The organism is Pseudoscardovia suis (assembly GCF_002797875.1).
GTDB classification, from domain to species: Bacteria; Actinomycetota; Actinomycetes; order Actinomycetales; family Bifidobacteriaceae; genus Pseudoscardovia; species Pseudoscardovia suis.
This window is the reverse complement of record NZ_PGFC01000001.1, coordinates 403700-519042: the sequence shown is the minus strand read 5'-3', so window position 1 is coordinate 519042 and position 115343 is coordinate 403700. Positions and strand designations below refer to the sequence as shown.

The window sequence follows — 115343 nt, the reverse complement described above, 5'->3', positions numbered from 1 at the left end:
CCATCGACGCGACTTGGTATCCGCCTCCCGATGCGTTCGAGATATCGTAGCATTCGATGCGCAACGGGGCGCTGGGAAGATCCAAGGCGTCGGCGACATCGTTCATCGCCTCGGTGCGCGTGCCCATGTCCTTGATGCGGCTCATTTTGCTGCGTTGGAGGGCTTGGATGGCGTTGGCGTTCGCCTTCTCCATCAGATCGCGCTTCTCCCCTCGCTGCGGCACTCGGATTGTGACTGTGGAGCCACGCAGGCCGGTGAGCCACTCCTCCAATTCGTCACGCCGCTCCGGTTCGAGAGGCAAGAGAATCTCACGTGGGATGGGTGACATGGGGGACGTCAGATCATCCCTTCCCGTCATGGACTCGCGTTCATGTCGTTGCCGCGTGGTGCGTGCCCGCGCCACAGCGTCGGTCGTCGTGGCGTGCTGGGTGGGGGCGACCGCGTTGCGGGTCGTCTCCACGGCTATGGAATCCGAGGAGAATCCGACGGTCTGCGCTTCATGGTTTTCGTCGACCAACGCGGAATACACCTGGGTGATGAGATCTGCCATGAGCTCGGCGTCGCTGATGTCCTCCACGCGCTCGACGCTCCAGTTGCGTTCGCCTCGTATGGTGCCTGCGCGCACGAAGAACACGTGCACGCTGGCCTCCAACTCATCCGAGCTGATACCGAAGACATCGGCATCGACGTCCGAATCGAAAACAACAGCATTGCTCTGCACCGAGTTCTTGAGCATCGCGATCTGGTCGCGCAGACGAGCGGCCTTTTCGAAATCAAGGTCGTCGCTTGCATGCTTCATCTGCTGGGTGAGGTCGGCGATGTAGGAGGGGCCCAGACGCCCCGTCATGATTCCCACGACCCGTTCCACCATCTTGCGATGATCGCGCTCGCTGATTCGTCCCACGCAAGGTGCCGAGCATTTGCCGATGGACGCCAGAAGACATGGACGGTTCGACAACTGCGCCTTGTGGAAGACGCCGGGCGTGCACGTGCGCACGGGATATTCGGTGAGCAGCTGATCAAGGGCGTTGCGCACATCCCAGACCTTGACATAAGGACCGTAATACCTGGTGCCACGGCGATTCCTGCTGCGCGTGAACCATACGCGGGGATACTCCTCCCCCAGTGACACTGCCAGATAGGGGTACGTCTTGTCGTCGCGGAACACGACATTGAACCGCGGGTCGAATTCCTTGATCCACGTGTATTCCAGTGTGAGTGATTCCAGTTCGTTGCTCACCACAGTCCATTCCAGGCTGCGGGCGGTGAGCACCATCGTCTGCGTGCGCGGATGCAAGCGACTGAGCGGCTGGAAATAGTTGGACAGACGGTTGTGCAGGTTCTTGGCCTTGCCCACGTAGATGACTCTGCCATCGCCATCGCGCCACTTGTATACGCCCGGGAGCTGTGGGATATCGCTTGGCTTGGGGCGGAAAAGGTCGCGGGTGTCGCCGAGCAGCGGGGCGCCGTTTTTATTGACGCCAGCCTTGCTGGCGCCGACATTATTGGCGCTTGCACTACTGGCGCTCACGTTGCCAAGGCCTGTATTCCGAGCAACCGCCTCGTCCTGCACCGCGGAGCCGGTGCCGGTGCGATCCATGGTGCCACTCCCCTGTCGTGTGCCGGACGCATCTGGCGCGCCTGATGCGAGGGACTCGGACTGCGCCTGCAGGGATGCCGGGGCATTTTTGAGAGCGGCTGCTGTTTTGAGCCACACCTGCTCGGAATGCTTCTCGATGACAGACACGGGTCACCTCTTATTTGTGCGCTGCGGCGGGGCGCTTCGCCAACATGGGTTTGAGGAACTTGCCTGTCCAGCTGCCGGTGCATTCCGCCACCTGTTCGGGCGTGCCTTGCGTCACCACAGTGCCGCCGCCTTCGCCGCCTTCGGGCCCCAGATCGATGATCCAGTCGGCGGACTTGATGACATCGAGATTGTGCTCGATCACCACGACGGAGTTGCCTTTGTCCACGAGCCCCTGGAGCACGGCGAGCAGTCGGCGTATGTCTTCGAAATGCAGGCCGGTGGTCGGTTCGTCGAGAATGTAGATCGTGCGGCCGTCGGATCGGCGCTGCAGTTCGGTCGCGAGCTTCACGCGCTGGCTTTCGCCACCCGAAAGCGTCGTCGCAGGCTGGCCGAGACGGATGTATCCAAGACCGACGTCCACCAGCGTGTCAAGGTAACGGGAGATGGAAGGATATGCCTTGAAGAATTGCGCGGCTTCCTCGATCGGCATATCGAGCACATCGGAAACGGTCTTTCCGTTGTATTTGACTTCCAGCGTTTCGCGGTTGTAGCGCTTGCCATGGCAGGTTTCGCATTCCACATACACGTCAGGCAGGAAGTTCATTTCAATCTTGATCGTGCCATCGCCATGGCATGCTTCGCATCTGCCGCCCTTGACGTTGAACGAGAAACGCCCCGGGCCATAGCCGCGCACCTGCGCTTCGGGTGTCTTGGCGAACAGCTGGCGGATCTTATCCCACACGCCGGTGTAGGTGGCGGGATTCGAACGCGGAGTGCGCCCGATCGGGTTCTGGTCCACATGGATCACCTTGCGCAGGTTATCCAAGCCTTCGACTCTCGTATGCTTGCCGGGCACGATACGTGCTCCGTTGAGTTTGTCGGCGAGCACCGGGTAGAGGATCTGGTTGATCAATGTGGATTTTCCAGAGCCGGAGACGCCGGTGATGCAAGTGAACACTCCCAACGGAATGTCCGCCGAGAGGTTCTTAAGGTTGTTGGCACGTGCACCGACGACGCGCAGGCGCGGGCCGTTCTTCTTCACGGCGCGCCGTTGTTTTGGCACGGCAATCTCACGTCGTCCGGCAAGGTAATCGCCGGTGACGGACAGCGGTGCATTGACGATGCCTTTCGCCGGGCCGGAATAGGTGATGACGCCGCCATGCTCACCGGCTCCCGGACCGATGTCGACCAGCCAGTCGGCGGTTTCGATGGTCTCTTGGTCATGCTCGACGACGATCAGCGAATTGCCTAGGTCTCGCAGGTTGTGAAGCGTCTCGATGAGCTTTTCGTTATCCCTCTGGTGCAAGCCGATGGACGGTTCGTCCAGTACATACATGACGCCCACGAGGCCAGAGCCGATCTGGGTTGCGAGTCTGATGCGCTGCGCTTCGCCGCCGGAGAGCGTCGCCGCGGCACGGGACAACGTAAGGTATCCCAAGCCGACGTCGTTGAGGAAGCCAAGCCGTGCACGAATCTCTTTGAGCACTTCAGCCGCGATTTTTGCAGCGGCGCCTTCCAGATGCAGGTTCAGCGCCCATGCGAGGCTGTCGCACACCGGCATGTCGCACACATCGACGATGGATTTGCCATCCACGGTCACGGAGAGCACTTCGGGGCGCAGCCTCTTCCCTTGGCATACCTGGCAGGGCACCTCGCGCATATACGACTCGTAATATTGTTTCATCTGGTCGGAGTCAGTCTCGTGGTAGCGCCGCATCAGGGAATGCACCACGCCTTCGAAGCCGGTTGAATACTCGCGCTCGCGCCCCCAGCGGTTGCGGTAGTGCACCTTGACTTCGAAATTGTGCCCATGCAGGATCGCGTTCTGGACTTTCTTGGGCAGGTCCTTCCACGGCGTCTTCAGAGAGAACCCCATCTCGTCCGCCAAACCTTGCAGCAGATGCGAGTTGTATTCCTGCTGGGTCTTCGTGGCGGACCATGGTTCGATGACGCCATCAGCCAAGGATTTGTCCGGATCCGATATGACGAGCTCTGGGTCGATCTCGAGGCTGTAGCCGATGCCTGTGCATGCGGGGCAGGCGCCGTACGGCGCGTTGAACGAGAAGGTGCGGGGTTCGATTTCTTCGAGTTCGAGTTCATGGCCGTTGGGGCAGCTGCGATGCTCGGAGAACGGACGGAACCGCGCCGGGTCGTCTTGGTCAAGGTCCACGAATTCCGCGGTCACCACCCCGCCGGTGAGTCTCAAGGCGGTTTCGACGGAATCCGTGAGGCGTTGCTTGGCGCTTTCTTTCACGGCAAGGCGGTCGACGACGACATCGATGTGGTGCTTGTGCGTCTTCGCCAAGGTAATGCTGTCGGAGAGCCTGTGCATCTGCCCGTCGACGAGCACACGGGAGTAACCGTCCGAACGCAGCTGATCGAAGAGCTCCGTGAACTCACCCTTGCGCCCCTTCACCACAGGGGCGAGCACTTGGAATCGCGTGCCTTCCGGATAAGCGAGCAGGGCGTCCACGATTTGCTGCGGCGTCTGCGCTTGGATGACCGCCCCGCATTCCGGGCAGTGCGGGATGCCGGTGCGCGCGAAAAGCAGCCTGAGGTAATCGTAGATTTCCGTGATGGTTCCCACAGTGGAGCGCGGGTTGCGGTTCGTCGTCTTCTGGTCGATGGAGACCGCGGGGCTGAGACCTTCGATGAAGTCCACATCCGGCTTGTCCATTTGCCCGAGGAACTGACGCGCATAGGCGGACAACGACTCCACATAACGCCGCTGGCCTTCGGCGAACAGCGTGTCGAATGCCAGCGATGACTTACCCGAACCCGACAGGCCGGTGAACACGACCATCTTGTTGCGCGGAATGGCCAGATCCACATTCTTCAGGTTGTGTTCGCGGGCTCCGCTGATGACTATCTTGTGATCCGCGGGAAGGCCGGACAGGTCGTCGACCACCGCCCCGGGGACGGTGTGCATGTGGAATTCATGATCGCTTTCCATGCGATTCTCCTTCATAGGGCGTGCGCGGCGGTTCCGGTCGCGAAAGCACGGATTAACGCAAATGTGATGCCGAGATAATGAGTTCAGTATATAGCTCGAACAAATGTTCGACAACCTTTCGCGTGGCGCGAACAAGGTGCGACACAGATGCGCGAGACGGCGAATCACGCGGCCTTGGCGGCGCGACCACTACAGGATGGAATGGCTCGATGGGATGACGTGCGGCGGCTCACGCGAGCCGATTGCGAGGCGCAATCGCGCGGCGTCATACTGTCAGATCGCGCGACGTTATGCGGCCAGATCATGCGACGTCGAGCGGCCAAGCTCATGCCGCCAGATCACGCGGCACCATGACGCCGCAGGAATTACGCGGTCGGATTACGCGGCGTCGTGCTGTCGGCGCACAGTGGCGTCGGATTCCTCGACCAGTTCTGACACCAATTGCACGAGCCGTGCGTTGCTGTTGTCGTCGGTGATGACACGGCTATGCTCGATGGGCGCACCGTTCTCATCGAATGTATCGAAACTGGTCACGAGCACAAGCTTGTTGATGCGCGAACGTGGCCCTCCGGAAAGAATCTCCGTCACGCCTCGGCGGATGAGGAACGAACGGGTCACTCCCAGTTCCTTGGCGCGTTTGTTGAGACGTTCGAGAGTGCTTTTAGGGAGTTTGAAGGTGACCGTTGTGACCTCTTCGTCAGGATTCGGGTTCTGTGTCCCGTCGTCCGGTTCACCAAGTTCCTTGATCGCTTTCGAATATTCAGCCACTTATTGCTCCGTCTTCCCGATGCAGCGTCGACTGCCGCCGTTCTGCTTTGCGACTTCGCAACATTATACAGAACCTGGAGGCAGCCGAGGTCCATGGAGAATGCCGCGAACGCAACCCGTGAAAGTCCCCGATACGGAAGGCATCATCGGCTTGTCGAAGTCAGCCTGTGGCAACCAAAATGCCGTGGACGCAATGCCGCAATCACGCGGGCAACCATCACGAATGCGCCTGCATACAATGGGAACATTCCGTGAAACGTTACATACTGAACGTTAAACGCAGAAAGACAATGCCTGGCGGGAAACACCCGGAGAGAACAATCAACCTGGAGAGGAACGACATGGGGAACTTCACGATGGACACAGGGGCCACCCCGCTTCTGCAAGTGCGCGACGCCAGCTGCCGCGCCGCCAGCAGCAGCACCGATGACAGCGAAGCCTCGATATTCCGCGGAATCGACCTGGACGTGCATGCCGGGCAGATCCTGGACCTTGTGGGACCCTCGGGAAGCGGCAAATCCAGCCTTCTCACCTGCATTGCACGCCTCAATCCGCGCGCCAACGCCCATCTCACCCTCGATGGCGTCGACGCCAATGACATGAGCGTGGAGCAATGGCGCACGCGCGTCGCCTACCTTCCGCAAAAGAGCCTGCTGCCGGGCAGCACCGTCAAGGAGGCGATTGTGCTGCCCTACACCTTCGCCTCGATGCATGGTGCCCAACGCCCGGACGACCAGCAGATCCGGGACGCGCTCGACGCCGTCGGCTTGGCGGATGTCGAACTGACCCGTGATCCCCACGACTTGTCGGGCGGGCAAGCGGCTCGCGTGAGCATGATCCGTAGCATCCTCATGTTCCCCAAGGTGCTGCTTGCCGATGAAGTGGACGCTGGCCTCGATGACACCAATGCCTGGCTCGTGGGCGTCTACATGGCTGATTTCGCGCATCGCCACGGCATGGCGTTGATCCGAGTGCGGCATCGTGCGCCGGACGGCCTCGCCGACGCGATTGCCACATTGGCGGAAGGCCGGCTCACGGTCGAGCCCGTCGAATCATCTCATGCGGCTGATGCATCGCAACCTCATGACACCGCCGAACCGCAGACCGCACAGAGCGAACAGGCCGAAAGGAACGCACAATGATGCCACTGTCAGCAACCCTTGCAAGCGCCAGCCAACTTCACCTTGCGGCTCCCGTCACCATCAACGCCAGCCCCGCCGCAGGAATCGCGACCTCGGGCTCATATGACATCGACCTGTGGGGAATGCTCATCGCCATCGGCTTGGTCGCCGTCGCGACGATCATCTCGGCGATTGCCAAACTCGGCGTCGAGCGCTCGCTCCCCATCGCTGCCGCGCGCGCCATCGTGCAACTGGCCGCCATGGGCATCATCCTGCGTTGGGTGATTGAACAAGGTACATGGTGGTGGGTCGTTTTGCTCATGCTGGGCATGCTCGCCGCCGCCGTGCAAATCACGTTGTCGCGCGCGAAAAACGTGCCTCGCGGGCTTGCGCTGTCGATTTTCCTGACGCTCGCCGCGTCCATGATCACGATGGTCATTGTGGTCGTGGAGCTCATCGTGCGCCCTGTGCCGTGGTATTCGCCGCGCGTGGTATTGCCGCTTGCTGGGATGATGCTGGGCAATTCCGTGTCTGCCGTGGCGCTTGCGCTCAGCCGCTTTTTCGAAGACATGGCGGAACGGCGCGACGAGGTGGAGACCCTGCTGGCGCTTGGTGCTTCGCCGCGCGAGGCGAGCATGACGTCGATTCGTTCCGCGATGCGCATGGGCCTCATGCCGACCGTGGCATCGCTTGCATCCGCAGGAATTGTCACGATTCCAGGCATGATGGCGGGGCAGATCCTTGCGGGCAACGATCCTCTCACCGCGGCGAAATACCAATTTGTGGTGCTGGCGGCGATTGCCGCGCTCACGATGGTGTCGGATGCTCTGATCTTGCACCTTGTGTATGGTCGCTGCTTCACGCGGCTCCACCAATATCAGCCCATCAAGCCTCGTTCGGCGAAGAAATAAGAAGGCAACGCCTCCCTGAAGACAGCGGTCACCCCTGACCAAGGATTTCGGTCAGGGGTGACCGCTGCTATAAAACAAAAGAAAAACCCTGCCATCGCACCCATCTAGCGATGGCAGGGTCAACATTACTGATGCCTTGCATCCAACAAACTTGTAAACGAGAAAGGCAACCTCTCTCTTCTTCGACCTCCAGCTAACTCTCTACGAACCTTTCGGTTCCATCCCCGAGCTTCCTTGCGGAACAACTTTTGTGTCGAAGAACGGCTCCTCAGCTTTTCTGCTTTGTTTACCGTTTGCAATATTGAGTGTATCACAGATTCTGCGCGACACGCCGAGATTTCGATATATCGAACAAACGATTTCTTTGTTCGATACCGGCATGGTGATTATTGCCGGTTTTCCCTTATCTCCCTTATCTGACGAGGACAATCCGACCGTTCGATATCCAAAATACAAATATCCGGTCCCAAACATGTCGGCGTCAAACAAGTCCTCCCGCCCCCCACACACACAAACCGTGCCGCCATCACGAATGTCGAACAGCCGGCATGAAAAAATCTCCTCTCCGCCCGTCATGCGACGAACGGAGAGGAGACTTATGTTCCCCATACCCTGCCCTCGTCCTTGCGTTCAGTTGACACCCGGTGGTGCTCTGTGAGCCGTTGATATACGCCTGTGCGAGATGAGGACCTGCGCTGTGAGCGTCGTCCCGTCCCGTGGGTTTTGTTACGACGATATGCCAACTCAAGAAATGTGCGATTCGAACGCGGTGGTATCCACCCTGCGCGCAAGGACTACCATCTGAAGACTCAGCTTGCGTTGATGGCGCTTACCGTTCCGCCGTCGCCTTCCATGAGTTCGGTCGACCAGTTCGTGGCCTGGAGCGTGTTGTCAAGCAGGCGGATGCGCTTAGCTATCCGGTCGGCTTCTTTTTGCAGCGCAGCCACATCCACCGTGGGGCGGATCCTGATTTCCGCTCCCCTGGCCCTGTCTGTGCTGGCACTAGCAGACCGGATGAGCTGGCGGTATGCGACCAAACGGGTTCCTTCGCAGTCCTTCTGGGCAATGATCTGCGTGATTGTGCGTCCGTCCACAACGGTGCGATCGTTGGTGAGGTTGATGTTCGCGATGAGAACGGCCAAACGGTCGATCGCCGCGTTAAGAGCGACGAGTAACGCCTGTGGATCCTCAACGGGCTTCTCACCCTCCTGTACCAGCGCAGTGCGTCCCAGACGCACCGACAGGTCATCGATCTTCACCTTGAGATCTGCCCGTTCCTGCAAGGCTTCTGCGAGTTTCATAATCCCCCCCGGCATTCCTTCCGTCATTCCCTCTTCGACGCCTCGTCTATCGTGGTCTCGTCTGCATCATAGCGGGCGAAACCCACGGCTGTTTGTCTTGCGTGTGATTTTATCGAACAGCCATGGGGACGTCAAGTCGGATGGTAGCGCACGGAATATGGCCCATGAGGATGCTGCAGAGCTGAGGCCAGGGCGCGTCACCGAGGGCGCGTCACCGAGCGCCGCGCTACTCCTCGGCCACCAGATCGAGGTAATCGTCGTTCCACAGGTCCTCATCGCCATCGGGCATCAGCAGCACGCGCTCCGGGTTGAGCGCCTCGACAGCGCCCTCATCGTGGGTCACGAGCACAATCGCGCCCTCATATTTCGCAATCGCCTTGAGAATCTCATCGCGAGACGCGGGGTCAAGATTGTTGGTCGGCTCGTCAAGCAGCAGCACGTTCGCGCGGCTCGTCACCAGCGTCGCCAGCGCGAGCCTCGTCTTTTCGCCGCCGGAGAGCACGCCTGCGGGTTTAAGCGCATCATCACCGGAAAACAGGAACGACCCCAGGATTGAGCGCGCCTGCGTGTCGTTGAGCTCCGGTGCCACATGCTGCAGGTTGCCCAGCACCGTGAGCGAATCATCAACGGTGTCGTGCTCCTGAGCGAAGTAGCCGATCTTCGCACCATGGCCGTAGACCACCTCGCCGGTGTCTGGGGTCTCCTCCCCTGCCAGGATGCGCAGCGTCGTCGTCTTGCCCGCGCCGTTGTAACCCAAGATCACCACGCGCGAGCCTTTGTCGATGGCGAGGTTGATGCCCGCGAACACGATATTGCTGCCATACGCCTTCGAAATGTCCTTCGCCATGATGGGCGTGCGGCCGCACGGCGCAGGCTCGGGGAATCGGATGTCCGCCACTTTCTCGGCGCGCTGGGCTTCCTGCGTGCCCTCGAGCAGCCTTTCGGCGCGGCGCATCATGTTTTGCGCTGCCACGGCCTTCGTGGCCTTGGCATGCAGGCGGATGCCCTGCTTCATGAGGCGCTCCGCTTTCTTCTCAGCCACTTCGCGTTCGCGGCGCCGGCGTTCCTCGTCCACCACGCGCTGATGCAGATACGCCTTCCACCCCATCGAATACATGTCAATCTGCGCAAGCTGGGCATCAAGGTGCCACACTTTGTTGACGACCTCGTCGAGGAGTTCGGTGGAGTGGGAAATGACGAGGAAACCACCTTCGAAATTCTTCAGATAACCGCGCAGCCATTCGATGGAGTCAGCATCCAAATGGTTCGTCGGTTCGTCGAGGATCAGCGTGTCGGCGTCGGAGAACAGGATTCGCGCCAATTCGATGCGGCGGCGCTGACCGCCGGACAGCGTGCCCAGCGTCTGCTTGAGCACGTCCTGCGACAATCCCAGCGATTCGCCCATCTTGATGGCTTCGGACTGCGCCGCGTATCCGCCGGCGGTTTCGAAATCCTGCATCGCCTTGTCATAGCGGCGCATTGCCTTTTCCATCACCTTGGGATCGGGGTCGGTCATCTCTTTCTCCGCCTTGCGGATGCGTGAGATGATGCTGGCGATGTCACGGGCGCTCATGACGCGGTCAAGCGCGGACTGGTTGGGGTCGGCTGCATGCGTGGACTGCGGCAGGTAGCCGAGCTTGCCGGTGACGCGCACTTTGCCACCCGAAGGCAGCAGGTCACCGGTGATCACTCGCGTGAGCGTCGTCTTGCCGGCGCCATTGCGGCCCACCAGGCCGATTTTGTCGCCTTTGGTCACGTGGAAGTCAGTGGGCTTGAGCAACTGCCGCGCTCCGATGCGGATTTCCAACTGTTGCGCCTCAATGGGCATGCGCTCCTCCTGACTTGCCGATGATTGTGAATGCTGTCGGTGAACAACCGAAAGCTGAGCCGCCACGCGTGCGACCGACTGCTCATCATATCAAAGCCCGATAGACCACCACGCCCGACAGGCCGCGCCCTGCCGTGCCGATTTACATATCGCACCGAATCTGTTCGCGCCATAATCTGTGTCGAACGAATTGTGACATTCGAACGAATTGTGATGGTTTTGTGGTGGCGACACGCTCTGTGAGGCGTTACTATGGGGATTGGATTCGAAAAGCGCCTCGAACGACGACGTTTCGAACGGTGACGCGTCGCATTGCATCGCACGGCTGCGCCACACTTCGGCATGAAGCGCCTTTGGATCCGGACGAGAAGACAGGTTGCCGGGCAGTGCACGTTCGGCAGTGACTTTTGCAAGCAGGGAGAAGGCATATGTCGTTTTATTCCGACCAGGCTCAGGAGCATTTGGAGCCCCTGGCCGAACGAATGAGGCCGCGTAGGCTTGAGGATGTGATGGGTCAGGAAGAGGTCACCGCCCCTGGCTCCCCGCTCCGCCTCATGGCACAACGCACCACATCCAGCACTATCGCCATCCCGGGCGCCGCATTGCTCTACGGTCCCCCAGGAACCGGCAAGACCACCCTCTCGCAGCTCGTGGCACAGGATTCCGGCCGCCATCTGATGAAGCTTTCCGCCGTGAACCTGCACACCGACGACCTTGTGGCGACGCTCGCCACGATCTCCCGACTGCGCCGTCGCCATGAGGAATGCATCCTGTTCATCGATGAGGTGCACCGCATGCCGCGCGACCAGCAGGACATTTTGCTGCCGGTGATCGAAAAGCGCATGATGGACTTCATCGCCGCCACCACCGAGCCGCCGAGCAGCTGTCTGGCGCCCGCACTCCTCAGCCGTTGCGTGATTGTGCATCTGCACAAGCTCAGCTTCGAGAACCTGGAGGAGATTCTTGACCGCGCCTGCGTGGACGAACGCGGCCTCAAGGGCGCTGTGCGCCTTGATCCTGAGGCCCGCAAGCTCATCATTGTCAGCAGCGGCGGCGACGCCCGTCGAGCCCTGACCACGCTGGAAGCGGCGGCGTCCCGCGCGATTGCCACCGTGAGCGACGGGCAGGTCTCGATCCTCAAGCCGGATGATGTGCGCGCAGTCGTCTCCGACATGGCGAGTTACAGTCTCGAAGACCAAAACAACATGGCGAGTGCGTTCATTAAGTCGATGCGCGGCTCCGACCCGGATGCCACTATCTATTGGGCGACCCGCATGCTCGACGCAGGTGAGGATCCGCGATTCCTCGCCCGTCGTGTTGTCATCACCGCTGCCAAGGACGTGGGCATGGCTGATCCCGCAGCGTTGCGCACCGCCATGAGCGCATGGGAGGCGGTGGAGCGTCTAGGCATGCCGGACGCCCGCACGCCTCTTCTCGAAGCCGCTGTCTATGTTGCCGTGGCGCCGAAGTCCGATTCGATGTTCGAAGCGGCGAAGGCTGCTTCCGACGATATTCGCATCAACGGTATGCGTGGCGATGTGCCGATGTATTTGCGCACGCCCATGGACGACGAGCAGCAGAAGGAAGGCGAAGGCGCCGGATATCTCAATCCACACGACTTCGGCGGGTTCGTGCAGCAAAGCTACATGCCCGAGGGCGTGGGGCGGCGCGTGTACTACAAGCCCAAGGATTCCGGCACGGAGCATCAGCTCATCGCATGGGTGGACTCGTTGCGCAAGTTCAACGATGGAACCCCAGCCGTGGATGCGACAGGAGGCGCGGCGGCAGATGCAGCCGCCACTGCCACCGCTGGTGAAGCAGCCGCAGCTGGAACTGCAGCTGACGGGGGTGCACCTACCGGTGAGGCAAGGCCCGCCGCTTCCGCCCAAGACGCCGCTGTGTCGCAGCAGTCCGCGGATACTGCCAACACAGGAACTCCGCGGGCACGCCATGCCGAGCCCGATAATGTCTCTGACCATGTGGAGGAGGCTGCCTAGAGAGAGCAATGCGTCGTGGCGAGCACCGTGTATCGTGGCAAGCATGAGCATGCCTTCTGATACCGAAGCACCTACCAATTCGTCTGACCGTTCACCATCCGGCTCCAATCTGTCCGACCTGCCCCTGTCCGACCGCTCCCCTGCGGCTCCGGACCTTTCCACAGTGAAAGCGGTGGTTTTTGACGTCGACGACACGATTTGCGATTCGGCTGGCGCGTTCGCCACCGGCATTCGCCTCGTTGTCGACCGCTACATGCCGGGGCTGCCCGAACCGCAGGTGCAACGCGCCATCGAAATCTGGCGGGCGGATCCCCACAAGCATTACCGTCGATACACGCGCGGCGAATGCACTTTCGATGAACAGCGTTTTGCCCGTGCCAACGAGCTCAACGAAGAGTTCGGCGGTCCGCAGATCACGTGGGACGAATACCTCGATGAATGGAAGCCGTTGTTTTGGAATGCTTTCTGCTCGCATTGGAAGGCGCACCCCGATGTGCGCCCCTGCCTAGATCTGTTGGAATCGCACGGCTTTCGTCTCGGTGCGCTCTCGAATGCCAGTGCCGAGCTGCAAACGCGCAAGCTCACGGCATGCGGGTGCGTGGATGACGTGCCGTTGCTGGTGACGATGGACACCTTCGGTTTTGGCAAGCCTGATCCGCGTGTGTTCCAAGAAGCTACGCGTCGTTTGGAATTGCTGCCTGGCGAGGTGGCGTATGTGGGCGATGAGTTCGATATCGACGCCCAGGCGGCATGCAAGGCGGGTTTGCATGGGTTCTGGATCGACCGGCCGAGCCGGCATTTGGATTCGCGCGGCGAGCAGCTGCCCGTTGACGTGTCAGGTTCGACGGATGAAAGCGCGCAACAGGTGATTCGAGTGGAATCGCTCACCCAGATGGCGCAGATGCTCGTGGAATCGCATCGTTAGAGCGATTCGCGCAGCGCTGCCGATGCGTGCCACGCCACGCTGTGCCACGCTGTTGCGCGCAGATACGAGAAGGGCGGGCGCACCATGCCATGTGGTGCGCCCGCCCTCTTCAATGGATTGCGATCAATCAGTCGAACAGCGTCGTGTAGATGTCCTGATAATCAAGGCTCACAGTATCGCCGTCGATGGTCGCCTTCACCATGCCGCCGCTCCAGTACGAGCCACCTCCATACACCGTCGTGCTTTCGTCGTAGGGTGTAGAGTCCTCATACTGCTCGGTGTAGTTCACTTTGACGGAGCCATTGTCACTGACTTCGAATGTTGTCTTGCCATTCTCGGTTGTGGGCATTAGCAGTTCGCTGGCATCGATGTTGGGCTGATCAGCGACTTCTGCACTCTTGAACGTGTATTTCCAGTCGGCGAAGTCGGGGTCAGAGTACTTCTTCGTGATATAGCTGGCGTTGATATAGCACGAGTTGTCGTCTGCTCCCCCAGCGTTTGCGTTGTCCACGCACTTCTTCTGGTGGTCCTTGAGCTGATTGGTGATCTCGGTGGCGAGAGCGTCGCTTGCTGTGACGCTCACACCGAGGATGACGCCGCTTTGAGCGGGCACCGTGTAGCTGCTTTTCTGAGTGGTGGACATCAGGGAATGGCTGTCAACGATCGTTGCATCCATGTACTTGCTAGGTGACTGTGCTGTCACATCGTAGTCACCCGGGTATGCCGGCACTGCGATCAGGTCAGTCTTGCTTGCTGACGCGAGGCCGTTGTCCGAGTCGTCTGAATCCAACGAGGAGGAGTCGTCTGAGCCTAACGAATAGAAGGAATCCGGAGTGCTGATGCCGGTATTGGTGTAGTTGCTGTCGGCGGTGGGCGTCTTGCCATTGATGGATACGGTGGCGTAGGATGTCGACGAAACGATGATTACGCCGAGCAGAGACTTCTCGAAGCTCCACGTGGTGTTCAGGAATTTACCCGACTTCTTGACAATGACGCTCACATCGCTCGATGTGTTGCCATTCACCGTGTAAGAGACGGGCAGCGAGTATTCCGTGCTGGACAGCTGCTTGGGGTCACCCACCTTGACAGAGCTGATGCGCTTGCTCACGTCAGGGATGATGCCGTCTTGAAGCAGCACCCTCTGCGCGTCGGTGAGGCCTGGGTCGGCGATGTCGGCGGCGATGCCGTAGTTGCCGTCAGCCAAAGCGTTCATGTAGTTTTCGACAATCGTCCTGGGGTCTTTCTTGCTCTCGCTGACACGCGCAATCGTCACTGCGGAAGTGATTGCAACGATTACAATCACCGCAATCAGCAAAATAAAGATCTTGGTTTTCGCGCCCATCGGCTTTTTTGCAGCGACTGGCTGCTGCGGAACGGCCATCGGCATGTTTGGCGCGGCTTGCGGTGTGGTCGGAGCCGCCATTGGCATTGTCGGCGCGGCCTGGGGCGTGGTGGGCGCAGCCATGGGCATGACTGGCGCGGTTTGAGGCATGGTGGGTGTGACCGGAGCGGCCTGAGGCATGACCGGAGCGGCCATCGGAGTAGCAGGCGCTGCCTGGGGCATGACCGGCGCAGTCTGGGGAACAGCCTGGGGCGCGGTCTGCGCGGCGGCGTTTGCCGGATTCTCCATGCCGGCAGGATTGTTGGGGATAAATGACGGCTGAGGATTCCCCTCTGTCATGGTGTCTCCTTTTCACTCTCTTTTTGACACGTAATCAGTGAAACTCTAACATGAACCGAACGCCAAACGCTGGATGTTCGATACGCGTTCGATGTTCGAATGGACGGCGCGTCGAAACATGACAGCGGGTGAATTGTCACGTGGTGCGCAGTTATGCGGTTGGCATGGGGCGCAGCGATGTGATGCACAGTGACGTGAAGCACATTCGCGCGATAAAAATTGCGCCGGGCAGTTCATCGGAACCGCACGGCGCAATCAAATACTTAAATTATTGAACACCCGGATGGGAGCCGCTCACCATATGCAGGTGATGAGCGTGATGATCGCCAATCCACCCTGCTTGAGGATGATGAGCGGATTGCTCGTGAAGCTGCCGTATGCCGCCACAAGAACGATGTACGCCATGAGACACACGACCGCAGTCTTGCTGGCGAACACGAACACCGCGAGCAAAATCAGCACCGCGATCAGGCCGTTGTATACGCCCTGGTTCTTGAACAGTGTCGTGACTGAATTGCGCCGCAGTTCCTCGCGGCTCATGCCGAATGTCTTCGCTGTCAGGTCGGAATCCGTCGCGAAGGTCTCCATCCACATGATGAAAAGGAATTCAGCCGCCACCAATGTGGCAAAAATATCAGTAACAATCGTCATGCTGCAATCGTACCGTGTGACGCCAGCGCAACGTGGCATCAAATGCGATGTGCCAGCGCAACCGGTGATATCGGTGATATCAGCGCAGAGGAATCTCGCATCGCTTAGGTTTCTTTCAACAAACCCGCGATAAACTGTGCACTATGACCTTGCTCCAACTCAAATACATCGTGAAAATCGTGGAATGCGGTTCCATGAACGAAGCCTCCCATGAGCTCTACATCTCGCAGCCCGCGCTGTCGTCAGCGGTCAAGGAACTCGAGAAAGAGATGGGCATCGAGATTTTCACCCGCTCCTCCCAAGGCATTGCGCTCACCGTGGATGGCGCGGAATTCCTCACCTACGCGCGGCAGATTCTCGACCAAACCGACCTGCTTGAGGAACGATACAAGCACACGAAGCCGCGCCGCCAGCTGTGCCAGGTGAGCACACAGCATTACATGTTTTCCGTTGAAGCGTTCGTGAAGATGATGCACGAAATCGACTCCGACGAATACGAGTTCACAATCCGTGAGACGCGCACGAAGGACATCATCAATCAGGTCGCCAACATGCAGTCCGAGCTGGGTATCATCTACCTGTCGGACTTCAACAAGGATGTGATCGGCAAGCTGCTGCGCGAAAAGCACCTCGTGTTCCACCCGCTGTTCGAGGCGAACCTGCATGTGTTCATCAGCCGCAAGAACCCGCTTGCCGCCAAGCGCCGGGTAACGATGGACGACTTGAAGCCGTATCCGTTCATTCAATACGACCAAGGCGAGGAAGGCAGCTTCTATTTCGCCGAGGAAGCCGTGTGGCCTGAGTATTCCCCCAAGCAGATCAACGTGACCGACCGCGCGACGATCCTCAACTTCATCGTGGGCCTCAACGGCTACACCGTGTGCACAGGCATCGACAACGAGGATCTCAACAACGAGAAGATCATCACGATTCCGCTCGACACCGACAAGACGATGTTGCTCGGTTGGATCACCAACGAGCGCGCCAATCTGTCGAACGCCGCCCAGCTCTACCTCGCCAAGCTGCGCGAGGTGATTGTGGAGCAAGGCTACACCCTCATCGACAGCGGTGACAGCAAGGGTGGCAAGAACGCTGAGGCTGATGCCGGTGATCGGGACGGAGCTGCGACCGACGCTGCGGTCGGCAAGACACCCACCGCTGCGCGGAACAGTGCAAAGTCCAGAACCAGTGCCGCGAAATGACCACGCTCAGCAGCCGCCTTTGATCGTGGGTTGATTGGGTTCGGCTGAGATTCCTCCACTGCTATCTGTTTCTTCGATAATGTGCCAGTCGTTGCTCGCACCTTTGCGATAACACGCAATGTGCTAGTAGCGGCTGGCACATTGCGTATATTCCGGAAGATGCCAGCGGAGGGATGGACCAGTTTGCTGGGGTGTTTACTCGGCGGCGTGGTGGTTTGCTGCTTATGTGTGAGTGGTGGCTGGCACATTGAGGGGCCGGGGCCAGGGGCTGGTTCTCGGATTGGCTTGTTTACTGGGCACCTGGCACTCCCTCCACCCTGCTGGGCGCTTATGTGTGAGTGGCGGCTGGCACATTGAGGGGCCGGACCCAGAGGCCGGTTCCAGGATTGGCTTGTTTGCTGGGATGTTGACGCGGTGGTGTTGCGGTTTGTTGCTTATGTGCCAGTGGTGGCTGGCACATAAGCAACCCCGCTAGGCGAATGTCGGGAAAATCCCCGCATCTGCCCTACTCCCGCCACTTCCCTGCTCCGCTCACTGCGTAAAGCGGCAAAGATCGTTGGCGGCGTTCTCGCCACTGCGCTTGTCGCTGGGGGTCTTCGCCGTCGTGAAGTGGTAGCGCGAATCGCCGCCATACTCGAGCACATAATGGTTGTTGACCCGTACCCGCTCGTATCCTAGCTTTTCCAACTCGCGGAAGAGTTCAGCGCCAGGGCGGATGAACAGCGGCGCGATGTTTTTGATCTGCGCGCGCCGCTGCTCGTGGAGTTTACGGTATCGGTTTGCCTCAAGCACGTCGGAATACACATCCGACCGGCGAGAGCGCTTGTCTGACGGCAGCTCGCGCAGCGCTTCGTCAACCGCTTCAAGTACGTAGTCCTGCACTTCGCCTGGGAACAGGTCGTGTTCCGTGCCGTAGGTGAGCAGCGTCTCGCGGCCGCCGCTGAAAGTCCGGTCGGCCAACTCGTTGTTCTCGCGCTTGAGCTGAGCCACCTGCTCTTGGTACTGCGCGTTGCTGCGGCGCAATCCGTCGATCTCGTCCTGATAATGCCGCTGCAATTCGGCGAGGCTCTTCTCCTGCTCGTCGAGCAGATCCTGCAATGCCTTCATGTCTTGCTGTTGCTTGCGTTGGGCGTCGCGGTCGACATCATTCTCGAAGCGCTTCGCGGCGTTGAACTGGCGCAGCTTCTCGTCTTTGGCAATGTTTTGCTGCTTCTGTTCGTGCAACTGCGATTGCGTTTCGTCAAGCTGGCGCTTGAGCTGCTGCATCTGCGCGTCATGGTCTGCATCGGCGTTGGCCTTTCGACTGGCGGCGTCGGCCTGCCGCTCCATGATGGTGCGGATCTTGTTTTGCAAGGTCTGGTTGGCAGATGCCACCTTCTCGTAGCTGTGCTGCGCATCGTCCGCCTTGTGGTCGAGGATGAGCGCCGTCACGCCACTCCACGTTTGTTCTTCGGGAACCTCTTCAAGACGGCGTTGCTGCACGAGGCAGCGCTTCGCGGATTGGCGCAGCTGCTCGTCCACGTCCTCGGCGGCCATGTGGCGCGGGATGAAGAATGAATCCGGCATCATGGCCTTGCCAGAATCCGTCGGCCAGTACAACGCCATGGGACTATCCTTCACCAACTCGCACTTGCACTCACGGGAAAGTTTGCCGTAATCCGCATCCGTCGACGGACCGATGACCACGTGCGCGATTCCTTTGACCTGCGACGCAAGGTGCGTGGCGTCGACCGCAGTGCTGCCGTCACCATCGCGTGGCACGTAGATGATGGGCAGTCGGATGTCGTCCGCCCCGCGGATCGCGGCGGAGAATCCCTCTCGCTGCTCCTTGGTGGCTGCGTCGAGGTCCAAAGGCCGGCGGCTCATGGGAAGGTGCCCGTCATCGCTCAGATAGCCGCCATCCTCCAGCAGCGAAATAAGCAAGGGCGCGGAGAAATCATCCTCGGGGTTCGCGCCGCGACGATATGTGCGGCTCAGCTCAATCTCGAGCATGCGAGCGGTGAGGTTGAGCACGTAATCGCTGTACCAGTGCACGCCGTCGCGCACCTTCTCTTGGCGGATGGCGATGATATGCGAGGCGCGCAGTCGCGCACGCACCATCTGGTATTCGGCTTCGCTCATGCGCTGCGGCTTGCCGTTCGCCTGGCGTCGGGTAGCGGGACGGCGCGATCCTCCCCTGCCTTGATTGGGCAGCCTTCTGGGAGCAGCGTCACGCGAATCATCGCCGTATTCCTTTATCGTGAGCTGCAACTGCGGGGTGCCGTATTTTGCGTTTCGCACGCCTGGCTTCCAATCGATGCCGGGGATGCGGTTTTCTTCCCGTGGATTTTTCTCGATACATTCGATGACGAGCCCGATGAACGCATCGGCGTTGAGCGTGTATTTGGTGCCCAGCAGGCTTGAATACAACAGCATGACTGCTCCCTTCTATTGCTTTCTGTTGTTTTATTGCCTTCGTTGCCTTCTCTCAGGCTGCTGCATTATCGTTGCCGCGCTGTCATGGCCGCCTGGATGTCAGAGCTCCGTGGTTTCAGAGCTCCGTAGTTCCAGAGCTTTGCCAGATGGCCATGACTTCGCGACTCCCCGATTCGTCAGTCAACCCAATCTTCCACTTTCGCCGCTTTCGCGGGATCGTAAGCGTCCGGCTCCACCACGATGTCAAGCGTGTAATACGGTATCGCGGCGCGCAGCTGCTCTTCCAAGCGGTTGATGGCGACCGTGTCGTCCAGCTCGGTTTCGTTGCGGAACTGCACTTTGAGCAAAACGAGGATACGCTTTTCGGACAGGTGGATCGCGGCGGGGTCGGCAAGCACGCGCTCGACATCGGGATTGCGCGCCAGCACAGACGAGATGATCTGGTACGTATGCTCGCTCGCGCCTTCGCCGATGAGCAGTGAGGCGACCTGCCAGCCCAGCAGCAGCGCGCCGATAATCAGCAGGACGCCGATGCTGGTGCCGCCGATCGCATCCCAGATTTCATCGCCTGTCGCGATGGCGACCGCAGTGCCGATGAACGCGAACGCCAGGCCAATCACAGCCAGCGTGTCTTCCGCCAGCACGACCGCAATGTCGGATGATTTCGTGCCGCGCCAGAACTTCCACAGGCTGAAACGTCCCGGATTGTGTGTTTCGGCGAAGCGCTCCTTGGCTTCCTTGATGCCATTGTGCAGGCTCCACGATTCGATGAGCGCACACACGAGGGTCACGACGAGCACAACAATCATCTTGCTCGTGTCCACCGCGTGCGCCTCCGGACCGCCGCTTGCGACAGCGCGGATCTTCGCAATGGATTCGCTCGCCGAATACACGCCGCCAATGGCGAACAGCGACACCGCCACGATGAACGACGCCAGATAGCGGGCGCGTGACCATCCGAGCGGATGCTTGCGGCTGGGCGGGCGGTGCGACAGCTTGTTGCCGATGATCAGCGTCAGCTCGTTGCCGGAGTCCGCAAGGCTATGCACGCTTTCTGACAGCATCGAGGCGGATCGCGTGAACAGGAACACCGCGAATTTGACCAGCGCCACCAGGATGTTCGCCACGAGCGCGGCGATGACCGCGATGCCGATTTTGGCGCTCTTGCGATCCGTGCCGTTGGGACCGAGATCATGATTCATGGCGGCGTTGCCTTCCGGCTGCGGCTGCCGCAGGGTCGGCGGTTGTTTGATGGCCGGTGCCGCCGCGGCGGTAGCTGTCGGCGCAGTCTCCTGCTGTGCTTGCTCGTGAAGGTTCGTATTGCTATCGGTGTGCGTACGCGCACTGCTTTGTGTGCTTCCCATGTTTTTCAGTGTACTCGGCAGGTGCGGGATTGGCAGGCCGGAGTGGCTGAACGCCGGCATTTGCCGCTTTGATGGTGCTAGTCTGTTTTTGTTGTCGCTGATCCCAAGCGACAACAACCCAGCGTCGAGGATAGAAGGGTTTGGGAAGATGGAGTTCATCGAGAAGCCTCAGAGCGAACTTGCTTTTGAAAAGCAATTGATCGACTATCTGCAGCACATCGGTGGGACGAAGCAGTGGGAGTATCGTGCTGATATCAAGACCACGGAAGGGCTGTGGACGAACTTCCGTGAGATTTTGGAACGTAATAATTGGGACAAGCTCCAAGGGAAGCTGTTGAGCGATCAGGAGTTCGCGCAGGTCCAAAAGGAGATCTGCGCCCTCACGTCCCCGTTCAAAGCAGGGCAGTGGATTTACGGAGTCAATGGCGTGACCCAGGTGCAGATTCAACGCGACGATTCCAACGGCGGAGCACCCACGTACCTCACCGTCTTCGACCAGGATCAGGTAGGCGCAGGCAACACCACATATCAGATAGTCAACCAAATCAAGCGCGAGCACGTCCAGGCAGGCGCGCCCAACTGCCGTTTCGACACCACCCTCCTCATCAACGGCCTTCCGATCATCCAGATCGAGGAAAAGGCCACGAGCCATGATCCCATGGAAGCGATGAACCAGATGCGGCAGTATGCCAGCTGGGACATGTACGGCGATATCTTCTCCACCCTGCAGATTCTCATCGGCATGACCCCCACAGACGTCCACTACATGGCAAACACCGATGCCGACTCCTTCAACACCGCGTTCGCATTCCGCTGGCAGCATGAGAAAGACAGCTCCCCTGTCTACGATTGGAAGGAGTTCTGCAATCTGTTCCTGTCCATCCCCCAGGCTCACCGGATGGCAACTAACTACATGATTCTTGACAACTCACCCAAGCACAACAAGCTCATCGTCATGCGCCCCTATCAGGTGTATGCCACGAAGCGTGTTCTCGAGAAGCTTCGAAACCACACCTTCGGTACCGACGCACAGGAAGTCGGCTATGTGTGGCATACCACCGGCTCAGGCAAAACCATCAGCAGCTTCAAGACAGCATGGCTCGCGGCGCGCCTGCCCAACGTCGACAAGGTCGTGTTCGTCGTGGACCGCAGGGCGCTGACGAAGCAAACCTTCGAGGACTACCAGGCCTACGACCCCGATTACGACCCGGAATCCACCTCCGACAAGAAGGCCGGTATCATCACAGACACCGCCAATGTGCGCGATCTCAAGCGCAAGCTGTCGAGCACCTCCACCAAGGACTCGATCATCGTCACGTCCATCCAGAAGCTCGCGAAGCTCTCCTCGAGCGCATCATTCCCCCGTCAAGACAAGAAGAACACTGTGTTCATCGTCGACGAGGCGCACCGCTCCACGAACGGCGAGATGATCCGCGTGATCAAGAACAAGTTCCCCCGTTCCGCATGGGTCGGCTACACAGGAACCCCTGCCTTCGAGGGAGACCTGACCTACAAGGCGTTCGGCCCGCTCATCCACGCATACACCATTCGCGAAGCCATCGCAGACAAGAACGTGCTGGGCTTTAAGGTGGACTTCGAACATACGCTTCCCGATGATGAGATTCGCGAGAAGGTGCTCCCCGCCATTCTCGCCGAGCGCAATCCGGACCTCAGCGAAGGCGAGATCGATGATCAAATCGCCCGTATGTCCAGCGACGAAGCCGAACGCCTCGTCGATTCGGGCATCTATGACTCGAATCCGCACCATATCGAGAAGGTGGTGGAAGACATCGTCACCAAGTGGCGCAACCGTTCGAAAGAGTTCCGCTACAACGCCATCCTCACCACCCACGTGCGCGGGGGTGGATCCTCGATCCCGATGGCGCTCGCATACTACGAGGAGTTCAAGAAGGCAAATGCCAAGCTGGTCGAAGAAGGCAAGCAGCCGATCAAGGTCGCGGTGACGTTCTCGTGGTCCACTGACAATGGCGATAACCAGTATGCGAACAACCTTGGGCTGCGTACCGCAATTAAGGACTACGACCAGACCTTCGGCACCAGCTGGTGCCAGGACGACCTCAACGTCGATGGCTATTTCAACGATGTGATGGAAAGGCTCGCCGACAAGCAGCGTGAGGGTGAAAAACTCGACCTCGCCATCGTGGTGGATCAGCTTCTGACGGGATACGATGCCCCCAAGCTCAACACACTTTATGTTGACCGAGTGCTTGCCGGCGCGAACCTCATTCAGGCATATTCGCGTACGAACCGCGTAGAGGATTCAAGCGCCAAGCCGTTCGGCCACATCGTCAATTACCGATACCCCACCACCTCCAAGAAGCTGATGGATGAGGCGATTGGCAAGTACGCGAATCGCGATTCCGCCAACGTCCAGGAAAAGCTGCCCATCGACACTGACGACCTGTCTTCGGTTCTCGCGGAGCCGTATGATAACGCCGCCGCGAAGACGAAGAAGATTGTCGATGAGATCCGTGAATTGACGGATGGCTTTGCTCGCACGCCGCAGAGCGAGGAGGAACAAGCCCACATCCACCAGCTTGTCCAGGAGCTCAGCGACAACGTGGGCAGGCTCAAGCAGTACGACGAATTCGACTACGAGAACCCGGACAAGCTGTATGACGATCTCGGCATCGACCAGAAGGAATACGAGTGGACCGTCACGACGCTTTTCCTCGATACTGCCCCGGCCGACCCCGTCAATCCGGTGGATCCCGTAGACCCCGACGACAAGCCGCTGCTCGACATGGATTCGCTGCACTTCAGGGTCGAGCACATCTCTGATGTACGTGTGAACTTCGACTACATCGCGAAACTCCTCGCCGACCTGATCAACGCCGTCCACGAGGATTCCGACGACGTGGATAAGAAATACACCGTCCTCAGAGACCATGCTAACGCCATGGAGAACCGCACGCAGGCAAATCGCATCATCCGAACGGCGGATGCCGCGATGAACCACGAGCTCGAAGAGACGCAGAGACTCACCTACCCCGTCAAGCCGGAGCACATCACCAATATCGTGAACAAGTACACCGAGGAAAGCCAGCGCAGCCAGATCGTGGGCTTCCGAAAAAAGTGGGGCTTGGTTGATGTTGAGTCCGCTCAGCTGCTCATCGAGAAAATCATCAGGCGTCATACCAAGGGAACGTCTGACCTTAACCAAGGAAGCGAATTCGAGCGCCTGTACAAGGGCGCGATCATGAGCGACGGAGTGGCCTGCTACTACCAGAGCGACGCCGAGGATCCCGAGGTCCGGGAGATGTCACGTCTGCAGTACCGCAACAAGCTGCACGAAGCCCTCCAGAACTTCGCCGATCGGATGACCAAGTACTGACCCGCAAGGACTGACCTCTGGCCAATCACCACAAAACACTCATAAAGAACAGGAACAGACATGACAGACCAGAACGAATCCGAACATATCTCCGACGAGCAGCGCGCGAAGAACCTCACCTCCCAGCTGTGGGCGATGGCGAACGCACTGCGTGGAAAAATGGATGCCAGCGAGTTCCGCGACTACATTCTCGGCTTCATCTTCTACCGCTACCTCTCCGCCAAGCAGGAGCGTTTCCTGAAGAATTCAGGGCTTCTGACCATGAAGGACGGCGAGGACATCAATGACGCCTATGCCCGGGACGTCGAGCAGGAGGGGCTGGATGAATGGCACCAGGCCCTTTCCGAGGAACTCGGCTACGCCATTGACCCGGAAGACACGTGGGCGACTCTCGTCCGCAAGGTCAAGGACCAGCAGGTGCGCCCCGAGGACTTCGGCAACATCTTCGATCACTTCAAGCAGAACGCACAGCTCAATGCAGATGCCAGTCGCGACTTCCGTGACGTGTTTGACGACATCAACCTCATGAACTCGTCTCTGGGCAACTCAACCGCCGCGCGCACGAAGGCGCTGGCGGACTTGGTGGAACGCATCGACGAGGTGAACTTCCTGGATGAATCCGGGCACGACATCCTGGGCAACGTCTACGAGTACCTCATCGCACAGTTCGCCGGCAACAGCGGCAAAAAGGCAGGCGAGTTCTACACCCCGCACGAAGTGTCGCGTGTGCTGGCCGGTCTCGTCACCTATGTGCCGGAGGATTCGAGCGACACGGAGAAGACTGCGGTGCATGCCCCCGGCGTGGATTTCGACGTCTATGACCCCACGTGCGGATCGGGGTCACTCCTGCTCACGGTGCAGGGCGAACTGAGGAAGGCGAACAACGGTGAGCTGCCCGCCGACAAGCATGTGCATTTCTACGGACAGGAACTCAACCGCACCACATACAACCTCGCGCGCATGAACCTCATGATGCACGACGTGGACTACCAGTGGATGGATCTGCGCAACGCCGACACTCTCGAGCAGGATTGGCCGGACGGCATCGACAGCAACGGAATCGACCATCCGCGCTCCTTCGATGCTGTGGTAGCCAACCCGCCGTATTCGCAGCATTGGGACAACTCGGAATCCAAGCTGAAGGATCCCCGTTTCAAGGACTTCGGCAAGCTCGCACCCAAGTCCAAGGCCGACTACGCCTTCGTGGAGCATTGCCTCTACCATCTCAAGCCCACCGGGCGCATGGCCATTGTGCTCCCCCACGGCGTGCTGTTCCGTGGCGCTGCCGAAGGCACCATCCGCCGCGCCATCATCGACAAGAACTACCTCGATGCCGTGATCGGCATGCCGAGCAACCTGTTCTACTCCACGTCGATTCCGACCGTCGTGCTGGTATTCCGCAAAGACAGGACGACGAACGACATCCTCTTCATCGACGCCTCCCAAAATTTCGAAAAGGGCAAGAACCAGAACCGCCTGCGCGATGAAGACATCCAGAAGATCATCGACACCTATGCCGCCCGCAAAGACGTGGACAAGTACGCTCACGTTGCGTCGCTCGACGAAATCAAGGAGAACGACTACAACCTGAACATCCCCCGTTACGTGGACACTTTCGAGGAAGAGGAACCCATCGATCTCGACGAAGTCAACCGCGAGCTCGAGAGCAATGCTAAGGAGATGGAACGCCTCGAAAAGGAACTCCAGGCCATGATCGACCAGCTCGTTCCCACGTCGGCGATGAACGACGATGGGTCGGAGCAGTCCGGCAAGGAAGCAACATCGGAGGCGCAGGAATGACCGAATTCCATGATTTGCCACAAGACGAGCAACGCCGACTGATTTACCCGGAAATCATCCGCGTCGTTCGTCTGCTGGGCGGACGCGCAACGCGTGCCCAGATTCGTGAGGAATTGAAGAATTCCTCACGAATCATCGATGTAGAGACGATCACTGCGGAGAAGGACTCCCCGAACCGGCCCGGCGAGACGTTCCGCCCCTTCGACTTCCCCTTCTACATGAGTATCAAGGACCTGGTCTTCACTGGGTACCTGTCTGACGAAGACAGGCATACGGTTGCCCTGACGGACAAGGGCCGTGAAGTGGACATGAATTCATGGGATCTCATGAAGGAAGTGTTCAAGCCGGCTCGTGCGGAGTGGAACCGCCGTGCGAAACGCAACAAGCAATTGCGTGAAGCCAACTCGGAGAATTCCGTGCAACCTGTCGAGACCGAAGCACCTGTGTCTACCGTGGAACAGGCGGAAGACACGGGTGATGCCATCGAACAAACTGAGATGTCGCTTCCCGAATCCGAAGACCCTGAAATCGAGTTCCAATCTAGGCTTCACAACGCGCTCATGGGCCTGACGCCGATACGGTTTGAGGAATTCGCCCGCGAGCTGGTGAAGGAAATGGGCGTCACCATTGACCCCGACCTCGGCATCAAAGCAACGGGTGATGGCGGGATTGACGGCTTCGGCTACGTGACTGGCGACGATTTTCGGACCACTCGCGTCGCCATCCAGGCTAAGCGTTGGCAGGGAACGGTGTCCAGCCCGGAGATTGACCGATTCCGTGGCGCAATGGACAAGTTCAACGCCGAATACGGTATCTTCATCACCACGTCCGACTTTTCGCAGGACGCCGTCCGCGCATCTCGTTCCTACACACGGATGGTCACGCTGATTAATGGCACGAAAATCGCCGAACTCGTCAGGCGCTATCATCTGCACGCCCAAGAAGTCACGGCATGGGTGCTTGATGACGATTTCTTCCATCCCGACCGGGTTTAGCACACCCAAGAATGTGCATTGATTTTCACGAACACGAGGTAATAATGGCCAAGAAGAACAGCAAGAAAACGGTGCCAGAACTGCGTTTCCGCGGCTTCACTGACCCTTGGGAGCAGCGACAGTTGGGCGAGGTGGGTTCAGCTACTAGTGGCGTGGGTTTCCCGGATGCTGAGCAGGGAGGCACCGACGGCCTTCCGTTCTACAAGGTATCCGACATGAACTTGTCGGGAAATGAATCAGTGATGTCTGCTTCAAGCAATTACGTGTCTGCTGAGCAAGTCGTGAAAAACCACTGGAAACCGATTACGACGGTTCCCGCGATTATTTTCGCAAAGGTCGGCGCGGCCGTCTTTCTTGACAGAAAGCGCGTTGCAGCTACTCCATTTCTCATGGATAACAACATGATGGCATACATTCCCGATGGGAAATCATGGGACGTTGATTTCTGCCTTTCGGCATTCAACCGAATTCGGCTCTCGAATCTGGCTCGCATCGGTGCCCTGCCTTCAATCAACGCATCAGACGTTGAACAGCATCACATTGCTCTACCGGGTCTCCCCGAGCAGCGCCTCATCGGCCGGTTCTTCTCCACCCTCGACAGCCTTATCGCCGCCGCCGAGCGACAGGAGGCCCTCCTCAGGCAGAAGAAACAAGCCTACCTGCAGCTCATGTTCCCACGGGAAGGCGAAACCGAACCACGCCTAAGATTCACCGGATTCAGTGGAGAATGGGAGACGCAACAGTTTGGTGAGTTGTATGCCCCGTCGCGCGAAAAGAACGACGGGAGTTTCTCCGCAAAGGACATCATCTCGGTGGCGGGAATGCGGTACGCGTCCCGTGAGCCCGCGGACTCCAGCGATGACTACATGCGGACATACAACGTGATGAGGGTCGGGGACATCGCTTTCGAAGGGCATACATCGAATGAATTCGCTTTCGGCAGGTTCGTCGAGAACGACCTAGGAGACGGCATCGTTTCCCATGTCTTTGTGGTGCTGAGGCCGATTCCTGGGCGTAGGTATAATCTCGCGTTCTGGAAAGAGGCGATACACGACGAGCTCCTCATGCGGCGGATCCTCGCCCGAAGCACGAAACGCTCGACAATGATGCACGAAATCGTCGTTCCCGACTTCCTCAAGGAAACCGTCCGGGTTCCCTCGTTGCCTGAGCAACAGGAAATCGGAAAGTTCTTTACGACGCTTGATAGCACTATCGACATATTCAGAAAGAGGGTCGAGCTCCTTAAGAAGCAGAAGAGCGCATACCTCCAAAGCATGTTCATCTAAGTACGCGATGCGTGTCTCCCGCGATGTACATGAGAGACACGCATCGCGAGATGTCATATGAACATTCTTTGCGAGTAGGCGCGTTTCATTGTTCGGAGAGTTTCAGCGTGTCTTCCGACGATTCCAATGAGATGGTCCAATCGTGTGAAGAACTTGCCTATACATTGCTCCTCTTGATTTGTGGCGATTGAAATCGGTGTTTGCAGCAATTCCTTCGATGTGATGGCATCGAGCACCGATCCTGAACTTACCCGATTCCAGTGGCCAGATGTTTTCAAACGTTCCAAGGAATAGCGAAGAAAACTATTTCCGGGAATGCCAGCAAATCCGCGGCCTATACAAGCCGGAACCGGAGTAACGGCCACATCGCCAACAGGTGCGCGTACGCTAACCAGGAGTGTGCCCGCCGGCACAACCTTCGTTGGGCGCGATGTCCAGACGCGCGGCACGAAGACTCCGTCAGCGATGTCAGTATTCCCTTGTGCAAGCGCGACACCATTCTGATTGTCGCTTGAATATCTGCCTTCCGGCGATTGACCAATGACAACTTCCGCCACCTCTCCCAACTGTCGCTGCTCCCAGTCGCCGCTGAACCCATTGGACCTCAGCCGGGGCTGGGTTTCTCCTTCTTGGGGGAACATGAGCTGCAGGTAGGCTTGTTTCTTCTGTCTGAGAAGGGCCTCCTGTCGCTCGGCGGCGGCGATAAGGGAATCAAGGGTGGAGAAGAACTGGCCGATCTTTTGCTGTTCGGATAAAGAGGGTACAGCGACGACCTCCTTGAGGAAGTCGGGGACGACGATTTCATGCATCATCGTCGACCGCTTCGTGCTCCGGGCGAGGATCCGCTTCATGAGGAACTCATCATGTATCGCCTCTTTCCAGAACGCGAGATCATACCTACGCCCTGGAAGAGGCCTGAGCACCACGAAGACATGGGAAATGATGCCGTCTCCTAGGTCGTTCTCGACGAACCTGCCGAAAGCGAATTCATTCGATGTATGCCCTTCGAAAGCGATGTCCCCGACTCTCATCACGTTGTACGTCCGCATGTAATCGTCGGTGGAGTTGGAGGATTCACGGGACGCATATCGCATGCCAGCCACGGAGATGATGTCCCTGGCTGAGAAAGCACCATTGTTCTTCTCACGCGACGGTGCATACAACTCTCCCAACTGTCGCTGCTCCCAAGGATGAGAATCCGTTCCAAGCTCTCCCGTTTGACAGGAAATTTGAGAAATGTTTGTGCTGTATCGATTGGTTTGAGTTGCTACCACGGTGCATCACTATGAGTAGAACGCTGCAGAGAATAATGTCAGGCCACACGATTGGAAAACGAGTTTGCACCATGTCGAGCATTGCTGAGTGGTGAACATACAATGACTGTCTCCGCTGGCTGCTGCAGGCATTTCTGCCTCCTCTTATGCCTGCCGCCACGCTTGGGAGCAGCGACAGTTGGGAGAAGTTGTTTCTGCTAGCGGCATCAAGAACAGAGAACAGAAGGATCTCCAAAGTTATTCCATTTCAAATCAATCAGGGTTTATCCCGCAATCAGAACAATTCGATAACGGTGGAAAGCCTCTCGACGCAGACAAAAGTTCATACTGGATAGTCGCGCCACATTCTTTCGCATACAACCCCGCCAGAATCAACGTAGGCTCGATTGGTTACTGGAACGGCGAGAAGCCAGTCATTGTCAGTTCGCTATACGAGGTATTCCAAACGCATGAATCCGTGGATGACTCTTTTCTTTCCGACTGGTTTCGGACACGTTTGTTCACAAATCAAATCGCAAAACGCCAGGAAGGCGGAGTGCGACAGTATTTTTTCTTCGACAAACTGCAAGAAAGTCGGATTCGCCTTCCCTCCCTGCCCGAGCAGCGCCGCATCGGCGAGTTCTTTTCCGCCCTCGACAGCCTTATCGCCGCCGCCGAGCGACAGGAGGCCCTCCTCAAGCAGAAGAAACAAGCCTACCTGCAGCTCATGTTCCCACAGGAAGGAGAAACCCGGCCCCGGCTGAGGTTCAATGGGTTCAGCGGTGAATGGGAGTCATTGCAACTAGGCAAGCTCTATGAGAAGAACACCGAGCGTAACGGGAATCAGTTTGATGCAGGAAAGACTCTCTCCGTTTCTTCCATGACTTTCAACGCTTTTGGTAACGGAGCGGCGGAGGAATCCCTGACAACGTATAAGGTTCTTCGTATCGGCGATGCAGCCTTCGAGGGACATACATCGAATGAATTTGCGTTCGGCAGGTTCGTTGTGAACACCATCGGAGATGGGATAATGTCGCCTCGCTTTACAGCGATTAGACCGACTGCCCGGTGGCGGCAATCGTGCGATCTGGATTTCTGGTCGTGCTATCTGCACGACGAGAACGTGATGAAGCGCATTCTTGTTCGCAGTACAAAGCGCGGCACCATGATGAACGAACTTGTCCTCGATGATTTCTTTACGGAAAGAATCCGAGTTCCCTCTCTCCCCGAGCAGCGCCATATCGGCAAATTCTTCTCCACCCTCGAATCTCTTATCGCCGCCGCCGAGGAGCGAACTAAGCATCTCCGAGAGTTGAAAGGCTCTTATTTGCAGCGAATGTTCGTGTGAACGTCCGACATCTATCGTTCCTTTTCGGTCTGCGCTGAACTTAGCAACATACCGCGGGCCGGAAAGGATTGAACTATGTACCGAAACCAACTCCTGTCGCGTTTCTTCTCGGAATGGGTGAACACGTATAAGAAGGGCGCTGTCACGCAAGTCACTTTGCGTAAATACCTCATGACCCAGCGTCAGTTGGAATTGCTGGCGCCGGAGACGACGCTCGCCGACTTGACCCGTCTCGAGTACCAGCGCATCCTGAACCAATATGCGACGAATCACGAGCGGCAGACGGTAATGGACTTTCATCATCAGGTGCGCGCGGCAGTCCTGGATGCTGTGGAGGATGGCGTCATAAGGCGAGACCCGACCCGAAAGGCAGTCATCAAAGGAAAGGACAAGGCTGAACGCAAACCCAAGTTCCTCAACCAGCATGAACTGGCAACGCTTCTTGCGGCTCTTACCGTGGATGCGGATCATCCGACGGATTCGATGCTCATGTTGATTGCAAAGACAGGACTGCGTTTCGCTGAGGCGCTGGGGGTGACCCCCACTGACTTCGACTTCCACCACCAGACGCTGAGGGTGTCGAAGACGTGGAACTACAAGAACCCCGACGGTGGTTTCGCCCCGACCAAGAACGCATCGAGCAACCGGCTCGTGCGGCTCGACTGGATGCTGTGCATGCAGATGAAGCAGCTGTGCGAAGGGCAGCCCGAGGATGAGCCTTTGTTCGTCAAGGAAGGCGAGCGGGTCTTCAATGCAACCATCAACGACCGACTTGCGGTCCTGTGCAAGAAGAACAACATTCCTGTGATTTCCGTGCACGGGTTGCGTCACACGCACGCCTCGTTGCTGCTCTACGCCGGGGTTTCCGTTGCATCGGTCGCTAAGCGGCTGGGGCATTCGAACATGACGACGACACAAACCACGTACCTGCACATCATCAAGGAACTTGAGTCGCAGGACAACGACAAGGTGATGCAGTTCCTCAGCACGCTGTAAACGCTAAGACTCGGGATATGGTTTGCCCCGCGCCGCGGGGCAAACCATCATACGAACATGCGTTGCAGGTACGCGGACTTCATCTCTTTCAAAGCTCTTGTCCGCTCCTCGGTGGCGGCGATAAGGTTGTCGAGGGTGGTGAAGAACTCGCCGATGCGGCGCTGCTCGGGCAAGGAGGGGAAGATGCATTTGAGCGAGGAGAAGTCAGAAAAACTGATCGTTTTGCCGTCCCTGATGCCGAAAGTCACAGTTTTGAGTGATTCTATGAAGGACTTTCTCTTGAAGTACTGCTTCCAATAAGCATTGTCCTGGCTGGAGCATTCCGCATGGGTAAACACCGTGTATGCGGGGCTGACGATCCCAGTCTTGTCGGACAGTTCGAATCCGCCTTGGAATGACCTGAGGCTGATGACGAAATCTCCAGCTCGGACCAGCTTGTACGAACTCAGGTTATCCGTTTTGAATTTAATGTCTCTGCTTTGGTCGTCTCGGTAAACCATGCCTTCGCTTTGCGTCGCCGACAATACCGGGAGATCAGAATGGCCATTCTCCTTGACAGGGACAAACTGTTCCGAAGACCGTCGCTGCTCCCAGTCTTTGCTGAATCCACTGAACCTCAGCCGTGGCTGTGTTTCACCCTCGCGCGGGAACATGAGCTGCAGGTAGGCTTGTTTCTTCTGCTTGAGGAGGTCCTCCTGTCGCTCGGCGGCGGCGATAAGGGAATCCAGAGCAGAGAAGAAGGTACCGATGCGGCGCTGCTCGGGGAGCGTTGGGTACCTAATTTGAGATGCGGCGATATCGGAATTATGCAAATGGACAATTGTCTTGCCCTGAGCGCGAGACACCAAACTGCCGTGCAGTCTGCCTCCACTCGCGCTCAACGCCAAGAATATGGAATCTAGAATCGATTTCTCAGGTTTGATGATGTTCAAGTCGCCACCGAGGAGAATGCCTGTCTTCCCAATCACGGAGGCTATGGCAATCTCCTCTGGAGATTCACCGGACGCGGGAATGATTACATCGCCGGCAGTGCTGAACACACCATCGCTATTTTGCGGGAGATGCTGATTGGATTCAGTTACCAGCAATTTGTAGTCGGTATACATTTGCCCGTACAGGAAAGCCGGAATTCCGCTCGAGCACAAATCGGCTTTTGAATAGCCTTGCCCCTTCGAAAATTCCGCTACCTCGCCCAACTGTCGCTGCTCCCAGGCGACACATACCCCTTCGTCAACCCCTCAGATCACCCCGCCTCATGTTCACGTCTCTCCCGTCAACCCGTGGCGCGACGCTCGGTCATCCATGTTGTGCAGATCGAGACCGGTTATGTCTTCGAAACGGTGGTAGCGTTCGAGCATCTTATAACATCGATAGAAGCACGCAGCGGCGGTTTCGGAGATGCCTCCGCACCTGAGAAAAGCCGTCACACCTCGCACGCCCTCGATCCACACAGCGCCCGCTCCCCTGCGCCTACTCGCTCCCGGAGAGATTCTTCCGCATCTGATGGTATGCACCGTGCTCGCGCAGGTAATCGCGCAGGTACGGGAGTTTGAAATCCACATAGCCATACGACGATTGGTAGATGATGTCCTCCTTGATGAGCTGCGTGCGGTACACGTTGGCGTATCCCAGGTCGCGTTCCAGTCTTTTCGCGATGTCGCTGGTAGCCGAGGGTCCGTCGTCCTGGGCCATGGCCAGCAGGTAGTCTCTGCCCATGGCGCTCAAGCCGTCCAGCGCAGGGCCGTGCACCATGTCTCCGAGTTTGATCTTCGCCTGCTTGATTCCTTCGCACGCGTTCTCAATCGTCAGCTCGTCCTGCGAATCCCGCGTATTGGCCTGGGAATCGCGCCATGCCCAATAGCCAACCAATTGAATCATGAACGGATAGCCGTTGGTCGCCTGTGCAAGGGTATCCAGAGTATCGGCATCGGCGTGCTTGCCGTTTTGCGTAATTGTCTCCTGGAACGCCTTGCGCACTTCGGCAAGCGGCACGTCGCCCAGATGCCTGCGCTCCGCCCTGCGCAGGAAGGTGAGCACGTCATCATTGATAACGTCCTCCACCATGGACGGCAGTCCGGCGAAGACGAACGCCACATTGCGCCTCTCTCGGATGAGGTGCTGTACGGCGGTGGCGAGGGAACGCATCTCGGGCAGACTTGACGCCTGCACCTCGTCAAGCGTGATGAGAATCCCCCGGTTCTTCTTCTCCAGTTTGTCAAGCCGTTCGGTCATGGCCATGCGGAAATTCAACGCGTGCTCGGCGGCTTCGAACTCCACCGAGCCAAGATTCACCTGCGCATCCACCGGGGTTCCGGCAACGGACATAGATGCCGAAGGCAGCGTCACCGATCCGATGCCCCGCCGAGGAGATTGGCGCAGGGTCTCGATAAGGCGCTGCATGAACTTGGATTCGGCGGTTTCGTCAATTACCTGCCATTTGCGCTGCCTGGCCAGATCACCAAGAGCGTTGAGCATCACCGTCTTACCCACGCCTCGAGCGCCCGTCACGTACATGAGACGCCCAGGGGCTCCCACACCGTCGTCGAGCGCGTAGGAGAAATCGTCAAGGTCACGCTGGCGCCCCACAAGCACAGGCGGGGTCATGCCTGCCGTCGGTTTGAAAGGATTCGCCATCGGCCACCTCCAGGTCGGGAACGGTCACCCGATTCCGACGCCCATTCAATATTCGGATGCTTTGTAGTCTACATCAAAGTTATAAAAGATATAAAAGATATAAAAGATATAAAAAGTTATAAAACGGCTTCTTCCCGCGCTTTTCAAGACGTCGCTTTGCATCATTGCACAGGGATTATGCGCGAAACGGGGGCAGGGCCGAGACCCTGCCCCGCGCAACGCTTACTTCTCGTCGGTATACCCGAAATGCTTCCGCACCTTGTTATGCGTCATCTTGTCGTTCGGAATATACGCCACCACGGGAAGGGTCTTCATCCCCTTCTCCCAGTATCCATCGTCGGTCTTGAAGAGCTCCTGTTCGTCCTCGTCCGACCAGCGACCCGCAAGGTTCTTGATTTTCTCGGGGTTCCAGATATCGTTCGCCATGTTCAGATACGAGAGTTATAGGCCACAATGTGTGTCCAGTGGTGGGTCAGTCGGGGGCGCCGTGGTGTTCGGTTGGGGTGTGTAATTCGTCCCTGTCGATGCCGGTGCCGTATCGCATCGGGATTCCGGTCGTCTGCCATGCACCCAGTGGGCTGCGTTCCTAGGCTTACCGGTAGAGCGCCTCGATTCGTCCGTCCGTGACGGCGTTGGTCGCGGATGCGTCTGCGGATCATCCGGCGCGCCTTGGCGAGACGCCGGTGCTGGTCGGCACGGTGCCGTCTTCCCAGTGGCTTTTCTGGTCGAGGAACTCCTTGTGGAACAGGCAACGCTGCAAGCGCGTCGGGAGCCAGACCGTGCGCAGCGCCGTCCCTCTCACCATCCGCCCCCCACTCGCTTCACTTCCCCGTTCCAAATTCCGCTGATTGCGCGCCATCGCAAACCGTTAGAGGCGACGCGCCGTTTTGCGGCTCCGCGCGGCGTACCCTTGAGCCAACGGACACAGAGTCGCACCTGACAGGGCAGGTGACGCGATGGCCGCGATGATCGACGACGCTGCGCGGAATGCGCGCGGATCCTGAGATGTTTTCGCGACCTTGGCTTCTGAATGTTCCGTTGTTCCCCAAACCATCGCAATCGCAGCACAATCACGAACGCGCGCTTGCATCACTATCTGTGCAACGAATTGTGATTCCATGCCAATCCGCGTGAATCCATATAAATCCGCATGCATCCGCAAGTGCCGTTCGCATCATTTATGAAAGGAGCCAGGCTCATGGCAGGCACTCAAGAATCCAACCGCAGCATCACAATCGGAAGGCCGCAGGCCATGCCAGGCGCCGCCAACGCAACACCGGGCTTCTCCACGCTCGCCTTGCGCGCAGGATACGACCCCGCCGACCATCTCAACGCCTCCAGCGTGCCGATCTACGCCACCGCCGCCTACGCACTACACAACGAGGAACATGCCACGGCCATCGCGTCATTCGAATCCGCCGACGACATTTACTCCCGCATCTCCAACCCCACGACGGGAGTGCTCGAAAAACGCCTCGCTGCGCTGCACGGTGCTGCGGGTGCCGTGGCGACCGCCTCAGGACTGGCGGCGCTGAGCAACGCGATTTTGAACGCCGCGGCCGGCGGCGGCCGCATCCTCACCTCATACCGGCTTTACGGCGGCAGCGTCGCAGCATTGCGCGACGTGCTGCCCGACCTGGGAATCGGCATCGACATCGTGCCCGACCCCGACAACCTCGATTCGTGGGAATCCGCAATCACCGACAGCACGCGGACAATCGTCGTGGAATCCGTGTCGAACCCACTCACCGTGGTCGCCGACCTGGAGGCGCTCGCGCAGATCGCTCACCGCCATGGCATCATCCTCATCGTCGACAACACGCTCGCCACGCCGTATCTGCTCAATCCCTTCGATTTCGGCGCGGATGTGGTAGTCTACTCCACCACCAAGGCGATCAACGGGCATGGCAACGCCATCGGCGGCATCGTGCTAGAAAGCGGGCGCTTCGACTATGCGAACGGCAATTACCCGCAGTTCACGCGCAAACAGTGGTTCTTCAAGGATCGCGCGCTCAACCCGCGCAGCGTGATCGATGTGGTGCCCGCAGCGCCGTTTACCACGCGACTGCGCGGTCTGCTCGTCACGCTGCTCGGCGCGGCGCCCAGTCCCTTCGACAGCTATCTGACGCTCATCGGGCTGGAAACGCTCAAGCAGCGCGTGACGCAGGAGGTCGCTACCGCCGAACAGATCGTGAAGCACCTGGAGGCCGATCCGCGCGTGACGAAGGTGCATCATCCCTCCGCCAGCGGTTACGAATACAAGGAGCTTGCGGCGAAATACCTGCCGCGCGGCGGCGGGTCGGTGCTCACGTTCGAGGTGCGGGGCGATGATGCTGTGGATACCGCCAGCCGCAAGCGTGCCGTGCTTGATGCGCTCAAGCTGTTCAGCCTGCAGGCCAACCTTGGGGATTCCAAGTCGTTGGCGGTCGACCCGGTGGTCGTGACGCATGGTGAGCTTGATACCAAGCAGTTGCGCGAAGCGGGCATCACCGGTGGAGCGATTCGCCTATCCATCGGCCTTGAGGAGCCGGACGATCTGATTGCCGACCTTGACCAGGCGCTTGATCAGGCGTTCGGAGAGGCGTTTGACAAGGCCAGCGCTTAGCGCACTACCCGCACTGTTGTCAACTATTCCTCTCTTCCTCTTCCAAAGTGGGGCGCACTATCTCGCACTGATGGTGCGCCCCACTATTCGCTTCTCTATTCGTCCTTCTATTCATCCTTCGAAAGCAGTTCCAGATCGTGCACGCCGTCAATGCGCTGGGCGCGTTCGAGAAAATCATGCATCTGCTTCAAGTCGCCGTTGAGGCGAATCTCCACGCTCGCGCCTTTCCAGCCGTCGCCGCGATGCGTGTGCGTCCCGACGATTTGCGTGTTAAACCCCAGGCTGTCGGCAAGTAGCAGCGTTTCGCGCAATGCTCCCCTGCCATCCTCGTAAGTCATGCGTAGCGTGCAGTCCCTGTCGCGTCGCAACACCCATGTGACGAGCGGCGCCACGGCAAGCACCACGAGAAAATACATCGCCGTCACCAGCGCCGCGAGGGACAACATCCCCGCGCCGCACGCCACGCCCACCGCGGCGGCAATCCAGATGGCGCACGCGGTGGTGAGCCCACGCACCGTGTCGTTGGCGAAGCAAATCACGCCGGCGCCCAGAAAACCGATGCCAGTCACCACCTGCGCGGCGATGCGGGATGCATCCCACGTCACGCCCTGCCCCAACAGCATCGGCACGCCTTCGATCGACACCATCGTGAACAAGCAGCTGCCCAATCCCACGAGGATGTGCGTGCGAATACCCGCGTCCTTGCGGCGCGCCTCGCGTTCGAAGCCGATGAGCCCGCACAGCAGCACGGCGCACAGCACCGCCGCCGCATCCATCCAGCTGATTCCGATGATCTGCATGGCACCTCCTTCGACAGAAATCCCCCGGACACGAGTCCGAGGGAATCGGTCTGTCACAGGTTACCGCCGCTAACAGGCTACTGCTGCGAACCGTCGCCCGGTTCCAGAGCCCGCACGGTGATGATCTTCGTGTCGGCGTTCGCGCAACCCTTGTAATCGCTTGTGGCGACGGTGATTGCCTGCGTCTGGTCCGGCGGATAGACGACGAGCGAATCGGCCGGCTGGGCGTTGCACGTATCGGCGTCGAAAACGTCGGCGTTGGTGATGCGCAGCGCGCTGTGCGCGGACTCCCCGGGCTTGAGCACGATCGTCTGAGGATCCACGGAGTCGTCGCGTTCGGCGGCAGCGCCAATCTGGGTGCCGCTCGCCGCGAGCGACACGCCCGGATATCCGGTGACCGAGCAGTCAGCGGAGCCGGAGTTCGTGAGCACCAAGTATGGGTAGCTGCTGCCGGCGCCGCCGCCCCCGCCCATGGTGAGCGTTGCGGTCAGGTCGGAGCTGGCGCACACGGGCGTGCCGTTCGATGATGCCGTGGACGCGGAAGTGGCATCCGTGGCGCTCGAAGAACTTGACGAGGCGCTTGCAGAGGCCGACGCTGACGAGCTTTCTGAGCTGGCGGAGCTTGATGAGCTCGCTGCATTACTGGACGCCGTGGTGCCGCTGCCGGCACCGCCGCTGGAGCATCCGCCTGCCAAAGCAAGCGCGGCGACAATGCCTGTGGTTGCGATGCCGCGGATGATGCCGTGGATGACGGCCTGTGCGGAAAACTGAATCGTTCTTCCCATGAGCTACATTCTATCCCCATTGGCCATTCCCACGGCAGCAACTGGGGCCCGCCTGTCCCCGTTTCTCTGCCCAACCCCGCCTGTCCCCGTTTCCCTGACCAGGCGCCGCCGAGGGTGCACGAAACCGCACCCTCGGCGGGGCTGCCCTGTTCCAAGCAACGTCTCGGCGTCGCGTTCCCCGCCCAAGGTGCACAAAACTGCGCCCTCGGCAGCGGTTACCGCCACCCGGCCCCTTTCTCGCCACACCAACCAGCGCCCAGTGTGCACAGGACTGTACCCTCGGCAGCGATTGCCCTGCCCCAAGCGCCACATGGGCGCCGCATCCCCCGCCGAGGGTGCAAAATACTGCGCCCTCGACCACGGTTACCGCCGCCCTGTCCCTTTCTCATCACCCTAACCTCCGCCAAGGGCGCACAAAACCGCACCTTCAACAGCAATTGCCCCCGCCTAGGCACCACCTAGGCGACGCGTCCTTCACTCAAGGCGCACGAAATCGCACCCTCGGCAGCGGTTCCCGCCTCCCTTCCCCTTACTCGCCGCCCCAATCGGCGCCGAGGGGTGCACAGGACCGCGCCCTCGGCGCGGATTGCCCTACCTCTGGGGCCGCCTTGGCGCCATATCCTGCGCCCGGGGGTGAGCGAAACTGCACCCTCGGCCCAGTTCCCGCCTCCTTTCCCCTACTCGCCGCCCCAATCAGCGCTCAGGGTGCACGGAACTGCACCTTCGGCACTGATCGCCACCGCCTGCCCTTGTTCCCCTGCTTACCCCCACCGAGTGCGCACGGAATCGCACTCTCAACAGCAATTACCCCATCCCAGGCACCATCTGGGCGCCGCATCTTCCACCGAGGGTCACAATACTGCGCCCAGGGCAGCACTCGCTCCGCCCCAGGCGCCATCTGGGCACCGCATTCTCCACCGAGGGTGCACAAAATCGCGCCATCGACATCGATTGCCCCGCCTTAGGAGCCACCCCGGCGCTGCATCCTACGCCTAGGGTGCACAGGACTGCGCCCTCGGCAGCAATTGCCCTGCCCTAAGCGCGCCACACACCTAGGCGTGCACCGTCCACAATTGCGTGACCGCTTCCCGCAGGAACGGCATGTCATGGCTGACCACGATCACCGCCCCGCGATACGCAGCAAGCGCGCGGGCAAGTGCCTGCCTTGAATGCAGGTCGAGATGATTGGTCGGCTCATCCATGACAATGAGATGCGGCCGATTGCGAATGCCCAGGCACAACAGCAGCTTGCGCAACTCTCCGGGCGATGGCTCGCTGGAGGCGGCGAGTATACGGTCGGGGTCGGCGTTGAGTTGCGCCATGGCGGAGAGCACATCGCCGCGTTCGGCGGGGTTGAGCTGCGCGAGCTGCTCGAGCGCCGCCTGCGCATCATCGCTGGTGGTGTTTTGCGCGATGACGAGCCGCGGCACGTCGGATGGTTGCACGTCGAGCCGTGCGAGCAGCGCGTTGAGGATGGTGGTTTTGCCGGCGCCGTTCGGTCCGATGATGCCGATGTGGTCGTTCGCCCCGACACTGAGTGTCGGGATGCGCACGCCGTCGGAGGTATGCCAGGCGTGAGCTGTGACGGGGATGCCCGGCACCGGTTCTGACGCCGTAGGTTCTGAAAATCCTGTTGGTTCTGCAGATTCTGCTGCTCGCGTCAATCCGGTTGATTCCACAGCGCCTTCGTTGCCAGCAGCACCGGCAACGCCGTCAGCACCAGCGCCGCTGGATTCCGCCGGCGCCTGCACCGTCGACGATCCAAACGGTATCACGCCCGCTTCGAGCCGGACGAGTTCCGCCACGTGACTGGGTTCGATCCCCGCGAATGCGGTCAGGTCCCCGTCGTAGCGTTTGGCGGCTACGACGATGGAATCCGCCGCGAGCTGCGCGGCGTGGACGCGAGCATCCAATCGTGCCTGCGCCGATCCGGCCGACCCGTCGACGCTGGTCATCTTGGCAAGTTTGGCGGCGTTGCGAGCGTCATGATCGCGGCGGTCGATGGTGCGGTTCGCCCGCCATGATGTGGCGGCGAGTGCCGCATCATGGCGGCGCGATGTGCTTTCGCGTTGCAATCGCGCGGCTTCCTTCCGCGCTTGGTCGAGTGCGTGCAGCTCACCCTCCTGTTGGATTCGCGCGTCTGCAAAAGCAGCCGAGTAGTTGCCGGGACGCATGGTGACGACGGTGACGTTGCTGTGCCCGACATGACGGCGTTCGAAGCAGGCGCACCGCATGGCAACTTGGTCGATGAGCTCGATGTCATGGCTGACGACGATGCCGACGCGTACCCGGCGGGGTGCGGGCAGCGCGACGGCTTCTTTACCGGCGCTCTCCTCGCGACGCTGTCCGTTCACGGTGGGCGCAGCGTCGGACATTGTGTTGGGCACGGCGGTTGCTGCGGCGCGACGTTGACCGGTGAAGTCGAGCATGGCTTGCGCGATGGCGTTCCGCGTCGGGGCGTCGACATGGTTGGTCGGCTCGTCGAGGATGAGCACGTCGGGGCGTGTTGCAAGCGCGCAGGCGATCTGCAGCCGTTTGCGCTCCCCGCCGGAGAGCGTGTCGTACCGGTATGGCCAGTCGTCCGCGATGCCGAGCGCGTCGCGAATCGCTATGGTTTCAGGGCTCCAGTCGTTGGCAAAATCCTCAAGGTTGGTGGGCGTGGCGGCGACATCCTGTGGACAGAATGCGATGATCGCGTCCGATGGGCTGACTTGCCCGCGTTCCGGGGTGAGCTTGCCTTGCGCGATGTGCATGAGCGTGGATTTGCCGATGCCGTTGTCGCCAAGCACGGCGGTCCAGCCAGGTGCGAACGTGACGGTTACGTCGTTGAGGATGGGTTCGGGGGCTGCAGGATACGTGTAAGTGATATGTGACAGATTCAATGCTGTGATAGACATGCTGCGGACGATATTAGCAGAGATGGTGGTTGGGGTTGGGTGCTGTAGCGGATGGCATGGCAATGTGCCGGAATTGCTGAGCCGCAGCCTGATGATCTTCCTTCCGTCACCTCACTGTTCTCCATCTATCCTGTCCAACCTCCTCCGAGTGTGCACAAAATCGCACCCTCGACGGTGATTACCGTGCAGTCAGCACTACCTGAGCGCCCTATCCCACGTTGAGGGTGCACGAAACCGCACCCGCGGTGGCGATTACTCCGCCGTCAGCTCCACCTGAGCGCCTTATCCTGCGCCGAGGGCACACGAAAGTGAACCTTGGACAGCGATTACCCTGATTTACGCACCCCGGCAGCGTCGCATCTCCCACCGAGGGTGCACAGGATTGCGCCCTCGGTGGCAATCACCCCATCATCAACACTGCCTGGGCATCATATCCTGCATCGAGAGTGCATGGGACTGCACCCTCGACGGAGGTTGCCGCCACCTTTCACTCTCCACTCCCGCCCAACTGACGCCGAGGGTACATAAAATCACGCCCTCGGCAGCAATTGCCCAGCCCTAAGCGCGACCGAAGCATCGCATCCCTCACCGAGGGTGAACAAAATCGCACTCTCTCTGATGCATTCCTCCAGCATCCGGGCATCAGATTGAAATGGAATCCCATGGCGATACAATCGGGTGACGCGGCGGCGGGTATGCGACTGCGAGTTAGCACTGGCGTGTGGGAGCTGAAAGCAGGCGAATTCCAAACGGACGCATGAGTCAACATCCCGTTATCATGCATATCCTGCCTCACTCTCTCAGTGACACCCATACCATTTACACGCGCTACAATCCCAAGGTGAACAAGGGTCTGTAACAGACTCCTTTGCACTACCATTGCACACCAAGGAGAAGAAACAATGGAGTTCGCCGAAAGCCTGGGGCAGCTCGCCGCCAAGGTCCACGATCTGAAGGATGGCATCGAAACGGAAGAGGCCACAAAGAACGCCTTCATCATGCCGTTCATCGGGCAGGTTCTTGGCTACGATGTCTTCAATCCGAACGAGGTCATCCCCGAGTTCACCGCTGATGTTGGCGTGAAGAAGGGCGAGAAGATCGACTATGCCTTGGTGCAGGACGGCCAGGTCCAGATTCTCATCGAATGCAAGAAGATTGGCCAGCCGCTGAGCCTTGAAAACGCCAGCCAGCTCTACCGATATTTCGCCTGCACGAAAGCGCGCATCGGCGTACTCACGAACGGTCAGGTGTGGAACTTCTACATGGACATCGATGAGCCCAACAAGATGGATTCCAAGCCTTTCCTCGTGTTGGACCTGCTTGACATCGATGACACGGTGCTCCCCGCACTTCAGAAACTGACGAAGCCCGCCTTCGACCTCGACTCCATCGCAAGCAGTGCGGAAGAGCTGAAGTATGTAGGCGCACTCAAACGTGCAGTCGCCGCAGAGTTCGCCGAGCCAACCGATGAATTCGTCAAGCTACTGGCTGGCCATGTCTACGATGGCTCCTTCTATGCGTCCGTTATGGACAAGTTCCGTCCGCTTGTGGCCAAGGCCATCAAGCAGTTCCTCTCCGACCAGGTCAACGACAGGCTGAAAACCGCCCTCGGTGCTGACGACATCCGCATCGTAAGCGCTTCAGATGCCGAAGGCGAAAACCCCGAAGATGCCGAAGATTCCAGCAGTGAAGACGACGCTGATGACGGTATTGTCACCACCGAGGAAGAGATTGCCGCTTACCGCATCGTCAAGGCTATCGCCTGCAGTGACGTCGATCCCGCCCGCATCACGATGCGAGACGCGAAATCGTATTGCTCCATCTTCCTTGACGACAACAACCGCAAGCCTATCTGCCGCCTGTTCTTCAACACCCGCCAGAAGTACCTTGGCCTCTTCGACGAAAACAAGAACTGCACGCGCGAGCCGATCGAGAACCTGAACGACATCTATCGGTACGCCGACCCGATCCGCGACGAGGTCAGGCGCCTCATGGCGAAGGACTGAGGCGACAAACCGACAGGGCCTCATCATCAAGCAACGACCAGCCTATATGAATGAAGTCTCGCGACAATCACCGCCGTGGCGGGAACCTCGCGAGACTTCATTTGTTTTTCATCTTCACTCGAACTCATGCGCGGCAAGCGAATTGAGGAATTCCTGCAACCTTTCAGTCTGGGGATGGTCAATCACCTGCTGAGGTGCACCATGCTCTACAATCCGGCCACAGTCCATAAAAATCACAGTATCCGATACCGCGCGGGCAAATCGAATCTCGTGCGTCACCACAATCATCGTTACACCACGCGCTGCGATATCTTTCATCGTTTTCAGGACCTCATTGACGCGTTCCGGATCGAGCGCTGACGTCGGTTCGTCGAACAGAATCACCGAGGGGTTCAGCGCTAACGCACGAGCGATAGAGACGCGCTGTTGCTGACCGCCAGATAGATGGCTGGGATATCGATCCTCGAATCCCGTCATCCCCACTGCCTCGAGAGCGTCTCTGGCGATTGCATCCGCCTCTTCGCTCTTCTTGCGTTGCACCACAGTCAAGCCTTCGGTGACGTTATGAAGCACCGTCTTGTTTTTAAACAGGTTATAGTGCTGGAACACCATCGCGGTATGCCTGCGTTGTCGGAGGACGTCACGGAATCGCGGTTTCCCCTGCCCATAGTCGAGTGAGATTCCATCTACCGATATCACACCCGAGTCAGGCCGTTCAAGCGCATTGATGCAACGCAGCATCGTTGTCTTGCCGGATCCGGAAGGCCCCAAGATGCTCAGAACCTGGCCTTGTGACACGTCAAAGGATACGTCCTTGAGGACTTCCGTTTTCCCAAAGGATTTTTTCAATCCTTGGACAGATACGACGGTGGATTCCGTTGGCTTAGTCCCGCCTGCTGCGCTCAGCTCCGCCATAATGGCCTACCTTCCTGTGCAATGTGATGATTTGCCGTTGCTGCCGTGGAGGTCCCCAGGATGCCCCGTTGTGTCACTCCTCGACGCTGTTGACGGTGGCGCCTTTGCGAATGAAATGCAGTCGGCAACGTGGTTCGCCGTCCGCGATGGTTCGTTCGAGACGGAACTCAAGCTGCGGGAAGGATCTTGCAAATTCATGGTCACCTGCCATGGCGATTTCGCACAGACGTGCAATCTGGTCAGGAGTCTTGCCTTGGCGCACCCATGCAGTGACGTATGGGCAGTAATGGAAGTCAATGATCAGCTCATCATCCGTTTTCTTCACTGTTTCCATTTCATAGATTTCGCGATTATGGTCGGTGCCGAACAAATCGGTAAACTCCTTGAATGAAGTAGGGTCATGCAGCGTCTTACGGAACTCCTTGGCATTGTCTGCCCCATAATCCGCGATAGCGTCATACGCGAACTGATCGTCTAACCCATGCTTTGCGGCCTCATCTACCATGCGTGAAATGGTAGTGGCGCGCCTTTCAGAAATCTCACGTGCAGCATCGACCGTTGCTCCATGAAGTGATGGAATGTTGTTTTCGAATGCCATGTTGGCCTCCTTAATTGGATTCAATGTTTCATTAATGATTGCGATTTGTTTTATGTGGCGCTATACCGTGTCAACTACTGCCGCTAAGCCGTGGATGCATTGGGCGGCAGGAGATAACTACCGGCTGAGTGGTAGATTCTGCCTGATAGCCATTCGATGAACGCACAAACAATCCAATAGATGATGGCGGCGTCGATGTAGGCTTCAAGGAACTGATAGCCGTCTGCGGCACTAAGCCGCGCAGTTGTTAGCATTTCCACGACGTTCACGATGGATGCAAGACTCGTGCCTTTGAGCAGCCATATGAAATAGTTCGTCATATTGGGAAGAGAGATAACAACAATTTGGGGTGCAACCACTCGCCGCAATGCCTGGAAACGTGTCATGCCGCAGGCGTAAGCGGATTCCCATTGCCCTCTATCAATCGCGCGCGTCGAAGAAATTACAACATCAGTGATGTATGCGCCAAAATTCAACGCCAGAGCTAGCACGGCAGCTCCGAAATAAGGCAAATGTTGTGGATCATACGTACGGTGCATCAATCCATCGAACCATTTGACGACATATGGAACTGCGTAATAGCAAAACAGCAATTGCACGACCAGCGGAATGCCCTTAATGAAGGTGTTAATGACAAGGGTGACCTTGTCAAGCACAGGGACTCTCGCCAATTGAGCGCCGCCACAGATCAAGGCGAACACTAATGCCCATAGCATAGAATCGAGCGAGAGAATCAAGGTACTGGGCAAGGCCGCAACAACGGTTGGCATATCAGAAATCATGAAATCGACATCAAGATTCATCTTGACACCCCCTCGAAGCGCGAGATGCGGCGCGTCGCAAGATTAAACGCAACTTCAAGTACCGTGCACATTATGAAATAGATGACTGCAGCTGTTCCGAGAATCCACAGTTGTCCCAATCCAGACCGTAGAGAGATCATTCGGTTCGCATACCCCATTATTTCAACCGCCCCAATTGTGTATGCCACGGATGTGTCTTTGAGCACATCAATTTCCAGATTCTTGATATTCAACAAGGCGACTTTAAGAGTCTGGGGAGCGATTACATGCACAAAATTCTGAACGCGCGAGAAACCTATGCTCAAACCAGCTTCTACCTGACCTCGATCTAATGCCAGATATCCACCCCTGAGAGTTTCGGCCATGAAGCAGGACAAATTAAGCGTGGTTGCAATGACAAAATATACGCCTGCCGTCCAGTCGCTGACATCATATCCAATCGCCCAAATGAGTTTGGGAAGTCCGAAAAACACGATGTAAATCTGGACAATTCCAGGAGTCCCTCGGAAGAAGGAGATGACAACTGTGCAAATCCAGTACAAAGGCCTATGTCGATTGGACACTCTAGCCCAGCACAGCAACGCTCCGAAGAACAGCGCCAATACTGAGGGAAGAAACCAGTACAACAATGTCTGTGGAATATGCGCAATGATGCCAGGCAAGACCTTCGACACTATTTGCATTGGCGATTCCATGGCCACCTCCGGTCAAGGTTTTAGTCTTGGTGTAAGCAGACAATCATCGTCTTGCTTACACCAAGACTGGCAACAGTGATTAAGAAAGCAGGCCCAGATTCTTTGCGATTGCATAATTATCTTGGCCGAACCACTTGTTGCTCAAATCCGAGAACGTGCCGTCATTGATCAATGCGCTAATCTGTGTGTCGACATCATTCTTCAAATCAGTACCGTTGTCCTTGTTATAAAGGATGACCGTCCCAGCGCCGTCAACGACATCAGTGACTTTCATGGAGTAGCCGAGCGCATCCTTGACACCGTCATACTGCTCCTTGGAGAGATACACGGCATCATAAGTTCCGTCGTGCACCTCATTAATCATGTTCTGGAAAGTTTCCTGATTGGAGACAGTAGGGACATCAATCTTTACATCAGGATGCCGCTGCAACCAGTTTTCAATAGCCACATAACGTCCATCAGTAGGAACAATAGGAGCAACAGACTTCCCATTGAGGTCTTCGAGTGAATTGATCGAGCTGTTCTCGGGAACGATAAGATTCATGAAATAATAGTTATACGGCGTAGAAAGTTGATACTCTTCTGCACGAGCAGGGGTCTCGAAGAATGCTCCGATAAGGGCGTCATACTTTCCTTGCTTGATACCGACAAGAGCCGTGTCATAATCTTGCACTTGGTACTTGAAGGAGTAGTTGTCCAGCTTGTCATCGATGGCTTTCAGTACATCGAGGTCGAAACCTGCCGGATTTCCATTTTCATCAGCATAGGCATACGGCTTATCGTTGCTCTCAAGCACAAAATTAATTGTGGTCACTCCTCCGTTCGAGGACGAAGCGGACTGGGAATCCGAGACCTTGCTGCAGCCGGCAAGACCGAATGCACCGGCACCTACAAAAACAGCTGATACTGCAGCAGATATGATCTTACGGGAGAGGCTCATATTTTTATCAATCCTTCTTTGATGTTTTCTGCATAGCTCCACGATGGGCATGAATTAGAACCAGCGGTTCCGCAATACGGAAATGTCGCAAGTGCGAGTCAACTCTCGGGAGACATTTGAAAAATGTACCTAGGTAGCTATGGAGAAACGCCTTGCCGCTATTGAGGTCATTTCAGGACCGTCATTAAATCCTCTGATTACAGAATCATCAAATGATGTGTTATAGACACGGCTTATGGTTGCCGAAGGGCAGACTGAAAAGGCGTGCCTGTAATCCGATTACAGGCACGCCTTATGCGCTTCTATCTACTGTCAGATCGTGGATAGACTGATTTCCGTATCTTCTTGGTCTTCTGACTCATCGCTATTGAGCAATGTATCTAAATAGCTATTGAACGCATCCACCCGTTCGGACCATTCTTTGCGATTTTCTTCGTCCTTGATCTTTTTCCTCGTGCAATAATCGCGATACACTTCAAGCAGCTTTTCGCGAAGCTCTTTATCTACAGCGAAAATGTATAGCCCGTGCACCCCACGTTTAACGAGTACATTGAACCATCATGCTGACAGTTGCGTTGAACTGTTGTCTGGATGGCATAACCCGTTCCGCATGGAGCTCACCATAAGATCAAGTTCAGTCAACCAACGAAGTTTTCGCGAGAAAGGGCGTGCAGGAAATCTCGGGCTTATTGTGCAGGATTAGTTAAATAGGTCACGTGCTCGGGACGATCCTTTCAGCCGTGGCTGAAGATATCTTATGCCTTCGGATTGATGGGTAGTATCCGTATTGCATTTGCTTTAGGGCATTGTTTATACGCTTTTATGCAACCGGATTGGCGGACATACAGAATTCGTTTTGTATGGCGATTCATATTTCACTCTGCTGTCGCCTGGGTGCCTTGTGCAATTTACAGCCACCAACCACCCGCTGCACGAGACCGCCGCAGATCGCAACACGAAGGGATGGGATGAGAATGACGGATTTGCAGATGCCGCCTCTCTATGGGAGCTATGGCAGCCATCAGAGCCATGCGCGCCATGCGGCGCCGGACGCTGAGCCTTCCGTCAATCCGGTGGAGCAGCTGTGGTCCTTCGTCGCGGCAGCGGGCAATTCCGATGCCATTGTGTTCGACACGGAGACGACGGGCATGGGCGCTGACGCCCACATCATCGAGATCGGCGCGCTTCTCATCAGCGGCGACGAGCCCATCTACGAATACGACCAGCTGATCCAACCCCACGTCGAGCTTTCCGCAGGCATCACGGCGCTGACGGGCATCACGCAATCCGACCTCGACGGCCAGCCGGACGCGGGATTCGTGATCCCGCAGTTCCTGACCGCCATCCGCCCGCTGGTGCTCATCGGGCATAACGTCTCGTTCGACATCAAGATGCTCAACATCGAAGGCGCGGCGCTGGGATGCCGCGAGGTCACCAACGGATACATGGACACTCTGCGCATATCGCGCCGCATGTTTCCGAACGCGCCATCGCACTCTCTGCAGGAAGTGATGCGCCTGCTGGGCATCGACGAGGTCGAGACTCACAGGGCTGTATCCGATGCGCGCCAGACATGGCAATGCTTGCAGCTGCTGAGCCAGATGAAGCAGCCCAAGCTGCTCGACGATGACGAAATCGCCGAATCGCGGCGGCGCAATGCTGCGGTGAAGCGTCGGCACGCCAGCGGGTTCATGCGCAGCTCGTACCTGAGCAACCGGGACACCACTCCGGTGAACGCCAAGCCGGAAGGCGTGGTGCTCGACGACTTCGAATCTGGCGTCACCGTCTCGGGCGACACCGCGCACCGGGATGTGCTGTCGCGCTATGGCTACGATGCGTGGCTGTGGGTGACGGTGAGCCATGGCACCATCGAGTCCGGCAAGAATGCGGGGCATCCGACGCTGTGTGTCGCGCTTGACGGCGTGGAGATCGGTCACATCCCGGCGCTTCAGGAGGAGCGGCATCGCGGGCAGGTCCCGCCGGAGGGCGCCGTGATGGTGGCGCACATCCCGGATTCCAAGAACGACCGCGCCAACGGCGTGTTCCACTTGCGCCTCCAGATGCCCGCCGAGAATCCCGCGGCAGCTGCCTAGGCTCCGCGCGCCCCTGCTGGGCGCTGTCGTCTGCCCAACCCGCACCCAAGGTGCAGTCCTGTGCACACTCGGGCCCAGTCACCCTTCCCCAGAGCCGCGCCAAAGCACCTAACCTTCACCGAAGGCACACATCTGTGCACCCTCGGCAGCAATACCACGGCCGCGGACAGGCAAAACCTGCCCAATCCCCGCCCAAGGCGCAGAATCATGCACCTTCGGCGCGGGTTACACTTCCCCAGTACCATCCCCAAGCACCCAACCCGCGCCCAAGGTGCAGTCCTATGCACCCTCGGGCCCAGTCACCCTTCCCCAGAGCCGCACCAAAGCACCTGACCTTCACCGAAGGCACACATCCGTGCACCCTCAGCACGCAATACCACGGCCGCGGACAGGGAAAAACTGCCCAATCCCCGCCCAAGGCGCAATCCTGTGCGCCCTCGAAGCGTAATATCATGGCACGGCAAGGGCAAGCCTGCTCAGCATACGCCGAGGGTACAAAGTTATGCACCCTCAAGACGGGTTACTCTTTCCAAGAAGGCGGCAAGGGTGTCTAATTCTCGCCGAGGGTGCAAAGCCGTGCACCCTCCTGATCGATTCCCCCTTCCCAGAGCCATCCCCAAGCGCTTAACCCACGCCGAGGGCGCAAGGTTATGCACCCTCGGGATGAAACACCGAGACCGAGGACAGGAAAACCTGCCCAATCCCCGCCCAAGGCGCAGAATCATGCGCCCTCGGTGTGGGTTATACTTCCCCAGAATCATCCCAGAACATCTAACCCCCGCCGAGGGCACACATCTACACGCCCTCGGAGACAGTCCCCCTCCCCCAGAGCTATCACAATACTTAACTAGTACCCAAGGCACAGGCCTGTGCACTCTCAGCAAGTGACGCCACAACCGAGGACGAGCAGAACTCGCCAATCCCCCGCCGAAGGCACAGAATCACGCACCCACGGATCGGGTTGCCTTCTCTCAAGTGGCGCTGAGGCCTCTATTCAGTGCCCAACCCCGCCCAAGGCGCAATCCTATGCACCCTCGGGGCAGGATGCTAAGCCTAGTGCAGGCAATTCTTGCCCAATCCACACCGAGGGCGCAGTAGTGTGCACCTTCGACAAGCAATACCGGGGTCGCAGACAGCTAAAGCCCATCTAATCGCCGCCGAAGGTGAAAGATTATGCACCCTCGACAAGCAGTACCCGGGCTGGAGCTGGGCAAGATGCGACTAATCCCTATCGAAGGTGCAAGATCGTGTACCCTCGGCGGGGAGTAACAGTGCAGAAAGCGGATGAAGCTTGCCCAACACACGCTCAAGATACAGTACTGTGCACCTTCAGCGGAGGTTATCCTTTCCCGGGTGGCGACAGAAGTATCTGATCCTTGCCGAAGGTGCAGGGCTGTGCACCCGCGGCCATCTATACCGGGGTCGCAGACCGCCAAAGCCGATCTAATCGCCGCCCAAGGTGCAATGCTGTGCGCCCTGGGTGAGGGATGCCGAGGCTGGAGCTGGGTAAGGTTCGCCTAATCCCCTCCTTGGGTGCAATACTGTGCACCCACGGGATGGGTGGGCGCTTAAAAGAAAAGCACCCACCGATTCCCTGCACAAGAGCACGGGGAATCAGCGGGTGCACAGGAAGGAAGTTCACGCGCAGCACGCGGATCCCTTCACACGCGCAGCACGCGGACCCTTCACACGCGACGCAGGCGCGGCTGCTTCGTGGTGGCGAGGAACAGCGGCTGCACCTCGGTCAGCGGGTTGTAAGGCGCCAGGCCGAACCACTTGGCGGGCGAGCCCGCGGCATGGCGGATCGCGTATTTCAGGCGAAGCGCCAAAGCCTGCTGGCTCGTCACCTTCGATTCAGGCATGAGCGCCTTGTGAATGAGCACGTAGCGGATCGGACCAATGTTGGGGTCGGCGTCGAGCTTGGGGTACCTCGTGACCTGCTGCGGCAGTTCGCCTGAAGCCGCAAGGTCATCCATAATCTGGTGGATGTACGGCGGGATGGACTGCGACACCTTGAACCCCAGGCGGATGCGCACACGGTAGATGAAGTTCGTGCCGAAGTCCTCGACCGAATACTCACGGGTGAACGGCTCGTCCGACGTCTCGACCGACACCGCCCACCATGCGCGGGCACGCTTGGGATGGTCGGCGAAAATGGAGAAGAAGATGTCGGTGTCGATGCGCTTCATGTCGGAATCCGACGTGAGGTAGACGAGGTTGTCGGCGAAAATCGGCACAGTGTCGTCATCATGCAGCTGCTTGAGCACCGGCAGGCAATCCTCGGACTTCATGTGGCGCCTCTGCTCGCGTTCCAGCGCGGTGCCTTCGTTCCACGCGACCATGATGAGCAGAATCGCGCACGTGAGCAGCATCGTGAACCAGCCGCCATGCAGGAACTTGGCCATCGAGGCGATGAAGAACATCGTCTGCAGCGCAAGGAACAGCACGAGGAACACGATAGCGCCCACTTTGTTGCGGTTGTGCCAGATGTAGACGGCAAGCAGAATCGTGGTGGTGATCATGGTGACGGTGAGCGCCAGGCCGTAGGCCGCGGAGATGTGCGCCGAATCGCGGAACAGCGCGAGCACGAGCAGTGTCGCCACGCAAAGCACACGGTTGACCATCGGAATGTAGAGCTGGCCGCGAGTGCGCGAGGGGTATTGCACCTGAAGGTGCGGCATCCAGTTGAGGCGCGTTGCCTCCGACACCATCGTGAACGCGCCGGTGATGAGCGCCTGGGATGCGATGACGCCAGCGGCGACGGAGAGCACGACCGCGACATAGCGCAGTCCGGTGGGCATCATCTGGAAGAACGGGTTGATGTTCGCCATGCCGTCGAATACGGGATTGTTCTGGTTGTGCAGCATCCACGCGCCTTGGCCGAAGTAGCACAGCACGAGCGCGACCTTGATGAACGGCCACGTGGCGTAGATGTTGCCGCGTCCCACATGCCCCATGTCGGAGTAGAGGGCCTCGGCGCCGGTGGTCGAAAGGAACACGGTGCCCATGAGGGCGATGCCGGCCGCGTTGTGCGGGCTGAACAGGAAGCGGATGCCATACACCGGGTTGAGGGCGGCGAACACCGTCCAGTCCTGGCTGAGATTCATCACGCCCACGATCGCCAAGAAGCTGAACCAGACGAGCACGACGGAGCCGAACACCTTGCCAATGCTCTCGGTGCCACGCGATTGCAAGGAGAACAGCACGACGATGATGACGACCGTGATCATGAGCGTCAGGTCGGGGTTCTTGTCGAAGACACCTTCGAACACGGGCAGCGTGTGCAAGCCTTCGACTGCGGAGCTGATGGAGACGGCGGGCGTGAGCACAGAGTCCGCCATGAACGCCGCGCCGCCGATCATCGCGGGGATGGCGAGCCAGGCGCCGTATTTGCGGATGAGCGAATACAGGGCGAAGATGCCGCCTTCGCCGTTGTTGTCGATGCGCATGGCGATGAGCACGTACTTGACGGTCGTGATGAGGGTTATTGACCAGAACACGAGCGAGAGCATGCCCAGCACCGCGTCACGGTCGGCGTTCGCCAAGCCTCCTTGGCCGGCGAGGAATGTCTGCGCCGTGTAGAGGGGCGATGTGCCGATATCGCCGTAGACGACGCCGAGCGCCACGATGCACAGCGGAAGCGACACACGGTCGGGGCCGGCTTGCACGCGGCTCCACCACCTGCCGATCGGGCCCTTGCCCGCCGCGTCGTCCAGACGCTGCGTGGCGGCTTGTTCCTTGGCGCTTTCTTTGATAAGAGTCTTGCGTTCTTCTTTGGTCAGAACATTGTGCGTAAGCTTGGGGACCTTCGTGTATTCGGCGGCCTTGAGGATGCGCTGCGTGTCTTCCACGGTCGGCTGGGGCTGCTTTGGCTCCCGAATCATGGTCTGCTGCAACTTCTGGTCATGAGCCGCGGTCTCACGGCGGCGCACCTGGCGATTGCGTTGGCCGTTGGTGCTTTTGTTACTGCCGGCGAATCTGCTACCGGTCGTGCGTTCTTCGTCCTTCATCACGTCATGCCTTTCAGACAGTGTCATTCTTCAGACGGCGGGCGTGCGCGCCCGCGTGCCTCGGGGCAAGGTGGCGAAAGCGTTCGCGCTGCATGAGCGCGACGCGGTGCGCGGCCTTGCAAAAAAGAAGGCTTCGAACAAGGCTGCTCGAAGCGTCATGCTTTAGGCACAATGGGACACTGTAAACCCGAATAGGAACGAGTGACAACATTCATGGAGCCTCAAGGAAACCTTCACCAACGCTCTGAGTTTGTTTTACAACGCAACGTATTTGCGCTCGTGCAAGGGTGGTCTTCCCAGCAGATGTGGTCCTCCACTCTCCAGGCAGGCCGAAAAACTCCATATCTAGGACGCCTTGCGCTGCAACACGCGGATATATGTATGGATTAACACCGTTACACAAATCGTGCTACACGCATCCGCATATTGTTTTAAGGTGAAACTGTTTGACGATGAGTATATTGCAAATCAAGACAATCCCGTTTCGCAATTGATTTACGATATATGAAATATCGGCGTGTCGCGGTCACATATCGGGAACTTCATCACATGAAGGCACCTAACGGCACTCGCCGTCAGATCATTCGCATCACCGCCGAAACTCTCATTCGAGCCACCTTGCCGTAAGCTCATTCAAGGAATTCTGTCGACACAATCTCGGTGAACGCAGCGTTTACGTACGCTTCGGTGAGCAGATTGTCACCAAGTCGATCACCACTGAGTCGATCGCAACCCTCGTGCATTTGCTCGAGCGACAGCGCCTCGGCGTAGAACTCGTGCGCCTGCTCCATGTCTGGCTGCCCGGCGAGCCGGGAACCAGGGCAGCCGCGGCTGAACAGATGGCCAAGCATCATGCACGATGTGTAATCGCCGTGCATCTCCCCTTCCATGAAGGCATCAATCATCTTGTCGGGATCGACCTCGACGCCGAAGCCATTGCAGTAGTCCATCGCCACATACATCCAGGCATGTGCCATGCCTTCGCGCGCGGCACGTTCGAAATACCGATGCGCCTGACGTGCGTTGGGGCTCAGATGGGTGCCGCTGGCAAACAACCTGCCCAACTCGAACGATGCCCGTGCGTCATGCAAGTCCGACCCCTTGCATAGCAACACCACGACGCCGGGGCACTCGAGCAAATCGCGGTAATCCTGCGGCACATTGTCGATGAGCCCGGCCAGGGTCACGCATGCATGCGCCCTGGCGGACGCCCCCGCCCCACGGCACAGCTCCCATAGGTCGTTCATCGCTCCCACGGAATCGATGGGGTCGTTGAATGGAAACGAGCGTCCCAGATCATCGCAGCGATACAACACCTCAAGGTCAAGCGCATGCCGATCGCCTTCGCGCATGCGCCGACGCACATATGCCGACCACGTGCGGCGCTTCGACTCCGCATCGTCCCCCACAGTGATCTCTTCGCACAGCCGATGGAACCTCAGCGCGGACAGACTCGGCATGCCCTCGTGCCACTCATGCCGTTCGGGGCTGGCGCCCGCCATGGCGTCCCGGCATTGTTCGATGCACTCGGGGGTGCAAAAAACATTCACGAACTCATCGAGAGTCATAGGTTCACCGCCTTCATGGTGCTTGTGTGCCGGGTCAACGCTTGCAATATAAGGCGAAACGACTGGAGGCACAAGGGCTTGCCTGCGGTTCCTCGCCACAGATGGATAGGTATATATACATTACCATACTTCGAACATATGTTCGAAGTATGCCGTGAGCGTAGCTGTTGCAGATGGCATAGGTCCCACAATGCAACACAGCACGCCGGGAACGCGTCTACACGCCATCCGCCACGACGCACACCAGGTCAGGCATACACACACTCCCCACCCGGCACAACAAAAGCCCATGTGCAGGTGTATCACTCAAAACCTGCACATGGGCTTGTAAACCGATGTCGCCAATGCCGCAGCGCCAATGCCGCGGCTAAACCTCAGTCAAGCTTGAGGCGCAGCATCGGATGCGCGACAAGCAGCTCCTCCAAGCACGTATCAGCGCTGGAAATGCCTTGCGCGGATGCTTCACGGAAGCTGCGGGCGGCCCACTCGTTGTTGCCGCTTGCGGCGAAAAGCTGACCGGCAAGCAGATAGCCCAGAGCAATGCCCTTCTGCGCAGCGCGCAGGAACCAATCAATAGCTCGGTTGAGGCCGCTGTGCACGGATGCGCTGACGAACGAGTACCACCGTCCGAGGCTGATCATGGCAACCGGGTCGCCGCCGTTCGCAGCGGTGCGCACATCACGCAAAGCCACATTCGCATCGCAGTCAACCGCCACTCCATCGCGGTACCACTGCCCTTGCGCGAACTGATAGCCCTTGTGCCCGGCGACGATGCCGAGCTCGTCCTGCGCGTCCGCGTCTGCCGAAACAACCGCTGGCGCCACAGAAACAGCGGTGGCGACTGGGTTGGCGGGGGCAAAGGCGGAAGTCGTGTCCTGTTTAAGTTTGGTAGTGAGAGTGTTGCTGTTCATGGCGCTATCCCTTTCCGTTTGCCACCGAGGCACTGGCTGCGTTTCCGACGCTGCCGTCGCCTCGTTGCGCTTCTCGTGGCCTCAATCACGATCGGCGCCGCCCCGCGCTCTTCCGACGCGGGAACGTTTCCATGTATGTCATGGGCTGGTTCCAATTGTGTCTTCCCAAGGCCGTTCGATTGCTCAAGCGTCAATGCTTGCGTGACCGTCTGGCCCTTACATCAGTTAAGTTACCACGACGTAGCGAACAGCGCAAGATTATCAAACGTTCCCTCGAACGTTCGAGGGTTTTTAAGTGGGTGTTTTTGCCGACCGTCGCGCCTGAAATTCCAAGGTTTCCGCCAAAAACGAACCGACCGGACCCGTTGCGGAAGGAATTCACATTCCTCGAACAACAGGTCCGACCGGCGTGTCGTGTGCTCCAGCGACAGATGCAGGCATCAGCGTCATCCCCGACCGCTGACCGCGGTATTCCCCCGCCGAGGGCGCACAATCCTGCACCTTCGGCAGAGATTAAGTGGACATTGCCCTTCGCCGACCGCGGTATTCCCCGCCGAAGGCACACGACCTTGCGCCTTCGGCAGGGATTGGACGTCTCCAAAGCTTGCTGGCGAGGGGTAATCCATGCCAGGGGTGCACAATCTTGCGCCTTCGACGAGGATTAGGCGCCCCTGACAGCTGCTGGAGAGGAATAACCCCGCGGAAGGCGCACGACCTTGCGCCCTCGGCAAGAATTGACTGATCCTGGCAACTGCTGATGAGAGGCATTGCCCGCCGAGGGCGCGCAATCCTGCACCCTGGACAGGGATTAAGCAGACATCGCCCTTCACAGGCCGCGGTATTCCCCACCGAGGGCGCACAATCTTGCACCCTCAGCAGGGGTTAGGCGCCTTCGGCACCTGCCGAGGCTAGGCATCCCCTGCCAAGGGTGCACAATCCTACACCTTCGGCAGGGATTGGACGCATCCAGAGCTTGCTGGCGAGGGATAACCCCTGCCGAGGACGCACAAGCTTGCACCTTCGGCAGGGATTGGACGCCTCCAGAGTTTGCTGGCGAGGGGTAATCCATGCCAAGGGTGCACAATCTTGCGCCTTCGACAAGGATTAGGTTCCCCTGGCAGCTGCTGGAGAGGGATAACCCTGCCGAGCGTGCACGACCTTGCACCCTCGGCGGAGATTGGGGCCTCTGGCATCCGCTGGCGAGAGGTATTGCTCACCGAGGGTGTGCATTCCTGCACCCTCGGCAGCGGTTAGGTGTCCCCGGCAGGAATTAGGCACCGCGCGGCAGGAATTAGGCGCCGCGACGGCCACTGGAGAAAAACAATCCCCGCCGAGGGCGCACAAACATGCACCCTCGGCGGAGGGGATGACGGGGATGGACCGTACAGCCGGCTACGCCCCGTACTTCTCCAGGTACTCCTTGGCGGCGGCCTTGATGGAATCGTCAATGAGCGGCGTGCCATCGGCGGCGGAGAGCTTCCCGGCGGCGGCGAAAATCTCGCGAACGTTCGCGATAGCGAGCACAGGGAACCCGAACTCCTCGTGCACTGCCTGCACGGCGGACTGGTCGGAATCCTTCGTCTTCTCCATGCGGTCCACAGAGAGCACAAGGCCCACGATGTTCACGTCGGCGGCGGCGCGCAGCTTCGGCACGACCTCGCGCACCGCGGTGCCAGCGGTCATCACGTCGTCCACCATGAGCACGCTCATGCCGTCCGTGAGCTGGGTGCCGACGAACATGCCGCCGTCGCCATGGTCCTTCTTCTCCTTGCGGTCGAAGGTGTAGCCCACGTTCTGCCCGTGACGGGCGGCGAGTGCCATCGAGGTGCTCACAGCCAGCGGAATGCCCTTGTAAGCGGGGCCGAACACCGTGTCGATGTGCGCGGGCAACACGCCGGCGGCCTGGGCTGCGGCGATCGTGGCGGCATAGTATTCACCGAGCCGTGCGATGCGCGTGCCGTCGTTGAACGAACCGGCGTTGATGAAGTACGGCGACTGACGTCCTGACTTCAATGTGAACGAACCGAACTTCAACGCTCCGCATTCCAGCAGGAATTGCGTGAATTCCTCATGCGACGGCGCTGCGTTCGCCGCCGCCGCATCCACCGATGCTGCCTCCGCTGAAACCGTTGACGCGGCGTTCATGTGTGCATTGTCTACCATGTGCGTCCCTCCTCCAGGGCTTGGGCCAGTTCCGGCCTCTTGTCAAGCAAAGCGTCGAGTTCGGTGGCGATGCGCAACGGCGCCACCGGGTCCGCCAGAGCCGCGGAACCCACCTCGACGGCGTTCGCCCCAGCATACAGGAACTCGAGGGCGTCCTCGCCGGTGGAGATGCCGCCGATGCCGATGATCGGAATCTCGGGGAACGCCTGGCGCGTCTTGTAAACGAACGCCAGCGCCATCGGATGCACGCACGGGCCGGAGACACCGCCGGTGATGTTGGCCAGGATCGGCTTGCCGGTGCGGATGTCGAAGCGCATGCCCACGAACGTGTTAATCATCGACAGCGCGTCGGCGCCGCCTTCGATGCACGCCTCAGCAATAGGCCGGATGTCGGTGACGTTCGGGGTGAGCTTGACGATCATCGGCTTGTCGGTGAGCGGGCGCAGGCGCTTGATGAGGCGCTTGAGCGCCACCGGGTCAGTGCCGGTGGACAGCCCGTCCGCCGACACGTTGGGGCAGCTGACGTTGATTTCGAGCATGTCGGACTCGTGGTCGGCCAGCTTCGTGACGACCTGTGCGTAATCATCGTCGGAATGCCCGGCGACGTTGGTGATGACGGTGGCGCCCGTCGCTTTGATGCGCGGCAGGTCGTTGACGAGGTAATCGTCGATGCCAGGGTTCTGCAGGCCCACGGAGTTAACGGAACCCGCCGGCGTCTCGGCGGTGCGCGGCACGGGATTGCCTTCCCACGGCACGGGCGAAACGCCCTTCGTGGTGACGGCGCCCATCTGGCTCACGTCGTAGAACCAGCGCACGGCGTCGAAGTTGAACGTGCCGGAGGCTGTGCCCACCGGGTTCTTCCATTCGACCCCCGCGACAACGGTCTTGTGGTGCCATTGGAATGTGCGCGTAGCGTCGAAGTTGCACGGCAGCTGGCCGGGCTCGCCGACCTGCGCTGCCTGCGCCAGACCATGTGCCTGTGCCGAGTCGCGCACCGTGCCCTGCGCTGACGCTTGCGCCACGGTCTGTGCATCCGCGGTTGCCGCGGCATTCGTCCGTTCGCTCATCGTGCTGCCTCCCATCCTTCCAGTTGCGCGGTGTCGAACACCGGGCCATCCACGCAGGTCTTCAAGATTCCGCGGGTCGTGTGCACCGTGCACACGACGCAGGTGCCGAAACCACACCCCATGCGCGCCTCAAGGCTTGCCTGCACTGTGAGACCATGCTCACGCGCCCAGGCGGAGACGGCCTTCATCATGCCCAACGGTCCGCAGGTGAGAATCACCGTGCGACGCCCCTGCGCCGCCGGCCTCAACGCGCCATCCGCGTCTGCAGCAACGCCATGCTGCGACGCCCAGCGGTCGAGCAGCGTGATCACATTGCCTTCGGATTCGTCGATGGACTGCAGTTGCGTGGCGTAACGGGAGGCATAGGCGTCGGCGAAATGCACGTTGCGGTAGCCGAACAGCACCGTGGACGTGGAGCCTTCGTGACCGCTCAGTTCCTGTGCGGCGCGGATGAGCGGCGGCACGCCCAGGCCGCCACCGACGAGCAGGTAGTCGGCGTCCTCGCGCAGGTTGAAGCCGTGGCCGAGGGGCCCGAGCACGTCCACCGTGTCGCCGGGACGCAGGTGACGGAATTCCTCGGTGCCCTTGCCCACGACCGCGAACATGAGCGTGAACACGTCGCCGTCCACTTCACACACGCCGAAGGGACGGGGCGAGAGCCTCTGCGCGTTCTTCGTATAGAGGTTGACGAACTGGGCGGGTTTGGCATGGCGGGCGATGTAGGAGTCACGCAGGGCGAGGCGTACCACGCCGTCGGTGAGTTCCTGGCATTCGACCACCCGTGCCGGACGCCGCGACGGGACATACGTGGGCGTGAACTCGCTCATGCGTTCTCCTTGGTGTCTGGTGGGTGTGGGGATGGGTGGATTGGAAGTTGGATGGATCAGATGTCGGATGGATTGGACTGGCTTGCGGACCTGTCGGTTGGCGTCAGGGACGTCAGCCGAATCCCGCATGCCAGCGGTCAGCGGTTGGCCAGTGCCGAGGCGATGTCGTCCCTCATGGCTTGCGCCGCGCGTGCGGCTGCCGTGCCCACGAGGTCCAGCGCTTCGGCTGCGTCGTCGTGGATGGCTTCGGACTGCGCCATGCTGCGCGGTGATTCGAACGCGTCGGCGTCGAAGCGGGAGGCCTGCGGATCCTTCTTCCACGCGGCGATGATGCCGCGGGACGAATTGACGATGGCGCCGGAGCCGTGCTCGTCGAACATGTGCGCCACGTCCGCCGCGGTGCCGCCTTGTGCGCCGTAACCGGGCACGAGGAAGAACGTGTGCGGCATGAGGCGGCGCAGTGCGGCGCCTTCCTCGGGATGGGTGGCGCCCACGACCGCTCCCACGCGGGAGTATCCGTGGGATCCGATGGTGCCCTTGCCCCACTCCTCTGCCAGCTGCGCGACGAGCTCGCCCACCGTGGCGTCGCCTGCGGCGGTCGCGACGGTCTGCAGTTGTGAGCTTGAGGGGTTGGATGTGCGCACGAGCACGAACACATCCTTGTCGGCGGCCTGCGCAACGTCCACGAACGGCAGGATGCCGTCGGAGCCCAGGTAGGGGTTCACGGTGATGGCGTCCTCATGCCACGGGTCCTCGGGCGCGGAGCCGAAGCCGTCATCCCATTCGGGCACATCCGGCACACCGCCCAAGTGAGCAGCGTACTGCGCTGCGGTGCTGCCGATGTCGCCGCGCTTGACGTCACCCAGCACATACAGCCCGCGAGACGCCGCATAGGCGCAGGTGTCGCAATACAGCTGCACGCCGGCGGGGCCGAGCGCCTCGTACATTGCAATCTGCGGCTTGACCGCCGGGACGATGTCCGTCACCGCGTCCACGACGGCCTTGTTGAAGGCTCGGTAGGCGGCGGCGAGGGCGAGCGAACGGGACTCGGGGTTGTCGGCGCGTGCGGCGTCGAGCACCGGCGCGGGGATGAGCGCCGGCTTGGGGTCGAGCCCCACGACGCTCGGGTTCCCGGTTCGTTCGATGGCTTCGATGAGCTTGTCCATGCCACTCCTTTTATGCGCCGCCGCCCAGTATCGGTTCCCTTGCGGGAGAGGCGGCGACCTTGTGATTATGCGCTGTGAATGTTTCGCAATGTTTCGCGCAGGCTGTGCGCGCAGGCTGCACGCTCAGATGCGCGTGAACACGATGCGTCCGCCCACCAGCGTAGCCACGGGGCGCCCGGCGAGGCGCATGCCGGCGAACGGCGTGTTGCGTGCCTTCGAGTGGAAGGCGCCGGGGTCCACGGTCCATTCACGGTGCATGTCGACGAGCGTGTAATCGCGCTGGTTCGCTGGGCTTTCGGCGCCGGCCGCGTAAGCCTTGCCGTCGCGCAGGTAATGGAAGGCGCTCGAGGTGTCGGCTCCGGCTGCCAGCCGGGTCAGGTCGAGCACCGGGGCAGCGCCGGGACCCTGCGGCTGTGACAGGTCGGAAGCGCTGAGGGAACTCACCGCATTGCCCATCACGATGCTGGGGTTGACGCCCATCAGCGTGATGAGACGGTCATCGCTGATGTAGCCGCCAGCCACAAGCACGTCACGGCACACGCCGTAGGCGGTTTCCAAACCGATGATGCCGTTGGGCGCCTTGAGCAGGCCTTCCGACTTCTCGCGCAGCGTGTGGGGCGCGTGGTCGGTGGCGATCAGGTCCACGGTGCCGTCCGCCACGGCCTTGCGGGTGGCGAATTTATTGGCTTCGCTGCGCAGCGGCGGGTTCATCTTGGCCATCGTGTCCATGCGTTCGACCGCGGTGTCGTCCAAGGCGAGGTAGTGCGGCGCGGTTTCGCAGGTGACCGGCAGGCCCTCGTCCTTCGCACGGCGGATCAGATCGAACGAGGCGGCGCAGCTGACATGCTGCAGATGCACGTGGCAGCCGGTGCGGCGGGCCAGGTCGATGTCGCGGGCGATGATCGTCGTCTCCGTCTGCTCTGCGATGCCTGGCACGCCCAGGCGGCGCGAGGTTGCGCCTTCGTTCATGATGCCCGAGTCATGATGCTCGCAATGGTCGATGAACGGCACCCCTGCCTCCAGGCACATGCGCGCCACGTCGTCGAGCAAAGCGTCAGGCACCGCGGCGCCGTCGTCGCTCACGGCGACCACGGGATGCGCGAAACCGGGCGTGCCGACGGTCGCCAGCGCATGGCGCCAGTCCTCGATCCGGCTGGGCTGGCCGCCCTCACGGTCGCGGGACGCCGCCGCGCACAGCGCATAGCGGACCGGCAGCGTCACGCCGTTGGCCTGCTCGTAATGCTCGAGATAGTCGAGCGCGGAGTCATAGCCGTGCAGCTGCTGTGCCCTGGGATCTGCCGGATCGATGCGCGCCCCATCGAGCGCGGGCACGGTGTTGGGCATGATGAGCACGCTCGTGTAGCCTCCCGACACTGCGGCGGCGCATCCGGTGACCATCGTCTCCTTGTGCGTCTGGCCGGGATCGCGGAAGTGCACGTGGGGGTCGGCGAAGCCCGGCACCAGCATCATGCCGGTGCAATCGACCCTCACGGGCGCGCCACCGGGCTCCCCTGCCGCCAACGGGCGTTCGGCGATGGCGGATTCGGCCAGCGGGGCGATCACATCCACCGCCACGGGCAGAGCGGAATCCTTGCGTCTCCAACCGCTCCACAGCGTGACGTTGTGCAGCAGCACCGTGCGGGGTCCTTGGGCAGCGGCGCTCACAGCTTTGCCTCCTCATCGCAGTAGTCGCAGCGGTACTCCTGGTGTCCGTTGAGCGTCACCAGATGAAATCCTTGCTTGATGTCGCGCTCCGTGGAGGTGACGCACCGCGGATTGGGGCAGCGGATCACGCCTTCCACGTGCTCGGGCAGTGTGGGGGTGAGCTTCTTGACGATGCTGCCGTCGCGCACGATGCCGACGGTGGCGTTGGGCGCCACGAGGCCGAGCACATGCAGGTCGAGGTCGGCGAAGTCCATGCCTTCGATCTTGATGATGTCCTTCGTGCCGTAGCGGTGCGAATCGGCGTTCATGATGAGCGCGATCTTGGTGCGCGAGGGATCCACGTGGATGTATTGCAGCACCTTGAGCGCTGTGCCCGCGGGCACGTGGTCGATGATGATTCCGTTGTTGAGGCTTGTAACTTCCATGTCAGGCAGCGACCTCCTCGGTCTCGTCGAAGCCGGGCAGCCTGTCGCCCAGCAGGGAGCTTTCCAACGCCATGCGCATGAGCATGCCGCGCCGCACCTGCTCGAAGTAGGCGGCGCGAGGATCGGAATCCACGTCGAAGCTGATTTCGTTGACTCGCGGCAGCGGATGGAGCACGGCCATCGTGGGCTTGGCGAGCTTCATCTTCGCCGGGTCGAGGATGTAGGTGTCGCGCAGGCGCAAGTAGTCGTCCTCGTTGAAGAAGCGTTCCTTCTGCACGCGCGTCATGTACAACACGTCGAGCTTGCCGATGGCGTCCTGCAGGTCGTGCACTTCCTCGTAGCTGCAGGTGCCGGACGCCTCGATGCGGTCGATCACGTACCGCGGGGTCTTGAGTTCGTCGGGGCTGATGAGCACGAAATGCACATTGCCGAAACGACACAGCGTCTCGATGAGCGAATGCACGGTGCGGCCGAACATCAGGTCGCCGCACAATCCCACGACGAGGTTGGTGATGCGACCGAAGCGTGCCTGGATGGTGAATAGGTCGGCGAGCGTCTGCGTGGGATGCATGTGGCCGCCGTCACCGCCGTTGATAACGGGAACGTCCGCCGCGTGGGCGGCGACGAGAGCCGCGCCCTCCTTGGGGTGGCGCATGGCGATGATGTCGGCGAAATTCGAAACGACGCGCACGGTGTCCGAAATTGTCTCACCCTTGGACACCGAGGAGTTCTGCGCGTTGGAGAAACCGATGACGTGCCCGCCCAGGCGCAGCATGGCCGTCTCGAAGCTCAGGCGCGTGCGCGTGGACGGCTCATAGAAAAGAGTGGCGAGGATGCGGCCATCGCAAGCGTGCCGCACCTTCGCCATGTTGTGTTCGATGTAATTGCCTTTGCGCAGAAGAAGAGAAATCTGATCGGTCGTCAGATCATCAAGCGTCACCACGCTCTTGCCGATCAGTTGGGACTCGATGTCAGCGCCATCCTGCGCTGTGAGTGATGTCATAGCACGCCTTTCGAAGAATTATGAGGCGGCCACTCCATGTGACCTATCACACAATAGTGCGAAACACCGACATACACGCCCGTCGACACCCCATCCACCTGCCGACACACAAAGTCTTCAAACAACGTTCCTCCGATACGATGGAAGGGTTCGGCCACGCCGCCGATACCCTGAACCGCCGATACCCTGAACCACAATCGCCAGCCGCCTCCGCACCACCCAGCGGAACCGTCTCGGCGACGCCCATGGAAGGAGCCGCATGCAATCCCTGTCACTGGTCATTCTCGTGGTCACCGGAGTGCTCGTCTCTTCCATACTCGAACGTTTCATCCCCCGCGTCTCGCTGCCGCTCGTGCAAGTGGCGCTGGGCGTCATGTGGTATTTCACGCCGTTCCTGCCCACCGTGCAGCTCGACTCCGAACTGTTCATGGTGCTGTTCATCGCACCGCTGCTGTTCAACGCTGCGCGCAGCACATCCAAACCCCGGCTCATGCGCGTGCTCAAGCAATCCCTATGGCTCGCCATCGGACTGGTGTTCCTGTGCATCATCGCCACCGGCGCCACGCTCCACGCCTTCTGGCCGCAGATCAGCATGGCCGCCGCCCTCGCCTTGGGCGCCGCGCTCGCACCGACGGATGCGGTCGCGGTCACGCAGATGGGCCGCCAAGCCCAGCTTTCCGAGCGGCAGATGGAGATTCTCAAGGGCGAGAGCCTGTTCAACGACGCCGCCTCGATCGTGAGCTTCGAATTCGCCGTGACGGCGGCGCTCACCGGGCGCTTCTCCCCGCTTGAATTCACCCGCGAGGTGCTGGTGAGCTTCCTCGGCGGCATCGCGTTCGGCTTCGTCATGGGCAAGCTCATCGACTCCTTCGTCACCATGCTGCGGCGCCACCGTCTTGAAACCACGACGAACCGCATCACCATCGAGATCCTCTCGCCGTTCCTCATCTACTACCTGTCGGAACGCATGGGGCTCTCGCCGGTGCTGTCGGTGGTGGCGGCGGGCCTTGCCATCGGTTTCCACCGCCGTGGCGTGGGCAGCGACATCGCCCGCGTGAACCTCGTGTCCAATTCAGTGTGGGAGTTCCTTGAATTCACGCTCAACGGAGCCATCTTCGTGCTGCTGGGAATCCAACTGCCGATAATCCTGCTCGATTCCCTGCACAACCTGCCGGGCAACATCGGGCACATCATCGCCGCCGCGCTGCTGCTCACCGTCGTGTCTCTGGCGGTGCGTTTCGTAGGCGTCGCCCTCATGCTGCGCGTCACGCATTCCGAGATGACCGGCAAACGCCGACAGATGACGAAGGAACGCTGGCATTCGGCGCTGGTGATGACATTCGGCGGTACGAAGGGCGCCATCACGATCTCGCTGGTGTTCACGCTGCCCGCCGCCCTGGGGCTTGCGGAAGACAACACACCCGTGCGCTCGCTGCTATGGGCGATCGCCGCGGTGTTCGTGCTGCTGTCGCTGGTACTCACCAACATCATGCTGCCGGCGCTTGCCCCGCGCGGCTCGCAGGTCTCGGCGCAGGAGATGGCCAACGCCAACCGTCTGCTGCTCAACACCACCATCGAGCGGCTGGCGCAGACCGACACGACCGAGAACCATCTTGCCGTGCAGATGGTCATGCGTTCCTACACCTATCGCGTGGCGCGTCTCGAGGGGGCGCAGGCGTCGAAACGGCACTTGGAGAACGAGCATGAGCTGCGGCGCGAGACGATGGAATGGGAGATTCAGTGGCTGCAAGGGTATGCGCAGCGCAACGAATCCATGGCACAGGCCGCCAATGACATGGCCGGGCGCATTCGCGTGAGCCTCGACGTGGAGCGCAAGCTCGGCGTGTGGCGTGCGCGCCAGGTGTGGCAGCGCCTCACGTGGCTTGCCAAGAACGTTGTGGGCGCGCTGCGCCGCCGCGTGGGAAAGATGATTCCCGCCGTCGCGACCGTGGCGGATGCCACCGTGTCGCAGGATTCCGTCCGTCTGCACAACGAACTGCTTCAAGCAACCATCGACCATCTCTTCGACTTGGTGAACGATCCACGGTATGACGCCGCGTGCGTGACGGAGCTCATGGGCGAATACCGCGCCTCGCTCGCCGCCACTCGTCTGCGTGGCCGCACGCCCGAGCAGCGCGAGAAGCTTGCCGCGCAAATCGCTCAGGTGCGTTCCGAGGCCTTCCGCATCGAGTTGGAGACGATTCGCGACCTGCTCGACCAGCAGCGCATCACCCGTGACCAAGCGAAGACGATGCGCCGCAACGTGCACCTGATGGAGGCCGATCTGGGCATGTGAGGCACGTACGAAAGTGAGACGGACGTGAGGCTGCGCATGGCAGGCGCCCCCGCCTCACGCAGCCTCACGCGCTGCCCCAGTTTCAGAAAATCTCACGGTTTCAGCAATCCCCGGTTTCAGCAGACCCCCCCATCTTCAGCGAGCCTCGCTGCGCTCCTCCTTGCCGTAGAACAACCGCGTGGCGACCGCACGGCAGCGGCGCATCGCACCCAGAAGCTCGGAGATGAACCGCTGCCCGGAGTTCGCAGGCCTGCCCATGCATGCCGCGATGCCACCCAACGCATATGTATCATCTGGTATTACATCAGCGCGATTCGTCCTGCCAGTCCACAGCATCGTGGCATTTCTCGTGTCGGTGCACAACCACCATGTGCTGCGCAACACCCCGGCATCCTCGGCGCTGATAAGCCCCTCGGATTCCAAGCAGTCCAGCGCCTCCATCGTGCTGGTCGTGCGCAGGCTCGCATGCTCCCCCGCATGGTTGAGCTGCAGCAGCTGCACTGTCCATTCCACGTCCGACAGGCCGCCGGAACCGAGCTTGACATGCCTGTCGCGGCGCACGCCTCGAGGCAGACGCTCCGCCTCCATGCGTGCCTTGAGGGTGCGGATCTGCTGCAACTGCGAGTCGTCCAACGGCCGGTCGGGGTATCGCAACGGGTCGGCGATGCGTGTGAGGAACCTGTTGGCTAGCTCCGCGTCGCCTGCCGCATAGCGCGCACGAAGCAAGGCTTGGTGCTCCCACGTATCCGCCCACGACGCATAGTATTCGCGGCATGATTCATACGAGCGCACCAACGCGCCGTTGCGGCCTTCCGGGCGCAGGTCAAGGTCAAGGTCAATCGGCGGCTCCGTGGTGAGCGGACCGCCCAGAAGCTGCCGCACACGGTCCTCCACTGTGCGCGCGAAGGCGTTCGCCGCGGCTTCGTCCGCACCAGCGTCCGGCTCGTAGATGACGATGACGTCGGCGTCGGAGCTGAAGTTCACCTCCCTGCCGCCATACCTGCCCATGGCGATGACACTGACCTTGGCGGGCGCCTTCACCAACCCGTCGGCGCGCATCTTTTCGTCAATCGCCCACGACAGCGCCGCATCGAGCGCCGCATCGTAGACGAGCGTCATGCCTTCGAGGCCGTCGGCGCCCGTCACGACGCCGCTCATCCAACCCAGGCCGATCCGCTCGATCTCATGCCGGCGCATCGCGCGCAGCGACGTGGCGAAGCTGCGGTCATCGTCACGATATCGTTCGCGTGCGCTTTCGCACCGCACGTCGAGACTTTCGCGGCTGCGCGGACGCAGCAGGCTGTCGTCGCCCAGCCATGTGACGGATTCGGTGGATTTGATGAGCGCATCGCCGAGGAACCGCGAGTTGGACAGCACATGGCACAGGCGTTCCAATGCGTCGGAGGAATCGCGCAGGAACCCCAGATACGGCGAGCCGCTGCCGAACGCTTCGACAAGGCGACGCCATTGCAGCAGGCCCATGTCAGGGTTTTGGCCGCGGGCGATCATCTCAAGCACCGCGGGAAGCAGGATTCTGTTGATCTTGGCGCCGCGGCTGACGCCCTCCGTCAACGCCGACACATGCCCGATGGCGGCCTGCGGGTCGAGGAAGCCCAGGGAGGCGAAACGGTCTTCGATGGCCTGCGGCGTCAGCGCGATGGCATCGTCGCTCATCTGCGCAATCGCCGGCAGCATCGGACGATAGTAGATGTCGAGGTGCAGCTGGCGAATCTCACGGCGCGTGGAATCGTAGGCGTCCACGAGCTCGTCGTTGCGCATGCCGAAGGCACGGGCGAGGCGGCGCAGTTCCACGTTTTCGTCCAATTCCTGAATGTTGATGGCGCGCGGGGCGTCGAGCCCTCCCCTGCTGGCGGGGCCAAGGTCGGGGAACAGATGCGTGCGGTGGAACTGCCACATCTGCTGGCGGTGTTCCATCACGCGTTCGAAACGATAATCCTCCGAAAGCCGCTGCGCTTGGCGCCGGCTCATGTAACCGCCCTGCGACAGTGCCTGAAGCGCGTCGAGCGTGGAGCGCAGGCGCAGGGATTCATCGGTGCGCCCGTGCACGAGCTGCAGCATCTGCACGGTGAACTCCACGTCGCGAAGACCGCCCTTCCCCAGTTTTATCTCGCGGTCGCGCAATTGCGGCTGGATGTATTCCTCGACGCGCGTGCGCATCTTCTGGCAATCCGACACGAAGTTCGGGCGCGTGGAGGCGAGCCACACGAACGGGGTCATCGCATCCAGATACGCCTGGCCGAGCGCAGGGTCGCCCGCGACGGGACGCGCCTTGAGCAATGCCTGGAACTCCCAGTTGTCCGCCCATTTCTCGTAATACGCCTTGTGCGACTCCACGGTGCGCACCAGCTGACCGGCCTTGCCTTCGGGGCGGAGCGCGCCGTCGATCTGCCACAACGCGGGTTCCGTGACGCCGGGGATGACGTCCTGGCACACGCGCTGCATAGAAGTGGCGATGCGTGTGCCCACGCGGTTGAGCGCGTCACCCGTCAGCGCCGCAACGGAACCGTTCGAAGCAGCAGCGCCAGCGGCACCGCTCGCGGCTGCTTCGCCTGTTGCATCGTCCGCACCATCCACACTGGCCGCGCCATTTGCACTGCCTGCGCCATCCGCACTGCCCTCACCTTCCGCGCTGCCTGCGGGTGCGACGGCATAGATGAGGTCGCAATCCGACATGTAGTTAAGCTCGCGGGCGCCCAGCTTGCCCATGCCGATGATGGAGAACCGGCACCCCGCCGACCCCTCCACCATGCTGTAGGCGACGGCAAGCGCCGCTTCGAGCGCTGCGTCCGCCGCGTCGGACAGGCACAGGCTGATGTTCGGCTGCACTGCCATGGGATCGGACTGGCTCACGTCACGTGCGCAAATCGCAGCGACCTGGCACCAGTAGCGCCGACGCATGGCGTTGACCGCGTCGGCGACGGGTTTCGTCGCCACCGGCTGCGGCGATGCCGGATCTGCGCCGACGGCATCCAGCAAGTCCTCGCGGCGACGCTCCCGACTCCAATCATGGCTCGCATACCCCTCGCCGATGATCGCATCGAGCACATCGGGGCGCGTCTCGACAAGACGGCCCAGGAAGTCGGACGCGCCAAGCACCCGCACGAGGCGCGCAAGCAGCTCAGGGTCGGCTGGAACGCGGCTGAGCACGGCTTCGCGCTCCTGCGCATCCGGGTAATCGCCATCGGTCGCCAGATCCGTCAGGTGGCGCAACGCCACGTCCGGATCGCATGCGGATGCTAGTTCCTCGCACAGGCTGCGGAGGGAATCGCGCGACATTCCTGCCTCGCCGAGCCGTGCAAGATTGGATTGTGCAGCGGACGTGTCGGCGATGCCGGCCTTGATCAATTCCAACGCAGAAATGGGAGAGTCGCTCATAGAAGCCATTGTAAAACGCACAAATCCCGCCGGTTTGTCGCCGACGGGATTTGGAAACATCGCTGCGGACAATGCCTCACCGGCAGGCGTCAGGCCTGCGTTTCGAACAGGTCGCCCACGTTCTGCCAGATGCGACGGGTGATGCCCGGATGGTTCATCGTGTACAGGTGCACGCCCTGCACGCCCTGCGCCACGAGGTCACTGATCTGCTGGGAGGCGTAGACGATGCCTGCCGCGCGCAGCGAACGGGGGTCGTCCTGCCATTTGTCGAGCATGCGGTCGAGCGCATGCGGGATGCGCGCGCCACACAGCTTGCCCATGCGACGCACCTGCCCTACGTTCATCACCGGCATGATGCCGGCCTCGATCGGGACGTCGACGCCCTCTGCCCGCGCCATCTGCACAAAGTTGAGGAAGTCCGCGTTGTCGTAAAACAACTGCGAGATGAGGTGCGAGACACCGGCATCCACCTTCTTGCGAAGGTTCTCCACATCCTCTTTGAGCGAGACGGACTGCGGATGGCCCTCCGGATAGCATGCGCCGTAAATCGTCAGATCGGGGTGCGTGCGACGGATGAACGCCGCTAGGTCGGAGGCATGGTCGAACACCCCCGCCGGTTCACGGCCGGGCACGGCGTCACCGCGCAATGCCAGCACGCCGCGCACCTTCGCCTGTTCGAACATCTCCAGCGCTTCGGAAGCGCCCTGCTCGTCAAGGTATTGCGCGGTCAGGTGCCCGATCACAGGGATGTCGTATTCCTGGCGAATCGTGTTGCAGATGCGCGCGGTCGCCGTGCGGTCGGCCTGCTTGCCTGTGCCGTAAGTCACCGAGATGAAATCCGGATCCACGCCCTGCAATCCGTCAAGCGTGTCATAAATCGTACCGACGGATGCGTTGCGCTTGGGAGGGAACACCTCGAGTGAAAACACCGGCACATGGTCGCGGCGTCGCTGCGCCGAAGCCGCCGCGGAACCCTTCGCAGGCTCCGCGGCCGACTTGGCAGCAGACACCGCAGGCGACACCTCAGCCGGCTGTGCAGCCGGTTCCTGGGAGGACTCCCCTTGCTGTGTCTTTTCAGACATGACACTCACCCGGTCTTATTCGCCCAGCTCGGCGCGCACATGCTTCGTGGCGGTCACCAGGTTCTCCAGGCTCGGCCAGGTCTCCTCGTCGCCGCGGGTCTTGAGGCCGCAGTCAGGGTTGACCCACACCTTGCTCACATCCATCTTTGTCAAGATCGCGTGAATCTTGTCTTCGATCTCTTCGACGGAGGGGATGCGCGGCGAGTGGATGTCATACACGCCGGGGCCTGCTTCGGTCTCGAAATGAGCCTCGTGGATTGCATCGAGCACCGTGAGGTCGGAGCGGGAGGCTTCGAACGAGATGACGTCGGCGTCCATGTTGTCGATGGAGCGGATGATGTCATTGAACTCGGAGTAGCACATGTGCGTGTGGATCTGGGTATCGGGGCGCACGCCGGAGTGCACGAGGCGGAATGCGGGAATCGCCCAGTCAAGGTACTTGCTATACCAATCGGAACGGCGCACCGGCAGCTTCTCGCGCAACGCGGCCTCGTCGATCTGAATCACGCGGATGCCGGCCTTCTCAAGGTCAAGCACTTCGTCACGGATTGCCAGCGCCAGCTGCGTGGTCTGCAGCTCATGGGAGACATCCTCACGCGGCCAAGACCAGTTGAGGATCGTCACCGGGCCGGTGAGCATACCCTTGACCACATGGTTCGTGAGGGACTGTGCGTAGGAGCTCCAGCGCACCGTGATCGGGCGGGCGCGGGAGACGTCGCCCCACACGATCGGAGGCTTGACGCAGCGCGTGCCGTAGGACTGCACCCAAGCGTTCTGCGTGAAGAGGAAGCCGTTGAGGTTCTGGCCGAAGTACTCGACCATGTCGTTGCGTTCGAATTCGCCGTGCACGAGCACATCGAGGCCGATCTGCTCCTGATGGCGGATGCATTCCTCGATCTTGCCGGCGATGAAATCGTCATACGTCTTCTGGTCGATCTCACCCTTGCGCAGGCGTGCGCGGTACTGGCGCACTTCACGCGTCTGCGGGAAGGAGCCGATCGTGGTGGTGGGCAGCACGGGCAGGCCCAGTTCCGTGCGCTGCGTCTTCTGACGCTCGGCGCGGGCGGGCTGGCGGGTGTAGTCGGCGTCGGTGAGTGCGGCGATGCGCGCGGCGACCTGAGGATCGGCTGCGACGCGGGTGCCGTCGAAGAGAGCGGCGTTGTCCTTGAGCGCGTCGCTGGCGGCGCGTTCCTCATCGGATTCGACGGCGAGCTCGGCGAGATCCGTGAGCTCACCCAGCTTTTCGACAGCGAACGCGAAGTGGCGCAGCACGTCGTCGCCCAGCTTGTGCTCGTTGGCGGTGGTGAACGGCACGTGGAGCAGCGAGCTGGCGGTGGAAACCACGACCTCGCCCGGGGTCACTTCGTCGATCTCGTCGAGCAGGTCAAGCGTCTTGGCGTAGTCGTTACGCCAGATATTGCGGCCGCCCACGACGCCGGCGAAAATCGTCACATCATCGGCAAGGGCGCCTTCGCCATTGTTGGCGGCGGCGAGCTTGGCGAGAGCGTCGAGGTTCTCGTCGCGGCCTTCCACGAAATCGAGGCCAATGCCATCCACGTGGAGCTCGGCGAGGGTGGGCAGGGTGTCGGCGATGTGGCCGAAGTAGGTCTGCACCAGCACCTTCGGCGCGTCCACCGCGTCACGGCGCACGGCGAGGATTGGCTCATAGAGGCGGCGGAACAGGTCAAGGTCGCCTTCCTCCTTGTCAAGCACGAGGTACGGTTCGTCGAACTGCACCCACGAGGCGCCGAGCGTGGCGAAACGGGACACGATCTGCGCGTATGCGGCGGCAGCGCTGGAGACGATCTCGTCGGTGATCTCAAGGTCGGCGGCCTGCGGGCCACGGGCGAGTTTGAGGAACGTGTAGGGGCCGATCAACACGGGCTTGGTGGCGATGCCCAGTTCCTTGGCTTCGTTGAATTCGTCGAACGGCTTGGTGCCGACGAGCTTGATCTGCGTGTCTTCGCTGATTTCGGGCACGAGATAGTGGTAGTTCGTCGTGAACCACTTCTTCATTGGCTGGGCGGTGACATCGCCCTGCTCGCCCTGATAGCCGCGGCCGATGGCGAACAGCGTGTCTTCCTCGCCCAGGTTCAGGTCACGATAACGCTTAGGGACCACGTTGAGCAAGATCGCGGTGTCGAGCATCTGGTCGTAGTAGCTGAAGTCGTTGCTGGGGATGAGGTCGATGCCTGCATCCTTCTGGATTTGCCAATGCTTTGCGCGCAGCTGCTTCGCAGTCGAGCGCATCTCATCGAGGCTGGCGTTGCCCTTCCAATAGGCTTCGATGGATTTCTTCAGTTCGCGGTTCTCGCCGATGCGCGGGAATCCGATGACTGACGTGAGTGCGCTCATTGTGTAAACCTCTCTTGGATATACTTCGGGGAACATGAAAAAGCTAGCAATAATCCGCACATTCGCGGTAATCCACCAGTTTTGCGTGTCGCTATAAGCCGGGTTTATACCCTGGCTTACACCTTGGCGTCACGCTGGTGTCCCGCAACCCAAGGTAAACCTAGGGTAAATCTAAGGTGTATCGTTTTAAATCATGATAACAATGAGAGAAATCGCCAAACGGACAGGCGTGTCCGTCTCAACGGTGTCGTTGGTGATGAACCACCACGACGAAGGAAGGGTCAACCCACAAACCGCCGCGATGGTTCGCGAAACGGCACACAAACTCGGTTACAAGGTCAATCCCCTTGCCCGCTCGCTGCGCACAAACAGCACACGCATCCTCGGCTTCATCAGCGACGAGGTCGCGACCACACCGTTCGCAGGCGGCATGATCCTGGGCGCGCAGACAGCGGCAAGCCAGCTAGGCTACATGCTCATCACCGTGAGCACCGACGGCGGCGTGCGCGAAGACGATGAGATCGATGCGCTCAAGCGCTACGGCGTGGACGGATTCCTGTACGCCGAAATGTCGAACCGCGTCACCGACGTGCCGTCCAAGCTGCTGGACTACCCCACCGTGCTTGCCGACGCCACGGACCGCAACGGTACGATTCCCAGCGTCGTGCCCGACGAGTTCTCCATCGGCTACGACGCCACCTCGTACTTAGTCAAAGCCGGATGCCAGCGCATCGCCTATGTCGGATGCGACGCACCTGGGGTGGAGCAAGCCCAATCCGGCCGCCTTGCCGGTTATCAGGCCGCTTTGCGCGACGGCGGGATGCCTTACGACGAGAGCCTCGTCACGAACGTAACGGAGCCCAAGACCGCCGTGGAATCCGTGCATGATCTGTTCGACAGGGAGCGGCCGGACGGATTCTTCTGCTTCAACGATGCGCGCACGCTGTATGTCTATGAGACCGCGGCGCGGCATGGACTCACCATCGGCAAAGACATATCAGTGGTGGGCGTGGACCATCATCGGGTTTTCGCCGAGACCCTCTACCCTGCGCTGACGACCGTGGAGCTGCCGCATTTCGAAATGGGTTACTGGGCAGCGGTCAAGCTGGTGTCGCTGATCGATGCCCAAGCGGTGACGAATCTTAAGCCGCCGACGACGACCGCTGCGATACCGCCCATCGACGCTAACACCCCGAAGATCCATTGCACGCTGCTGAAAAAGGGATCCGTGGCGTTGCATTAGGCAGCTGCGTTGCATTGGGCGCATACCGAGGATGCCCGGGATACCTAGGGATGCCCAGCAGCTGCCCAATGCCATGATTTACATGCAATAGCTCATGCGCCGCGGTTCAAGTGCCGCGGTTCAAGTGCCGCGAGCCATGCGCTGCGATTGACGCAATGATTCACTCAACGTTGCCGGGACGCAGCAGCGCGAGGGGCGCCGCATGGTGAAGGCTCCACTGGGCGAACGGCTCGCTGCCGCCCAGCACGGCGACGGACGCCGGTGAGAAACCAATGCTCATCTCGCTGAGCGCCGTCGCCTCGGCGCCCTGCGCATCCGGATCCGACAGCCACTGCGCGGCAATCGACACGGTGGGTTCATGGCATACGATGAGCAGCTTGTGGTCGGACTCCTTCGTGTGCACGAGCTCGTCAAGCAGCGCCTGCATGCCACCGTCATAGAGGTCCATGTGGTAGCGCGCGTCCGGCCCGTCACCGAACACCTTGAGCATACGGTCGGTGGTCTGTCGTGCGCGCTTGGCGGCTGACGACGCGACCACATCCGGCACCAAACCAAGGCTTTCGAGGGTTTTCGCCATCGCCTTGGCCTGCTTGCGCCCCGTGTCGGTCAATTCACGCGCCGCGTCGCCGTTGGTGGAATACGGTTCCGTCTTGCCGTGGCGCATGAGCATGAGCACATACGGCGTGTCCTTCACTGCCGCCGCCAAGCGTGCAAGATTGTCTTGTGCCGATCCCATATGAGCCTCCTTGTGACTGTCCGCGACCTTGCGTCTTGTGACCTTGCGTCTTGTGACTTTCCGTGTCTTCGAATTGTCCGTGTCCTTGGATCGTCCGTTATGGCGAATTGTGTGATTTCTGTAGTATCGGCGGACTTATTGCCGGCGCCTGTTGCGGCCGCTACTGCTGTGCTTGCGCTTCCTGCTCCTTGACCTGACGGTCGAGGTCACGGATCACCTTGCGCACCTTGCGGTCCGAAATGTCGCGCAATTCCAAAGAGTCCAGCTCATCGACATCCGTGTAGACGTCCTTCGTGGCGCGCTCTTTCTTGTGAAGCGCCTGCACGCCGTCCGCCATCGCACGGGTAATGAACAGGAAGCCGGTGTGCGCAATCATCTGATGGTTCGGACGCACCGAAAGCCCCTCGACCTTCCACGTGCGCTCCAACGTCTCCTGCACCTCCGGTTGCGTCCATTGGCCGGATTCGCGCACAGCCTCCGCCAGGCGGCTCAGCTGCGTGGTGGTGGTCACGTATGCCACGAGCACGCCGCCGGGTTCGATGACGCGATGCGCCTGCTCGAGGCGGTTCCACGGGTCGAGCATGTCAAGCACGATGCGGTCGAAGCTGTGCTCAGGCAGCGTGGCGGCGACAGAATCGAAGTCACCCACGCGCAAGTCCCACCACTGCGGGCGGTATCCGAAAAACAGCGTGGCGTTCGCCTCGCAGATATGCGCGAATTCGGAGCGCAGCTCGATCGTGGTGAGGCTGCCGGTCTCGCCCACCGCTTCGAGCAGGTTGATGCCCATCGCACCGCTGCCGCCGCCGGATTCCAGCACACGCGCGCCCGGGCGGATGTCGCCCAGTTGCAGCACGGTCGCGATGTCCTTGGGATACATGATCTGCGCGCCGCGTGGCATCGACAGCACGTAGTCGGCGAGCCTGGGGCGCATGACGCACCACGACCATCCGCCGATGCGACGCGTGCCCTTCCACGGCTTGCGTGGATTCAGCGCATGTGCCTCCGCGGCACTCATGGCATCGGTGGAGGTGTCGCCCACTCCGTCAGCATCTGCACCAGCCGCGGCATCCAAAGCGCCGCTCACGGTGACGACCACCGTGCCTTCGCTGGCTCCAATCAGATCATCGTGGAGTATGTAGCCGTGTTCCGTCTGCGTCCTCTCGCCGGGCACCAGCTGCACCGTGATCATCTTTCCCTTGCGGTCGGTCAGCTGCACCTTCTCCCCTGCCTGCAGGGGGCCGCGTCGCATCATGCAATCCGCCTTTCGTCGCTTGTTGTGTTTCCGTACTCTCTGTGTGTCGTCGCCTGGCGCCGCTTACTCAGCTTTCAGCCTTGTGTGGTTGGCGCGGCCTTGCGCAGTTTTACGCAGCCGAGCGGGCGCTTCATTCCTTGGCAAACGCACCCCAGCGCGTGCCGGCATGCACCACTTGGAGCGGAATGCCGAAGAGGGATTCGAGGCGTTCCTCGGTGAATCCGCCTTCCAAGTTTCCCGTATACAGGATGGTGCCGGGCGCCGGATCGCCGTCGCGCACGATCACGTTCGCCGCTTCAAGCTCGCTACCGCTCATGCGTCCCATAATGGCGACGTGGTCGAATCCTTGGGGGATTTCTTCCAGACGATGGGTGACGAGCACCATGGCGCGCGGACTGTCTTCCGCTGCGACTTCCGTGAGGGCGTGCAGCACGAGCTCACGTCCGCCCAAGTCAAGTCCCGTGGTCGGTTCGTCAAGGATGATGAGGTCGCTTTGCGCCATGAGCGCACGGCAGATGAGCACGCGCGTGCGTTCGCCGGACGAGAGACGCCACATCTGCTTGCCCGCCAGATAGCTGATGCCGAAACGTTGCATGAGGCTGCGCGCCTTCGCGCAATCCTCGTCGGTGTAGGTGTCGCGCCACCGTCCGGTGACGGCGTTGAGGGCGGTGACCACTGCGTCCAGCGGATCCTCGTCGAGCGGGAATGCGCTGGCCAGTTCCGCGGAGGTCAGGCCGATGCGGTTTCGGTATGAGAACACGTCGACGCGCCCCAGCCGGTTGCCCAGGATGTCCACCGTGCCTTCGGAGGGGAACGCGCGCGTCGCCATCATCGAGACAAGCGTGGATTTGCCGATGCCGTTGGGGCCAAACAGCACCCACTTCTCCCCCGGTTGGATTGTGAGGTTGACGTGGGTGATGATGGTGCGTTTGCGGCGTCGGAATTCCACATCGTGAATTTCGACCGCTGGTTTGGAATGGTCAATCGCCATGATGCCTGCCTTTCGCCTGTCGGTGCTGTGCGACTGGGTGTGCTTCATGATACGCCGGGAAGCATGGAAAACGGCCGGGTGCCGTAGCACTCGGCCGTCGATGCCCTGCGGATGCGTTCACACTGCGGTGCCGTTGGAATCCACGTTCGGGTTTTCGCTGGGCGAGCCGCCGAAGAGGAACAGCGAAAGCACGCCGAGGATGAAGATCACCGACACGGTCACGATTGCCCACAGCGGCTTGCTGGGCAGGAACATCACGATGATGAATGCAATGGCGGAAAGAACGATGAACAGCCAGCTGAAGAAACGGCCCCAGCCGCGCACGGTGCTGGGCGCAGGCGCCTTCTTGGGGTTGCGGAACGCGAGGTCGTCCGGCGTCACGTCCTTGTCGTGGCTGCGCGGCTCGGTGCTGGCGCTCGGCTTCCATTCGTCCGTCGAGGATTCCTGCAGATGCAGGGAACGCTGCTGGAGTGAATACTCATCCACCGCGTCGTCGCGCCGCGGGGCGCGCGCCGTCCTTGTGTTCCTGCTCGTGGTCGCAGTCTCTCCGCGCTTCGCCCTCTTTGCCTGGGCGCGTCGTTCTGCTCTGTTCGGCATACCTTCTCCTTTAAGTGGTGCAACGTCTTTAGCCATAATACAGCCTTTTGGGCGGCATTGGCGCATTTTTTGACGCAAGACGCACAAAAACGCTCATAAACAAACGGCCGGAGGGGTGTGCCCTCCGGCCGCAGTCTCTATCGGTTGGCGTCTGTCCGCCGGCCTTTAACGGCCACTTGCGCAACCTTCACTTGCACAACCGTCACTTGCGCGATCGGTCACTTGCGCGGCAGACCCATCGGCCGCGTGGTCGAAGCGATCGGCGATGCGAGTTCGGAACGGCCACCGATGAGGTATTCGTCCACTGCATGGGCGCAGCTGCGGCCTTCGGCGATCGCCCACACGACGAGCGACTGGCCGCGGCCGGCGTCGCCGCAGGCGAAGACGCGCGGGTTCGAGGTCTGGAAGCCGTTCAGGCGCGCGATGTTGCCGCGGTTGTCCTTGTCAAGCGGCAGCTGTTCGTCGAGCGTGGTCGTGTCCGGGTGCAGGAAGCCCACGGAGATGAGCACGAGATCGGCGGGGATCTCACGCTCGGTGCCGGGCTGGTGCGTGAACGGACCGTTTTCGCCGGGAGCCACGTCGCAGATGCGCAGGCCCTTGACGTGGCCGTTGCCGTCGGAGATGAATTCGAGGGAGTCGACGTTGTATATGTACGTGCCGCCTTCTTCCATCGACGAGGTCTTCTGGTAACGGCGTGCGAAAGTCGGCCACGGCTGGTTCGCCGGACGGTCGTCGGGTTCCTTCGGCATGATCTGCAGCACGGTGACGTCCTTCGCACCCTGGCGGATGGAGGTGCCGAGGCAGTCGGAGCCGGTGTCGCCGCCGCCGATGATGACGACGTGCTTGCCTTTGGCTGTGATGTCGTTGTGCGGCGTGAGGCCACGCACGCGGCGCGTCGCATCCGGCAGGAAGTCGAGCGCGAAATGGATGCCGTCAAGGTCGCGGCCGGGCAGCTTCATGTCGCGAGGCACGCGGGAACCGATGGCGACCACGACAGCGTCATAGCGGCTGTACAGGTCATCCCAGGAGATGTCCTCGCCGATCGTCGTGTTGATGACGAAGCGGGTGCCTTCGGCTTCCATCTGCTCAACGCGGCGGTCGATGAGGGACTTCTCGAGCTTGAAGTTCGGGATGCCGAAGCGCAGCAGGCCACCGACCTCTTCGTCGCGCTCATACACGACGACGGTGTGGCCGGCGCGGGTCAGCTGCTGGGCGCAGGCCAAGCCTGCGGGGCCGGAGCCGACGACCGCCACGGTGAAGTCCGTGAGGCGCTCGGGCGGCAGCGGCTTGACAAAACCAAGATCCCACGCCTGGTCGATGATGGCCTGCTCGTCGTTGTGGATCATCGTCGGCGGCTGGTGAATGCCCAGTACGCAGGCGGATTCACACAACGCCGGGCAGATGCGGCCGGTGAACTCAGGGAAGTTGTTAGTCTGGGACAGGCGGTTGTATGCGTCCTCCCACTTGCCTTGGCGCACGAGGTCGTTCCACTCGGGAATCAGGTTGCCCAGCGGGCAGCCGGTCATGCAGAACGGCGTGCCGCAGTCCATGCAGCGGGACGCCTGCGTCTGCGTGAAGGGCGTCAGGCCATGCTCGGCGTGAACGTCGAGCCAATCGTTGATGCGCTCCTCGACCGGGCGTTCTTTCAGCTCCTGACGGGTGCGTACCTTGAGGAATCCACGCGGGTCAGCCATTTCAGCGCACTCCTTCCATCACGTGTTCGTAAACCTTTTCCCAAGCGCCGGGCGCATTGAAGTCCACGCCCTGCTTCTTCGCTTCGTCCATCGCCTGCGTCATGGCGACGAACTGGCGAGGCACGATCCTGGTGAAGCGGCTGCGAGCCGAATCCCAGTCGGCGAGAAGTTCCTTGGCGATGTCGCTGTCGGTCTCCTCGGCGTGCTTAGCGACGAGGCTGTGCACGAGGGCGTCTTCCTCATCGCTCAGTTCGAGGCACAGCAACGAGCCGTTGGCGATTGCCTCGGGGTTGACCTTCGACTTGTCGAGGTCGAGCACGTAGGCGTTGCCGCCGGAGAAGCCCGCGCCGAAGTTGCGGCCGGTCTTGCCCAGCACCACGACCACGCCGCCGGTCATGTATTCGCAGCCGTGGTCGCCCACGCCTTCGACGACGAACGTGGCGCCGCCGTTGCGCACGGCGAAGCGTTCGCCCGCCAGGCCGCGGATGAACATCTCGCCGCTCGTGGCGCCGAAACCGGTGACGTTGCCGGCGATGACGTTCGTGTGGGCGTCGATGATGGCGTCCTCCGCCGGGCGCACGATGATGCGGCCGCCTGACAGGCCCTTGCCGGCGTAGTCGTTGACTTCGCCGAAGATGCGCAGCGTCTCGCCGTGAGGAATGAAAGCACCGAACGACTGGCCTGCGGAACCGTGGAACGTGATGTCGATCGTGTCGGTCGGCAGACCGGGCTCACGGTAGCGGCGGGTGATCTCGTAGCCAAGCATGGTGCCCACGGTGCGCTGCACGTTGCGGATCGGCAGTTCGATGCGCACGGGCTCGCGGTTTTCCAAGGCATCCTGGCTCATCTGGATGAGCTGGTTGTCGAGGGCCTTCTCGAGGCCATGCTTCTGCGCGATCGTGTGGTGTAGCACGGTGCCGGGCACAGGACCGGCCTGAGCGAGCACGTTTGTCAGGTCGATGCCCTTGGCCTTCCATGCGGACTTGGCTTCGGTCTGGTCGAGGCACTCGACGTGGCCGACGGCGTCCTCGAGGGTGCGGAAGCCGAGCTGTGCGAGGATCTCGCGGACTTCCTGCGCCAGGTACATGAAGTAGTTGATCACGTACTCGGGCTTGCCGCGGAAGCGGGCGCGGAGCTCCGGATCCTGCGTTGCGATGCCCTGCGGGCAGGTGTTGAGCTGGCAGGCGCGCATCATGACGCAGCCTTCGACGATGAGCGCGGACGTTGCGAAGCCGAATTCCTCGGCGCCCAGCAACGCTGCGATCACGATGTCGCGGCCGGTCTTGAGCTCGCCGTCGCACTGCACGACCACGCGGGAGCGCAGGCCATTGAGGATCAGCGTCTGCTGCGTCTCGGACAGGCCGATCTCCCACGGGGTGCCGGCGTGCTTGATGGCGTTGAGCGGGGCTGCGCCCGTGCCGCCGTCGCCGCCGGAGATCAAGATCACATCGGCGTGCGCCTTGGCGACGCCTGCCGCGATCGTGCCCACGCCGAACTCGGACACGAGCTTGACGTGGATGCGGGCCTTGGGGTTGGCGTTCTTCGCATCGTGGATCAGCTGGGCCAGATCCTCGATGGAGTAAATGTCATGGTGAGGCGGCGGGGAGATGAGCTCCACGCCCGGCGTCGCATGACGCACCTTGGCGATCCACGGCGGGACCTTTGCACCGGGCAAATGGCCGCCTTCGCCAGGCTTTGCGCCCTGGCACAGCTTGATCTGCAGGTCGGTGGCGTGCACCAGGTAGTCGCTGGTGACGCCGAAGCGAGCGGATGCGATCTGCTTGATGCGGCTGCAACGCTCCGGATCGTCGAGGCGTTCGGTGTCTTCGCCGCCTTCGCCGGAGTTGGAGCGCGCGCCGATGCGGTTCATCGCGATGGCGAGTGTCTCATGCGCCTCCTGGCTGATGGAGCCATAGGACATGGCGCCGGTGGAGAAACGCTTGACGATTTCGCTGGCGGGTTCCACTTCGTCAATCGGGATGGGCTTGCGGTCGGACTTGAAGTCAAGCAGGCCGCGCAGCGTCATCAGACGGCGGGATGTGTCGTTGATGTGCTTGCTGTATTGCTTGAACAGGTCGTAGTCGCCGCGCTGGGTGGACTGCTGGAGCAGGAAGATGCTCTCGGGGTCGTTCAGGTGCTGTTCGCCGGTGCGACGCCACTTGTACTGGCCGCCGGTGCGCAGGTTGCGATGCGGACGCGCGGTCCACTGCACCGGGTAGGCGACGCGATGGCGTGCGGCGACTTCCTCGGCGATTTCGTTGATGCCGATGCCGCCCACGCGCGTAGGCGTGCCGGTGAAGTACTTGTCGACGAGCTCCTGCGACAGACCGACCGCTTCGAACAGCTGCGCGCCGCGGTACGACATGATCGTGTCGACGCCCATCTTGCTCATGATCTTCATGACGCCCTGGCTCATCGCCTTGATGACGTTCTTGACGGCGGTCTTCGCATCCACCTTGAGGTAGCCGCGTTCGGCGAGGTTTTCGGCGGATTCGAGCGCGAGGTATGGGTTCACGCAGGCGGCGCCGTACGAGATGAGCAGCGCCACGTGGTGGATCTCGCGCACGTCGCCAGCCTCCACGGCAAGCGAAATCTGCGTGCGCGTGTGGCGGCGCAGCAGGTGGTGGTGCACGGCGGAGGTGAGCAGCAGCGACGGAATCGGAGCCCACTCATGGTCGGAATTGCGGTCGGAAAGAATCAGGAAGTTCTTGCCGTCGGCGATCGCTTGGTCGACCTCTTCGAAGATCTCTTCGAGGCGCTTCTCCAAGGCATCGCCGCCGCCCGCGACCTGATACAGGCCGCGCACGACGAACGGCTTGTAATAGCCGCCGAGGATGGGCGCGCGGTCGAGGCGCTTGAGCTGGGCCATCTCGTCGGAGTCGATGACCGGCAGCGGGATGAGCACCTTCTTGGCGTGCAGCTCCACGTCCTCGAGCAGGTTCGCCTCGGGGCCGATCGCGGATTCGAGGCACGTCACGATGTCTTCGCGTTCCCAATCGAGCGGCGGGTTCGTGACCTGCGCGAACTTCTGCGTGAAGTAGTCGAACAGCATGCGGTCGTCGTTGGACAGCACGGCGAGCGGAGCGTCGTTGCCCATGGCGCCCAGCGGCTCGCGGCCGTTGTTTGCCATCGGGGTGAGCAGGATCTTCAGGTCCTCCTCGGTGTAGCCGAACGCGCGCTGTCGGCGCTGCACCGACAGGTTGGAATGACGCACGTGCGCGCGCTGCGGCAGCTGCGACATTTCGACGGTGTTGTTCTCGACCCACTGGCGGTACGGGTGCTGCGCGGCGAGATTGTGCTTGATCTCGTCGTCGGGCACGAGGCGGCCTTCGGCGGTGTCGATGAGGAACATCTTGCCAGGCTCGAGGCGGCCCTTGCGCACGATGTGCTTCTGCTCGATCTGGTTGAGCACGCCCGCTTCGGAAGCGAGCACGACGAGGCCGTCGTCGGTGATCTGCCAGCGGCCGGGGCGCAGACCGTTGCGGTCAAGCGTGGCGCCCACGAGGGTGCCATCGGTGAACACAATGTCAGCGGGGCCGTCCCACGGTTCGATGAGCGTGTTGTTATATTCGTAGAACGCGCGCACGTCCGGGTCGAGGTCGGGGTTCTTCTCCCATGCGGGAGGCACCATCATCGACACTGCGTGCGGCAGGCTGCGGCCGGCCAAGTGCAGCAGCTCGAGCGTTTCGTCGAAGGTGCCGGAGTCGGAGTATCCGGGCGTGTTGATCGGCAGCAGCGGCGCCATGTCGCCGAGCAGTTCGGACTTGAGCTTGCCTTCGCGGGCGGAGACCCAGTTGCGGTTGCCCTGGATCGTGTTGATCTCGCCGTTGTGGGCCAGCAGGCGGAACGGCTGGGCGAGCGGCCAGCTGGGGAACGTGTTGGTGGAGAAGCGGGAGTGCACCACTGCGATGGTGGTGGCCATGTCCGGATCGGAAAGATCGAGGAAGAACGGCTGCAGCTGCTTGGTGGTGAGCATGCCCTTGTACGTGATGGTGCGTGCGGAGAGCGAGGCGAAGTAGACGCCCACCTCATGCTCGGCGCGCTTGCGCACACGGTAGATGCGGCGTTCGAGGTCGAGGCCGCTGAGCTTGCGCTCGGGGTCGGCGATGACCGGCATGTCGAACGACGGCATGGAGCTCAGGGCGCCCAGGCCCAGACCGTCCGGGTTCACCGGCACGGTGCGCCATGCGAGGGTCTCGAGGCCCTCTTCCTTGGTGATGCGGGTGATGTCCGCCTCCTGCTGGGCGCGCTCCCCTGCATCCCGCGACAGGAAGCCGATGCCCGTGGCATAGGAGCCCAGTTCCGGCAGCTCCACGTCGATGACCTTGCGGATGAATGCGTCAGGCATCGACATGAGGATTCCAGCGCCATCGCCGGTGTTTTCCTCAGCTCCGACCGCACCGCGGTGGTCGAGGTGCTCGAGGGCTTCGATCGCGTCATCGACGATCAGCCGGGCGGGCTTCTTGTTGAGGGTCGTCACCATCGCGACACCGCAGGCATCGTGCTCTGCGGATGGGTCGTACATGCCCTGCGGGGCGTGGACTCTCAAATCTAGCGGTGCATTCGTCACAATCATCACCTCTGGTTTATGGAGGAACATTTGAGGAAGGTCATGCAGCCAGGCCTTCGCAATCGTTCACATATTATTACGCTTGCAATACAGGCGTGCCTCGCGCCGTGGTTTGTTCGGCGACCGTTGAGACGATTGCTGCGAATTCCGCAATCCCCCGTTGTTTGCATTTTTGGGCGGATTTGCGGCATTCGCCTCTCTCGACATTTGAGGAGCCGCGTGATTGTTTTTGTTGAATCAACGGACGATTCCCGTGTTTTCGGCTTGAATCGCGGCATGACACACCTTGCGTTTCGATACATGCACGAATGTTTCCGCCATGTGATTTCCTTTCCAGTCCGATAATTTTCCCGCAACCAATACCAAACGAAAGCACCATTTCGAAAGAGGCAAACACCAAATTCCACGAGAATCGCAATGTTCCACTTTCCACAATGTGGCCATCCTCGCGCAATCCCGCGTGTTGCACCGCCCCAGCCTTCAATCGACCGCAGCAGGTATCCCCGCCCAAGAGTCGCCGAACACGGAGGATACGGCCCCATACCCACACCGCCAAACCTCCGTCTTCGGCGATCGACGGAGGATTCGCCGAAGACGGAAGTTACAACCCCCTCTATCCACCCTCCAAACCTCCACAATCGGCGAACCACATATCCGTCGCCGAAGACGGAAGTTTGGGATCTCTCCCAGGGACTCTTAACCTCCATCTTCGGCGGCACCATCAACCGTTCGCCGAAGACGGAAGATACAGAACCATTGGGGGACCACCAAACCTCCATCATCGGCGACCAACGGAGGATTCGCCGAACACGGAAGTTACAACCCCTCCCCCCATACCGTCTAACCTCCACCATCGGCGAACGGACAAACCTGTCGCCGAACACGGAAGTTAGGGACCCCGTCCCAGACCACCAAACCTCCATCTTCGGCGACACCACCAACCACTCGCCGAACACGGAAGTTACAACCCCTCTATCCGCCCTCCAAACCTCCGCAATCGGCGAACCACAAATCCGTCGCCGAACACGGAGGTTACAACCCTTCTACCTGACCTCCAAACGTCCGTCATCGGCGAACCACCAACCGCTCGCCGAAGACGGAAGGTTCCGCAATTACCACTTCGTGCAGATGGTGCGGTCGTATGGGATGATTCCCGCGACATGCGGAACGCGGACGCTGTCCAGCAGCTGGATGAGATAATCCTGGTCAAGTGCCTGCTTGAAACTGATGCGAATCAATCCATCCACTTGCTTCAACAGGCGCGATTCCCGGAGTCGCTCGTCGCTACGCACGCGTTCACTGTCAAACCCGTTCATGAAACGCGGATCGGTGTATTTGCACAAGCCATCGAGCTCCAATGCCACGGTTCGCACACGGTCAGGCCGTTGGATTTTCCAGCAGAAATCTACGCGCATGATATGCCGCGAATCCATGTCGTCGACGAATTCCACCTGCGATTGCGGAGCGGCGAACCCGCTCTGGATGATCAAGGCGCGCACAATCGATTCGCCGCCGTTCTCGCATTTGGGATCTGCGAATTTCAGGACTTCTAGCGCCCGCTCCCTGCCAAGGGATCCTTTTTGATCGAGGATGCATTGCATCGCCTGGTTGTAAGTCAACAATTGCGACCTCAGGGTGCCATCGGCAACCGCGAGCGCTATGGGGAACTGCATCCAGCGCAGGCAATCGAACAGTGTGCGCCCCACAGGCGTGACGCGGATTCCGCGCACTGTGCGGACCTTGGAGATGTCGGTCTTGTGGTGGATGACATTGGGCAAGTGCTGATTGTTGCTGGTGGTGGATGCGACGACGAGTTTTCCCATCGCCAGTTCGGTGTTTGCCATGCCGTGGGCTACGGCGGCGGTGAAGCCGCAGAAGACCCATTCGGGGTGTTTGACCTGCAAGGTGCGCGCGGTCCACAGGTATTGTTCGCGCCGTTCCATCGATGCCCACCTGTCGCTTGCCACGTACATTCCCCGCACGGGTTGTGTGACCGTTCCTTGTTGGACACGAACCTGGAGGGATTTGCGCAAAGCGTCGGATTCGGCAATGCAGCATCTTCCGGTGTGCTCTGCCTCTGCGAGCGCTTCTCGTACTTTTTCATCTGCGTGGTGTCTGTTGCCCATGGCATGACAGTATTCGAAAACCGTCAGTGAATAGAAGCCATATTGGCCAATGTGGATAGTTATGGGGCAAATTCGTTTCGAATATTATCCCTGTGGATAAAGGTTACGCGGATACGCGGTGTGGGAGAGGGTGTGTGGATGGAGGTTGCGGATGGAGGTTATGGAGGAAGATTGGGGAGGAAGGTCGCGGATAAGGTCGCGTGAATAAAGGGCACACGGGTAAGAGGCGTACCAACAAGAGGGTATGCGAATAAGTCGCCGAATGCGGAGGATACAAGCACGTTCGCCAAACCCCGAACTTCCGTGTTCGGCGAATGACATATCCGTCGCCGAATACGGAAGATGCACACCCATCTCACAGTCTGTTAACCTCCGCAATCGGCGAACCACACATCTGCCGCCGAAGACGGAAGACAGGAATCCATCCCCAACTCCTCTAACCTCCACAATCGGCGACGCAACCTGCCGCTCGCCGAAGATGGAGGATAAATTCCCATCTATAGGCCTCTTAACCTCCGTCTTCGGCGACACCACCAACCGTTCGCCGAAGACGGAAGATGCAACCCCTCTATCTGGGACCCAAACCTCCGCAATCGGCGAATCACACATCAACTGCCGAAGACGGAAGATAGGAACCCCTCCACAACTCCCCTAACCTCCGCCATCGGCGACACAGAGCATTCTCGCCGAAAAGGGAGGATAGCGGTGTGGAATCACTGTGGGGTGAGCGCAGATGTGATGTAGGGATGCGAAAGCTCTCGTACACAACAGTGCGTGACACAAGAGCTTGGAGATTGCCATCATCATGCAAACGTAGGGCTCGGGATGTGGTATGCGCGGATGCGGATACACGTACTCAAAGTGAGCGGGAAGCAGGATGCGCAGGCTCAAAATACGAGGATGCAGAGCGCAAGGGATACAGAATGTGAGGGACGATTCTGGAAGCACGCACACTGATATCGAATCTGGGGATGACGTTGGGTGTATCTCATGATGAACCGGAATGTGCCCCTTCCCAACGGCATCGAGACTGTGCCGGTACTGATGGGTGTTGCATATTCATGCATCCACGGGATGTGCCACGCAGCTCCGTGCGAGGGCATGCCCGTGGATGCATATGGTCAGAAAGCGGATGCGTCTGTACAAGTGTTGCGCACATCCCGCGAGTGCATAGTGTGGCAGCGGTCGGAAAGACTTCTCGCGTTCTCTACCCCGCGCACATCACGTGACGTACAGTGCAATGTGCGAATCGCTTGGCTACAACGCCAAGGAGCTGACCCAGGATTTGACCGCAGCAGCGGATGCGGAGGATGGGAAGCGTTTGACGCCCAGCCATTGGGCGCCTTTGGCCATGTCCTTGACATCGGATTCATTGCCGAACGAGGAGCTTGCAGATGTGACGAATGCCGCTAGCTTCTTGCCGGTGAAATCATTGGAGGTGAGGAAATCGTCGATCGGCCATGCGGCGACTCCCCACCATACCGGGGCGCCTATGAACACCGCGTCGTAAGAATCCCAGTCCGGCACGGATGTGTCGGCGAGTTTCACAGACTGGCGTGCAGCGGGGTCGTTCGCCTCGCGGTTGACGCGACTTCCCGAATCGCGCCAATCAAGGTCTGCCGCCGTGTATGGTTCCGCCGCCTTGAGTTCATGCAACGTGGCTCCAGTCGCCTCCGCGATGGTCTGTGCTACACGGCGGGTGCACCCGCTTTCAGTGAAATAAACCACCAATGCCTTCATATTTCCCTCGATTCTCGAATCGCTTGAGTCATCTGACTCACTTTGAGTGTTTGCCTGAACCGTCCGATCCTGGTTCAAGACACTCGACGGGCCGCCCGTCATGCCGCGAGCGCGTCGTATTCGGCGTCGCTGACTGGCTCAAGCCATTCGTTGCTCATGTCTTCGCCTGGCAGCATGAAGGCAAGGTGCGAAAACCAAGAGTCCTTCGCGGCACCATGCCAATGCTTCACTCCGGCTGGCACCTCCACCACATCTCCTGGAAGCATGCGCTTGGCAGTCTGGCCTTCGAGCTGGCACCATCCTTCGCCATCGACGCAGATGAGGATCTGACCGCCGCCACGCGCGGCATGGTGGATGTGCCAGTTGTTGCGGCATCCAGGTTCGAATGTCACGTTGTGGATGGCGAGTGGATCGCCAGATGCGCTCACCTGCTTGAGGTAGGAACGTCCGGTGAAGTATTGCGCGTAGCCGTCGTTCGGTTCGCCCATGCCGAAGAAACCGCCGTGCTCCTCCTGCTCACCCGCGTCTTGCGTGGCATCGGAGGCATACACTTCCTTTGCCATCGGGAATGCCGCCCATGCGTTCGGCCAGCCGGCGTAGAAAGCGATGTGCGTGAGAATCGATGCCATTTCGTCACGGGTCACGCCGTTGGTGCGGGCGGTCTGAAGATGGTATTTGAGCGAGGAATCAGTGATGCCTTTGCCGATGAGGGTGCTGATCGTGATGATGCTGCGCGTCTTAGGCGGGAGCGTGGGGTCGTTCCACACTTCGCCAAAGAGCACATCGTCGTTGTAATGGGCGAACTTCGGTGAGAAATCGCCCAACTGATCGTGTCCTGCCGTTTGCCTAATCATTTTGCACTCCTTGATGGTTGCGCTGGATGCCTATCATCCGGCTATATGTGACTCTCTGTGCGTGGACGAAGCTCATGTGTCGGCTGGATTCGGCACAGGGGTCGGATATCGTCGCCATTGCCGCTGTCACTCATCATCCTCGTCCTTGCATCCAACGGCTGCCTCGCTTCCAGTTGCTTCCTGGGTGTCTGGGATCCTGTCGGGTTCCATGTCCGGGGCTTCGTCGACGTGGACGGCGGATTCAGTACCTGCGGCGATGGCGGTGCGATAGTACCAATCTTTGAAATCGAGCTCCCGCAGGTAGAACTTCAGTTGCTCGATCTGGTCGAGCACGGCCTGTCGCTGCGCTTTGATGAGCTCATAGCGTTGTTCGAGCGAAGCGTCGCCTTCCTCGCACAGCTGCGCGTATTCCTTGATCCGCCGTATGGGCATGCCCGTGTTTTTCAAACACTGCAGCACTCGCAGCCACGGAAAGTCCTTGTTGCGGAACACGCGCACGCCGTTGATGCGCTCCACGTGCGGCAGCAATCCTTCGTGGTCGTAGTAGCGCAGCGCGGACGGGGCGACGCCCATGATCTGCGCTACCTGGGATATCGAATACGCCGGTTCATCGTCGGAACCATACGCATCGGTGAACGATGCAGAGAGGGACCGTCCCACCCTGTTCGTCACCGCGGCGCCCGTCATAGCATCGACATGGGCGTCTGGCCTACCGCTGCTCATGCCCTTCCTCCGTATACAGGCCAGAAACTCTGGTCTCCGTAGTCCTTGATGTGTTCCATGCCCTTAAGGGCCTCCATGTCTTCGTCGGATATCTCGAAATCCACCTGCGCATTGGTGCGCATATGGTCGGGGTTCGCCGTCTTGGGAAGCGGCAACAGTCCCAGCTGCAGGTCGTAGCGGATGCACAACTGTGCAGGGCTCACCCCGTAGCGCTGCGCCATCGATGCAATCTGGGGGTTGTCCAGCACCACGCCGTGCGCGATGGGCGAATATGCTTCGACGAGTATCCCTTGCTTCTTGCAGTAGTCGATGACGTCCCACGGAGTGTTTGTGATATGTGCAAGGACTTGGTTGACCGCAGGCGTTACGGTGCAGTTAGCCAGGATGTTGTCGATGTCGTGTGCCGTGAAGTTCGACACGCCGATCGCACGGATCTTGCCAGCCTTGTAGGCGTCCTCGAGAGCGCGGTACGCCTCGACGTTGCCTTTCTCATAACGGTCGGATGACTTGTTTACAGCGCTCCAAGGCTGGGGGCTGTGGATGATCATCATGTCGATATATCCCAAGTCGAGTTTGCGCAAGGATTCTTCAATGGCGGCTGCCGCCGAATCGTAGTCTTTGCATTCCGCAGCGAGCTTGGTCGTCACGAACACCTCGGCACGATCCACTCCGGATTCGCGCACACCGCGTCCGACCTCCGCCTCGTTGCCGTATGCTTCGGCGGTGTCGATGTGACGGTAGCCGATTGCAAGCGCCGCCTTGACTGCATCGGTCGCCTGCTGCCCTTCGATGAGCCATGTGCCCAACGCAAGCTTGGGAATCGTAACCCCGTTGTTGAGGGTAAATGTCTGGGTCAATGCTGAATCCGCCATGATGCGGTCTCCTTTTCATATCGTCTTGTAGCAAGCGGCGCAGCGATTCATGCAGTACCTTTCCTCAGGATTGGCATCCAGCCGCATTTGCTTTCGATAACATCACGGTAGGGCTTAAAGCACACTTGAAGTCAAAGCGCGACACGCCGACGGGAGGAAAGGAGAAATGGGAAGAAAAGGGAAAGAGAAGGAAGGAAGAAAAAGAGGAGGAGGGAAAGAAGGAGGAAAAGGAAGGGCAGGCAGAAGAAGAAAGGAAAGGGAGGAGAAGAAAGGGAGAAAGGGCGAGAAGGAAGGAGGATGGCAGGAAGGAAAAGGAGGGAAAGGAAGGAAAGAAGGAGAAGGAAAAGGAGGGCAGGATGGGAGAGGAAGGCAGGAAGAGAACGGAAGAAAGAGAAAGAAGAAAAGAAGAAGGAAGAAACGACGTGAGAGGCGAAGGAAGTGATGTGAAAAAAGACAGATAAAAGGAATAAAATGAAATGGAAAGAAAGGGGGAAGCGCGCCAGCACAATACGCTGGTGGCATGCGCTGCATCACCGTCGATGCCATGCACAGAGCGCAACCCGTAGCACGCAAGACTTGCCCGAGGACAATCCGCCAGAAACAACCGCTGAAGGACAAAAATGATGAATGAACTACAGTCCGGGGACCCGCAAGACAACCGAAACAACCATCATTCAACAAGCGACGCCTCCAAGGCCGCCGCCGACACCACCACCCCCTACATCACCACCGGCACCACCGCCTCAACCGATGCTTCAACCGATGCCAGAACCACAACCACCGAATTCGCCGACGACACCGCAACCGCTGTAACCGCAACCACCACAACCACCACCCGCATTCACTTCCCGCTGCGCCAGACGGCGACGGCAATCGTGTGCATCGCCGCGCTCGCCAGCCTGTGGTACGCCCGCGCGGTCTACAACACGCACACCGGCACGTCATTCTGGCTGTTCTGGGTGGCTCTTGCGCTCGCCCTCGGCGTGTGGGCTGCGGCAATCTGGTTCCATTGGTGGCGAGCGCTGCCCAACGCGGCGCGCATTCCCATCGGCATCGTGCTATGCGTCGCACTGTGCAGCTTTGGCATGTCGCAAGCCGCCATCGTCTCTCACATGCGCGACGAAGGCGATCGGAACCTTGATTACATCATCGTGCTGGGCGCGCAGGTCTATCAAGGCTCCCCCAGCCTCGTGCTGCGCTACCGACTTGACAAGGCAGCCGAATACTTGCGCGCAAACCCTGGCACGACGTGCATCGTCTCGGGCGGGCAGGGCCCCAATGAACCGTATGCGGAGGCGCGAGGAATGGCGGATTATCTTGAGCATGATGCCGGCATCGATGCATCGCGCATCATCGAGGAGCCCGATTCCTCCACGACCGTGGAAAACCTGCGTAACAGCCGCGCAATCATCGACAGCGCCAACAACACGGGCAGCACCAGCAACACCGCGTCCGAGCCTTCCATTGGTATCGTCACCAACGACTTCCATGTATTCCGCTCCCTGCAAATCGCCCATGACCAGGGTTACACGGATGTGCGCGGCATCGCGGCGGGCTCCCCGCGCGACATGCTCCTCAACAACATGGTGCGCGAGTCTTTTGCGGAAGCCAAATATCTGATCAAGCGCTGACTGACTGCCCGCCGCCCTCACCTGCCTCGCCGGCTTCGTCCGCCGCCAGCCATGTCTGCTGCCTCGCTGTGCACGACAGCCGCATCGCCGCCAGCCATGCCTTGCCAGCCGTGCCCTGTCTCAGAGGAACCGGCTGGTGAGGCTGTCGGGGTCGCGGCGAATGTCATCGGGCGTGCCTTGGGCGACGATGCGGCCGCCTTGCACACCTCCGAGCGGACCCATGTCGATAATCCAGTCGGCGTTGCGCATCATGTCGAGGTCGTGTTCGATGACGATGACAGTGGCACCGTGGTCGATGAGCGTCTGGAACACGTCGAGCAGCGCGAGCACGTCCTTGGGGTGCAGGCCGATCGTCGGCTCGTCGAACACGAACAGCGAATCGTCCTGGGCGCGCCCCATCTCGCTGGCGAGCTTGAGGCGCTGCGCCTCGCCGCCGGAGAGTCCGGGCGTCTGCTCCCCGATCGTGAGATAGCCCAGCCCCAGGTCGTGCAACGTCTGCAGGCGTTGGCGCAGCAGCTTGAGGCCACGGCCGGAATCGAACGCTTCGAGCGCTTCATCCACGCTCATGCGCATGAGCTGCGGCAGGCTGTATTCAACCGCGCCGTCGACCCCGGTGCCGCTACCCTTCGCCGCGCCGCCGAACGGGCGTCGTATCGCATCGGCCTGCTTGCCGTAGCGCGACCCATGGCAATCGGGGCAATCCACCTGCACGTCGGGCAGGAACTGCACGTCGAGCGAAATCTGACCGGTGCCGTCGCATGTGGGGCACCGCAGCTTCCCGGTGTTGTATGAGAAGTCCCCTGCCTTGAACCCCAGCCGTTTCGCGTCGTCCGTGCGCGCGAACGCCTTGCGCAGTTCGTCATGGATGCCCGCGTATGTGGCGACGGTGGAGCGCACATTGATGCCGATGGGCGTGGCGTCGATGAGCTTGGCATGCTTGATTCCCGGCGCCGAAAGGCTCTGCACATGCGCAGGCAACGCAACATCAGTCGAATCAGCAGAATCAGTTAAACCAGCAGAATCTGCGGCCGCCTGAAGCGCCGGCACCAGGCTTTCGAGCACCATCGTCGTCTTGCCGGACCCTGACACACCGGTCACGACGGTGAGCCGGCCCTTGGGGACGCGCACGTCCAGCGGATGCACGGTGTGAATGGCGCGGGTGTGCATGGCTATCGTGCCCATGTCGAACACCTTGCCCTCCGGCACCACGGGGCGCACACGCTCCGCTGCACGTTCCGCCGCAGCCGCGCCGACACCTGCCGCATTATCGACAGCCGCTGCGTTTCCGGCGTCAGCTGCGTTTCCGGCGTCAGCTGCGTTCCCGCCTTCCGCCGCAGGTTCCCCGTCCCCGGCTTCAACCTGCCGCGCAAGGAACGGGCCGATCACCGACCGGGAGTCGCCCGCCAAATCCCGCACAGTGCCCTGCGCAATCACACTGCCGCCATCCGCTCCGGCGCCCGGCCCCATCTCGACGATCCAATCGGCATGGCCCAACACCTGCGTGTCATGGTCCACCAGCACCACGGAATTGCCATCGGCCACCAGATCGTCCATCACGCCCACCAACCCCTGCAGGTTGTACGGGTGCAAGCCGATGGACGGCTCGTCGAGCACATAGAGCACCCCGGTCGTGCGGTTGCGCACGGCGCGGGCCAGCTGCACGCGCTGGCGCTCGCCGGTCGACAATGTGGAGCCCGCGCGGTCGAGCGACAGGTAGCCCAGGCCGAGATCCATCAGGCGGCGCGCCGTGTCGAGGAACGAATCGCAGATGTTTTTCGCCATCGGGCGCATCTTGGCGGGCAGCGAATCCGGCACGCCCTTGACCCACTCGATGGCATTGTCAAGCGTCATCGCGGTCGCTTCGTCCAGCCCGATGCCCCGCAGCCTCGGCGCCCGCGCGGCGTCGCTCAGACGCGTGCCATGGCAATCCGGGCACGTGCCGTCCTTCAGGTATTTGGCGACGCGTTTCATGCCGCGCTCGTCCTTGACCTTGGAGAGCGCGTTCTTGACGGTGTTGACGGCGCTGTAGTAGGTGAAGTCAAGCTCACCGTCCTGCTGAGCTTTCTTGATGACGTAATGGATGTGCTTCTTGACCATGGGCCCGTGGTAGACGATCTCTTTCTCACGGTCGGTCAGGTCGCGGAACGGCACATCGGTGCGCACGCCCATCTCGCGGCACACGTCCGTCATGAGCGACCAGATGAGGCTGCCCCACACGACGACGGCACCTTCGTCAATGGTCTTCGACTGGTCGGGCACGAGTGTGGATTCGTCGACGATGTGCGCGATGCCGGTGCCTTGGCAGGTCGGGCAGGCGCCGCGGCTGTTGAAGGCGAGGTCCTCTGCCCCGGGCGCCTCGACCTGCGCCCCGCATTCGGGGCAGACGATCGGCTGCATGGCGGCGACGGCGAGGGTGGGCTCGACGTAATGACCGTTGGGGCATCGGTGGCTTGCCAGGCGCGAGAACATGAGGCGCAGGCTGTTGAGCAGTTCGCTCATTGTGCCGAAGGTGCTGCGGATGCCGGGCACGCCGGGGCGCTGGTGCAATGCGAGCGCGGCGGGCACGTAACGCACGTCGTCCACGTCGGCGCGTTCGGCCTGCGTCATACGCCGGCGCGTGTAGGTGGAGAGGGATTCGAGGTAGCGGCGCGAGCCTTCCGAATACAGCACGCCGAGCGCGAGCGACGACTTGCCCGATCCGGAGACGCCGGCGATTCCCACGATCTTGCCGAGCGGCACGTCCACGTCGATGTTTCGCAGGTTGTGGACGCGCGCCCCGCGCACCTCGATGGCGACGGGCCTGCGGGCGGATGTCGCGGCGGTCTCGGAAGCGGTGGTTGCGGATTGCGTGGGGAACGACTTGTGGATATTTGACGATGACATCGGATGTTCGTTCACAGCTACCTCCAAGACACTCACAGCCGCCTCTAAGATTTGTGGCTCAATCCTTGCATGGTACCGTGACCATTCGGAGCCTGACCTTTCGCAGGAATCCGGTAGGATGATCCGGCTATATGGTCGGCGGAATGGTCGGCGATATGCTGAACACCGTGAACACAGCGCGACCGAATGCACCACGGGTGGCGCCGTGATGGCGCGATGAGACGGGATTCATCATGGAACGATTGACGGCGCAGCAAGTCTACAACAAACTGGTCGAATGCTATGGCAAGCCGCGATGGTGGCCGGGCACGCCGTACGAAATCATGGTCAGCGCCATCCTCGTGCAAAACACAGCGTGGACGCAGGTGGAGAAAGTGTTCGCCGCATGGGGTGAACCCGAGCCTGCCAGGGTACTGGAGATGCCTGTCGAACAGCTGCAGGAGACGATTCGCCCGTGCGGTTTCATGAAGGCGAAGGCTGCGACAATCCGAGGGGTCACCGAATGGTACCGCGGGTATGGATTCGACATCGAAAAGGCGCGGGCGGCGAATCTGGATCGGCTGCGGCGCGAACTGCTGGGCCTGAAGGGTATCGGCGCGGAAACCGCGGACGCGATGCTCGTGTTTGCGCTGCACAAGCCGTCGTTCGTCATCGACGCCTACACGCGCCGCTTCCTTGACCGCATGGGATATGGGTTCAAGGACGACAGACAGATCCGCCGCTTCTTCGAATCCGGACTGCCCGCCGATTACCAAATCTATGGCTGGTACCACTGGCTGCTGCTCGAACACGGGAAGAACCACTGCAGCAAGCAGCCGGTGTGCGAAGGCTGCGTGTTCAGCAAAGTGTGCCCCGGACGGGCTCTCTAACCTCCCCCATCGGCACCCCACGGTTCGTTCGCCGAAGACGGAGGATAAGCCAACCCACGAACCCCGCCTAACCTCCACAACCGGCGACACATGATCCGCTCGCCGAAAACGGAGGATACGACCCCTCAAAACGGCCACTTAACCTCCACCTTCGGCGACCCAACAACCCACTCGCCGAACACGGAAGATAAGCCAACCCACGAACCCCGTTTAACCTCCATCATCGGCGACTCATGATGAGAGCCGCATCACATGGCGCGCCATTGTGTGATTCCCTCCACTCATAGGTAATCGAAGAGACGCTCGATGATGAGGTCGTTGAGCAGACGGCCGCGCAGCGTCGGCACCGCGAGCGGATCAGATGACCTAGGCACCAAGTGGATCAACCCCTCGGATTCCAGCTGCCGCCATGCCTCGAGCGGGATGATTCCAGCGAAGCGCGCCGTGTCGAAACCTTCATGCAGGCGCAGACCGAGCATCAGCGTCTCCTCCGCATCCTGCCGCGCAGTGATTGCCTCACTGCCCGCCCATGGCACCGTGGCTGCGTTGATCTGACGGCCCCACGCTCGGGGATGCGCGATGTCCCAGGCGCGCATCCCCACAGGTGCGGCGTCTGCGTTTTCAACTGCCGTGGCGTTTCCCATTCCCGCGGTCTGCGCTGCTGCCTTGATCTGTGCCGATGTCGTGACCTGCGCCGCTGCCGTGGTCTCCGACGATGTCGTGCCATCTGCTGCAACTGTAGACTGCACTGCCGTCGCGTTCACCGTTGCCGTATCGTCTGCCGGCGTCGCGTTTGCTGTAACACCAGCATCCCGCGTATTGGAGGAATCCTGAACTTGTTGGAAATCCTGAGCGAGCAAGCAATCCTGAACACGCCCAGAATCCCGCTCATGCCCAAAATCAGTATTACCAAGTAATACACGTGTGGCGGATTCACTGGAATCAGACCCCACCAGCCGATAATGCGAGTGTGCGCCGGGGCCGATGCCTGCCCAGTCCACGTTGCGCCAGTACCCCAGGTTATGCCGTGATTCGAAGCCGGGCCGCGCCCAGTTGCTGATCTCATACCACGTCAATCCCGCTGCGGCGAAGGCCTCGTCGGCAATCTCGTATTTGGCAGCCTCGTCATCGTCGCTGGGCTTGGGAAGCCTGCCAGCGGCGATCATGCGACCCATCCTGGTGCGCGGCGCAATCGTGAGCGCATACGCAGATATATGATTCACACCCAGATCCACCGCAGCACGTACCGACGTGCGCCAATCCTCCAAGCTCTCCCCCGGCGCGCCGTAGATCAGGTCCACGCTCGAACGAAGCCCGCAGGCATCCGCTGCGCGCACACCCGCCTCGACGTTCGCCGGCGTATGGCGACGGTCGAGGGTGCGCAGCACCGAGGGAACCGCGGACTGCATGCCGAAAGAAATCCGCGTGAACCCGCCGTCGGCCAGGCGCTTGATGTAATCAGCGTCCACGGTGTCGGGATTCGCCTCGGTCGTCACCTCGGCGCCCGGCTTCAAGCCCCAGATGCGGCGCACGGCGTCGAGCATCGCAACCAAGTCAGCTGCGGGAAGAATCGTGGGCGTGCCTCCGCCGAAGAACACGCTGCACGCGGCAGGCTCCTCGATGCCGTTCGCCACTTGCCATGCGCGCACCAGCTCCATCTCGCGCACCGCCATGCGCGCATAATTGCCGCGCGAAGCGCCCTCGCCGAGGTCCGGCGCCGTGTATGTGTTGAAATCACAGTATCCGCAGCGCCTCATGCAAAACGGCACATGCACATATACCTCGAACGGCCCGCGTGCCGCAGATGACGCAGATGACGCAAGTCCTGCACCAGCCGCCGGGATTCCAAGTCCCGCGCCAGCCGCGCCCACCGCAGGCACCGCAAGCGCATCCCGCTGCACCCTGGGCACGGCGGACGACGTGGACACCCATCCGGGCATGTCAGTTGCCGGCCTTCTGCGCGGCGCGGATCTTGTCTTTCGTATCGCGGTCGGTCGGCTCATCCGTGCTCAGCGCGGCGATGAACGCCTCCTGCGGCACCTCCACGTGACCGAGCATCTTCATGCGCTTCTTGCCGGCCTTCTGCTTCTCGAGCAGCTTGCGCTTGCGGGTGATGTCGCCGCCGTAGCACTTGGCCAGCACGTCCTTGCGCAGCGCGCGAATCGTCTCGCGGGCGATGATGCGCGAGCCGATGGCCGCCTGGATCGGAATCTCGAACTGCTGGCGTGGGATGAGCTCGCGCAGCTTCTTCGTCATCATCACGCCGTAGCTGTAAGCCTTGTCGCGATGCACGATGGCGCTGAACGCATCCACCTTCTCGCCTTGGATGAGGATGTCGACCTTGACGAGGTCCGCCTGCTGCTCGCCGTCCTCATGGTAGTCGAGCGACGCGTAACCCTTCGTGCGGCTCTTGAGCTGGTCGAAGAAATCGAACACGATCTCGGCGAGCGGAATGTGGTAATGCATCTCCACGCGCTCCGTGCCGATGTATTCCATCGTGCCCATCTGTCCGCGGTGATCCTGGCACAGCTCCATCACGGAGCCGATGAACTCCTTGGGGGTGATGATGTCCGCCGCGACCACCGGCTCGACGATGCGCTTGACCTTGCCGTCGGGAAACTCGCTCGGGTTCTTGACATGATGGCGCGAACCATCCTCCATCGTCACGTCATACTCGACGTTGGGGGCCGTCGAAATCAGGTCAAGGCCGAACTCACGGCTGAGGCGCTCCGAAACGATCTCCATGTGCAGCAGGCCGAGGAAACCGCAGCGGAAGCCGAAGCCCAACGCCACCGATGTCTCCGGCTCGTAAACGAGCGCCGCATCATTGAGCTTGAGCTTGTCGAGCGCGTCACGCAGCTCGGGGAACTGCGCGTTGTCAATCGGGAACAGGCCGGCATACACCATCGGCTTGGGGTCGCGGTAACCGGGCAGTGGTTCGCTCGCCTGACGGGCCTCGGCGGTGATCGTGTCACCCACCTTCGACTGGCGCACGTCCTTCACGCCGGTGATCACATACCCCACCTCTCCGGCGCCCAGCGAAGCCGTGGGAGTCATGTCCGGCTGGATCACGCCCAGCTCGATCGGGTCATGCGTCGTGCCCAGACCCATCATGTGAATGCGCTCGCGGTTGTGCAGCTCGCCGTCGACCATGCGGATGTAGGTGACGATGCCACGGTAGGAGTCATACACGGAGTCGAAGATGAGCGCACGCGCCGGCGCCGCGGGGTCGCCCTTGGGGGCGGGCACCTCCATGACGATGCGGTCGAGCAGGTCCGCCACGCCTTCGCCAGTCTTGCCGGAGACACGCAGCACGTCGCTGGTGTCGCATCCCAGCAGTCCGGCGATCTCCTCGGCATGCTTGTCCGGTTCGGCGCTGGGCAGGTCGATCTTGTTGAGCACAGGGATGATCGTGAGGTCATGGTCGATGGCCATGTACAGGTTCGACAGCGTCTGCGCCTCGATGCCTTGCGTCGCGTCGACCAGCAGCACCGCGCCTTCGCATGCCGCCAGCGCACGAGAGACCTCGTATGAGAAATCCACATGACCGGGGGTATCGATCATGCCGAGCGTGTATTCCTGCCCGTCGAACACCCACGGCACGCGCACAGCCTGGGATTTGATGGTGATACCGCGCTCCTGCTCGATGTCCATGCGATCGAGGAAGCGGTCGCGCATGTCGCGTTGCGACACCACGCCGGAAAGCTGCAGGATGCGGTCGGCGACCGTGGACTTGCCATGGTCGATGTGCGCGATGATGCAGAAATTACGAATCAGCGACTGATCGGTTTCGCCGGGCTTGTTCTTCTGCTGCATCACTGAGCGTTCTCCTTGTCCACGACCGCCGGAAGACGGATACCGGCGTCCACACATACGTCCTCGCCCGTCGGTTGCGTGCGGCGGGCATGTCCAATTGTTCCAGTCTAACGGCTTGGGCAGGCAACGGCGGCAGCGCGTTGCGCAACCGCCGCCAAACTACCGTCACGCGCCCGCCTTCCGCCAATCCCCGGCAGGCTACCGGCCTAGAATCAAACGCGGGAGGGCGACCTTCCACTCCCTGTCGGTCTTGTTGTCATACCAGCGCACTACGTAACCCACGTCCGCCTTGAGCACATGGTACCTGCCCGTTCCTCCGCGCCTGCACACGTATCTGTTAATCTTCTCGTTCATGCCTCGCGAGGACCGGAGCATGGCAGGTGTGCTGTCACCGCAATCCAACGTGAACCACAACGACCTGCCTCCATCCGGCGAATCGATGCGCCCGTGGAGCGCGTCGCCCGCCTGCAGCCCGCCAATCGCCCGCTGCGCCGCATCACTCTCCACGTCACCGAGCCGGACATCGCGCAGCGAATATGCCAGCATCACGTTCCGCGGCTCCCCGTAGTCACGCGAGTCGCGCGTCACACGCACCCCGGCCTTCGCGAACGGCTCGTCAAGGTCGTGCAGCATTGCCGAGGAATCGCACAATACCAGCGAATGGCGGGCGCGCGTCATCCCCACATACAGAAGGTTCACGGCCTGAATGTCGGCGGGCGTGAATCGTTCGGTCACCTGGCAGTAGACGGTGTCGAACTGCCGCCCCTTGGCCTTGTGGTAGGTCGACACGATGACGTCACAACCTTCCGGCTGTATCAGTTCCGCCACCGAGGTATTCGCCAGCATTTCTTCCAAGTCAGACCGATAGATGGTTCCGACGCTGTCGGCGTAGCGTTGCAACGCACCGGTTACGTCTTCGACGACGATGCTGCGAGAGAAACGTGCGCGGAGTCGATCAAGAGCCTCGCGATAATGCTCGGCGGGAATCACCATGTCATCGTCCAAGGATTCGAGGAAGACGGCGCATTCATCGAGCATCTCGGCGCGGAAGCCAGCGCGGTCGTCGATGAATGTCACGGGAACGCCACGATGCTGCAGCTCGCAGTAGACCGTGGCGACATCCTCGTTGGTGGGCACGAGCACGGCGATGCTTCCCCCGCCAGACGTGCCGGCGCTTTCCACGCCGTGGCTTTCCGCGCTGTGTTCATCTTGTGCGTGGGTGGCGTGCCAGCGCTGATCGACCCGTTCGATGACCGACATGATGCTCGGATGCGAGAGGATGACATGCTCCACGCTGCCTTGTTCGCGGCTGTGAGCGTGGCAGCGTGCCGTCTTCAGGCCGTGGGGTTTGAGCGTGAGGAGCGCATTGGCCGCCTCGACGATGGATGTGTCACTGCGATAATTCACAGATAGTTCGATGATGGTGGCGTCATCGGCGAGCGCAACATCGCCAGACGCCGTGTTTTCGGGCACGGCGCCGCCCGGTTGCCCGGCAACGGTGGGAGGAGCGGGCTCATCGGGGGCGTTGGCGACGGAGGCAAGCTTCGCCATGTAGGCGCTGTCGGCCCCGCGGAACCCCATGATGGCTTGGTCGTCGTCCCCGACTGCAATGACGCGCATGTCCGTGTTGCGGCGCATCAGCGCGGTGACCAGTTCGTATTCGTCGGCGGACATGTCCTGTGCTTCGTCGATGACGAGACAGGTTTTCGTACACACCGATTCATCGATGCCGGCGTCCGGGTCGTTGAGCAGCGCCGCCGCCTGCCGTTCGATGGTGTCTGCCTGCTCGAGGTTGCCGACGCGGCCTGCCACGTCGAATGCGAAGGCGTGGAAGGTGCGTATGCCGACGTAATACGACATGTCGCCGATGAGGTCGTGCAGGCGGTGTGCGAATTCCATGGCGGCGGCGTGAGAGAAGGTGAGCATGAGCAGCTGCTCGGGCTTGGTGTCTTCCAGCAGCACCAGGCTTGCCAGCTTGTGCACGAGGGTCATTGTCTTGCCGCTTCCCGGCCCTGCGGCGACCACGATCACCCGGTGCGTGGCGTCGTTGATGACGCGGCGCTGTTCCTCGTTGAGGCCGGCGAACAGAAGGTCGTACCGTTGTTTGGTCATGCCCAGCGACAGTCCGGCACGTTCGTTCTTGCTGATGTATGTGTCAAGGAACGTGTCGTGATCCATGGCGAAGTAATCCGCGGCGAAGCGCATCGCCCGGTCGTGGTCGTCGACCATCATCGAGGCGAAGCGGCCGACCAAGTGAATCTGCTCGATCCTGTTGCGGTAATAGGCATCAAGCTGCGCGTAGTCCTCTTTGCGGTAGCGACGCCGGTTGTCCGTTTCGACGCGAGTGATGCGCATGCCGTTGTAGATGACCAGGAAGCCGCCTTCGATGTCCAGCTCCCCTGTCCTTTCCAAGTACAGCACCGCGCGCCGCACGTCCGTCAGGTTCACGGATGGGGCGGTCGTAGCGTCGGATGCTCCGGCGGCAGGCTCCGGGATGGGCGTAAGTCCGAATCCCTCGAGGTGCGGGCTAAGGTCGGAAGTGTCCCCGTCCGTCGCATCATCGGCGGCGCAGCAGCGCTGCAAATCGACCAAAGAGAACACGACGTCGATGCGCTCCCCCGCGTTTTCGCCGCGGGAACGCATCTGGGCGAGCTGCGTATGGGCCAGGTCGGTCACATAATCGTCGATGATCCGGGCGTGGCGTTGGCGTTCCGAGATGCGTTGGGCGAACGTCTTCCCGTCGATGCCGTCGGCGAACGTGATGTCGATGGAGGATGCGTTGGGGTGTGCAGGCTTGCGGATGTAGTGCGCGTCGATCCAGGAGGCGACGATGGACTTCACCTTCGGAACGCTGCTTGTGGCGACCCCCGTATTCAACGCAGCCTCGTTGGCCTCCTTGTATTCCAAAGACTGACCGTCGTGCACGTGGTGCACGAGGAAGCCCACGAGGAATGTCTCCAAGGCATTCATCTCGCCCAGCGTGCCTCGGCGCGAATGCCTTGACGCCTTGCCTCGTCGCACGTAGGCGTGCATGTCGGTGTCGTTTCGCAAGATCTTGAGGCGTTTCATCTCGTCGATGTCGTCACGCACCCGCCCCTTGGGCAAGGCGAGGCAATCGGCGAGGTAGTCCACTCGGCTTTCGGCCTCCCCTTGCATGCCCTGGCCTGTGTGCTTGCTGGAGAGCAGACGGGAGAGTATGCGCACGCATTCCTCGATCCGCTCGGGGTCCATGCCGTTGCCTGGCCGTTCGAGGATGCTGCGCGCGGACGGGATGTCGTCGACGGCAAGGCTGTCGGCGAAGACGCGGGATGCGTTGATGCCGCGTGTGATGTATCCGGATTGTTCCAGCGACATGAGCGCCGCCCGCACGCGCGTCTCCACGTCGTAGGACGTGTTGCTCCACCCGGCTTCGCGGGCGATCTCCAAGGCGCTGGCGGTGAAGGACATGCGCCCATGATGGCGACTGTCGCTGAGATACTTGATGGCCTGCCATACCTGCTGGATCTGGTTGATGGTGATGCGGCTTTGGTTGAGCATCTGGAAGTGCACGTCCAGGTCACGCGGGTTATACAGGATGATGCAATCCGCGTCAAGCCGCTCATCGCGCCCCGCCCTGCCGGATTCCTGGACGTAGTCTTCCAAGGATTCGGAGATCGTGTAGTGGATGACCTGCTGCACATCCGACTTGTCAATCCCCATGCCGAACGCCTTGGTGGCGACCATCACGTTGACGCCGCCGCTGAGGAAAGCCTCCTGGCTGGTCATTTTCTCAACGACGGACATGTCTCCGTGGAATGCGCATGCCGGGATTCCGTCGCGGCTGAGCCTTCGGGCAAGTTCCGTGGTCTGGCGGCGCTTGGCGACGAAGACGATGGTCGGCGGGCAGGGATTCTTCTTTTCGATGAGCTCGCGCAAGACCCGGTAGCGGTGTTCGTCGTCGGCGTCAACGGGGATGACCCGATAGTGCAGGTTGCGCCGTTGCGCGGTTGTGGCGAACAGCCGCAGGTCCCTGCCCGTCTGGTCGTGAAAATAATTGCGGATGTCGGCGATGACCTGCTGCTTGGCGGTGGCGGTGAAACAAGACACGGGTATGCTCCGCCCCATGTGTGATTCAAGCTGCTTGATGAATTCGCCGATGTACCAGTAGTCCACGCGGAAGTCCTGCCCCCAGGCGGAGAAACAGTGCGCCTCGTCGACGACGATGCGCGTGACGTTCCGTGATTGCACCAGCCGCTGAATCGTTGGAGACCGCAAGGATTCCGGCGCGATGTACAGCAGGGACGCGATGCCACTTCGGACCCGTTCGATCTGATTGGTGCGCTGCACGGGGTCAAGCGTGCCGTTGATGGTCGCGGCCGCGGTGATGCCACGCCGTTCCAGCGATGTGACCTGGTCGACCATCAAGGATTGCAATGGCGAGATGACGATGGTCAGCCCGTCCACTCTCTGCCCGTCGATGATCGCCGGCAGCTGGAATGTCAAGGATTTACCGCCGCCGGTGGGGAAAACCGCCATGATGGACTCCCCGTCGATCGCCGCTTGCACGGCCTGCCGCTGCAGGTCCTGCCCCTGCCACGTGCGGAAGGATTCGAAGCCGAAGACACGGCGCAATTGCGTGGTGGCATCAAGCATGGTGGTGCAATACCGGCACGATGGCGACGAGCAGCGCGTGCGGCACAACGCATCCAGCACGCCGGTGATTCCGGGGAAACGGCGAAGGGCCCACTCGCTGATATGGCGCGTGTCCGCCGGCGCCAGCGCGTAGGCAAGCGCATAGGCAAGCTCCACCGGCCGGTCCATCGCCAGCCGGGCAAGATTGGCCGATTCGCACAGGCAGGGATCTGGCAGTGCCGCGATCTCCTCCTCCATCGCCTGGGCGGCGAGGTTCGCCACGTCCGGCAGCAGCTTCACGCCGTCGCGCACGGCTTGCGGATCGACAGGGGAACCGTCGCCGACGACAACCGATTGCGCGCGGGCACCATGGCGCGCCTCCTGTGCGGCATGCGCTGCACCGCCGCGAGCGGAAACCTCGGGCGCGCCACGCCGCGGGGCGTTCCACGCTTCGATGGCGCACGCCTCTCCCGCCTGACGCAGCAAGGCGTACCATCCGCGAAAATACGGGTGGTTTTGCAACAGCAGCGCATACACCATCCGCATCGTCTCGTCCAGCGACGCGTAATCCTGAATCTCTTGCAAAAACAGATCGCGGCATTTATAGGCATCCGTCAGCGGATCATTGAGCGCATCTTCGCTTATTTTCTCCGGTTTGCCCAAGGCATGGCTGGCTTTGCTTGGATACAGCAGCGCGGACAGAGGCAGGGTGTCGATGCATTGGCGAATGCCGGCGGCGGTCAGATCGTAGCCGATGGCTGCCATGTCGAAATCCACGAGATTGTGACCCACCGCCCACGACGCCCCATGGATGAAATTCCTGAACGCATTCCGGTCGGGCGCATGGAACTGTGCGAGACGTGACGGCACATGCGGCGTGCGACGATGCAGGAACCCAAAGAAACGACCCATCCCCTGCGTTGCATGCTGCGCCTGAGTGGGAGGCTCCTGTTGCTGGGCGAAACGCGCCGTCAGGTATTCCACCGCGTCGGAGCCGGTGCGCAATGCACCGATGTCACACAGCTTCCCCGGAACCGAGGCCTTCTCGCCTGCCGATGACGGGGCGGGAGCCGATGTTTTGCGCATGTCACTGGCATTGGAGTCGGACTGATCAGCCCTAGCATCCTGCGCGGCGCGAGTGTTTTCGGTATCGACATAGACCAGCGTGGAAGCCCCTGACATTACTCATCCTCTCTGGCATCGCCTTCGACACGTGTACCCGCGAGTCGGCTGCGCACAAGCCGCCCGGCTCCATCGTCCGCGGGTTTCCGCCACCTTATGTCCGTTCGCCGACAACATGCGGACTTGAGCTTTCGCGCGCAGGCTCAGCGTCATGCGAGGGTTGCGAGGGCTGCGAAGACTCACCTTGAGCGGGCTCCCCCCTGAGCGGATTCCCCTTGCACAGATTCGCCTTGCTGTGAACGCGAGGAAACATGCGTTCCGCGACCTGTGCGGGGGCGCTCGGGCATGTGCAGGGCCTCCCGCCGGGGCATCGCGCCCGGAAGGGTGATGTCAAAGCGCACCGACAGGACGCGCATCACCACCACCAGGATGACGATCGCCACGTCGACGACGATCTCTCCCTGCGGGTTCAACAGGCCATTGGCACGGGCGCGGGTGCTGACAACGGTGAGGATGCTGCCGACGAACGATGGGAAGGCATACCAGTGGCGGTCGCGCACTACCGTCGGCACCTCGTTGAGCAGCACGTCCCTGATCAATCCGCCGGCAAGGGCGGTGAACATGCCGAGGAAGACGGCAGCCATGCCGCTGGTGCCATACATGAGAGCCTTCTGCGTACCGTTGACGGCGAACAGGCCCAGCGCAAGCGCATCAAGGACGATCATCGACCAGTGCATGCGGTCCACTTCTGGATGCATGACCGCCACGATCAGCCCGGCGGCAAGGGCGGTAATCACCATGCCTTTGTCAGATATCCCCACGGGAGGCCGCGCCCCCAGGATGACGTCGCGGACAAGACCGCCACCCAACGAGGTCACCCACGCCGTCAGAAGGATGGCGAAGAGGTCATAATGCTTGCGCACGGCGGCAAGACCTCCAAGCAAACCGCAACAGAACACCGCCAGGTACTCAATGCCATAGAAAAACGCATTGCTTTCCAATGTCACCTGTGTCGCTGCCATCGCAACCTCCGCGTTATCGCCCGCACACGGGCTTGGTACGGCACGGGGCGCCGGCCATGGCGATCGTTCGCCGCCGATTGCCGTCGGCGCGGGATGCGGGACGAAGGCTATCGGATGCCTGCGGCGGCCTTCAGCACCCCAGGGATGTGAGAAAATCTCCATGATTTTTCACGACTTTGCCTCTATTCTAACCGAGGTTATGGTATGATGTGCGTTTGTATGGCTGTTGACCACTTGTAAACACGTCACAAAAAGGAAAATAAATTGGCAAACATCAAGTCCCAGAAGAAGCGCGTTCTCACCAACGAGAAGGCCCACAAGCGTAACGTCGCCGTCAAGTCCGAGCTCAAGACCGCCGTGCGCAAGACCCGCGAGGCCATCGCCGCCGGCGATAAGGAAGCCGCACAGGCCGCTTACGCCGTCGCCGCAAAGAAGCTTGACAAGGCTGCAGGCCGTGGCTTCATCCACAAGAACCAGGCTGCGAACCGCAAGTCCGGTCTCGCCACCGCCATCAACGCTCTGTGAGCCACGCTGATGCAGTCGGCTGCTAGCTGAGCCGCTTCGCACAGCTCCAAGCTGCATGGCTTTCAAGCTGCACAGTCTTAAGCCCCGCACACACGGGGCTTTTTGTTTGCCTGAAAACCGTGCGCCTGCAAAACGTGTGTCCGCAAACCGTGCACCTTGCAAACCGTGCACTCGAAAACCGTTTCGCTGGCGTTGCCATGCCCCATCTCACCGCTGAGAACGACAAAGGCCCTGCCGCTCCCCTCGGAGCAACAGGGCCTTTCGTGTGCACCCGTAAGAACCGACTGCGATGCTGCTATCGTGCGCGATGCCTCACAAGCGGTCTCTCACTCGCGACACCACCTCACATCTTGATGATGCCGAAGGCGTTGAGCACGGAGCTCACCAAGATGATCACGAGGAACACGATGCACAGGTACTTGATGACGAAGTTGTAGACCTTCTTGCGCTTGAACGGCGCGCCATCGTAGGTCACCTCGTCCTCCACGCCCTTGAGCGTGACGGAGCGCAGCACCAGCAGGCAGATGGCGATGGCGGCGATCGGCATCATCACGGAATTGGTGATGAAGTCGAAGAAGTCAAGGAAGTCCATGCCGAGCAGCTTCACTCCCCCGAGCACGTTGAAACCGAGGCTGGAGAGCGTGCCGAGCACGATGTAGATGCCGCTGTAGGTGAGCGTGGCGATTGGACGGCTCATGCCCAGCTCATCCTGGAACGTGGAGACGGCGCTTTCCATCAGCGAAATGGAGCTGGTGAGCGCGGCGAGGAACACAAGCAGGAAGAACACGATGCCGATGGCCATGCCGAAGCCCATGTTGCCGAACACCTTGGGCATCGTGATGAACATGAGCGAGGGGCCTGCCTTGAGGGTCTTGGCGGCGTCCGCGCCGTTGAAGGCGAAGACGGCGGGGATGATCATGAGGCCGGCGAGCACGGCGATGAGCGTATCGAAGAACTCGACCTGCGTGGTGGACTTCTCGATGCTCACGTCACGCTTCATGTAGGAGCCATAGGTGATGAGGATACCCATGGCGCAGGAAAGCGAGTAGAACATCTGCCCGATGGCGGTCACGAAGGTCATCCACGACACGTTCTGCATCTGCGGGATGAAGAAGTACTTGATGCCTTCGACGGCGCCGGGGCGCGTGCAGGAATAGATGCACACGATTACGGAAAGCACCACGAGCAACGGCAGCAGCACCTTGGAGACGCGCTCGACGCCGTTCTGCACGCCGAAGAAGATGACGGCGATCGTGCACACGGCGAACACGAGGAACCAGAATTCCACGGACGTGCCGCTCGAGATGAAGTTCGTGAAGGCGTTGTCGCCACCCAGCTCCTTGACCTCGCCCTGGATGTATGAGAACAGGTAGTAGAGCACCCAGCCGCCGATGACGGAGTAATAGGGGGCGATGAGCATGGGGATGATGGCGTTGATCCAGCCGCCGAAGCTGTGCGCCTTCGTGTTGCCGAAATGGCGGAACGCGCTGACAGGGCTCTTCTTGGTCTTGCGACCGATGACGGTCTCGGACATGATGAGCACGTAGCCGAAGGTATACACGCTGATCAGGTAGACGATGAGGAACACGGCGCCGCCGTATTTTGCGGCGAGGTACGGGAACCTCCAGATGTTGCCCAGGCCGATTGCCGAACCGGCGGCGGCCATCACATAGCCAATCCGGCCGGTGAAGTTCGACCTTTTCTCGCCCTTATCCACGGCTGTGGTTTCGGTGCTTGACATTCTTTCTCTCTTCTCTTGGGGAACGTTGCGTGAGGCTCTCAGCAGCAGGAATTGCGCATGTCGTTGAAAACAGCACGCTGTGATCCGCAGATCCGTATGATTTGCATGATCCGGCATGGTCTGCTATCGGTGCCATCCCACGTCATTCATGCATCCGTGTCATCCGCGCCGGTCTTGTCATTCATGCCATTCATGTGACCGGCGTCATGCGGACTTTTTACGAAAAACAACGCTGGGCGCACTCACGTTCCAGGGCGCCCGACACATGGCGATCGCCTGCTGCGGGCATCCGAATTATGGCGCGGCAACCATGGGTCGCCTCCCCGCGCATTGTGTGCGTTGCCGGAGGCACTGACGCGAAGACTCCCCCACACGCTTTGTGACGCTGGGCGAATGCTTGCGAACCGCTTAACCGCACCCCAACGTAATGCGACACGCCGAGATTGTCAACCATCCAAGCCATTCGTGGACGGCTGCGCGACGAATCGCGGAACGGGAGAGGTCGCCATGCGGGCATGCGGGTCTGCTGAGAAAGCTGCGCAAATGACGCAGTTTCGCAAAACAGTTCGGGCTTCCAACCCGCAAGGCTGGAAGCCCGAACTGCAATGGCTTCACTGAAGTGATTCAGCGTATATATGGTGATTCGGCATCCGTGGCCGCGGCGAAACGGCAACGGTCACGGAAACAAACGCCTAGGCTCACAGAACCTTCCACATCCAGTTGTGCGGATCTTCGATCTCGCCGAGCTGGATGCCGAGCAGCTGGTTGCGCAGCTTCATCGTGTATTCGCCGGACTGGCCGCCGTTGACCTCGACATCGAACTTGTCGGACTTGAAGCGACCGATCGGGGTGATGATGGCTGCGGTGCCGCAGGCGAAGACCTCGGTGACCTCGCCGGACTTGATGTCCTCGATGAGGTCACCGAGCTTGATCATGGTCTCGACCACGTCGCGGCCGTCATCCTGGATGAGCTGGATGAGGGAGCGGCGGGTGACGCCAGGCAGAATGTTGCCGGTCAGGCTCGGGGTCTCGACGTGGCCGTCCTTGTGCACGACCATCATGTTCATGCCGCCAAGCTCCTCAAGGTAGGTCTTGGTGGCGGCGTCGACGAAGCACACCTGCTGGCAGCCATGGTCGATGCCGTTGTATTCGCCGATCAGGGATGCAGCGTAGTTGCCGCCGCACTTGGCGAAGCCGGTGCCGCCGGGGCCGGTGCGGAACCACTTGTCTTCAACCCAGATGCTCACCGGCTTGACGCCGCCTGCGAAGTACGGGCCGGAAGGAGACGCGATGACGCAGTATTCGACTTCCTGCGCCTTGCGCACGCCGAGGAACGGCTCGGAAGCGAACATGAACGGACGCATGTAAAGCGTGTATTCACGACGGCGCGGAACCCACTTGTAATCGCGCTTGATGAGGGCTGCGACGGAACCGATGAAGTCATCGACAGGCAGCTCAGGCAGAGCCAAACGGGTCGCGGAGTTCTGGAAACGCTCGGCGTTTGCATCCGGACGGAAGATCCAGATGGAGCCGTCGGAATGGTAGTAAGCCTTGAGGCCTTCGAAGACTTCCTGCGCGTAGTGCAGCACGGATGCACCCGGGTCGAGCTTGAGCGGACCGTACGGCTCGATGCGACGGTCGCTCCAGCCTTCGCCTGCGGTCCACGTCATGTGGGCCATGTTGTCGGAGAACAGCTGACCGAACTTCGGCTTGTCGATGAGCTCCTCGCGCTTTGCATCAGGCGCTTCGTGGTCATTGGGAAGCACGGTGAACTTGGCTGCAAGCTCGTTCAATGCAGCAGGATCGTGATGAGAATTCTCAGTCATTGCTTCTTCTTTGCTTTGCTCGTAGACGCGGCGACGCCGTTTTGCGGCAATGGTGTGTATTGAATTATCGGGCGCTTGTGGCGCCTCGTGATGATGCTACTCTCTCACACTCCGCATTGCAGTGTGCGGAATGGGTCACATTCTGAAAACCCACGTATCAAAAACGACGAAAGCCCGCGGAACCCCAACGGATTCCACGGGCTTGAGACAATGAGGATTCAACAGCCGGAGTGACCTGCAATCAGCGCAATCGCCCGGACCGGTGAAGCCCAGTCAGCGCTTCAGGCTCAGGCCTTGGCGGCCGGAGCGTCAGCGGCCGGAGCGTCAGCGTCAGCCGGAGCGGCGGTCGTGTCGGCAGCCGGTTCCGGAACGTCCTCTTCCGGCACCTCGACGGTCACCACGGACTCCTCCGGGTTGACGTGCTCAGCGAGCTCAGCGCCCTCGGGGAGCTTGACATCCTTGGCGAACACCTTGTCGCCATCCTGCAGGCCATCCACGGAGACAACGATGCGCTCGGGCAGGTTGGTGACGTCTGCGCGCACAGCGAGCTCCTGGATGTCGACGAATGCGACAGCGGCACCCTTCGGCGTGCCTTCGACGAACACCGGCACCTCGACGGTGATCTTCTCGCCGGCGACGACCTCATAGAAGTCGATGTGCTCGATGATGCGCTTGACAGGGTTGCGCTGCACGTCCTTGACGACGGCGTGCTTGGCCTGGTCGCCGAACTTGATCTGGTACAGGGCGTTGGTGTGACGCAGTGCGTTAGTGGTGTCGCGCATCGGGAGCTCGACGTAGACCGGCTGGTTGCCGCCCGCGTAGATGGTGGCGGGGATGAGGCCGGCGACGCGCATGCGACGTGCCGCGCCCTTGCCGAATTCAGTGCGTTCCTTGCCTTCAAGGACGATTGCTGCCATGATGTGTTCTCCTCACAGCTAGGGTCATGCCCTGGCATACAGCAGATTGGTTAATGTCAACTTGCTTCAACACATCGACGTGTCAAGGATGTGAACGGCGTGAACAGCCGAGAAACTCCAAGCCCAGTCGATAACGGAACCACCCCGGGCTGCATGCCTGGCTGCGATTCCCTCGCCAAAGCGGATGCGCTCTCGCGCAAACAAACAGGAATATACCACACGCCGCCCGTGCAGGCAAATCGGCCGACTCCCCCATCGGCAAATCCGCCTTGGGCTCTGCACGGAGGCTACGCGGCGACGGCATAGAAAAACCGGGACGTGCGGCGGCGCAATCGCCACACGTCCCGGTCGGTTCACCCGGTCGGACTCACAGGTCCCACGCGGGATGCATCAGGCGTCGAGCTCCTTGAGGGCTGCGATGATCTCTTCGAGCTCCTTCTTCGCGTCGCCGAAGAGCATCTGCGTGTTGTCCTGGAAGTACAGCTCATTCTGGATGCCGGCGTAGCCGGTGCCGCGGCCGCGCTTGATGACCACGACGTGCTGAGCCTTGTCGACGTCGAGGATCGGCATGCCGGAGACCGGAGTGCCGGGCTTGCGGGCGGCGGGGTTGGTCACGTCATTGGCGCCCACGACGAGCGCGACGTTGGCCTGCGGGAACTGCGGGTTGATGTCGTCGCGGTCCACGAGCTCCTCGTAAGGCACGTTGGCCTCGGCGAGCAGCACGTTCATGTGGCCAGGCATACGGCCTGCCACCGGGTGGATTGCGTACTGCACCTCGATGCCCTTCTTCTCGAGCATCGCGCCAAGGTCGGCCAGGTCGCGCTGCGCCTGAGCCTGCGCCAGACCGAAGCCAGGCACGAAGATGACCTTCTGCGCGTAAGCCAGCTGCATGGCGACGTCGTCGGCGGAGGTCTCCTTCATCGTGCCCTGCGGGCCGTCGCCGGCAGCGGTAGCGGCGTTGTCACCGCCGAATCCGCCCAGGAGCACGGTGCCCAGCGGGCGGTTCATGGCCTTGGCCATCAGCACGGAAAGCGTCATGCCGGAAGCACCCACGAGGGCGCCGGCGATGATGAGGGCGACATTGTCAAGCGCCAAGCCGGACATTGCCACGGCGGTGCCGGTGCAGGCGTTCAACACGGAGATCACGACAGGCATGTCGGCGCCGCCGATCGGGAACACGAACAGCAGGCCGTAGATGAACGCCAGCGCGAGGGCGACGAGCGCCCACACGGAGCGCTGCGCCGGCTGCACGCACAGCATGACGAACGAGGCGATGGTGGCGACGATCACCAGGATCGTCCAGAACGCCTTGCCGGGGATGTGCGCGGGCTTGCCGGAGAGGATGCGCTGCAGCTTGCCGGCGGCGACAAGCGAGCCGGAGAACGTCACGGAGCCGATGATGATGCCCAGGCCTGCGGTGATGAGCAGGACGAGGTTCACGTCATTGTCGGAGGTGTTCATGATGTCGTTGAGCGCCACGAGCGCGGCTGCGCCGCCGCCCACGGTGTTGAACAGCGACACGAGCTGCGGGAAGTCCGTGGACTTCGTCTTCGTGGCGAGGGCCACGCCGACGACCGCGCCCACCGCGATGCACACGAGCACCACGACGAGGCCGGCGACGTTGACATTGCTGCCGAAAGTGTCGGTCTGGGAATCATAGAAGAAGGCGATGAACGCCGTGATGACGGCGATGACCATGCCCGCGATGGAGACGTGGTTGCCCTTGACGGCCGTCTTCGGGGAGTTCATGTCGTGCAGGCCGCGCACGAAAAGCACTGCGGCGAGCAGGTAGAGGAACCATTCAACGATTTGGAAAACTGTCACTTGTGCTTAACTCCTCTTACTTCTCCGCCTTGGCCGCGTCGGCGTCATCGGACTGCTTGGCGACGGCCTTCTTGGGCTTGAACATCTCCAGCATGCGCTCGGTGACCACGTAGCCGCCGACGACGTTGATGGTGCCCAGCAGCGCGGCGAGGCCGACGAACACGAGGGCGAGCGGCGTATCAGCGTGCGCTGCGACGATGATGACGCCCACGAGCACGATGCCGTGGATGGAGTTGCCGCCGGACATGAGCGGGGTGTGCAGGGTCGCGGGGACCTTGCCGATGACCTCGATGCCGATGAGCAGCGCGAGGATGAACAGCGTGATGGATACAACGATGGCGTTCAAATCAATCACTCCTTGGAGGCCGCGTCAGCGGACGCGGGTTCGGCAGGACGCCCGGCGACGACCATCTTGTCGTCGAGCTCTTCGGACAGGTCGACGGCGAGCTTGCCGTCGCGGATGTAATGGACGAGCACGTCGGCGACGTTGCGCGCCAGAAGGTTCGACGCGGTGGTCGCGACTTCGCTGGACAGCGTGGGCGCGCCGATGATCTGCACGCCGTTGGCGGTCACGATCGTCTGTTCGGGCGCGGAACCCTCGACGTTGCCGCCGAGGTCGGATGCCGCGCAATCGACGACGACGGCGCCGCGCTTGAGGCCGTCGACGCCCGCCTTCGTCAGCAGCACCGGGGGCTTGCGGCCCGGCACCTTGGCGGTGGTGATGATGACGTCGAAGCCCGCGGCCTTGGCGTCAACCGCCGCCTGCTGCTGCGCCTGCTCCTCGGGGGTGAGGGCGCGCGCATAGCCGCCTTCGCCCTGTCCCTTCGAGAAGTCGAGGCCCAGGTCGAGGAACTTGGCGCCCAGCGAGAGCACTTCGTTCTTGGAAGCGGGGCGCACATCGTATGCGGTAACCACCGCGCCGAGGCGGCGTGCGGTCGCGATTGCCTGCAGGCCTGCGATGCCAGCGCCAAGCACGAGCACCTTGGCCGGGCGAATCGTGCCGGCGGCGGTCGTCATCATCGGGAAGAACGATCCGTAGGCGTTGGCTGCCACGAGCGCGGCCTTGTAGCCCATCACGGAGTTCTGGCTGGTCATCTCGTCCATGGACTGCGCCGAGCTGAGCTGGCGGGGCAGCTTCTCGATGGCGACGGCGACGAGGCCATGTGCCTGCAAGGAATCCACATACGCCTGGTCGGTGAACGAACCCAGCATGCCGATGACCCACGAGCCCTTCGGCAGCGCATCGATGAGAGCGGCATCGGGGCGGTCTACGAAACCGAACGCCTGCGCGCCGTCGATGACGGCCTGGCGGTCGACGACCTGCGCGCCCGCCTTCTCGTAATCCTCGTCCGAAAACAGCGCGGCATCGCCTGCGCCCTTCTCGATGAGGCAGCGAACGCCTGACTTCTTCAGGCGCGTCACGATCTCAGGCGTGAGAGCGACTCGCTTCTCATGTTCCGAGGTTTCGTTGAACACGCCATAGGCAACACTCGCCTGTGACTGATCTGCCACTAGATCTCCTCCTTCGGAAAACTCACGCGCCCAAGGCTGCGGGC

At 60.7% G+C, this 115343-nt stretch carries 77 protein-coding genes and 3 pseudogenes (1 of these 80 cut by a window edge); 20 read left to right on the top strand and 60 right to left on the bottom strand.

Features of this window, described 5'->3' with window-relative positions; genetic code table 11:
• From uvrC to CLV65_RS01915, 3 genes are all read right to left on the bottom strand, one after another.
• A protein-coding gene (gene uvrC, locus CLV65_RS01925; protein ID WP_094691847.1) for an excinuclease ABC subunit UvrC crosses the window boundary here: on the bottom strand, nucleotides 1-1600 show its 5' portion. It extends 785 nt beyond the left edge of the window; only the first 1600 of its 2385 coding nucleotides appear in the window; the start codon lies at nucleotides 1598-1600; its stop codon lies off the left edge, out of view.
• 157 nt (nucleotides 1601-1757) lie between these two features.
• Nucleotides 1758-4700, bottom strand: a complete 2943-nt coding sequence (uvrA, locus tag CLV65_RS01920; protein ID WP_169713394.1) for an excinuclease ABC subunit UvrA — start codon at nucleotides 4698-4700, stop codon at nucleotides 1758-1760.
• A 378-nt stretch (nucleotides 4701-5078) separates the two neighbouring features.
• A complete protein-coding gene (locus tag CLV65_RS01915; RefSeq protein ID WP_094691691.1) occupies nucleotides 5079-5468 on the bottom strand; it encodes a ribbon-helix-helix domain-containing protein in 390 nt (129 codons plus the stop codon).
• A gap of 341 nt (nucleotides 5469-5809) precedes the next feature.
• On the opposite strand from CLV65_RS01915, the gene CLV65_RS01910 reads away from it, so the two are divergent.
• Together CLV65_RS01910 and CLV65_RS01905 are read left to right on the top strand one after the other, a co-directional pair.
• A complete protein-coding gene (locus tag CLV65_RS01910; RefSeq protein ID WP_244569202.1) occupies nucleotides 5810-6610 on the top strand; it encodes an ABC transporter ATP-binding protein in 801 nt (266 codons plus the stop codon).
• A 122-nt stretch (nucleotides 6611-6732) separates the two neighbouring features.
• On the top strand, nucleotides 6733-7500 hold the full coding sequence (locus tag CLV65_RS01905; RefSeq protein WP_244569236.1) for an ABC transporter permease: 768 nt from the start codon (nucleotides 6733-6735) through the stop codon (nucleotides 7498-7500).
• 201 nt (nucleotides 7501-7701) lie between these two features.
• Here the strand turns inward: CLV65_RS01905 and CLV65_RS08680 are convergent, their stop codons facing one another.
• The 3 genes from CLV65_RS08680 to CLV65_RS01895 form a co-directional block, all read right to left on the bottom strand.
• A complete protein-coding gene (locus tag CLV65_RS08680; protein ID WP_144441905.1) occupies nucleotides 7702-8109 on the bottom strand; it encodes a hypothetical protein in 408 nt (135 codons plus the stop codon).
• A gap of 200 nt (nucleotides 8110-8309) precedes the next feature.
• Nucleotides 8310-8801 carry a DIP1984 family protein gene (locus tag CLV65_RS01900; protein ID WP_094691690.1) on the bottom strand — a complete coding sequence of 164 codons (492 nt, stop codon included), beginning with the start codon at nucleotides 8799-8801 and terminating at the stop codon, nucleotides 8310-8312.
• 226 nt (nucleotides 8802-9027) lie between these two features.
• A complete protein-coding gene (locus CLV65_RS01895) occupies nucleotides 9028-10629 on the bottom strand; it encodes an ABC-F family ATP-binding cassette domain-containing protein (protein ID WP_094691689.1) in 1602 nt (533 codons plus the stop codon).
• Between the two features lie 428 nt (nucleotides 10630-11057).
• Between CLV65_RS01895 and CLV65_RS01890 the strand changes: the two genes are divergently transcribed.
• Both CLV65_RS01890 and CLV65_RS01885 read left to right on the top strand, forming a co-directional pair.
• Complete coding sequence (locus CLV65_RS01890) at nucleotides 11058-12626, top strand: replication-associated recombination protein A (RefSeq protein ID WP_094691688.1); 1569 nt, start codon at nucleotides 11058-11060, stop codon at nucleotides 12624-12626.
• A gap of 49 nt (nucleotides 12627-12675) precedes the next feature.
• Nucleotides 12676-13551 (top strand): HAD family hydrolase, encoded by an 876-nt coding sequence (locus CLV65_RS01885; protein ID WP_157847193.1) that lies wholly within the window; start codon nucleotides 12676-12678, stop codon nucleotides 13549-13551.
• Nucleotides 13552-13678: 127 nt separating this feature from the next.
• Here the strand turns inward: CLV65_RS01885 and CLV65_RS01880 are convergent, their stop codons facing one another.
• On the bottom strand, nucleotides 13679-15232 hold the full coding sequence (locus tag CLV65_RS01880; RefSeq protein ID WP_094691686.1) for a hypothetical protein: 1554 nt from the start codon (nucleotides 15230-15232) through the stop codon (nucleotides 13679-13681).
• Between the two features lie 294 nt (nucleotides 15233-15526).
• Complete coding sequence (locus CLV65_RS01875; protein WP_094691685.1) at nucleotides 15527-15883, bottom strand: DUF1304 domain-containing protein; 357 nt, start codon at nucleotides 15881-15883, stop codon at nucleotides 15527-15529.
• A gap of 143 nt (nucleotides 15884-16026) precedes the next feature.
• Between CLV65_RS01875 and CLV65_RS01870 the strand changes: the two are divergent.
• A pseudogene (locus tag CLV65_RS01870) lies at nucleotides 16027-16947 on the top strand (LysR family transcriptional regulator); the annotation flags it as partial.
• Nucleotides 16948-17616: 669 nt separating this feature from the next.
• Here the strand turns inward: CLV65_RS01870 and CLV65_RS01865 are convergent.
• Nucleotides 17617-19500 carry a hypothetical protein gene (locus CLV65_RS01865; RefSeq protein WP_094691683.1) on the bottom strand — a complete coding sequence of 628 codons (1884 nt, stop codon included), beginning with the start codon at nucleotides 19498-19500 and terminating at the stop codon, nucleotides 17617-17619.
• A 176-nt stretch (nucleotides 19501-19676) separates the two neighbouring features.
• On the bottom strand, nucleotides 19677-20864 hold the full coding sequence (locus CLV65_RS01860) for a cation diffusion facilitator family transporter (RefSeq protein WP_157847192.1): 1188 nt from the start codon (nucleotides 20862-20864) through the stop codon (nucleotides 19677-19679).
• Between the two features lie 148 nt (nucleotides 20865-21012).
• On the opposite strand from CLV65_RS01860, the gene CLV65_RS01855 reads away from it, so the two are divergent.
• The 4 genes from CLV65_RS01855 to CLV65_RS01840 are packed head-to-tail and all read left to right on the top strand — an operon-like array spanning nucleotide 21013 to nucleotide 28300.
• The gene (locus tag CLV65_RS01855) at nucleotides 21013-24219 is read left to right on the top strand and encodes a type I restriction endonuclease subunit R (protein WP_211278435.1); all 3207 of its coding nucleotides are present in this window, start codon (nucleotides 21013-21015) and stop codon (nucleotides 24217-24219) included.
• Nucleotides 24220-24279: 60 nt separating this feature from the next.
• On the top strand, nucleotides 24280-26019 hold the full coding sequence (locus CLV65_RS01850; protein WP_094691681.1) for a type I restriction-modification system subunit M: 1740 nt from the start codon (nucleotides 24280-24282) through the stop codon (nucleotides 26017-26019).
• Nucleotides 26016-27014 (top strand): restriction endonuclease, encoded by a 999-nt coding sequence (locus CLV65_RS01845; RefSeq protein WP_094691680.1) that lies wholly within the window; start codon nucleotides 26016-26018, stop codon nucleotides 27012-27014. Before CLV65_RS01850 ends, CLV65_RS01845 begins: the two co-directional genes overlap by 4 nt.
• Before the next feature lie 44 nt (nucleotides 27015-27058).
• On the top strand, nucleotides 27059-28300 hold the full coding sequence (locus CLV65_RS01840) for a restriction endonuclease subunit S (protein ID WP_094691679.1): 1242 nt from the start codon (nucleotides 27059-27061) through the stop codon (nucleotides 28298-28300).
• 53 nt (nucleotides 28301-28353) lie between these two features.
• Here CLV65_RS01840 and CLV65_RS01835 read toward each other — a convergent pair whose 3' ends face one another.
• Complete coding sequence (locus CLV65_RS01835; protein WP_144441904.1) at nucleotides 28354-29574, bottom strand: restriction endonuclease subunit S; 1221 nt, start codon at nucleotides 29572-29574, stop codon at nucleotides 28354-28356.
• A gap of 106 nt (nucleotides 29575-29680) precedes the next feature.
• Here CLV65_RS01835 and CLV65_RS01830 point away from each other — a divergent pair, with 106 nt between their 5' ends.
• Together CLV65_RS01830 and CLV65_RS01825 are read left to right on the top strand one after the other, a co-directional pair.
• Nucleotides 29681-30901, top strand: coding sequence for a restriction endonuclease subunit S (locus CLV65_RS01830; protein WP_094691677.1), 1221 nt, complete (start codon nucleotides 29681-29683; stop codon nucleotides 30899-30901).
• Nucleotides 30902-30976: 75 nt separating this feature from the next.
• A complete protein-coding gene (locus tag CLV65_RS01825) occupies nucleotides 30977-31897 on the top strand; it encodes a site-specific integrase (RefSeq protein WP_094691676.1) in 921 nt (306 codons plus the stop codon).
• 47 nt (nucleotides 31898-31944) lie between these two features.
• On the opposite strand, the gene CLV65_RS09140 is transcribed toward CLV65_RS01825, so the two are convergent.
• The 5 genes and pseudogenes from CLV65_RS09140 to CLV65_RS08990 form a co-directional block, all read right to left on the bottom strand.
• Nucleotides 31945-32742 carry a restriction endonuclease subunit S gene (locus CLV65_RS09140; protein ID WP_338065609.1) on the bottom strand — a complete coding sequence of 266 codons (798 nt, stop codon included), beginning with the start codon at nucleotides 32740-32742 and terminating at the stop codon, nucleotides 31945-31947.
• 195 nt (nucleotides 32743-32937) lie between these two features.
• Nucleotides 32938-33099: pseudogene (locus CLV65_RS09070) on the bottom strand (hypothetical protein); the annotation flags it as partial.
• A 268-nt stretch (nucleotides 33100-33367) separates the two neighbouring features.
• Entirely contained in the window at nucleotides 33368-34531 is a 1164-nt protein-coding gene (locus tag CLV65_RS01815; protein WP_094691674.1) for an ATP-binding protein, read from the bottom strand.
• Nucleotides 34532-34753: 222 nt separating this feature from the next.
• Nucleotides 34754-34957: a hypothetical protein gene (locus CLV65_RS01810; RefSeq protein ID WP_094691673.1), complete on the bottom strand. Its 204-nt coding sequence runs from the start codon at nucleotides 34955-34957 to the stop codon at nucleotides 34754-34756.
• A 46-nt stretch (nucleotides 34958-35003) separates the two neighbouring features.
• Nucleotides 35004-35276, bottom strand: a pseudogene (locus tag CLV65_RS08990) (hypothetical protein); the annotation flags it as partial.
• A 453-nt stretch (nucleotides 35277-35729) separates the two neighbouring features.
• On the opposite strand from CLV65_RS08990, the gene CLV65_RS01800 reads away from it, so the two are divergent.
• Nucleotides 35730-37136, top strand: coding sequence for an O-acetylhomoserine aminocarboxypropyltransferase/cysteine synthase family protein (locus CLV65_RS01800; RefSeq protein ID WP_244569200.1), 1407 nt, complete (start codon nucleotides 35730-35732; stop codon nucleotides 37134-37136).
• 107 nt (nucleotides 37137-37243) lie between these two features.
• Here the strand turns inward: CLV65_RS01800 and CLV65_RS01795 are convergent, their stop codons facing one another.
• The 3 genes from CLV65_RS01795 to CLV65_RS01785 form a co-directional block, all read right to left on the bottom strand.
• Nucleotides 37244-37936 (bottom strand): MgtC/SapB family protein, encoded by a 693-nt coding sequence (locus CLV65_RS01795; protein ID WP_094691671.1) that lies wholly within the window; start codon nucleotides 37934-37936, stop codon nucleotides 37244-37246.
• A gap of 77 nt (nucleotides 37937-38013) precedes the next feature.
• Entirely contained in the window at nucleotides 38014-38721 is a 708-nt protein-coding gene (locus tag CLV65_RS01790) for a DUF4232 domain-containing protein (protein WP_094691670.1), read from the bottom strand.
• A 1052-nt stretch (nucleotides 38722-39773) separates the two neighbouring features.
• Nucleotides 39774-41618 carry an ATP-binding cassette domain-containing protein gene (locus CLV65_RS01785; RefSeq protein ID WP_244569198.1) on the bottom strand — a complete coding sequence of 615 codons (1845 nt, stop codon included), beginning with the start codon at nucleotides 41616-41618 and terminating at the stop codon, nucleotides 39774-39776.
• A gap of 902 nt (nucleotides 41619-42520) precedes the next feature.
• Between CLV65_RS01785 and CLV65_RS01775 the strand changes: the two genes are divergently transcribed.
• Entirely contained in the window at nucleotides 42521-43624 is a 1104-nt protein-coding gene (locus tag CLV65_RS01775) for a type I restriction endonuclease (RefSeq protein WP_094691669.1), read from the top strand.
• 114 nt (nucleotides 43625-43738) lie between these two features.
• Here the strand turns inward: CLV65_RS01775 and CLV65_RS01770 are convergent, their stop codons facing one another.
• The 5 genes from CLV65_RS01770 to CLV65_RS01750 all read right to left on the bottom strand — a co-directional run bounded on the left by CLV65_RS01770 (nucleotide 43739) and on the right by CLV65_RS01750 (nucleotide 47626).
• A complete protein-coding gene (locus CLV65_RS01770) occupies nucleotides 43739-44539 on the bottom strand; it encodes an amino acid ABC transporter ATP-binding protein (RefSeq protein ID WP_094691668.1) in 801 nt (266 codons plus the stop codon).
• A 73-nt stretch (nucleotides 44540-44612) separates the two neighbouring features.
• Entirely contained in the window at nucleotides 44613-45137 is a 525-nt protein-coding gene (locus tag CLV65_RS01765) for an L-2-amino-thiazoline-4-carboxylic acid hydrolase (RefSeq protein ID WP_094691667.1), read from the bottom strand.
• A gap of 83 nt (nucleotides 45138-45220) precedes the next feature.
• Nucleotides 45221-45940: an amino acid ABC transporter permease gene (locus CLV65_RS01760; RefSeq protein WP_094691666.1), complete on the bottom strand. Its 720-nt coding sequence runs from the start codon at nucleotides 45938-45940 to the stop codon at nucleotides 45221-45223.
• The gene (locus tag CLV65_RS01755) at nucleotides 45937-46635 is read right to left on the bottom strand and encodes an amino acid ABC transporter permease (protein WP_094691665.1); all 699 of its coding nucleotides are present in this window, start codon (nucleotides 46633-46635) and stop codon (nucleotides 45937-45939) included. The genes CLV65_RS01760 and CLV65_RS01755 overlap by 4 nt, the downstream gene beginning before the upstream one ends.
• Before the next feature lie 79 nt (nucleotides 46636-46714).
• A complete protein-coding gene (locus CLV65_RS01750; RefSeq protein WP_094691664.1) occupies nucleotides 46715-47626 on the bottom strand; it encodes a transporter substrate-binding domain-containing protein in 912 nt (303 codons plus the stop codon).
• A gap of 923 nt (nucleotides 47627-48549) precedes the next feature.
• Between CLV65_RS01750 and CLV65_RS01740 the strand changes: the two genes are divergently transcribed.
• Nucleotides 48550-49668: a 3'-5' exonuclease gene (locus tag CLV65_RS01740; protein WP_157847189.1), complete on the top strand. Its 1119-nt coding sequence runs from the start codon at nucleotides 48550-48552 to the stop codon at nucleotides 49666-49668.
• Between the two features lie 1685 nt (nucleotides 49669-51353).
• Here CLV65_RS01740 and CLV65_RS01735 read toward each other — a convergent pair.
• From CLV65_RS01735 to pyrB, 10 genes are all read right to left on the bottom strand, one after another.
• Entirely contained in the window at nucleotides 51354-53552 is a 2199-nt protein-coding gene (locus tag CLV65_RS01735; RefSeq protein WP_094691841.1) for a KUP/HAK/KT family potassium transporter, read from the bottom strand.
• Nucleotides 53553-54307: 755 nt separating this feature from the next.
• A complete protein-coding gene (locus tag CLV65_RS01730) occupies nucleotides 54308-55246 on the bottom strand; it encodes a tetratricopeptide repeat protein (RefSeq protein ID WP_094691661.1) in 939 nt (312 codons plus the stop codon).
• Between the two features lie 374 nt (nucleotides 55247-55620).
• Nucleotides 55621-56157, bottom strand: a complete 537-nt coding sequence (locus CLV65_RS01725; RefSeq protein ID WP_094691660.1) for an SEL1-like repeat protein — start codon at nucleotides 56155-56157, stop codon at nucleotides 55621-55623.
• 1392 nt (nucleotides 56158-57549) lie between these two features.
• Nucleotides 57550-58320: an orotate phosphoribosyltransferase gene (pyrE, locus tag CLV65_RS01720; RefSeq protein ID WP_244569196.1), complete on the bottom strand. Its 771-nt coding sequence runs from the start codon at nucleotides 58318-58320 to the stop codon at nucleotides 57550-57552.
• Nucleotides 58314-59387 (bottom strand): dihydroorotate dehydrogenase, encoded by a 1074-nt coding sequence (locus tag CLV65_RS01715; RefSeq protein ID WP_094691659.1) that lies wholly within the window; start codon nucleotides 59385-59387, stop codon nucleotides 58314-58316. The genes pyrE and CLV65_RS01715 overlap by 7 nt, the downstream gene beginning before the upstream one ends.
• Complete coding sequence (locus tag CLV65_RS01710; RefSeq protein WP_094691658.1) at nucleotides 59384-60214, bottom strand: dihydroorotate dehydrogenase electron transfer subunit; 831 nt, start codon at nucleotides 60212-60214, stop codon at nucleotides 59384-59386. Before CLV65_RS01710 ends, CLV65_RS01715 begins: the two co-directional genes overlap by 4 nt.
• Nucleotides 60215-60351: 137 nt before the next feature.
• Nucleotides 60352-61380, bottom strand: a complete 1029-nt coding sequence (pyrF, locus tag CLV65_RS01705; RefSeq protein WP_094691657.1) for an orotidine-5'-phosphate decarboxylase — start codon at nucleotides 61378-61380, stop codon at nucleotides 60352-60354.
• A gap of 123 nt (nucleotides 61381-61503) precedes the next feature.
• A complete protein-coding gene (locus tag CLV65_RS01700) occupies nucleotides 61504-63045 on the bottom strand; it encodes a dihydroorotase (RefSeq protein WP_094691656.1) in 1542 nt (513 codons plus the stop codon).
• A complete protein-coding gene (locus CLV65_RS01695; RefSeq protein WP_094691655.1) occupies nucleotides 63042-63470 on the bottom strand; it encodes an aspartate carbamoyltransferase regulatory subunit in 429 nt (142 codons plus the stop codon). The genes CLV65_RS01700 and CLV65_RS01695 overlap by 4 nt, the downstream gene beginning before the upstream one ends.
• Before the next feature lies 1 nt (nucleotide 63471).
• Nucleotides 63472-64428, bottom strand: a complete 957-nt coding sequence (gene pyrB, locus CLV65_RS01690; RefSeq protein ID WP_211278440.1) for an aspartate carbamoyltransferase — start codon at nucleotides 64426-64428, stop codon at nucleotides 63472-63474.
• A 304-nt stretch (nucleotides 64429-64732) separates the two neighbouring features.
• On the opposite strand from pyrB, the gene CLV65_RS01685 reads away from it, so the two are divergent.
• The gene (locus tag CLV65_RS01685) at nucleotides 64733-66769 is read left to right on the top strand and encodes a cation:proton antiporter (RefSeq protein ID WP_094691653.1); all 2037 of its coding nucleotides are present in this window, start codon (nucleotides 64733-64735) and stop codon (nucleotides 66767-66769) included.
• Nucleotides 66770-66904: 135 nt separating this feature from the next.
• On the opposite strand, the gene CLV65_RS01680 is transcribed toward CLV65_RS01685, so the two are convergent.
• The 3 genes from CLV65_RS01680 to metE form a co-directional block, all read right to left on the bottom strand.
• Nucleotides 66905-70165, bottom strand: a complete 3261-nt coding sequence (locus tag CLV65_RS01680) for a bifunctional [glutamine synthetase] adenylyltransferase/[glutamine synthetase]-adenylyl-L-tyrosine phosphorylase (RefSeq protein WP_157847188.1) — start codon at nucleotides 70163-70165, stop codon at nucleotides 66905-66907.
• A gap of 89 nt (nucleotides 70166-70254) precedes the next feature.
• Entirely contained in the window at nucleotides 70255-71247 is a 993-nt protein-coding gene (gene metF / locus CLV65_RS01675) for a methylenetetrahydrofolate reductase [NAD(P)H] (RefSeq protein WP_094691651.1), read from the bottom strand.
• A gap of 15 nt (nucleotides 71248-71262) precedes the next feature.
• Nucleotides 71263-73602: a 5-methyltetrahydropteroyltriglutamate--homocysteine S-methyltransferase gene (gene metE / locus CLV65_RS01670; RefSeq protein ID WP_094691650.1), complete on the bottom strand. Its 2340-nt coding sequence runs from the start codon at nucleotides 73600-73602 to the stop codon at nucleotides 71263-71265.
• 193 nt (nucleotides 73603-73795) lie between these two features.
• Here metE and CLV65_RS01665 point away from each other — a divergent pair, with 193 nt between their 5' ends.
• Nucleotides 73796-74845: a LacI family DNA-binding transcriptional regulator gene (locus CLV65_RS01665; protein ID WP_094691649.1), complete on the top strand. Its 1050-nt coding sequence runs from the start codon at nucleotides 73796-73798 to the stop codon at nucleotides 74843-74845.
• Between the two features lie 160 nt (nucleotides 74846-75005).
• On the opposite strand, the gene CLV65_RS01660 is transcribed toward CLV65_RS01665, so the two are convergent.
• The 12 genes from CLV65_RS01660 to CLV65_RS01610 form a co-directional block, all read right to left on the bottom strand.
• Nucleotides 75006-75581, bottom strand: coding sequence for a SixA phosphatase family protein (locus CLV65_RS01660; protein ID WP_094691648.1), 576 nt, complete (start codon nucleotides 75579-75581; stop codon nucleotides 75006-75008).
• A 160-nt stretch (nucleotides 75582-75741) separates the two neighbouring features.
• Nucleotides 75742-76833: a tRNA (adenine-N1)-methyltransferase gene (locus CLV65_RS01655; protein WP_420848416.1), complete on the bottom strand. Its 1092-nt coding sequence runs from the start codon at nucleotides 76831-76833 to the stop codon at nucleotides 75742-75744.
• 130 nt (nucleotides 76834-76963) lie between these two features.
• Nucleotides 76964-77824 (bottom strand): ABC transporter ATP-binding protein, encoded by an 861-nt coding sequence (locus CLV65_RS01650; RefSeq protein ID WP_094691647.1) that lies wholly within the window; start codon nucleotides 77822-77824, stop codon nucleotides 76964-76966.
• A 117-nt stretch (nucleotides 77825-77941) separates the two neighbouring features.
• A complete protein-coding gene (locus CLV65_RS01645) occupies nucleotides 77942-78421 on the bottom strand; it encodes a hypothetical protein (protein ID WP_094691646.1) in 480 nt (159 codons plus the stop codon).
• Between the two features lie 218 nt (nucleotides 78422-78639).
• Nucleotides 78640-80115 carry a glutamate synthase subunit beta gene (locus tag CLV65_RS01640; RefSeq protein ID WP_094691645.1) on the bottom strand — a complete coding sequence of 492 codons (1476 nt, stop codon included), beginning with the start codon at nucleotides 80113-80115 and terminating at the stop codon, nucleotides 78640-78642.
• Nucleotide 80116: 1 nt separating this feature from the next.
• Entirely contained in the window at nucleotides 80117-84691 is a 4575-nt protein-coding gene (gene gltB / locus CLV65_RS01635) for a glutamate synthase large subunit (RefSeq protein WP_483407197.1), read from the bottom strand.
• Nucleotides 84692-84761: 70 nt separating this feature from the next.
• The gene (locus CLV65_RS08670) at nucleotides 84762-85118 is read right to left on the bottom strand and encodes a hypothetical protein (protein WP_144441903.1); all 357 of its coding nucleotides are present in this window, start codon (nucleotides 85116-85118) and stop codon (nucleotides 84762-84764) included.
• Nucleotides 85119-85797: 679 nt separating this feature from the next.
• Entirely contained in the window at nucleotides 85798-86652 is an 855-nt protein-coding gene (locus CLV65_RS01630) for a hypothetical protein (RefSeq protein ID WP_144441902.1), read from the bottom strand.
• 1416 nt (nucleotides 86653-88068) lie between these two features.
• The gene (locus CLV65_RS01625) at nucleotides 88069-88551 is read right to left on the bottom strand and encodes a flavodoxin (protein ID WP_094691643.1); all 483 of its coding nucleotides are present in this window, start codon (nucleotides 88549-88551) and stop codon (nucleotides 88069-88071) included.
• 98 nt (nucleotides 88552-88649) lie between these two features.
• Complete coding sequence (locus CLV65_RS01620) at nucleotides 88650-89405, bottom strand: carboxymuconolactone decarboxylase family protein (RefSeq protein WP_094691642.1); 756 nt, start codon at nucleotides 89403-89405, stop codon at nucleotides 88650-88652.
• A gap of 126 nt (nucleotides 89406-89531) precedes the next feature.
• Nucleotides 89532-90128, bottom strand: a complete 597-nt coding sequence (locus CLV65_RS01615; RefSeq protein WP_211278434.1) for a MerR family transcriptional regulator — start codon at nucleotides 90126-90128, stop codon at nucleotides 89532-89534.
• The gene (locus CLV65_RS01610; protein ID WP_094691641.1) at nucleotides 90125-91000 is read right to left on the bottom strand and encodes an aldo/keto reductase; all 876 of its coding nucleotides are present in this window, start codon (nucleotides 90998-91000) and stop codon (nucleotides 90125-90127) included. The genes CLV65_RS01615 and CLV65_RS01610 overlap by 4 nt, the downstream gene beginning before the upstream one ends.
• 125 nt (nucleotides 91001-91125) lie before the next feature.
• Between CLV65_RS01610 and CLV65_RS01605 the strand changes: the two genes are divergently transcribed.
• Together CLV65_RS01605 and CLV65_RS01600 are read left to right on the top strand one after the other, a co-directional pair.
• Nucleotides 91126-91461 (top strand): hypothetical protein, encoded by a 336-nt coding sequence (locus CLV65_RS01605; protein ID WP_100346264.1) that lies wholly within the window; start codon nucleotides 91126-91128, stop codon nucleotides 91459-91461.
• Between the two features lie 159 nt (nucleotides 91462-91620).
• Nucleotides 91621-92631 carry a YdcF family protein gene (locus tag CLV65_RS01600; RefSeq protein ID WP_338065600.1) on the top strand — a complete coding sequence of 337 codons (1011 nt, stop codon included), beginning with the start codon at nucleotides 91621-91623 and terminating at the stop codon, nucleotides 92629-92631.
• Nucleotides 92632-92751: 120 nt separating this feature from the next.
• On the opposite strand, the gene CLV65_RS01595 is transcribed toward CLV65_RS01600, so the two are convergent.
• On the bottom strand, nucleotides 92752-95514 hold the full coding sequence (locus CLV65_RS01595) for an excinuclease ABC subunit UvrA (protein WP_244569193.1): 2763 nt from the start codon (nucleotides 95512-95514) through the stop codon (nucleotides 92752-92754).
• A 233-nt stretch (nucleotides 95515-95747) separates the two neighbouring features.
• Here CLV65_RS01595 and CLV65_RS01590 point away from each other — a divergent pair, with 233 nt between their 5' ends.
• The gene (locus tag CLV65_RS01590) at nucleotides 95748-96383 is read left to right on the top strand and encodes an endonuclease III domain-containing protein (RefSeq protein ID WP_094691639.1); all 636 of its coding nucleotides are present in this window, start codon (nucleotides 95748-95750) and stop codon (nucleotides 96381-96383) included.
• Nucleotides 96384-96664: 281 nt separating this feature from the next.
• Here CLV65_RS01590 and CLV65_RS08985 read toward each other — a convergent pair whose 3' ends face one another.
• The 4 genes from CLV65_RS08985 to CLV65_RS01565 form a co-directional block, all read right to left on the bottom strand.
• Nucleotides 96665-98140, bottom strand: coding sequence for a coproporphyrinogen-III oxidase family protein (locus CLV65_RS08985; RefSeq protein WP_244569232.1), 1476 nt, complete (start codon nucleotides 98138-98140; stop codon nucleotides 96665-96667).
• A 184-nt stretch (nucleotides 98141-98324) separates the two neighbouring features.
• Nucleotides 98325-100199 (bottom strand): translation elongation factor 4, encoded by a 1875-nt coding sequence (gene lepA, locus CLV65_RS01575; protein ID WP_420848414.1) that lies wholly within the window; start codon nucleotides 100197-100199, stop codon nucleotides 98325-98327.
• A 198-nt stretch (nucleotides 100200-100397) separates the two neighbouring features.
• Nucleotides 100398-105992 (bottom strand): RecQ family ATP-dependent DNA helicase, encoded by a 5595-nt coding sequence (locus tag CLV65_RS01570; protein WP_094691637.1) that lies wholly within the window; start codon nucleotides 105990-105992, stop codon nucleotides 100398-100400.
• A gap of 179 nt (nucleotides 105993-106171) precedes the next feature.
• Complete coding sequence (locus CLV65_RS01565) at nucleotides 106172-106954, bottom strand: trimeric intracellular cation channel family protein (protein WP_094691636.1); 783 nt, start codon at nucleotides 106952-106954, stop codon at nucleotides 106172-106174.
• A 264-nt stretch (nucleotides 106955-107218) separates the two neighbouring features.
• Here CLV65_RS01565 and rpsT point away from each other — a divergent pair, with 264 nt between their 5' ends.
• On the top strand, nucleotides 107219-107479 hold the full coding sequence (gene rpsT / locus CLV65_RS01560) for a 30S ribosomal protein S20 (protein ID WP_094691635.1): 261 nt from the start codon (nucleotides 107219-107221) through the stop codon (nucleotides 107477-107479).
• Nucleotides 107480-107822: 343 nt separating this feature from the next.
• Here rpsT and CLV65_RS01555 read toward each other — a convergent pair whose 3' ends face one another.
• The 6 genes from CLV65_RS01555 to CLV65_RS01530 form a co-directional block, all read right to left on the bottom strand.
• The gene (locus CLV65_RS01555) at nucleotides 107823-109220 is read right to left on the bottom strand and encodes a sodium-dependent transporter (protein ID WP_211278433.1); all 1398 of its coding nucleotides are present in this window, start codon (nucleotides 109218-109220) and stop codon (nucleotides 107823-107825) included.
• 698 nt (nucleotides 109221-109918) lie between these two features.
• Nucleotides 109919-111046 (bottom strand): branched-chain amino acid aminotransferase, encoded by a 1128-nt coding sequence (locus CLV65_RS01550; RefSeq protein ID WP_094691634.1) that lies wholly within the window; start codon nucleotides 111044-111046, stop codon nucleotides 109919-109921.
• Nucleotides 111047-111333: 287 nt separating this feature from the next.
• Complete coding sequence (locus CLV65_RS01545) at nucleotides 111334-111963, bottom strand: 50S ribosomal protein L25/general stress protein Ctc (protein ID WP_094691633.1); 630 nt, start codon at nucleotides 111961-111963, stop codon at nucleotides 111334-111336.
• Nucleotides 111964-112353: 390 nt separating this feature from the next.
• Complete coding sequence (locus CLV65_RS01540) at nucleotides 112354-113712, bottom strand: NAD(P)(+) transhydrogenase (Re/Si-specific) subunit beta (RefSeq protein ID WP_420848426.1); 1359 nt, start codon at nucleotides 113710-113712, stop codon at nucleotides 112354-112356.
• A 91-nt stretch (nucleotides 113713-113803) separates the two neighbouring features.
• Complete coding sequence (locus tag CLV65_RS01535; protein WP_094691631.1) at nucleotides 113804-114133, bottom strand: NAD(P) transhydrogenase subunit alpha part 2; 330 nt, start codon at nucleotides 114131-114133, stop codon at nucleotides 113804-113806.
• 5 nt (nucleotides 114134-114138) lie between these two features.
• Nucleotides 114139-115299 carry an NAD(P) transhydrogenase subunit alpha gene (locus tag CLV65_RS01530; RefSeq protein ID WP_094691630.1) on the bottom strand — a complete coding sequence of 387 codons (1161 nt, stop codon included), beginning with the start codon at nucleotides 115297-115299 and terminating at the stop codon, nucleotides 114139-114141.
• Nucleotides 115300-115343: the final 44 nt, after the last annotated feature.

Excerpts from the sequence above, each read along its gene's own strand:
- uvrA (WP_169713394.1), bottom strand. The coding sequence starts at position 4,700 with ATGGAAAGCGATCATGAATTCCACATGCACACCGTCCCCGGGGCGGTG.
- CLV65_RS01910 (WP_244569202.1), top strand. The coding sequence starts at position 5,810 with ATGGGGAACTTCACGATGGACACAGGGGCCACCCCGCTTCTGCAAGTG.
- CLV65_RS01905 (WP_244569236.1), top strand. The coding sequence starts at position 6,733 with ATGCTCATCGCCATCGGCTTGGTCGCCGTCGCGACGATCATCTCGGCG.
- CLV65_RS08680 (WP_144441905.1), bottom strand. The coding sequence starts at position 8,109 with ATGGGGAACATAAGTCTCCTCTCCGTTCGTCGCATGACGGGCGGAGAG.
- CLV65_RS01900 (WP_094691690.1), bottom strand. The coding sequence starts at position 8,801 with ATGAAACTCGCAGAAGCCTTGCAGGAACGGGCAGATCTCAAGGTGAAG.
- CLV65_RS01895 (WP_094691689.1), bottom strand. The coding sequence starts at position 10,629 with ATGCCCATTGAGGCGCAACAGTTGGAAATCCGCATCGGAGCGCGGCAG.
- CLV65_RS01890 (WP_094691688.1), top strand. The coding sequence starts at position 11,058 with ATGTCGTTTTATTCCGACCAGGCTCAGGAGCATTTGGAGCCCCTGGCC.
- CLV65_RS01885 (WP_157847193.1), top strand. The coding sequence starts at position 12,676 with ATGCCTTCTGATACCGAAGCACCTACCAATTCGTCTGACCGTTCACCA.
- CLV65_RS01880 (WP_094691686.1), bottom strand. The coding sequence starts at position 15,232 with ATGACAGAGGGGAATCCTCAGCCGTCATTTATCCCCAACAATCCTGCC.
- CLV65_RS01875 (WP_094691685.1), bottom strand. The coding sequence starts at position 15,883 with ATGACGATTGTTACTGATATTTTTGCCACATTGGTGGCGGCTGAATTC.
- CLV65_RS01865 (WP_094691683.1), bottom strand. The coding sequence starts at position 19,500 with ATGCTGTTGTATTCAAGCCTGCTGGGCACCAAATACACGCTCAACGCC.
- CLV65_RS01860 (WP_157847192.1), bottom strand. The coding sequence starts at position 20,864 with ATGGGAAGCACACAAAGCAGTGCGCGTACGCACACCGATAGCAATACG.
- CLV65_RS01855 (WP_211278435.1), top strand. The coding sequence starts at position 21,013 with ATGGAGTTCATCGAGAAGCCTCAGAGCGAACTTGCTTTTGAAAAGCAA.
- CLV65_RS01850 (WP_094691681.1), top strand. The coding sequence starts at position 24,280 with ATGACAGACCAGAACGAATCCGAACATATCTCCGACGAGCAGCGCGCG.
- CLV65_RS01845 (WP_094691680.1), top strand. The coding sequence starts at position 26,016 with ATGACCGAATTCCATGATTTGCCACAAGACGAGCAACGCCGACTGATT.
- CLV65_RS01840 (WP_094691679.1), top strand. The coding sequence starts at position 27,059 with ATGGCCAAGAAGAACAGCAAGAAAACGGTGCCAGAACTGCGTTTCCGC.
- CLV65_RS01825 (WP_094691676.1), top strand. The coding sequence starts at position 30,977 with ATGTACCGAAACCAACTCCTGTCGCGTTTCTTCTCGGAATGGGTGAAC.
- CLV65_RS01815 (WP_094691674.1), bottom strand. The coding sequence starts at position 34,531 with ATGGCGAATCCTTTCAAACCGACGGCAGGCATGACCCCGCCTGTGCTT.
- CLV65_RS01810 (WP_094691673.1), bottom strand. The coding sequence starts at position 34,957 with ATGGCGAACGATATCTGGAACCCCGAGAAAATCAAGAACCTTGCGGGT.
- CLV65_RS01800 (WP_244569200.1), top strand. The coding sequence starts at position 35,730 with ATGGCAGGCACTCAAGAATCCAACCGCAGCATCACAATCGGAAGGCCG.
- CLV65_RS01795 (WP_094691671.1), bottom strand. The coding sequence starts at position 37,936 with ATGCAGATCATCGGAATCAGCTGGATGGATGCGGCGGCGGTGCTGTGC.
- CLV65_RS01790 (WP_094691670.1), bottom strand. The coding sequence starts at position 38,721 with ATGGGAAGAACGATTCAGTTTTCCGCACAGGCCGTCATCCACGGCATC.
- CLV65_RS01785 (WP_244569198.1), bottom strand. The coding sequence starts at position 41,618 with ATGTCTATCACAGCATTGAATCTGTCACATATCACTTACACGTATCCT.
- CLV65_RS01775 (WP_094691669.1), top strand. The coding sequence starts at position 42,521 with ATGGAGTTCGCCGAAAGCCTGGGGCAGCTCGCCGCCAAGGTCCACGAT.
- CLV65_RS01770 (WP_094691668.1), bottom strand. The coding sequence starts at position 44,539 with ATGGCGGAGCTGAGCGCAGCAGGCGGGACTAAGCCAACGGAATCCACC.
- CLV65_RS01765 (WP_094691667.1), bottom strand. The coding sequence starts at position 45,137 with ATGGCATTCGAAAACAACATTCCATCACTTCATGGAGCAACGGTCGAT.
- CLV65_RS01760 (WP_094691666.1), bottom strand. The coding sequence starts at position 45,940 with ATGAATCTTGATGTCGATTTCATGATTTCTGATATGCCAACCGTTGTT.
- CLV65_RS01755 (WP_094691665.1), bottom strand. The coding sequence starts at position 46,635 with ATGGAATCGCCAATGCAAATAGTGTCGAAGGTCTTGCCTGGCATCATT.
- CLV65_RS01750 (WP_094691664.1), bottom strand. The coding sequence starts at position 47,626 with ATGCCCATCGTGGAGCTATGCAGAAAACATCAAAGAAGGATTGATAAA.
- CLV65_RS01740 (WP_157847189.1), top strand. The coding sequence starts at position 48,550 with ATGACGGATTTGCAGATGCCGCCTCTCTATGGGAGCTATGGCAGCCAT.
- CLV65_RS01735 (WP_094691841.1), bottom strand. The coding sequence starts at position 53,552 with ATGATTCGGGAGCCAAAGCAGCCCCAGCCGACCGTGGAAGACACGCAG.
- CLV65_RS01730 (WP_094691661.1), bottom strand. The coding sequence starts at position 55,246 with ATGACTCTCGATGAGTTCGTGAATGTTTTTTGCACCCCCGAGTGCATC.
- CLV65_RS01725 (WP_094691660.1), bottom strand. The coding sequence starts at position 56,157 with ATGAACAGCAACACTCTCACTACCAAACTTAAACAGGACACGACTTCC.
- pyrE (WP_244569196.1), bottom strand. The coding sequence starts at position 58,320 with ATGGTAGACAATGCACACATGAACGCCGCGTCAACGGTTTCAGCGGAG.
- CLV65_RS01715 (WP_094691659.1), bottom strand. The coding sequence starts at position 59,387 with ATGAGCGAACGGACGAATGCCGCGGCAACCGCGGATGCACAGACCGTG.
- CLV65_RS01710 (WP_094691658.1), bottom strand. The coding sequence starts at position 60,214 with ATGAGCGAGTTCACGCCCACGTATGTCCCGTCGCGGCGTCCGGCACGG.
- pyrF (WP_094691657.1), bottom strand. The coding sequence starts at position 61,380 with ATGGACAAGCTCATCGAAGCCATCGAACGAACCGGGAACCCGAGCGTC.
- CLV65_RS01695 (WP_094691655.1), bottom strand. The coding sequence starts at position 63,470 with ATGGAAGTTACAAGCCTCAACAACGGAATCATCATCGACCACGTGCCC.
- CLV65_RS01685 (WP_094691653.1), top strand. The coding sequence starts at position 64,733 with ATGCAATCCCTGTCACTGGTCATTCTCGTGGTCACCGGAGTGCTCGTC.
- CLV65_RS01680 (WP_157847188.1), bottom strand. The coding sequence starts at position 70,165 with ATGAGCGACTCTCCCATTTCTGCGTTGGAATTGATCAAGGCCGGCATC.
- metF (WP_094691651.1), bottom strand. The coding sequence starts at position 71,247 with ATGTCTGAAAAGACACAGCAAGGGGAGTCCTCCCAGGAACCGGCTGCA.
- metE (WP_094691650.1), bottom strand. The coding sequence starts at position 73,602 with ATGAGCGCACTCACGTCAGTCATCGGATTCCCGCGCATCGGCGAGAAC.
- CLV65_RS01665 (WP_094691649.1), top strand. The coding sequence starts at position 73,796 with ATGATAACAATGAGAGAAATCGCCAAACGGACAGGCGTGTCCGTCTCA.
- CLV65_RS01660 (WP_094691648.1), bottom strand. The coding sequence starts at position 75,581 with ATGGGATCGGCACAAGACAATCTTGCACGCTTGGCGGCGGCAGTGAAG.
- CLV65_RS01655 (WP_420848416.1), bottom strand. The coding sequence starts at position 76,833 with ATGATGCGACGCGGCCCCCTGCAGGCAGGGGAGAAGGTGCAGCTGACC.
- CLV65_RS01650 (WP_094691647.1), bottom strand. The coding sequence starts at position 77,824 with ATGGCGATTGACCATTCCAAACCAGCGGTCGAAATTCACGATGTGGAA.
- CLV65_RS01645 (WP_094691646.1), bottom strand. The coding sequence starts at position 78,421 with ATGCCGAACAGAGCAGAACGACGCGCCCAGGCAAAGAGGGCGAAGCGC.
- CLV65_RS01640 (WP_094691645.1), bottom strand. The coding sequence starts at position 80,115 with ATGGCTGACCCGCGTGGATTCCTCAAGGTACGCACCCGTCAGGAGCTG.
- gltB (WP_483407197.1), bottom strand. The coding sequence starts at position 84,691 with ATGATTGTGACGAATGCACCGCTAGATTTGAGAGTCCACGCCCCGCAG.
- CLV65_RS01625 (WP_094691643.1), bottom strand. The coding sequence starts at position 88,551 with ATGAAGGCATTGGTGGTTTATTTCACTGAAAGCGGGTGCACCCGCCGT.
- CLV65_RS01620 (WP_094691642.1), bottom strand. The coding sequence starts at position 89,405 with ATGATTAGGCAAACGGCAGGACACGATCAGTTGGGCGATTTCTCACCG.
- CLV65_RS01615 (WP_211278434.1), bottom strand. The coding sequence starts at position 90,128 with ATGAGCAGCGGTAGGCCAGACGCCCATGTCGATGCTATGACGGGCGCC.
- CLV65_RS01610 (WP_094691641.1), bottom strand. The coding sequence starts at position 91,000 with ATGGCGGATTCAGCATTGACCCAGACATTTACCCTCAACAACGGGGTT.
- CLV65_RS01600 (WP_338065600.1), top strand. The coding sequence starts at position 91,621 with ATGATGAATGAACTACAGTCCGGGGACCCGCAAGACAACCGAAACAAC.
- CLV65_RS01595 (WP_244569193.1), bottom strand. The coding sequence starts at position 95,514 with ATGTCATCGTCAAATATCCACAAGTCGTTCCCCACGCAATCCGCAACC.
- CLV65_RS01590 (WP_094691639.1), top strand. The coding sequence starts at position 95,748 with ATGGAACGATTGACGGCGCAGCAAGTCTACAACAAACTGGTCGAATGC.
- CLV65_RS08985 (WP_244569232.1), bottom strand. The coding sequence starts at position 98,140 with ATGAGGCGCTGCGGATACTGTGATTTCAACACATACACGGCGCCGGAC.
- lepA (WP_420848414.1), bottom strand. The coding sequence starts at position 100,199 with ATGCAGCAGAAGAACAAGCCCGGCGAAACCGATCAGTCGCTGATTCGT.
- CLV65_RS01570 (WP_094691637.1), bottom strand. The coding sequence starts at position 105,992 with ATGTCAGGGGCTTCCACGCTGGTCTATGTCGATACCGAAAACACTCGC.
- CLV65_RS01565 (WP_094691636.1), bottom strand. The coding sequence starts at position 106,954 with ATGGCAGCGACACAGGTGACATTGGAAAGCAATGCGTTTTTCTATGGC.
- CLV65_RS01555 (WP_211278433.1), bottom strand. The coding sequence starts at position 109,220 with ATGTCAAGCACCGAAACCACAGCCGTGGATAAGGGCGAGAAAAGGTCG.
- CLV65_RS01550 (WP_094691634.1), bottom strand. The coding sequence starts at position 111,046 with ATGACTGAGAATTCTCATCACGATCCTGCTGCATTGAACGAGCTTGCA.
- CLV65_RS01545 (WP_094691633.1), bottom strand. The coding sequence starts at position 111,963 with ATGGCAGCAATCGTCCTTGAAGGCAAGGAACGCACTGAATTCGGCAAG.
- CLV65_RS01540 (WP_420848426.1), bottom strand. The coding sequence starts at position 113,712 with ATGAACTCCCCGAAGACGGCCGTCAAGGGCAACCACGTCTCCATCGCG.